The sequence below is a fragment of the Enterobacter sp. R4-368 genome (genome assembly GCF_000410515.1).
Lineage (GTDB): Bacteria > Pseudomonadota > Gammaproteobacteria > Enterobacterales > Enterobacteriaceae > Kosakonia.
In genome coordinates this window covers 1-115,343 of the sequence record NC_021500.1, presented here as the reverse complement: position 1 = coordinate 115,343, position 115,343 = coordinate 1, and the positions used below count along the sequence as shown (strand labels likewise).

Below are 115,343 nucleotides of genomic sequence, written 5' to 3'. Positions count from 1 at the left end.
CCGATGGCAACGCGATACCCCTGCCGCCAGGCGTCCCGGATAGCCGTGCCGACTGCCATTTTGCTTTCCAGCCTATTGTTGACCCCTTTGCCCGCCAGATTGTCTCTGTCGAAGCGCTGCTGCGTACCCGCGTAGGCGGATCGCCGCAGGACTGGTTCGACGATATGGCCGGGGATGATATTTACACCGCCGATTTACAAAGTAAGCGCGTCGCTTTTGCGATGGCCGCGGCGTTGAAGCTGGGTACGCAGACGCTCTCGGTAAATCTGCTGCCCATGACGCTGGTAAAGGTGCCTGATGCCACTGAATTTATTGTGCAGGCAATTAAAGAGCACGGGCTGGTTCCTGAACAGGTCATCGTGGAATTTAACGAAAGCGCTGTGTTTTCATGCATTGATGCGTTTACGCAGGCGGTAAAAATGCTGAAAGGCGCCGGTATTCGTGTGGCAATCGATCACTTCGGTGCCGGGTTTGGCGGGCTGGTACTGCTGACGCAATTCCAGCCGGACCGAATCAAAATCAACCGTGCCCTGATTGCGGACGTGCACAAAAGTGGCTCCCGTCAGGCCATTGTTCAGGCGATTATCAAATGCTGTACCTCGCTGGAAATTGCTATTTCCGCCGTCGGCGTCGAAAAGGCGGAAGAGTGGATGTGGCTTGAATCGGCGGGCATTTCTCAGTTCCAGGGACACCTTTTCGCGCGCCCGGATGTAAACGGCATTCCGGCCGTGGCCTGGCCAGAAAAAAGAGATGAGATGATATAAGCTGTGCAGCGAAGTTGTACAAAAAAGGATTTGTACAACTTTGCAAAGTTAACTTAGTCTGTGAAAAGAGCACACTGGCGTTAAAGAGTACGAGGGAGCTATGGCTTTTTATAGTATCGGCGAGGTTGCCGAACGCTGCGGGATAAACCCGGTCACACTACGCGCCTGGCAGCGTCGCTATGGGCTGTTAAAACCGCAGCGCAGTGAAGGTGGTCATCGTCAATTCGATGAGTCTGACATTCAGCGCATTGTGGAGATCAAGCGCTGGATCGATAACGGCATTTCCGTAAGCAAAGTTAAAGCCTTGCTCGACGACAACAAATTCGCCGGGCAAACAAGCTGGGCGTCACTCCAGGAAGAGTTGATGTCGATGCTGCGACAAGTGAATCCCTCCCGGCTGCGCGCCACCCTTCACACCTTGAGTCAGACACACGCAGCGGATGTGCTTATCGACGACATACTGGTGCCGGTACGCCAGCGGCTCAGCCGCGATAAAAATACCGCACGTGTGGTGTTAAGCCTGCTGGACGGGGTATTAGTGGAGTTCGCCGCGTCAGGCATTGCCACCGCGCGTGAACAGGCAGCGAAAACAGCGCTGCTGATCGCCTGGGGAAATGACGATCGCACCCATCTATGGCTCGAAGCATGGCGCCTGTCACAGCAGGGCTGGCGCATTGATGTCCTCGCCGAACCGCTCGACTCCCCTCACCCGGAATTTTTTCCCGGCCAGCATCTGTTTGTCTGGACCGGCAAACCGCTCACGCGCAGCCAGGCGCAGCAGCTTGCCCACTGGCGGGAACAGGGGTTTGCTATATCAGTGCATACGGGGAGTGCGAGGGAAAAATGAAGTGATGAGTAAAAATGCAATCAATTATGCTTTTTTTATCTTGCTCGCCTTATGGCTAGCTTTATATGTTACTTGCACCAGAATACCGTATTTCAAGACCTTCAAACCGGAGGATATTCGGATACCCCTGAATATTAGCTTCGCCATTCTGGTATTAATTGTTACCTACGTTGACCGCTATTTCAGGTATAAACCCTGCAACGAAAATCAGGCGCAATTCCCCGAAACGAAAGATCTCTTTCTGCCATTTGGTTTGGCGCTTATGCCGTTGACGTCTTCGATGATCGATCTTGGCGACGCCAAAGCAAACAATGAGTTTATTTATTCTCTCATCTTGATGATATTGAGTAGCATCACCATCGTGGAAACTACTTTTCTTTGTAATTTTCAGCAGAACAATACATTCATGCGTCGTTTTATTCTTCACATAGTTCTTGCTTGTGCATTAAGTGGGGCGGCTTTACTTTAATAACGTAACTCGCACGCGAATTACTCAGTTATAAAAAACCTATACTTGTGCATAGGTTTTGGAATAATTATACACCCTCACTTTCCAGCCGCTGACGGAGGCGCAAACCGGGGAACCACTTCATCCAGAGGGCTACCACAATCAACGTGCCGACACCGCCAATCGCCGCCGCAGGCACCGCGCCAAGCCACGCCGCCAGCATACCGGATTCAAATTCGCCGAGCTGGTTAGAGGTGTTGATAAAAATGGAGTTAACCGCGTTCACCCGCCCGCGCATCTCGTCTGGGGTATCGAGTTGCACCAGCGAACCGCGGATCACCATGCTCACCATGTCGAAACCGCCGAGCGCGAACAGCGCCAGCAGCGACAGCCACATCCAGCTTGAGAAGGCGAACACCAGCGTCGCCACGCCAAACCCTGCCACGCACATAAACATGATCATGCCGACATTGCGCGTCAATGCGCGGTGGCTTAACCAGAAGCCCACCAGCAGCGCACCAACGGCTGGCGCACTACGCAGCAAGCCCAGACCAAGCGGCCCGGTATGCAGCACATCATGGGCGAAAATGGGCAGCAGCGCGGTCGCGCCGCCGAGCAGTACGGCAAACAGATCGAGCGAAATCACCCCCAGCACATCCGGGCGGTTGCGGATAAACCCAACGCCGGCAAACAGCGAAGATAGCGTCGCCGGCGTGCGCGGCGGCTGCGCCTGTTCATACCGCAGGGTCATCACCAGCAACAGCGACACCAGATAGAGCCCGGCGGTAACGCTGTACACCACATCGGCCCCCGCCGCGTAGAGAAAACCGCCCAGCGCCGGGCCGACAATCTGCGCCGCCTGGCCGGAAACCGCATTCGCGGCTGTTGCTCGCGGTAAAATGGAGAGCGGCACCAGCGCCGGCAACATCGAAATCATCGATGGCGACTCAATGGTTTTGGCGCAAGAGATAACAAAGATAAGCGCCAGAATCACCCACACGCTGGCATCGCCCTGCCACGTTAACCACGCCAGCGCGGCGATGGCCAGCCACTCGAGAATCTGCGCCAGCAGCACCACGCGACGGCGGTCAAACTGGTCGGCGATATGCCCGGCAGGCAGCGCCAGCGTTAACGAGGGAATAAACTGCACCAGACCAATCATCCCCAGCCAGAACGCGCTCTGTGTCTGGGAGTAAATTTGCCAGCCGACGATGATAGATAACATCTGAAAACCGAAGCTGGAGCTGGTTCGCGCCAGCCAGAAGGCAACAAAAGAACGATGCTGCAATAAACGACCATCACTGCCTGGTAACACCGGAGCCATAGGTTATTCCATCTCTGTTATTAGTGTCCTGCCGACGGCGCGCCCGGCGCACCGGAACGCACAAACGGCGGGCGGGCAAACCAAATCACCACCACCAGCGCCAGAAATCCCCAGCCCAACAGCCAGAAATAGTCGATGGTTGACAGCATATAGGCCTGCTGTTCAATGGTTTTATCCACCGCCGCCAGGTGTTGCTGCGTCACGCCGCCCATTTTATGCAGATAATCAGTGGCCGCTGGGTTATACACGGAGACGCTTTCCGTCAGGTTAGCATGATGGTAAACCTCGCGGCGCGACCAGATCCAGGTGGTGAGCGACGAGGCAAACGAGCCGCCCAGCACGCGGAAAAAGGTTGCCAGCCCGGAGCCTTCCGCCACTTCGGCACCGTGCAGATTCGACAGCACGATGGTGGTGATCGGCATAAAGAAAAACGCCACGCCGATCCCCATAAACATCTGCACTTCCGCCACGGTGCGAAAATCGACACTGGTATTAAACTGTGCGCGGATAAGGCAGGATGCGCCCATGGTCAGAAACGACAATGACGCCAGCAGACGCAGATCCACTTTATGGGCGTAGCGACCGATAAACGGTGTTAACAGCAGCGGCAAAAAGCCCATCGGCGCGGCGGCAAGCCCGGCCCAGATGGCGGTATAACCCATCTGGGTTTGCAGCCACTGCGGCAGGATAATGTTAATAGCGAAAAAGGCCGCGTAACCGAGCGTCAGCGTTGCGGTGCCAATGGCGAAGTTGCGATCTTTAAACAGCCGCAGGTTCACAATCGGGTGCTGCTCCCCCAGTTCCCAGATAACAAACGACGCCAGCGCAATGGCGGAAAGTACCGACATAACGATGATTTCCGTGGCGTTGAACCAGTCCATGTCGTTGCCTTTATCCAGCACCACCTGCAACAGGCCCACGCCGAGCACCAGCAACGCAATGCCGATGTAATCGATCGGCGAATGAGAGGTGGTTTCTTCGCGCTCGCGCAGCTGTGTCCAGACCACGATGGCGGCGAAAATCCCTATCGGTACGTTGATATAGAAGATCCACGGCCACGAGTAATTGTCGGTGATCCAGCCGCCGGTAATCGGCCCGACAATCGGTGCGACCACGGTCACCATCGACAGCAACGCCAGCGCCATACTGCGTTTGCTGGTCGGGAAAATTACCAGCAACAGCGTCTGGCACATCGGGAACATCGGCCCGGCAAAAAAGCCCTGCAGCGCACGGAAGATAATCAGCTCGGTCATGCTGTGGGCGAACCCGCACAGAAACGAGGTCAGAGTGAACAGCGCCACCGAACCAACAAACAGCTTGAGCTGACCAAAGCGACGGGTAAACCAGCCGGTCAGCGGCAGCGCAATAGCATTGCACACCGCGAACGAGGTAATCACCCAGGTGCCCTGATCCGAACTGACGCCAAGGTTACCGGCGATGGTCGGCAGCGCAACGTTCGCGATGGTGGTATCCAGCACCTGCATAAAGGTTGCCAGCGACAGCGCAATCGTCGCCAGCAACAGGCTGGGTGGCGTAAACGCCGACTTATCTTGCATAACGTCTCTCTTAGCGGGCGCTGGACGCTACCGCCTGGCTGTTGTCATGAAGAATTTTCGCCACCAGTTGATCGGCGTTCTCCAGTGCGTTCTGGTAAACGTCGGTGGTGAAGCGCGGCGCAGCAACCGTTTTGGGCGGCAGCAGATCGCCATCGGCGTTACGAATATCCACGCGGGCAAACATCGACAGCCCCACACGCAGCGGATGTTTCTGCATATCATGCGGATCAAGGGTGATGCGCACCGGCAAACGCTGGATAATCTTGATCCAGTTCCCGCTGGCGTTTTGCGCCGGCAGCAGCGAAAACGCACTGCCGGTGCCAATGCCCAGACTCTCAATGGTGCCGTGGTACTCCACATCGTCACCGTAGAGATCGGCGGTCAGCGTCACTTTCTGCCCCAGACGCATGGTATTCATCTGGCTCTCTTTAAAGTTGGCGTCCACCCACACCTGATCCAGCGGCACAATCGACATCAGCGTGGTGCCGGAATCGACGCGCATCCCCAGTTGTACCGCGCGTTTGGCGACAAAGCCGCTTACCGGCGCAACAATGGTGCTGCGCGCGTTATCGAGGTAACGCTGGCGCAACGTGGCAATCGCGCTTTTGATTTCCGGATGGCTGTCGATAACCGTGTCATCGGTCATTGCCAGGTTAGTGCTTAACGCCTGTTGCGCCGCCGCCAGATCGCTTTTCGCCGTGGCGACCGCATCGCGGTAGTGCGCTAAATCCTCAACGGAAATCGCGCCGCTGGTAGCGATTTTTTGCCGACGCGCATAGTCGTTCTGCGCGGTTTGCAACGCGGTTTGTTTCGCCGCAACCTGCGCACGGTAGTTATCGACCGTGCTGTACAAGCCGCGCACCTGGCGCACAGTGCTGGCCAGGTTCGCTTCTGCCTGTTGCAGGGCAATTTCGGTGTCACTCGGATCCAGCAACACCAGCGGCTGCCCTTTTTCGACATAATCGCCTTCATCAACGGAAACCTGCGTCACCGTCCCGCCGATTTGCGGCGTTAAGGTCACCAGGTTGGCGTTGACGTACGCATCATCAGTGCTTTCGTAGTAACGGGCATATAACAGATACCAGGCCAGACAGCCTGCGGCGATAAGCAGCAAAACAACGAACAGGATAGCGAAGTTGCGCTTACGTTTGCTCGGCGCGCGTTCGGGTTGTGCAGATGAAGTTTGCATCTTGATACCTTTTCAGGACAGCTTAGCGATGTGGGCGGGTTGCCTCGTCCGGCAACATTTTTATCAGCAGTTCAACCAGCAGCCGCGACTCGTCGGCGGTCAGACGCCTGGTCATCGTACTGAGAATCGAGGCCAGCGCCTCATTCTGAAATCGGTCACAAATCACGCGCCCTTTGTCGGTCAGTTCGAGAATGACCTGGCGTTTATCTTCCGGGTTGGTGGTGCGCACAATCAGATCGCGCTTGACCATGCGCTCAAGCATGCGGCTCATCGCCCCGGCGTCCATCAGCAGATTTTTGCTCACTTCAACCGGGCTATTGAAGCCTTTATAGATACTTATCAATACCTTGAACTGTGCAGCGGTGATATCCGCAGCAGAAAAGTACTGGCTAATAAGCTGGTCTTTGAACTGGTTTGCCAGATGAATCAACAAACCGAGGTGCAGTTTTGGGTTGGGAATATCCGCAGCGTTAGTCATGATATTTGCCTGGTCAGTAATTACAAATGAAATTACTGACCAGGCAGTTAACTGTCAATGAATTGTCAAGATAAGCGCACGTTTTGTCAGTGCGTGATGGTGTTCCGGGTGGTGAAGATCAACTTAACGCGTTGATTTTATAGCTCGTGAAGCGAGCACTGCATTCGCGGCTTCGACAAACCCGGCCCCACCCGGCCCACGCGTGATCCAGGCAGGCGCCTGAGGCAGCGCATCAAGGCACTCCAGCACGGTACTGACGCCTACCGAATGGCGGAAAAAGGCAAACATCGGTGCATCATTGAGTGAATCACCGGTATAAAGCACCGAGTCAGGGTCGCTATCGATGTCGAGGTTGTAGTGTTCGCTCAGCACTTTTCGCGCCATCACCAGCTTGTCGTAACCGCCCAGCCAGCCGAGCAGCCAGAGATTATTGACCGTGACACTGGCTCCATGACTGCGCATGCAGTTGATGATGGCGGCGTTTTGTTCGTCATCCGCCGAGCGGGAAAAAGCAATACTGGTCAATCGAAAGGGCTGGTCATCAGCCAGCGTGGCCGTGGGAACCTGGCGTTTTACGTCGTCAATAATATGCGCTAATTGTGGTGTCAGTTTCGCCTGCACGTCGTGCCAGTAGTGACGCGCAATCCCCTCCTGTGCACGGCGATAAAAAAGCCCGCCGTTTTCGCCAATCACCCCTGCCACCGGCCACATTCGCGCCATTTGATCGCACCAGCCAGCCGGTGCGGCGGTCACAGGAATCACGCTGATCCCCGCGCGGTGTAACTGTTCCAGTGCCTGGTAGGTGGCTGCAGCCAGTTTTCCCTGGTATGTCAGGGTTTCGTCCATGTCCGTCAGGACAAAACGTACTGCGCGGAAAGTCGCGGCATGGGCATTTTCCAGTTGTTTCATGATGTTCTCCTCGTGGGCTAACAGGGTAACGAGCCATCAGCGCCCTGAACATCATTCTGGTTAGCAATAATCCTCATATGGAAAAGTAAAAACGGGCATATGCCGCATCCACCTGTCAGGTAAGGCATCACTCTCTTTTTTAACGCCGCGAATGGAGCGGTTCAACTGTGCATTCGGCGGCAACCCTTTCGGCGGGCGCGAGGACTGAGATAGTTCTTAAACTTGCTGAATATCACGCGTGTAGCCGCTTGCCAAACGTAAAGAAATGTCAAAAAAGGCCACGAAAAAGCCAGCTATACCTGCCAAAAATGAGTGATAGTGACACAGGTGATTAATGAAAACGAAAGTGCATGCCGTTAAGTTATTAATATTAATAAGAATTTATTTTTTAAAAAATAATAACAAGCGAAACGGCGAGCAAAAAATATATTCAACCCAACCTGTTTACGCCTCGGTTTGACTAAATGAGGTCAGTGTCTAAATTTAATATCAAGCGACACACGCTGGCATGTAAATATAAAGCAGGAAGGATATCAGGATTAATATTTGTCTATTTAATTCATCTCGCGTTAATAAACGCCGCATAACTTCCCCTGATATTTTTTATTAATCGTATAACTGCTGATAACAGCGGCAGTGCCCTATTTTGCTTATCCACTCAACCATGAAAGGATCAGATATGACACCTCAAGAAAATTATCACGACTGGTTACGCGATGCACATGCCATGGAAAAACAAGCTGAGTCAATGCTTAATGCCATGAGCAGCCGCATCGATAATTACCCCGATTTACGCGCACGAATTGAGCAACATTTAACGGAAACGCAAGGGCAAATAAAATTGCTGGAAACGGTGATGGATCGTAACGATATTAACCGTTCGTTAATGAAAGATGCCACCAGCAAAATGGCGGCGATGGGTCAATCATTTGGTGGCATGTTTGCACCGGATGAAATCGTTAAAGGCGCAATTAGTAGCTACGTCTTCGAACAATTTGAAATTGCCTGTTATACCTCGCTTATCGCCGCGGCTGAAAAAGCCGGTGACAGCGCCAGCATCGATATTTTCAAACAGATCCTGGCGGAAGAAAAAGCAATGGCCGAATGGGCACTCAATCATATTCCGGATGTGACAGAACAATTTTTGCTGCGCAGCGCAGCGGAAGGCGTGGAAGCTAAAAAATAATAAATTTTATTTTTCAGGAGGCAAGCAATGTTTCGTCATGTAAAGCAACTGCAATACACCGTGCGCGTCAGTGAACCGAATCCAGGGCTGGCCAACCTGCTGCTTGAACAGTTTGGCGGCCCGCAAGGGGAACTGGCTGCGGCATGCCGCTATTTCACCCAGGGGCTGGGTGATGAAGACGCCGGTCGCAAAGAGATGTTGATGGACATCGCGACAGAAGAGCTCAGCCATCTGGAAATTATCGGTTCGCTGGTCGGCATGCTCAATAAAGGGGCAAAAGGCGAGCTGGCAGAAGGCACCGAAAGTGAGGCGGAGCTGTATCGCTCGTTAACCGAAAACGGTAACGACAGCCATATTACGTCGCTGCTGTACGGCGGCGGCCCCGCGCTAACTAACTCCGCCGGTGTCCCGTGGACCGCCGCTTATATTGATACGATTGGCGAAGTGACCGCCGACTTGCGTTCGAATATCGCCGCCGAAGCGCGCGCGAAAATTATTTACGAGCGCCTGATCAATGTCACCGACGATCCGGGGGTAAAAGACGCGTTAGGTTTCCTGATGACCCGTGAAGCCGCACATATGCTCTCTTTTGAGAAGGCGCTCTACTCGATTCGCAATAATTTCCCGCCAGGAAAATTACCGCCAATCGAACAGTACACCAACGTCTACTACAATATGTCGGAAGGTGACGATCCGCGCGGTAGCTGGAACAGCGATGAGAACTTTGACTATGTCGCCGATCCACAACCGGCGGTGGACGGCGGTGACGGCTCCGCCACCACGACGCTCAGCCCGGAACAACTGGCGCTGGTAAAAGCGATGGCCGAACGCACCAAATCCGATCCGACTGTGGATCCACTCACCGGCGCCGACCTCGGTAGCGGTGAACCCCAGCCGAAATAAGCATCCCGAAAGCATCTGCCTTGCAGATGCTTTTTTTTATCGGCGTTGTAACGCACGCAACTCCTGCGCATCGTGGCTACAAAACAGCCGGATCTCCTCGCCATGCGTTAACGCCAGCTCGCGCAGACGTTGCTGGTTAACCCTTCTGGCTGCGTTATCCATCGCCATCATCCATTGATAAAAACGCAGCCCCGGCGTGCAGTGGCGCTCCGTTCCCCCGATTTCACCCCGGTAAAACCAGGCGTCACCGCCGTGCAGTAGCCAGCCAGCGGGATGCTGAATGGCAATACCGGCATGACCCAGCGTGTGACCAGCGAGCGGGATAAGCAAAATCTCCGGCGGCAATCCACGCAGGGCCGCCACGGCATCAAAGCCGTACCACTTCTCGCCTTCGGCGGCATACCCCTGCCAGCCCGAAACGCCCTGCCACTGGCCGGGACGATAGCGTTCGCGTGTAAGCCAGCTGTGCCGCTGCTGCGCAGTGTCGATTTCGCGCTGTAAGAGATGGATCTGCGCCTGCGGGAAATCGGTCAGGCCGCCGGCGTGGTCAAAATCCAGATGGGTCAATACAATATGCCGCACATCTGCAGCCTTAAACCCTAACGCCTCAACCTGGGCCAGCGCCGTTAAGTTTTCCCGCTGCTGGATGTTGTTCAACAGGCGAAAAAAGGCCGGGATATTGCGCCGGGGCTGGCGCATATCGGTGGTGCCGAAGCCGGTATCCACCAGCACCAAACCGTGGCGTTGTGTTTCAAGCAGCAGGCAGTGACACGCCAGATGCGCATGCACACCTTTGCTGAAACCGTCATACAGCGCGCCGCCGAGTGGGCACATACAGCCGCAATTAAGGTGATGAATAATCACGTTTGCCCTCCGCGAGCGTTATTTATGTGCATGTGTACTTTCAGAGAGCGTAACGGGCTTGATTTGAATTACCTGCCCCTGTTCCCACGCATCCGCGCCCTGTGCCACCGGGTGCGCTGGCAGGTCTTTGCGCTGCTGCCTGATAGCCGGGGTACTCACGCCAAAACGGCGATCGCGGTCAGCAAGCAGCGCCGGATCGAGTTGCCCATCTTGTGTAAATCCCATCATTAGCGCGGGCACGCCCAGCGGCAGCGTCTGATCACGTTCAGTGTGCCAGGTATGCCAGGTCTTGCCGTAGGTATTCACGATATTGCTCATCAAGGCTTTTTCGGCGACGGCCGGTAAACCCGGCGCAATAAGCGAGCCGGATTTCACTTCATAACGGTGGCTATGCCAGAGTTTTTTCTCCTCGGGCGGCAGCGTTTTGAAAAGTCGCTCACTGATGATGTATTCCACGCCCATCAGCCGTGCATTTGCGGTATTACCGTCATAAATCACCGCCTGCATGACATCATTATTTAACACGGTGACATAATGATGGGCTTCCATTTGCCCTTGTCGATCGCCGTTATAAAAATGAAAGCCATCAAGGTAAGTACTTATTGCCTCAATTGGCGGGCGAGATTGTATTAGCGCTGCGCCTGTTTCGAGGGTTTTCATTTTTCCGGAGGTTTTCTCGCCAGGTATAGCCGTTTGCGGTTCGCTATTATTGGCGCCACAGCCAACAAGCATCAGGGGAATAATAAGATGTAAAGCCAGACGCATTGATCTTTTTCCTTAAAGTCAGGTGGAATAATCAGGGTAGCGTATGCTGCGTATTCGGCCAGTTATATTGTGATAATGTGCCGTTACGTCATTATTAGCGAAACGGTAAAAAAGAAAAAATGTCGCTCTGTACATAAGATTATCCACAACCCTTCCCCCACGCTGGCAAAAAATGCATTGCCGTAATCTCTTTCTTATTGAGCAAACGCAGCGAAATGCATTCGCTACATAGCGTGCTTATTAGCCATTCCGTTTCGGCCGATTAAATTAACATTGCGCAGATAAATCATCAGAAAATTATTCCGGACGCCGGGATGGATATATTTCGTCAAAACGTTGGCGTTTAATTTCAAAGAGAGAATACACACCTGTGTTCCATACGCTTGCAGGTGGCGCCTGCTGTACCGTGGTGACGTGGTCACAAAAAATGCGCTACGCCCGGAAAAAAACCGTAACGGTAGTGGTGGAATTGCTAATGTTTAGGAGTGGGTAGCGCAGTTAAGCGATTTGCGTCAAGTTTTTACCATTTTATAGAAAGGTATTAACTATCAAATCTGTAGATTCATTCAAATACCTTTATCAGGAAGCAGTGTATATCGTAACGACAGAACACAAGCAAATGGAGCCCGATATGAGCACGTCAGACGATCAATCCCTCTCGTCATCCGTCGAGAAATGCCCCTTTCATAACAAAAGCAGCGAAAAAAGTGCAGGCCCGGTAACCAGTAACCGCGACTGGTGGCCGAACCAGTTGCGTGTAGATTTGCTAAACCAACACTCCAACCGTTCTAACCCGCTGGGTGAAAATTTTAACTACCGCGAAGAGTTCAAAAAGCTCGATTATTCCGCGCTCAAAGCTGATATCCGCAATGTGCTGACCGATTCCCAGGAGTGGTGGCCAGCAGACTGGGGCAGCTATATCGGCCTGTTTATTCGCATGGCCTGGCACAGCGCCGGCACCTATCGCACCGTCGATGGTCGCGGGGGTTCAGGTCGTGGTCAGCAGCGCTTTGCACCGCTCAACTCGTGGCCGGATAACGTCAGCCTTGATAAAGCGCGTCGTCTGCTATGGCCGGTGAAACAAAAATATGGTCAAAAAATTTCCTGGGGCGATCTGATTATTCTGGCGGGCAACGTGGCGCTGGAAAATGCCGGTTTCCGCACTTTTGGTTTTGGTGCCGGGCGTGAAGATGTCTGGGAACCGGATATGGATGTCGACTGGGGTAATGAAAAAGAGTGGTTAAGCCACCGCCACCCGGAAAGCCTGGCGCAGGCCGCGATTGGCGCAACCGAGATGGGGCTGATTTACGTTAACCCGGAAGGCCCGAACGCCAGCGGCGAGCCCGTTTCTGCTGCCTCTGCCATTCGCGCCACCTTCGGCAATATGGGCATGAACGATGAAGAGACCGTCGCGCTGATCGCCGGTGGTCATACGCTGGGCAAAACCCACGGAGCCGCCACGCCGGATAACCATGTCGGGCCAGAACCGGAAGCCGCGCCGCTGGAAGCGCAGGGTCTGGGCTGGATGAGCAGCTACGGTAGCGGTGCAGGCCCAGATGCCATCACTTCCGGTCTGGAAGTGGCATGGACGCAAACACCCACCCAGTGGAGCAACTACTTCTTCGAAAACCTGTTCAAATATGAGTGGGTGCAAACCCGCAGCCCGGCGGGTGCTATCCAGTTTGAAGCGAAAGATGCCCCGGAAATTATCCCTGATCCGTTCGACCCGGCGAAAAAACGCAAGCCCACCATGCTGGTGACCGATTTGACGCTGCGTTTCGACCCGGAATTTGAAAAGATTTCGCGCCGTTTCCTCAACGATCCACAGGCGTTTAATGAAGCCTTTGCCCGCGCCTGGTTCAAACTGACCCACCGCGATATGGGGCCAAAATCACGCTACATCGGCCCGGAAGTGCCAAAAGAAGATCTGATTTGGCAGGATCCGCTGCCTGCGGCGGTTCATCAGCCGAACGGTGCAGATATCGCTAATCTGAAAGCGGCGATTGCCGAATCCGGCTTGTCGGTGAGCGAACTGATTTCAGTCGCCTGGGCGTCTGCCTCCACCTTCCGTGGCGGCGATAAACGCGGCGGCGCGAACGGCGCGCGTCTGGCGCTGGCACCGCAAAATGGCTGGGAAGTGAACGCTATCGCCACGAAAGCCCTGCCCGCTTTGCAAAGTATTCAGAAAACGCTGGCGAAAGCCTCGCTGGCGGATGTGATTGTGCTGGCGGGCGTGGTTGGCGTTGAAAAAGCAGCGGCAGCGGCCGGTGTGCAGGTTAATGTGCCGTTTACGCCGGGGCGTGTCGATGCGCGTCAGGATCAAACCGATGTGGACTCTTTCGCACTGATGGAGCCGCTGGCCGATGGCTTCCGCAACTATCGCCGCGTGTGGGATGGTATCAGCACCGAAACGTTGCTGATTGATAAAGCGCAGCAACTGACGCTCACCGCGCCGGAAATGACCGTGCTGGTTGGCGGCCTGCGCGTACTGGGTGCGAACTATGACGGCAGCAAGCACGGCGTCTTTACCGACCAGCCGGGCGTACTGAGCACCGATTTCTTCGTTAACCTGCTCGATATGCGCACCGCATGGAAAGCCGCCGACGAGAAATCAGAGCTGTTTGAAGGCCGCGATCGCAAGAGCGGTGAGGTGAAATACACCGCCACGCGCGCCGACCTGGTGTTTGGCTCCAACTCGGTACTGCGCGCGCTGGCGGAAGTTTACGCCAGCGCCGACGGTAAACAGAAATTCGTCACCGACTTTGTTGCCGCCTGGACAAAAGTGATGAATCTCGATCGCTTCGATCTGCTCTAATCCCGCTCTTTATCCTCAAGCCTGCGACCTGTCGCAGGCTTTTTTATGCCGCGCGTTCAGGTATGCGCGCAATCACCTTAATTTCGAAATCAAAACCCGCCAGCCAGTTCACGCCCACGGCTGTCCAGTTGGGATACGGCGGCTGCGGGAAAAGCGCCTGTTTGACTTGCATAATGGTGGCGAACTGGTTTTCCGGGTCCGTATGAAAGGTGGTGACATCAATCAGATCATCAAAAGTACACCCCGCCGCCGCCAGCGTGGCCTGGAGATTGTCGAACGCAAGACGCACCTGTGCCGCGAAATCGGGCTCCGGGCTGCCATCGGCGCGGCTGCCAACCTGACCGGAAACAAACAGCAGATCGCCGGAGCGTATCGCGGCGGAGTAACCATGTTGTTCATACAACGCATGGCGATGAGCGGGAAAAACGGGTTCGCGTGGGATCATAGGGTTACCTTCTGTTGGTTAATTTGAGATACACTTCGTATATGAAGTTAATCCACATACACTGCGTATGTCAATTCACATACGCGATGTATTTCAAAGGGAGTCAACATGGCCGTAAAACGTCGCGCGCAAACCATGGAAGAGAATCGCGCCAAACTTATCGCCGCAGCACGCAAGGCGTTTGCCGAAAAAGGCTTCGCGGCGGCATCAATGGATGAACTGACCGCCAGCGTGGGCTTAACGCGCGGGGCGCTGTATCACAACTTTGGCGATAAACAGGGCTTACTTGCCGCCGTGGTGGCGCAGGTTGATGGCGAAATGGCGCAGCGCGCGAAGATGCGCGCGCACGCCACCGATAATGCCTGGGATGCGCTGCTGGCTGAAGGTGTCGCCTATATCGAAATGGCGCTCGATGCGGAAATCCAGCGCATTGTGTTGCTTGATGGCCCGGCGTTTCTTGGCGATCCTTCGCGCTGGCCAAGCCAGAATGCCTGCCTGCAGGCCACCCGTATCGCCGTTGCTGACATGGTGGCAAACGGCGAGATGAAAGAGGTGGATGTGGAATCCGCCGCGCGTTTGCTCAACGGCGCGGCGTTGAATGCCGCGTTATGGGTCGCCGCCAGTGATAACCCGCAACAGACGTTACCCAAAGTTATTAACGCGTTTTGCTTGCTGGCCAACGGGCTGCGCGCAGAGAAAAAAAACCCGGCGTAATGCCGGGAATAATAGGTAGATAACGAGTTTTAGCGTGGCGGCAAAGTGCGCCGCCGCGAAATCAGGGTAACAACAAATGAAGCCGCAAGCCGGAGAAAACAGAGTCAGTGGCAGGGCTCGCGGCTATTAAAAGGGATAAATATAACGCAGAGATGACACGGCGTCGGTGGCGAATAATACGCCCGTCGCCTGCACTCCTGTGCCACTGGTGAAGCATGCTACCCGAGTGTGTTCAACCTGAAGCGGCTTCTTTCTCCAGCCTGAGCACAAAATGGTTATCGTGACGGGCAATCTTCGCCCCGCTGTTGCCGTAGTTTGCCGAGAGCATAAAAAACGTATCCGCATCGACATCAAAAGCCAGCTCAACTTCCTGGTGCTTACCTGAGCTAATCATTTGATATGCCTGCTTTAAATTATAAGCTTTTGCTATAGCCATGGATAAGTCTCCGCGCATGCTGTTGCTTACTGTAAATCTCGCCTTTACTTTATAGCCTGTTTTGCCGAACTAACCTGCAATTTTTCCACTGAAGATGCGAAAAACCCAGCTGTTATAAAGCAACGTTACGGGCACCAGTAGCGCAAACATCACCAGCAGAAATCGCTGCGTGGCCGGTGGCGCGGCGGTTTGCGTAATGCTGAGAACAGGTGGCACTATCCATGGAAAAAGCGTAAACACCAGCGCACAAAAAGCACAACTGACTATCACCTGCACCGCCGCCAGCGGTAGAAATATCCGCCGCAATATCAGCCCCAGCCATAACAACGCAACTGCCAGTGCAGCCACCAACGAGAGCGGTAACCACAGCCACGGGTTAAACAGATGCTGCCGCCAGGTTTCGTGCAACTGCGCGCTCCACACCAGCAACCCCGCCAGCAGCAACCCGGTGACGGTGGCGAGCCACGGCATCACCCGCCGCCCCCACGTTTCCAGCTCGCCGGTACAGCGCCAGATTATCCACCCTGCCCCCATCAGGCTATATCCGCAGACCAGCGCAAAGCCGCAATAGAGTGGAAAAGGACGCAGCCACTCAAAACCGCTGCCGGTAAACTGGCGCCCATCGGTAGCAATTCCCTGTAACAGCGCGCCCACAATAATCCCTTGCGCCAGCGCCGTCAGTAGCGAACCAGCCACCAGCATCAGGTCAAACAGCCGTGGCGCATAGTGGCGGTACTCAATTGCCATGCCGCGCATCACCAGCGCCAGCAACATCACAAACACCGGGATATAGAGCGCGCTGAGGATGATGCCGTACGCCAGCGGGAAAAGCCCCAGCAAGCCGCCCGCCGTGAGCACCAGCCAGGTTTCGTTGCCATCCCAGACCGGCAGTAAAGAGAGGTTGATAATATGACGCGACTCCGGGCTGCGCTGAAAGGCACACAGAATGCCGGTGCCCAAATCCGTGCCATCAAGCAGAACATAGATCAGCAAACTGAGCGCCAGCGCCGCGGCACAAAGCGCATCAAGCCAGGGCAAACCTAAAATATCCGGCATATCACGTCCCCTTCCCGGTGCGTTCGGCGACCTCAGGCATGGCACTCTTTTCATGCCTCGCCGGTAAGCGCGACATCAGCTTCAGCAAGAACCACAGCCCCAGCGCAAAGAGCGCGATATAAACCACCACGATCGCCAGCAACGAGCCCAGCACCAGTTCTGGTGAAACCGGCGCCACACTGTGCGAGGTGCGCAGCAAGCCGTAAACGGTCCAGGGCTGACGCCCCGCTTCCGTAACCAGCCAGCCTGCGAGCATGGCGATAAATCCGGCGGGTGCCAGTAGCACCATCACGCGTTGTAACCAGCGTGCCCGCCACAAACGCCCCCGCAGGCGCACCACCAGCCCGGCAATGCCCGCAGCCGCCATGGCGATGCCAAGCCCGACCATCACGCGAAACGACCAGAACACCACCGGCACCCACGGCAACGCTTCCGCCGGGTACTGGTTGAGCGTGTGAATGCGCCCTTCAAGATTGTGCCGCAAGTAGAGCGAACCGATATCGGGAATGGCGACTTCGTATAAATTGCGGCGCTGTTGCATGTCCGGCAGCGCAAATAATCGCAGCGGCTCGCCTTCGCCCGGCGGCGGTGGATCCCACGCGCCTTCCATCGCCGCCAGTTTTATCGGCTGATGGTCGCGCGTGTTTTCGCCATGCAGATCGCCAAGCACGATCTGTACCGGTGCCATCACCACCAGCATCCACAGGCCCAGTGAAAACATCTGGCGCGCCGCCGGATGTCGCGCCTCGCGCAGCAGATGCCACGCCCCGCAGGCCGCCACCAGGCACGCCGTGCCTAACATTGCCGCCACCACCATATGTGCCATGCGCCAGGGAAATGACGGGTTGATAATTGCCGCCCACCAGTCGACCGGCACAAAGCGACCATCGGCCGCCACGGTGAAGCCATCCGGTGTTTGCATCCATGAGTTGGCCGCAAGGATCCAAAACGCGCTGAACAGCGAACCAAGCGCCACAATACAGGTCGCCATAAAATGCACCCACGGCCGGACTTTGCCCATGCCGAAAAGCACCACGCCCATAAACCCCGCTTCAAGAAAGAACGCGACCAGCACTTCCATATACATCATCGGGCCGAGCACTGCCCCCGCGCGGCTGGCAAGCCCGCTCCAGTTCGTCCCGAAGGCGAACTCCATCACCACGCCGGTGACCACGCCCACCGCCACGTTAAGGGCAAAAATTTTGCTCCAGTAGCGCCACAGCGACAGCCAGAGGCGCTGCTTGCGCCAGAGCCACATCGCCTCAAGGAACATCAAAAAATGCGCCAGGCCAATGGAAAAAGCCGCCAGCACAATGTGAAAGCCGATGGTAAAAGCAAACTGGCCACGCGCCAGCAACAGTGCGGTTTCCTCGTTCATTATGCGTCGCTGGGTTTACCGGTCCACGCGGAGATCGGCTTATCAACCGGTTGCTCCATGCGCCGCGCGAAGGCTTTCATCCCGGTAAGCAGGGGTTGCAGGGCATGCCACAGATCCTCGTCCTGCAGCATCTTCCACGCCCCTTGCAGACCCGGAGCAGTATGCTCACCCGCCCCGCCAGGCTGGCTTAGCGCATCGGCCATATCGCGCAGGCCAAAGGCCAGTTTGTACATTTTCTCCGGTGGAATGCTGGAGAGCGCGAGCAGCAGCACCGAGATATTCTGTATCGCATTGAGCGTGCCTTCGCGCTGTAAACCGTTAACCAGCACCTGCGCGATCTCCTGATTGGCACCTACCAAATCATTTGCCAGGCGCAGCACGCCATGCTGATGCAGCGACTCCAGCAGTCGCGCCAGTTCTTCATGGGCATCGGGACCAATCTTTGCCGGTTCCGGCTGATAATCAATTGCTTTTGCCATCAGAATTTCTCCGGGTGGGGTTCGGTTGCTGGCGGTTCGCGGTAATCTTCGCGCCGCCATTTCTCTTCCACTGGCACCTTGTCAATCGGGGTACGTTTGCCGTGACGGAAATTGTGCTTCGGTAGCGGGTCGGGCAGCGGCGGGCGTTCCAGCGTTTCCAGGCGCACGGCCAGCTCTTTATAGGCAGGTGTATTGACCGAAGGATCGTGGTGTTCGCCAGTGAGCTGGTTAATGCCATCTTTACCCTGATGAATGGAGATGAACAGCACCTTCCCCTGAACGCGATCGGTCACCACCACCGGCACCTCAACTTCTCCGCGCCGGGAGATAAGTTTTACCCAGTCCCCCTCCTGTAAGCTGCGCGCGCTCGCCAGCTGCGGGCTGATTTCCACAAACCAGACCGGTGAAAGACTGGTGGTGCGCCCGCCCTGCCCGCTCTGGTTGGTGGACTGGAAATGCTCCAGCATCCGGCCATTGTTGAGTAACAAATCATATTCGGCGTCCGTCTCTTCCGCGGGCGGTTGCCAGCTCAGCGGATAAAGCGTGGCGCGCCCGTCGGGGGATTTAAAGCGTTCGCTGTAGAGCAGCGGTGTGCTGCTGCCATCGGCGTTGACCGGCCAGATTTGCGATTTCCAGCCCTCAAGACGTGAATAGCTGACACCGGCAAAGCTTTCGGCAATGCCCGCCACTTCTGCCATGATCTCCTGCGGGTGTTGATAGCCCCAGTCATGGCCCATACGGGCCGCCAGTTGCGTGAGGATCCACCAGTCCGGGCGGCTGTCGCCGAGCGGCTCCATTACCGGGTAGAAGCGCTGAATTCGCCGCTCAGTGTTTACAAACGACCCCTCTTTTTCCACGCTCGGACAGCCAGGCAACACCACATCAGCAAACTGCGCCGTGCGGCTAAGAAACAGATCCTGCACCACCAGAAAATCGAGGTTGGTAAAACCCTGGTGCACATTTTCCGCGTCCGCGTCGGAAAAGGCGGTTTCCTCGCCAATGACGTACATGGCGCGGATCACCTCCTTGCGCGCCAGTTCAACCATCATAAAGTTGTCCTGCCCGACGTTAAGCGACAGGCGCTCAGCCGGTACGCCCCAGGCCTTGGCCCATTTTTCGCGGATCTGTGGATCGCTGACCGATTCATAGCCAGGGTAGAAATTTTTCAGGCAGCCAAAGTCGCTGGCGCCCTGCACATTGTTATGTCCGCGCATCGGGTAGCCGCCGGTGCCGGGTCTGCCATAGTTGCCGGTCACCAGTAACAGGTTGGATAACGCGGTGCTGGTGTCTGCGCCGTGGCTGTGCTGCGTGATGCCCATCGCCCACATAATGCAGACGCTACCCGCCTTGCCGATCAACTCTGCCGCTTCGCGCAGTGTCTCTTCCTGTATGCCGGTGATTTGCGCGGCGTAATCCAGCGTAAACGGGGTTAGCGACTGGCGATAGGCTTCCGCCTGGTTGACACGTTCCGCGAGGAATGCCGTATCTTCATAACCGTGGTCAAACATATAACGCGCCATTGCCGATGCCCATACCAGATCGCTGCCGGGATGAATGCGTAAATGCAGGTCGGCGCGTTCTGCCATTTCGTGGCGTCTTGGGTCGACCACCAGCCATTTTTGCCCGCGGTGTTTTTTTGCCGCTTTCAGGCGTGAGGCGATCACCGGATGGTTTTCCGCCGTGTTGCTGCCGACGATAATCACCAGTTCGGCCTGTTGCAGATCGTCAATTGTCCCGGCATCGCCACCATAGCCCACCGTGCGAAACAGCCCTTCCGTGGCCGGGTTCTGGCAGTAGCGCGATGAGTTATCCACGCTGTTGGTGCCAATAATGGCGCGGGCAATTTTTTGCGTCAGATACGCTTCTTCGTTGCTGCCTTTACTGGAGCCGATAAAACCAATACTGTCCGGGCCGTACTGATCACGGGTCTGTAATAAGCGGCTGGCGACAAGAGTTAAGGCTTCCTCCCAGCTTGCCGGGCGAAAACGGTCATTTTCGCGGATCAGCGGCGTGGTCAGGCGCTGCGGGCTGTTAATGAAATCCCACGCGAATTTGCCCTTAACACAGGTGGAGATGCCATTTACCGGCGCATCAACCACCGGCTGCACTTTCAGAAGCTGGCGATCGCGGGTCCACATTTCAAAGCTGCATCCGACGCCGCAATAGGTGCAGACGGTTTTGGTGCGTTTGATCTCCTGCTGGCGTAACGCGGTATCCATCACCGAAATACCGGAGATAATTTCGGCGCCGGTGGAATTCTCCAGCACTTTGATCACATCAATCAGCGGACGTTTGAGCGACTGGCGCATCGAGGTAAAGGGCCCGGCATCCGGCTGCATGCTTTTTTCCAGCAGCGCATTGCACGGGCAGACCGTCACACAATGCCCGCAGCTAACGCAGCTCGAACCGGCAATTTGATTCCCCCCGTCCCACAGCACGCGCGGATGCTCCATGGTGTAATCAATGCTCAGCGTTTCGTTGACTTCCACATTCTGACAGGCGTCCACGCAGCGCCCGCATAATATGCATTGATCCGGATCGTAGGTGTAAAACGGGTTGGAGTGATCTTTAACGTAAGGCTTGCGCGTATACGGGTAGCGCTGAATAGGAATGTGCATATCCACCATGGTGTTATGCAATGTACAGTCGCCAGTATTGTGTTCGCACACGGTACAATAAAGTTCATGTTTCGCCAGCAGACGATCCATGCCCTCTTCGCGCGCCGCCCGCGCCTGGCTGTCCAGCGAGTTAATCACCAGCCCGTCATGGCTTCGCAGCGTACAGCCGCGCACCAGCTTCCCCGCCTGTTCGACCCAGCACACATCGCAGGTCTGTAACGGATCGAGCGCCGGGTGGTAGCAAACATGGGGTAGCGTGATATTGCAGGTTTCAAGAAAATCGATCAGCGGGACATTTTCGGGGCCAACCAGCGCCCTACCGTCGTACAGGACGGTACATTTTTGCAGGCTCATCTTGCTTCCTCACCAAAAAACGCTGTACGCGCACTCCCCGGTTCGACAGCTCAGTGAACTGGCAAAAGTCGTTCCTGTTCAGGGTGACGTATCGGTTATGAAATTTAAAAGTAGTTGCCGCGTGAGCGGCGAGCCAAACGGCAAGATACATTCTGCATCCCTGTTTGAGACTTCTCTTAAAACCATAAGAAATCATGATGATTTACCAAGGCCAAATGTAAATTTATGTCAATAAATGCCATTTTCATGCCAGAAACCACATGAAAAAAGGTAGGTAATAACGAGAGGTAATATTCGTTTTCTATCTACTTTTTGCTAAGTGACTTATTTTAAAGATACATCCTCAATGCCGCTTTGTTTAAATAACCAGCAGCTACACCTAAAGGAGTATTTTTTTGCATAGGAATTTTCACGTTTGACTATTTCACTACAGCGACTAACTTTAATCCCTGAACGCAGTGAACATGGTTTCGAATATTCATGTTCATATATTTAACAACGAAACAGGAGAAATATTATGGCTGAACATCGTGGCGGCTCAGGTAATTTCGCCGAAGATCGTGAAAAAGCGTCCGAAGCGGGCCGCAAAGGCGGTCAACACAGCGGTGGTAATTTCAAAAATGATCCACAGCGCGCTTCCGAAGCAGGTAAAAAAGGCGGCCAGAATAGCCACAGCGGCGGCCGTAAATCAGGGGATTAATTTCTGATTTAATTTTTTACCGCATCAATATATTTATTTTATTCCTGGCGAGCCGGCAACGGCTCGCTATTTTTAACCTGAAATTAAAGGTCTTTAATTATGCAGATTAATACGCTAAACGATTTATTTATCCACGGTTTGTCGGACATTTACAGCGCAGAAAAACAACTTGCCCGCGCGTTAGCCAAACTGGCACGCGAAGCCTCTACGCCCGAGCTGGTGCAAGCCTTCAAACAACACATGGAAGAGACGCAAGGCCAGATAGAGCGCATCGATCAGCTGCTTGAAGCCGAAAGCGGCCTGAAGTTAAAACGCATGAAGTGTCATGCGATGGAAGGTTTAGTAGAGGAAGCCGACGAGGTGATTGAAAGCACTGAAAAAGGCACTATTCGTGACGCCGCGTTAATTGCCGCTGCGCAAAAAGTTGAACATTATGAAATTGCCTCTTACGGTACGCTTTGCACCCTTGCCGATCAATTAGGCTATAAAAAAGCGAAAAATCTTCTGACGCAAACGCTGGAAGAGGAAAAAACCACCGACAATTTGCTTACCAAAATTGCGACCAGCAAAATTAATTCCAAAGCGGAAGTAGAATAAACGTCATTGAGTTAATTCCACCTGAGGTAAACGTATGACACGCGAAGAGAATTATCACGACTGGCTACGTGACGCACATGGGATGGAAAAACAGGCAGAGTCGATGCTGGAGGCAATGGCTAAACGCATCGATAATTATCCTGTGTTGAAAAGCAAAATTGAAAGTCATTTAGCCGAAACCCGCGAACAAATAGTGTTACTTGAAGGGCTTATTGATCAATGCGGAATATCGCGATCGGTCCTCAAAGACACCATGGGTAAAATGGCGGCGATGGGTCAAGCCGTTGGCGGTGTCTTTAATTCCGACGAGGTGGTTAAAGGCGCAATAGGTGGCTATGTCTTTGAGCAATTTGAAATTGCGTGCTACACCTCATTGATTAGAACGGCTGAAGAATTGGGCGATGTTAACGGCGTGCAGGTGCTGCAAAAAATTGTGGCGCAAGAGATTGAAATGGCGGAGTGGATGCTCCAGCACGTGCCGGAAGTGACAACTCAATTCCTTGACCGCTCCAGCGCGCCCGGCGTTGAAGCGAAAAAATAACCTGCGTTTATTGTTAATGGAGAGACGACGATGCTGCCAAAGCTGAAACGCGTAAGGAATGTGTTAATGAACAACCGTGCCAGTGACGATCTCGGCTGGCAGGTGTTGAGTGAGTTTGAACGCGCCCGGGAGCTAAAACCCTTTGTGGCCGGGCAACCTGCCAGCAACCATGATGAGGCTGAACTGCCGCAACCCGATCTTTCTCTCGACCCCGTGCAGGAATATCTGGTCACGACCATGGCTAACCGTAAACAGGCCAGCGAATAACGCCCACAGACCGCGTTATTCGATAACATTTTGTGTCTTGTTAGATTTGCCCGGAGCGGAGACTCCGGGTTTTTTATTGGCCGTCATCCGCGCCCTTCAGCGCAGGCTTGACTTAAAATGTATTTGGCGTACGTTTCAGGACATGAAAACATTCCTGATTATTGTTCCTGATGGCGGCATGCTGTTCGAAGCCGCCGGTATTGCCGACATTCTGATGCAGGCCAACCAGCTGCATCCGGATGAGACCGCGCAGCCGCGCTATCGCGTTACCGTTGCCACCACCCAGCCTCACCAGGTGATCCATGGCCAGTCCGGGCTGAACCTGCTGGCCGATCACCGCCTGCCGGAGATCGATCCGCGCCAGTCGTGGGACACCATCATGATAACCGGTCGCGGTACTGATGCCGAAGAAGGTACGGCCGTGGTGGACTGGCTGCGTCTTGCCGCGCCGCACGCGCGTCGGGTCGTTTCTATTTGCGGTGGCGCGATGCTGCTGGCACAAAGTGGGTTGCTTAACGGACGGCGCGCAACCACCCACTGGCGGCTGCTGGAAACCATGCAGAAAGAATACCCCGCGGTAACCGTTGAAGGCGGTCCGCTCTATATCCAGGACGGGCCAGTCTGGACCTCCGGCGGCGTCAGTTCCGGCTTCGATCTCACGCTGGCGCTGGTCGAAGATGATTATGGCTTCTCACTGGCGCTGGATATCGCGCAGAACATGGTGATGTACCTGCGCCGCCCCGGCGGTCAGTTGCAGTTCAGCCGCTATCAATTGCAGCAGGCCAGTGGCGTCGGGCCAATCAGCGAACTGCAAAACTGGATCCTTGCCAACCTGGCTGAGGATTTATCCGTTGAGCGGCTGGCGGAACAGGTTGCGATGAGCCCGCGAAATTTCACCCGCGTCTTTACCCGTGAAAGCGGTGTTTCTCCCGCGCGCTATGTGGCCGAAGCGCGGCTCGCCGCCGCACGTAGCCGGCTGGAGCAAACCAGTGAAACCCTGGAGCAGATCGCCGCTGCCACCGGTTTCGGCAGCAGCATCAATCTGCGGCGCATTTTCGAACGCCAGTTACACCTGACACCAGGCGATTACCGCCAGCGCTTCCACTGCCGCAAATTGGCGTAAAGTGATCCTTTTTTGTCGTTTACGCCAAACCATGACCGGCCTACAGTAACTGCAGTTAGTTACCGCACAGGAAGGAGTCAATTATGGTTAAGGTCGGCATTAATGGTTTTGGCAGAATTGGACGCAACGTGTTACGCGCGGCGCTGGGCAACCCGGAGATTCAGATCGTGGCGATTAACGATCTGACAGACAGCAAAACTCTCGCTCATCTGCTGAAACATGATTCTCTGCTCGGCACCCTGCCCGTTCCGGTAGAAGCGGGTGAAGGCCAGTTGTTCGTCGATGGCAATGCGGTGCGTGTGTTCAGCGAACGCGATCCGGGCAACATTCCATGGCGTGATGTTGGCGTGGAAGTGGTGATTGAAGCCACCGGTTTCTTCACCGAACGCGACAAAGCCGAAGTGCATATCAGCCGCTGCGGCGCAAAACGGGTGATTATCTCCGCGCCCGGTAAAAATGATGATTTAACCATCGTGCTGGGCGTGAACGACAGCCAGTACGATCCCAAACGCCATTTTGTGGTCAGCAACGGCAGTTGTACCACCAACGGACTGGCTCCTGCCGCGCAAGTGCTGCATCAGCGCTTCGGGATTGAACATGGCCTGATGAACACCACCCACGCCTATACCAACAGCCAGGCGCTGCATGACCAGCCGGAAAAAGATCTGCGCGGCGCGCGTGCTGCGGCGCTGTCGATTGTGCCTTACTCCAGCGGGGCGGCGAAAGCGCTCGGCAAAGTGATCCCGGAACTCGACGGCCGGTTGACAGGCTACTCTCTGCGCGTGCCGGTTCCGGTGGTGTCGATTGTTGACCTGACGGTCACGCTGAAACGTGATGTTACGGTTGAAGAGGTAAATGCCGCGTTCCGCGAAGCCGCAGAGACCGGTCCGCTGAAAGGTATTCTCGGTTACAGTGACGAACCGCTGGTTTCCAGCGATTACCAGGGCGACCCGCGCTCGTCGATCATTGACGGATTATCAACGCTGGTGATTGGCGGCAATCTGGTGAAAATCCTCGCCTGGTATGATAACGAGTGGGGCTTCTCAAATCGCCTGGTTGAACTGGCAAGCCTGATCGGCAAACGCGGTTTATAACAGCGAGACTTCCGCCCTTCACATTATGACGACGCCTCAGGGCGTCGTTTTTTGTTCTGTCGCGCCCAGAGCGGCAACCAGTTGCGCGCGGCGGCGTTCAAGGGTGGCGATTTGCGCCTCAATCGTCGCCAGCCGTTTACGCTGCAACGCGCGCGTTTGCGGACACATCGTCGCCCCTTCTTCATTGCGCATACAGGCAGGAAAAGCGGCAATTTCAGCAATGCTAAACCCCGTGGCGATTAACTGCTGGATTTGCCTCACCTGGCCGAGCGCCTGCGGTGGAAAGTAGCGATAACCGTTGCAGGCACGCGTGCTGCACAGCAGACCGTGGCGATCATAATGGCGGATAGAGCGCACGCTGATGCCCGTTTGTCGGGCGAGTTCGCCAATTGAAAACATTCTCTTCCTCCCGGTAAATGGCTTGACTCTGACACCAGTGTCAGGGTTGAGGATAGCCGCGAACATTCATCTGGAGGAACATTTTATGCTGTTATCCCCTGGCCGTTATCTCGCTATTTTGTTATTCAGCTTTTCCGCCTCGCTGTTTGCCAGCGACAAGCAGTACACCGTGACCTCGGCGGACGGTGTGGAACTGGCGGTACAAGAGTCCGGCGCGCCGCAAGGCAAGCCGATTATTTTTATTCACGGCTTATTAGGCAGCCACCTGAACTGGGAAAAACAGCGTCAGGATCCGGCTTTGCAACGTTTTCGCTTAATCAGTTTTGATATGCGCGGCCATGGTCTGTCGGCCAAACCGACGCAGGCAGAGGCCTACCGCGAGGGAAGCCGCTGGGCGGAAGATGTCGCCGCCGTCATTGCCGCAAGCCATGCAAAAAAACCGCTGCTGGTCGGCTGGTCGCTGGGTGGCGCGGTGATCAGTCACTACCTGGCGCAGTTTGGTGACAAAGCCCTGTCTGGCGCGCTGTATGTCGACGCCGTGGTGGAGTTAACGCCCGATCAGATCCCGGCGCATCCGCAAGTCTATCAGGCGATGACCTCGGCGGATCTAGCCACCCACCTGGATGGCGAGCGCGAATTTCTGCGGCTCTGCTTCTACCAGCAACCTGACCCGGTTACCTTCGCGCGCCTGCAAGCCAATGCGGCGATGGCCTCCTGGGAGATGCAACGCGCCGTACCGTCAATGAAAGTTGCGCTTGAGCAGGGGCTGGGAAAAGCGACAATCCCGGTACGCTTTATCTACGGCAGGCATGACCAGCTGGTGGAGCCACACGCATCGCTGGCGCGTGCCAGAAGCGTGAATCCCCGTATTAGCGCGGTGTGGTTTGACCATTCGGGGCACGCCCCGTTCCTGGAAGAGCCAGCCCGTTTTAACCAGCAGCTGGCAGAGTTTGCGGATGCTCTGCACTGAAACGCGAAACGGGGCATCGCTGCCCCGTTTTACTCTGTTACTTCGACATATCAACGACGATCCTGCCGGTGATTTTCCCGGCGCGCATCCGCTCAAAGATGCTGTTGATATTCTCCAGCGGCTCCACGGCGATTTCCGCATGCACTTTATTGCGCCCGGCGAAATCCAGCGCTTCCTGCAGATCTTTACGCGTACCGACAATTGAACCGCGTACCGTGGTGCCATCAAGCACCATGTCAAAAATCGACAGGTCGAATTTCCCCGGAGGTAAGCCGTTGAGCACCATGGTGCCGCCACGGCGCATCATGGTTGTTGCCTGCTCAAACGCTTTTGGCGATACCGCGGTCACCAGCACGCCGTGCGCACCGCCAAACTCGCTATGGAAACGCGTTCCCGGATCTTCCTGGCGCGCATTGACCACCACCGAGGCACCGAGACGGCGGGCAAACGCCAGCTTGTCATCATCAATATCGACCGCCGCCACGTTCATGCCCATCGCCACCGCGTACTGGATCGCCAGGTGTCCCAGACCGCCGATACCCGACACCACCACCCACTCTCCGGCGCGCGCTTCGGTCATTTTCAGCCCTTTATAGACTGTCACCCCGGCGCAGAGGATCGGCGCGATACTCTGAAAATCGACATTATCCGGCAAAATCCCGACATAGCTGGCATCGGCCAGGCAATATTCGGCAAACGTACCGTTTACCGAATAGCCGGAGTTTTGCTGCGAATGGCACAGGGTTTCCCAGCCGCCAAGGCAGTGTTCACAGTGACCACATGCTGAGTAGAGCCACGGCACACCAACCCGGTCGCCCTCTTTCACATGCTTCACGCCCGGCCCGACAGCCACCACATGGCCGACACCTTCGTGGCCGGGGATAAACGGCGGGTTCGGTTTAATCGGCCAGTCGCCATCGGCGGCGTGTAAATCCGTGTGACACACGCCGGTCGCTTCAATTTTGACGAGGATCTTGCCCGGTTCAACAGCCGGCACCATCACCTCTTCAATCACCAGCGGCTGACCAAAGGCTTTCACCACTGCGGCTTTCATGGTTTTCAGTTGCATATTATCGCCTCATCCTGATGTAGATAATTAATACAGCCCCAGCGGCGAACCGCTGTAACTCACCAGCAGGTTTTTGATCTGCTGATAGTGGCTCAGCGCCAGTTTGTGGGTTTCACGCCCGACGCCCGAGTTTTTGTAACCGCCAAACGCCGCATGTGCCGGGTAGAGGTGGTAACAGTTTGTCCATACGCGACCCGCTTTAATGCCGCGCCCCATGCGCCATGCGCGATTGATATCCAGCGTCCACACCCCGGCGCCGAGGCCAAACTCGGTGTCGTTGGCGATACGCAGCGCTTCGGCTTCATCTTTAAAGGTGGTAATGCCCAGCACCGGCCCAAAAATCTCTTCCTGGAAGCAACGCATCCCGTTATGGCCTTTAATCAATGTCGGCTGGATATAGAAACCGTTTTGCAGCCCGTCGCCGTGTTCCACGTGAGCGCCGCCGGTAATGATTTCGCCGCCTTCGTCGCGGGCAATCGAGATGTAAGAGAGGATCTTGTCGTACTGCTCTTGTGACGCCTGCGCACCAATCATGGTGTCGGTGTCAAACGGGTCGCCTTTGCGGATGTTCTCCATGCGGGCGATGACTTTTTCGACAAACTGCGGGTAGATCGATTCCTGCACCAGCACGCGCGACGGGCAGGTGCAGACTTCGCCCTGGTTGAAGAAGCCGAGCACCACGCCTTCCACCGCTTTATCAATAAAGCCTTCATCACCATTCATCACATCTTCGAAGTAAATATTCGGTGATTTCCCGCCGAGCTCGACGGTGCTGGGGATGATGTTTTCCGCCGCGCACGAAAGGATGTGGCGGCCAATCGGCGTGGAGCCGGTAAAGGCGATTTTTTCGATGCGTTTGCTGCGCGCCAGCGGTTCACCGGCTTCAGTGCCGAAGCCGTGCACCACATTCAGCACACCTTTGGGTAGCAGATCGCCAATCAGTTCCATCAACACGCAGATGCCAAGCGGCGTCTGTTCAGCCGGTTTCAGTACCACGCAGTTACCCGCCGCCAGCGCCGGCGCCAGTTTCCACGCCGCCATCAGCAGCGGGAAGTTCCACGGAATGATCTGCCCGACCACGCCCAGCGGTTCATAGATGTGGTAAGCAACCGTATTGCTGTCGATCTCTGCCGCTGTCCCTTCCTGCGCGCGGATACAACCGGCGAAATAACGGAAGTGATCAACAGCCAGCGGCAAATCCGCGCCCATGGTTTCGCGGATCGGTTTTCCGTTATCCCAGGTTTCTGTTAATGCCAGCATTTCCAGGTTGGCTTCGATGCGATCGGCAATGGCCAGCAGCACATTGGCGCGATCCTGCACGCTGGTTTTTCCCCAGGCGTCGGCGGCAGCATGCGCTGCGTCCAGAGCCTTCTCAATATCCGCCGCGTCTGAGCGCGGGAATTCGGCAATCACCTGTCCGGTGACCGGCGAGGTGTTGGTAAACCAACGCCCTTCCACCGGGTCAACAAATTCACCGCCAATATAGTTGCCATAACGCTGTTTAAAAGAGACTTTCGCGCCATCAAGGCCAGGGTGGACATATTTCATAAGATGTTCCTCTTTTATTATCGGTACAGGTGAGGCGTCGCGCATCGTGGCGGACACAGTGACATAAGCAGTTCTTATGCCAGGTCGTAGAAAACGATCCGTCGCAGGTGCGTTTATGCTGATAAAACAAGGAAATAACTGAAAGCCAGACTTTTGCCGGAATGAAATGACACAAAAAAGGCTGGTACAGGGTGCGGGAAGTGTGTCGCACGTCGCTACATACGGGACACTGTTATGCTACACAAATGTAACATCTCATTTAATGGAGAGTCACATGCCGCCACGCGCCTTGTCCCTCGCTCCTGCCGGGTTACCTTGCCTGCTTGAAAATTCCTGGCAGCGTAGTCGCAGCTACGGGTTGACCCGCGATGATGACGCCCAGCCCTGGGTAGCGACATCCATGCTGAAAGATGCCCGAGCGGAAAACGGTTGGGTCAACCATCTGGCCGCCCCGCTGCTGGCGCGACTGCGCCCGGAGCTTACCAGCCATCCGTCGATAATGGTGCTGTCCGACGCTACCGGTCTGGTGCTGGAGACCCACGGCAACCGCGACTTTCTGCAAAAAGCGCAGCGTTATGCGCTGGCACCCGGCAACCTGTGGGGCGAACATGCGCGCGGCACTAACGCGATAGGGACTGCGCTGGCATTGCAGCGCCATTGTGAAGTCTCCGGCGGCGAACATTACCTCAGCCGCAACGCAGGCTTGTTTTGCTCGGCGTCCCCCGTCTTCCGGCCGGATGGACAAATTGCCGGGGTATTAGACCTCTCAACGCCCGCCCAGGCACCGCGCCGCGATGCCGCCGCGCTGATCCGTCGCGCGGTCTGCCAAATAGAACATGAGTGGGCCACCAGCGCGCTTGGCGCCGACCGCTGGCTGCTGAGTCTGCATCACGATCCGTCGGTGCTCGGCAGTGCGCAGGAGCTGTTGCTGATTTTCGCCGATCAGACATTGCTCGGTGCGAACAAGCTGGCGATGGATGAGTTTTCGCTGACGCCGCAGCATTTTGGCGAACTCTCTTTACAAACGCTTTTCCCGGAGGCCGGTTTACAGGTCGGCGAAACCACCCTCGACGCCAGTAATACACGGCGCTACTACGCGCGTCAGACACTGCCTGTGCGGCGCTATATCGGGCGCGGCGCAGCCCTCGCGCAGGATCAACTGGCGCGGGAAAAAGAGAAAGCACTGCGCATTGTTAATGCCGGGATTGCCTTATGCGTGACCGGTGAAACCGGCAGCGGGAAAGAGTATCTGGCCCGCGAGCTATATGCCCGCAGCCAGTGGCGCACGGGAAATTTCGTCGCCATTAACTGTGCGGCGCTCCCGGAGCATTTGATTGAGTCCGAACTGTTTGGCTATGTTCCCGGCGCGTTTACCGGCGCAAGCCCAAAAGGCTATATCGGTAAGTGCCGGGAAGCTGATGGTGGCGTTCTGTTTCTTGACGAGATTGGCGATATGCCGCTGGCGCTGCAAACCCGCCTGCTGCGCGTGTTGCAGGAGAAGAAAGTGACGCCGCTGGGTGCCAACAGTGTGTATGACGTCAACTTCACGCTAATTTGTGCCACCCATCAGGATCTCGCCGCACGGGTGCAGGCCGGGACATTCCGCGAAGATCTGCTGTACCGCATTCAGGAGTTTCATCTGCGCATTCCTCCGTTGCGCGAGTGGCAGAATGTTGATGGGTTTATCCAAAAACTGTGGCAGGAGCTGGGCGCAGCCAGCCGTGGCCTTACCCTTAGCGCCGAGGTGGTCGCCACGCTGGCGGGTCGCCCGTGGCCGGGAAATGTGCGCCAGTTACTCAGCCAGTTGCGGGTATTGATGGCGCTGGCGGAAGACGGTGATTGCATTACGCTTGCGGATCTTCCCCCTGACATTGCCTCTTCGCCCCCGCCAACGCTGGCGGTGGCAGCCCCGCAAGATGAGCAGAGCGCGATTGCAGAAGCGCGGGGCAACATGAGCCTGGCGGCCAAAAAACTGGGGATATCGCGCAGCACGCTCTACCGCCGCCTCGAAAAACGGCAAGCGAACGGTTAAATGCGCGACGGGAATAACAACAGAGTTTAATTCATGCGGGAACGGTCGCAGACCGATAAAAAGAGAAAGGGCGCACCGGAGTGCGCCCTGTTTTATTTACAGCGCCATATCATGCTGTGGGGAGGCGTCGCTTTTCGCTTCAGCCGGAGCGTCGTTTTTCGCCTCTGCCGGCTTGTCAGCCGGGGCGTTTTTCTGATCGTTCATCTCAATCACCGGCGGTTTCGCCAGTTGCAGCGTGGCGGCGGTGTCATCCCACACTTTCTGGGTCAACGCCACGTTACCGTTCATCTCTTGACCGTAGCTCGGCACGATGTCGCGGATTTTGCTCTGCCACTGCGGCGAGTTGAACTGCTCCGGGAACATCTTCTTCAGCACATTCAGGGTGATTGGTGCAGCCGTCGACGCGCCCGGCGATGCGCCAAGCAGCGCAGAGATGGTTTTCTGCTGATCGACCACCACTTCGGTGCCAAGCTTCAGCACGCCACCTTTGTCTTCATCTTTCTTGATGATCTGCACACGCTGGCCGGCCTGGATCAGTTTCCAGTCCTCTTTACGCGCCTGCGGGTAGTACTCTTTCAGCGCTTCAAAGCGGTCTTCATCGCTCAGCATGACCTGACCAATCAGGTATTTCACCAGGTCGAAGTTGTCGAGCCCTACGTGGGTCATCGGCATAAAGTTGCTGGTGGTGGTAGTGCTCAGCAGGTCAAAGAAGGAGCCGTTTTTCAGGAATTTGGTGGAGAAGGTCGCGAACGGCCCAAACAGCACCACGCGTTTGCCATCAATAAAGCGGGCATCAATATGCGGTACCGACATCGGCGGCGCGCCCACGGACGCCTGACCGTAGACTTTTTGCAGATGCTGGCTGGTGATCGCCGGGTTTTCCGTCATCAGGAAGGAACCGCCGACCGGGAAGCCCGCGTAGTTATCCGCTTCCGGGATGCCGGTTTTTTGCAGCAGCTTCAGCGCCCCGCCACCGGCACCGATAAAGACATATTTCGCATCGATGGCGTGCTCGTTACCGCTGTTCACGTCTTTGATGGTGACATGCCAGGAGTTATCGGCATTGCGTTTGAAATCGGTCACTTCGGAAGAGGTTTGCAGGGAGAAGTTGCTGCTTTTTTTCAGGCTGCCAACCAGCTGACGGGTAATTTCACCGTAGTTAACGTCGGTGCCGACCGGCGTCCAGGTGGCGGCGACTTTCTGGTTCGGGTCGCGCCCTTCCATCACCAGCGGTGCCCACTGTTTAATTTGCTGATGGTCGGTGGAGAATTTCATGCCCTGGAATAAGGTCGTTTGCTGCAAAGCGGCATAACGTTTTGCCAGATAATCCACATTATCGCCCCAGACGAAACTCATGTGCGGCGTGGAATTAATAAAAGCGTGCGGGTTATTCAAAATACCGCGCTTCACCTGTGCCGACCAGAACTGGCGGGAAATCATAAACTGCTCATTAATTTCCAGCGCTTTGCTGACATCAATAGAGCCATCCGGACGCTGCGGCGTGTAATTAAGTTCCATATTTGCCGAGTGACCGGTGCCGGCATTATTCCAGCCGTTAGAAGACTCGAGCGCTACGCCATCGAGTTTTTCCACCATCACTTGTTTCCACTCCGGCTGCAGCTCCTGCAGCCAGGTGCCCAGAGAGGCGCTCATGATGCCGCCGCCAATCAGCAGGAAGTCCGTTTTTTGCGTCTCTTCCGCATACGCGCTGGTCACTGAACTGACGAGTAACGCAACGGCGCTGAGCGAGATAATTGTCTTTTTCATTGCAGGCATAATTATAAGGTTACATAGCAGGTGTGATTCGTGAAAACAGATATTAACGCACTTTTACGTTAATTTAAAATATCATTCACAATTCAGCTCATATCGATAAATAGTATTTCGACGCTTTTTTAAATTAAAAAAAGCAGTGACATAAATAATGTGGAATTAATAGTGGCGGGATTTATCTTAAAAACTCGAAATATCAAACGTTCGCACAATACATAATAAAAAAGCCCGCCGTAATTATTGGCGGGCTTTTTTCATTATTCAGACATCAGCGAAATGCGTTTTCGCCTCCTGTAAGGCAATTCGCAGATGATCGTTATTCTCGGTTAGCAGATCGCGCGCGCGCCAGGCATCCAGACCGGTCAGCACCATTAATATCGCCGTACGGCAGTTATGGTCGCAGCTCTCCAGCGCGCTTTTCGCTTGCTCGCGAGAGCACTGCGTCGCCGCCATCACCAGCGTGATTTGCCGCTCTGCCCAGTGCACACTGGTCGCCTGCACATCCACCCGCAGGTTGCTATAAACACGCCCGGTACGGATAGCAAGACCGGTTGCCAGCATGTTGAGGATTTGCTGCTGGGCAAGCCGCGCTTTCGGTTCGCTAAAACCACTCACCACCTCCGCGCCGCTGTCCGGTGCCAGCACGATATCCGCTAACCGGGCGGCTTCGCTATCGTGACCCCGGCAAACCAGCGCGATGCGTGCGCCGAGCACCCAGGCGTGGCGCAGCGCCCCCCATGTCCACGGCGTTTTACCACTGACCGACAGCGCCACCAGCATATCGTCATGGCTAAAGTTGATGGCCTGTAAATCGGCAACCCCGCGTTCATAATTTGCCGCCGCCGCGTCACGCTCTTGCGCGTTAGCATTGATGCCACCGGCCAACAAGCCAATAACGCCATGACGTGTATCGGGAGCAAAACCTTGTGCGGTTTGTATCGGCGCCTGCCCGGACGCACCGGCGCCGATAATCACCACCCTGCCGGCGCGATTCAGCGTCGCGCTGGCGTTATCCACCAGCCGGGCGATCTCCGGCAAACAGGCGCTTACCGCGTCGGTAACCTGTTTATCTTCCTCATTGATGAGCGTCAGCATATCCAGCGTGGCGAGCCGGTCGATGTCGGTCGTGCGGCGGTTGCGACGTTCCACTAGTGAACCGTTTGGCTTACTGCTCATACCCTGCTCCTTCTGAATGGTTCCACACTCACTATAAGGTTATTTATCTGCCTTACCTGCGAATGGGGTCACGCTTCACGGCTACGCCGCGCATTTTGTACTTCTCGCGCCGCTTTAAGATTTTTACGCCTTCGGTGATAATAACTATCTTGATGTGAATAATTGGGTTTGGCATGAAAGAGTTAGCGCAGCGGATAAAACCACGCAAACGCCCTATGAAGCTCAGTACCACCGTGACGCTAATGGTATGCAGCGTTATCGGTTCGGTGTTGCTGCTGGCCTTTGCCCTGTGGTTCTGGCAAATCAGTAATGCCACGCGCGATGGTGTAAAAGAGACAGCGCTGGCCGTTGCGCGCACGCTGGCTGATTCGCCTGAAATCAAGCGTGGATTATTGTTGCCGCCTGACAGCAACGTGATCCAGCCGCTGACGGAAGCGGTCGCTGCCCGCAACGATCTGCTGTATGCCATCGTCACCAATATGCACGGCATCCGGTATTCGCACCCGAACGCCGGGATCATCGGGCAACACTTTATTGGCGAGGATCTAAACCCGGCGCTGAAAGGCAAAGAAAATGTCGCCGTGAACCGCGGCGTGCTGGCACCGGCATTACGCGTTTTTACACCGGTATATGACGACGCCAACCAGCAAATTGGCGTGGTGGTGGTCGGGATCTCGCTGAGCAAGGTCGATCAGCAAGTCAGCCGCAGCCGCTGGGCGGTGATGTGGACGCTGCTGTTTAGCGCGCTGGTGGGCTCGCTCGGTACATGGCAACTGGTGCGGGTGCTGAAACGCATTCTGCTTGGCCTTGAGCCGCACGAGATCTCGGCGCAATTCAAGCAGCGCCAGGCGATGTTACAGTCACTGAAAGAAGGGGTGATTGCCGTCGATGCTGACGGGCGCGTAACGCTGCTTAACCATGCCGCACGGCAGATGCTGCTGACCAATGCACCAGACGGTGCCGCCGGGCACGGGCCTCTGCTCGCCGACCTGCTCGAAGTGCTGGAAACCGGCGAGCCAACCCACGATCGCGAGCTCGGTTGCAACGGTCTGCTGCTGCTCAGCAACACCGTGCCGGTGCGCAGCCAGGGCGTGGTGATTGGCGCGATCAGCACTTTCCGCGATAAAACCGAAGTCAGCCAGCTACTCCAGCGGCTGGACGGGATGGTGAATTATGTTGATGCCTTGCGCACCACGTCCCACGAATTTATGAACAAGCTGCATGTTATTCTCGGCCTGCTAAACATGAAAAGTTATGACAAGCTTGAAGAGTACGTGCTGCAAACCGCGCAGAATTATCAAACCGATATTGGCGCTATTCAGCACCGGGTTAAATCGCCAGTGGTGGCGGGTTTTCTGTTAGGCAAAATCAACCGGGCAAAAGAGCGCGGTTTTACGCTGACGCTGGCGGACGAGAGCCTGGTGCCGGATAACCCCAATGAGAAGCAAGTTACCGTGCTGGTGACGGTGCTGGGGAATCTCATCGAAAATGCGCTCGATGCCATGAGTAGTCAGCCGGAAGGTGAAGTGGGTATCCTGCTGCATTATCAGGATGGCTGGCTGACCGGCGAAGTGAGCGACGATGGTCCGGGCATTGCGCCGGGCAATATCGACGCCATTTTCCGCAAAGGATTCTCGACGAAAGGTGATAACCGGGGCGTTGGGCTGTTTCTTGCCAGCCAGCAGCTCACCGAACTTGGCGGCACGATCACCGTCGAGTCTGAACCCGGCGTCTTTACCCAATTTTTTGTCCATCTCCCCTGGGATAGTGAAAGGAAGAACGCGTGATAAATGTATTAATTGTTGACGATGATGCCATGGTCGCCGAGCTGAACCGCATGTATGTGGCGCAGATCGCCGGCTTTCAGTGCTGCGGCACGGCGTCGACGCTTCGCCAGGCCGAGGAGATGATTAACGATCCGCAGCGGGATATTGATCTGGTGCTGCTGGATGTCTATATGCAGCAGGACAGCGGGCTGGATCTGCTCCCCATCATTCGCGCCAGCGGCCGGGCGATTGATGTCATTATGATCACCTCCTCCGCCGATGCGGCAACCATTCAGACGTCACTGCACTATGGGGTGGTGGATTATCTGATCAAACCCTTCCAGTTCCCGCGCTTCGAAGAAGCGCTGACCTCGTGGCGCGAAAAGCGCAAGCTGATGAGTGCGCACCCCTATTATGAGCAGTCTGATGTCGACCGCCTGTTACACGGTGGCGCGCCGGAAGCCGCAGACACGCGCCGCCTGCCAAAAGGGTTAACCGCGCAGACATTGCGTACCATTTGCCAGTGGATTGACGCCCATCCGGGCATTGAGTTTTCCACCGATGAACTGGCGAATGCCGTGAATATTTCGCGCGTGTCGTGCCGTAAATATCTGATTTGGCTCGCCCAAATCAATATTCTCTACACCACCATTCACTACGGTGCAACCGGTCGCCCGGTGTATCGCTACCAGTTGATCGCCGACCAATACAGCTTACTTAAGCAGTACAGTCAGTGATCCGGTAACTGTCGTCGCACGGCGTAAAGCGGAACTGACGCCGTGAAGAGAGGATAATGTCGCGGTTTTTGGTGACGAAAATCGCTTCAATATCCTCGCGCTGTTTCAGTAATGCGCAGCCTTTTTCCACACCGAGACCGAAGATAAGCGTGGTCCAGATATCACCGTCGAGCGAATCGCGGGAAATGATCGTCACGCTGTCGAGTTCGTTATCCAGCGGGTAACCACTGCGCGGGTCAAGAATATGGTGCCAGCGTTTACCATCCTGTTCGAAATAGCGCTCGTAGGTGCCGGATGTCACCACCGATTGGTTCACCACGTCTATCGACCCCACCAGCGCATCGCCGGATGAGAAAGGTTTTTTCAGCCCGATAGACCAGCTACCTTGCGGCGTGCCCAGGGTTTGCACATTGCCCCCCAGGTTAATCAATCCGTCGCGCACATCCTGCTGATGCAGGTAATCGCGCACCCGATCGGCGATAAAGCCTTTGGCGATTGCGCCAAGATCGATCTCCATCCCCGGCTGGGTGAGAAACACGCTGCTGTCAGCATCATTCAGCACCACATCCTGCGGACGGGTAATGCGCAGCCGCGCGGTTATCTCGTCGGCTGGCGGTACGCGGTCGCCTTTAAAACCGATACGCCACAGTTTCACCAGCGGGCCAATCGCCAGGTTAAAAGCGCTGTCCTGCACCATGCTGGCGGCTTTGGCGCATTTAATCAGTTCATACACCGGACGGCTGACCGCCACCGGATGTTGTCCCGCGGCGTGATTAATATCCATCACCTGTGAATGGGCGCGGTTGACCGTCAGCAGATCTTCGTAACGTTTGATAAGGCCAAAAACGCGGGAGGCGAGCGCTTCGTTATCGGCAAAGAGTTTCAGCAGAATGGGAGAACCCATAAGGGTTGCAGAGTAGCTCCAGACACGGTTATCGGACATCGCACTCTCCTGATGGGCTAAATTGAGCAGGCCTGCGCAGTGGCAGGCCTGAAGTGTAGCACGCGGTTAGCCGCGTTTGGCGCGCATTGCAGCCTGGTGTCCCGCCAGTGAGCCGAAGATAATAATATCGGCCACGGCGTTCCCGCCGATACGGTTGCCGCCATGCAGGCCGCCAACCACTTCCCCGGCGGCATAAGCGCCCGCGATCACCTGGTTTTCTGTGTTCAACACTTCGGTTTCAGTGTTGATGGTCACGCCGCCCATGGTGTGGTGCACACCCGGTGCAATCTGGATCGCGTGGAACGGGCCTTCATTGATCGGTGCACGCAGTGCGGTAGTGCGACCAAAGTCCTCATCGTGCTGTTTTTCCACAAAGCCATTGTAGCGTTCGAGCGTGGCCAAGAAAGCGTGGTAATCGATACCCAGTTTATCCGCCAGTTCACGCGGCGAACTGGCGCTGGTAACCAGGCCACGTGCGATATACTCGTCTGCTGCTTTGTTTTTCGCTCTGACATGCTCATCAAACACGATGTAAGCGTAATGTTCCGGCAGGGCGATGATTGCCGCCGAGACTTTATCGCGGGTCGACATTTCGTTAAAGAAGCGTTTGCCCTGCTGGCTGACGAGAATCGCACCGCCGCCGCGAATCGATTCGGAAATCAGGTACGAGGTATTCTGTTCAACGGTCGGGTGGATCTGAATTTCGCCCATATCCACAGTGCCTGCGCCAATACGTTCCAGCAGTGCGATACCGCCGCCGGTCGCACCTTTATGGTTGGTGGTGACAAAACCTTCCAGATCCGGACGGTATTTCACCACCATTGCGCTGTTGGCGCTGAAACCACCGGTCGCCACAATCACACTTTTCGCCTCGATCACCACACTCTCCTGCTCTTCGGTCAGCAGGCGTACACCGCGCACTTCACCTTGCTCAAACAGAATGTCGTCCACTGAGGTATCCAGCATTACATCGATGCCGCGTTTGGTGACATTACGCACCAGGCCGCTAATCAGGTAGCCACCGACTGCCGATCCGTCGCGCGGGCGGTGCGTACGGTCAATGCTCATCCCGCCAGTGGTGGTGATGTCGTTAAGCATAATGCCGCGACGAGCCAGCCATTCGATGGCTTCTGGCGCATTTTCCACAAAGCGACGCAGCAGCGCCGGATTGTTTTTGTTACCGCCGCCTTTCAGGGTTTCCGCGTAGAACAGCTCTTTGCTGTCCTGAATGCCTTTTACGCGCTGGAAGCGGGTTTCCGCAGCGTTCATGCCCGCAGAGGCTTTAATAGTGTTACCGCCGATGGTTGGCATTTTTTCGACAATCAGTACGCTGGCACCTTCGTCGTGCGCCTGAATTGCCGCCGCCAGACCCGCGCCGCCGCTACCGACAACCACAACGTCATAGCGTTTGGGTTCCTGAGAGTCACTGCCCTCTTCCGCCGCCAGCGCTTTGCTGGATTTCACCATCGCTTTTGATACCGCTTTTTTCACCGCTTCGCTCTGGCTGGTTGCGCCTGAAATCGCGTCAACGTGCGGGCTGTTGGCCGTCAGGATGCGGCCGCGGATCTCTTCAAAGCTGCTGGTGAATTCAACGCTATCAACGGTACTTGAGGCGAGTTCGATATCGACGATGCGGTCTGTGTCGAGGCTGACATTGATAACCAGCTCGTTAGCGTCGTCCTGAACCGTTTCAGCAAAAAGACCTGGCTTAAATTTCGATGCGCCCATGCTCATGTCGCGGATCATCGCTTCAACCAGCGAGAAACGCCACAGCGGTTCCGGGATATTCAGCGCTTCACGCTGGGTACTATCAATGAACAGCTCCAGGGTTTCACCGTTGGCGATACGCGCCGTCCAGTCCGGATACGCGATGCACGCACGGCCTACCGCAATCAGGTCATAGCCGTGATCCAGCCCCTGCTCAGCGTCGGCGGCATTAACGATACCGCCAACACCCATCACCGGCACCTGCGCCAGCGTTGCAGAACGCATGGCACAATATTTCTTAATCAGTGGCGTCGGATCGCTGGTGTCGTTAATGGAAGGACGCAGCGCCGCACCCAGCGAAAAGTGCAGATAATCAACACCGCGCGCCGCCAGTTTTTCCAGCAGGAACATGGTGTCATCAAAACGGATGCCGGGCACTTCCAGCTCTTCCGGCGAGAAACGGTAACCGATAATAAAGGCGTCGTCGGCGTACTGACGCGCCATTTTATGGGTGATGTCCAGTACGGCCAGCGGGAACTTCGCGCGGTTGTCGCGGCTGCCGCCCCACTCATCATCGCGCTGGTTGGAGTTTGGCGAGAAGAATTGCTGGATAAGGTAGGTATTGGCACCGTGAATTTCGACACCGTCGAACCCGGCCTGAATGGCGCGGCGTACGGCGTCACCAAATTTGCCAATCATTCCTTCCACTTCAGCGGTGGTCAGCGCAACCGGGGTTGCCGCGCCATCACGCGGAGCAGCAATAGCGCTCGGACCAACCGGAGCACGACCGCCAATCAGCTTCGGTTCGACCATGCGGCCGCCGTGGTAAATCTGCAAAATCGCTTTTGAACCTTCGGCTTTAATCGCCGAGGCAATTTTTGCCAGACCGGCAATTTTCTCGTCGTTATCAATACCGATAGCGCCCGGAAATGCCAGACCGAGATCATCGACAAAACAGCATTCAACAATAATGGTGCCGATACTTCCGGCGCGGGCGCGATAATATTCCACCAGTTCACTGCTGACTGTCCCGTCAAAATAACCTGTGCAGGTGGTCATTGGCGCCATTAACAAACGGTTTTTCAGTTCTGCGCCATTCGGCAAGGTAAACGGGCTGAGGATGCGTTCGTTGCTGGTCATAATTAAACTCCAAATCTAAAAATTAAAAACTTTGAATTCGGTGACGGATTTATTTTTCGTTCTGTTTTTTAATCCTGATGTCGTGTATTTAATATACCGTGAATTTTAATTACCAAATTAATTACGTTAGTTATAAAACTATTTAACCACCTTAATAACAGAGCTACCTCCAGCGTATTATCATTTTTAAATATCGTATTCACATGGCTTTAATTACCGGTAACATTGCGATTACTTCACACTTTTCCTTTCCAGCTTTATTCAAATAATAAAATAGACAAATATCATATAGTTAAAAGAAAACACCCCGTTAATGAGAGTTATTATCAGCACCATTTTTTAACATTTACGGTAATTTTGTGAAATTAACCACATAATACTCTGTGGGTATTCATTTTATTAAAAAAAGTGTCGTTCGTTTCGTTTTCTTGATCTCAATCAATAGTATTCGCCAATGGAAGAGCAATATATAAATACGCTCAGATTTTTATTTAATGCGATTGAATTTGCGTTAAACAACACATGCCAGAATGTGAAAAGTCTCAATAAAAAATTAAAGTAACTTTTGAAACTAAAATAATCAGAGATTCACCTTCTGCGCATGACCGAATTTTTAACTACTTGTAGATGCTCACTATGACAGAGAAAACAACAACCCCACCGTCTGCTCCTGCAGCCAGTGCAAAAGCCGGAAATAAAAACCGCCTGATAATGATGGCGTTGCCGATTATCGTGGCAGTGCTTCTGCTGTTTGTCCCGGTTCCGGAAGGTTTACCGCCGTTTGCCTGGCACTACTTTGCTATCTTCGTTGGCGTTATTGTCGGCCTGATTTTCGAACCCCTGCCGGGTGCGGTTATCGGCATGACCGGCGTGGTAGTTATCGCGCTGTGTAGCCAGTGGCTGCTGTTCAGCCCGGAACAACTGGCCGACCCGAAATTCAAGCTGGCTGGCCAGTCCTTTAAATGGGCGGTAAGCGGTTTCGGTAACTCCACCGTGTGGCTTATCTTCGGCGCGTTTATGTTTGCCGCCGGTTACGATAAAACCCAGTTTGGTCGCCGCCTGGCGCTGATTCTGGTGAAATATCTTGGCCGCCGCAGCCTGACGCTCGGTTACGCCATTACTTTCGCCGACCTGCTGCTGGCACCGTTCACCCCGTCAAACACCGCGCGCAGCGGCGGGACAATCTACCCGATTATCGCCAACCTGCCGCCGCTGTACGGTTCCAAACCGAACGATCCAAGCGCACGCCGCATCGGTTCTTACCTGATGTGGGTGGCGATTACCGCAGCCTGTATCACCAGTTCTATGTTCCTTTCCGCACTGGCACCGAACCTGCTGGCGCTGGCGCTGGTGAAAAGCACCGTTGGCATTAACATCTCCTGGGGTAGCTGGTTTATCGCCTTCCTGCCGCTGGGCGTGCTGTTGATTCTGACCATGCCGCTGCTGGCTTACTGGTTCTACCCGCCAGAAGTGAAAGTCAATGACGAAGTGCCGCTGTGGGCCAGCCGCGAGCTGGAAAAACTGGGCAGAATGTCACGCAATGAAATCCTGCTGCTGGTGTTTGTCTGCTGTGCGCTGCTGATGTGGATCTTTGCCGCCGACTTTATCGAGCCTGCGCTTGCCGCGCTGCTGGTGGTCGTGCTGATGCTGTGGACCGGCGTATTAACCTGGAACGACATCACCAGCAACAAACCGGCATGGAACACCTTTGTCTGGTTCGCCACTCTGGTTGCGCTGGCCGATGGCCTCTCCACCACCGGCTTTATCGCCTGGTTGGGTAAAGAAGGCGGCCTGCTGATGAGCGGTATCTCTCCGGGGATGGCGACCATCGCCCTGTTGCTGGCGTTCTACCTGCTGCACTATCTGTTCGCCAGCACCACCGCGCACACCACGGCGCTGCTGCCTGCAATGCTGACCATCGCGGCGACAATTCCTGGCATCAATATGGAAGTCGTGGTTCTGGTTCTGTGTACTTCACTCGGCGTGATGGGCATCATCACCCCGTACGGTACTGGCCCAAGCCCGATTTACTACGGTAGCGGCTACCTGCCGACCAAAGATTACTGGCGTCTGGGCACCATCTTCGGTGCTATCTTCCTGGCCGCCCTGCTGTTGATTGGTTATCCGTGGATCACCATGATGTTCTGATTCGTAACCGCCGGGCATTCCCGGCGGTTTTATTTTATGGAGTAAAGAGCTATGTCGAACAAACCCTTTGTTTATCAGGACCCGTTCCCGCTGGCGAAAGACGATACGGAATATTATCTGCTGAGCCGTGAATATGTCTCCGTCGCCGACTTTGACGGCCAGCAAGTACTGAAAGTCGAGCCGGAAGGGCTGACGCTGCTGGCACAACGCGCGTTCCATGACGCGTCTTTTATGCTGCGCCCTTCCCACCAGAAACAGGTGGCGGCCATTCTGCATGACCCGCAAGCGAGCGAAAACGACAAATACGTTGCTCTGCAATTCCTGCGTAACTCTGAAATCGCCGCTAAAGGCGTGCTGCCGACCTGCCAGGACACCGGCACGGCAATCATTATGGGTAAAAAAGGTCAGCGCGTGTGGACCGGCGGCGGCGATGAAGCCGCGCTGGCGCGTGGCGTTTACAACACCTACACCGAAGACAACCTGCGTTATTCGCAGAATGCGCCGCTGGATATGTATAAAGAGGTCAACACCGGCACTAACCTGCCTGCACAGATCGATCTCTATAGCGTCGACGGCGACGAGTATAAATTCCTCTGCATCGCCAAAGGCGGCGGTTCAGCTAACAAGACCTATCTCTATCAGGAAACCAAAGCGCTGATTACACCGGCGAAACTGAAAAACTATCTGGTTGAGAAGATGCGTACCCTCGGCACGGCAGCCTGCCCGCCATACCATATCGCCTTTGTGATTGGTGGTACGTCTGCGGAGTCCACGCTGAAAACGGTGAAACTGGCCTCAACCCGCTACTATGACGGCTTGCCGACCGAAGGTAACGAGCATGGCCAGGCATTCCGCGATGTCCAGCTTGAACAAGAGCTGATGCAGGAAGCGCAGAACCTTGGCCTTGGCGCGCAGTTCGGCGGTAAATATTTCGCTCACGATATCCGTGTCATCCGTCTGCCGCGCCACGGTGCCTCCTGCCCTATCGGCATGGGCGTCTCCTGCTCCGCCGACCGTAACATCAAAGCGAAAATCAACCGCGAAGGTATCTGGATCGAGAAGATGGAGCACAATCCGGGGCAATATATTCCGGAAGAGCTGCGCCAGCAGGGCGAAGGCGATGTGGCGAAAATCGCTCTCAACCAGCCGATGAAAGCGATCCTCGCACAGCTTTCCGCGTTCCCGGTATCAACCCGCGTTTCGCTGAACGGTACAATTATCGTGGCGCGTGATATTGCTCACGCGAAGCTGAAAGAGCTGATTGATAATGGCGAAGAGCTGCCGCAGTACGTGAAAGATCACCCGATCTACTACGCCGGCCCGGCGAAAACGCCAGAAGGGTATGCGTCCGGTTCGCTTGGCCCAACCACCGCAGGGCGTATGGACTCCTACGTGGATCTGCTGCAATCGCACGGCGCGAGTATGATCATGCTGGCAAAAGGCAACCGCAGCCAGCAAGTGACCGATGCCTGTGCCAAACACGGCGGTTTCTATCTGGGGAGTATTGGCGGTCCGGCTGCCGTACTGGCGCAGCAGAGTATTAAGAGCCTCGAATGCGTGGCTTACCCGGAACTGGGTATGGAAGCAATCTGGAAAATTGAAGTGGAGAACTTCCCGGCGTTCATTCTGGTGGATGACAAAGGTAACGACTTCTTCCAGCAGATCCAGAACAAACAGTGCGCCGGCTGTAACCAGCGTTAAGTAAGATGTGAAAAACCCCCGGCGGAGTGTCCGACCGGGGGTTTTTGTTGTTCATAAAACAGCGCATGTTTAGTTGATGCGGAGATCATCTTTCCAGCAGAGTCGATAATAGCGCGCAATAATCTTCGCCAGCGCTTCACGTTCGCCAGCCCCAATGACACTGCCGTCATCCCATCGTTTAAGGCTCGTTTTATCCAGCGTGCTGTAGCGCGCAGAAACCTCACAAATCAGTGCCCGTTCATTAAGCTGAAAGAAAAGAAACTCGCCCCGGTAAAGCAATTTAAGGCGAATAACGCCCCATTCGGCGTCATGAAACTGACAGGCAGAACCATCGCGCTTCAGTTCCTGCAACTCTTCGCGCCACGCTTTATTGATCATCGCTAACCACCAGCAGCGCATAAAGTATGGCGATGTAACGGGCAGGCTGCTGCTCTTTATAACTGAAGATAACCAGCGTTTTCCCCTGCCCGCCCTCGCAGCTATGCGCAGAACAAAGAAGCGAGCCTTCTGGCGCGGAGTAACGCGTATAAGCCTCAGGATTGAAGGTAATGGCTTTGATTCTTGCCGCCACTGCGGCCTGAATATCCTCGGGTAGCCGGGCAAAATCCCCGCTCTGGTAGAGATCCGGCTCAATTGGCTTCTGGCAACGCGGACAAATCAATTCGACAGGTTGATTAAAAAAGCGCGTTTCCACGCCATCGTGCAGCATCACGCGTTTCTTAATAAGTTTGTCGATTTTCATCGTCGTCACCCTGCGCGAAAAATTGAAAATTCAGGTCGCCCTTCAGTCATTTCCAGTGCTGATATTAATGGCCCGCACTTTGCCGCCGGTGACATCGAAAGCGATATTTTTGTGCGCCAGTGAATACATAATCCACTCTTCGCCATCGCTGTTATCGGTTTCACCCGCACCATAATGCTCAATCACACGCTGTTTCGCATCGCCAGGCGCCACACCACGCGCGGTATGCAATGTGGGGGCATGCAGCGTTATCTGCCCGATGACGTAACTGTCGACGCTTTTGCCGCGTTGCTGCCAGTCGATATTGGCGCTGTAGATATCAAACCCCGGAAAAATGTGGCGGTAATACTTATAGTTTTCCTCGCCAAATGGCACTTCGCCGACAAAATCCTCGCGGGTTTGTTTCCCGAGCGCCGTCAGCAGATTGCGATCCCAGTCCTGCCCCAAGGTGATAGCCTGTTTATTGATTTCCACGGTGAAGTCGTTTTCCGTCAGCGGCGTTTGCGCCGCCTGAGCAGAAAAAGCAAACAGCAGCGCAAAAACAGGGAATATTCGACGCATTAACCTTTCCATAGTCAGTCAAAAGAAGCGCTATTTAAGCCAGCTGCCCGCCTGGTTGACAAGCGTTTTACCCGCCTGCGTCACCACCAGTTTCGGCGGGTTGTAATCGACAAGATAAAGCACATCGCCATTACGGAATTCTGCGCCAATCACGCGGTTTTCATTATCCAGCCGCGTTTTACCGTGCAGGCTAATCTGCTGGCTGTCGCGGTTTCGCGCGCCGGTATAAAGCAGATCATCGCAAGGCGTAGTGAACGCGCCGCAATTATTGCGGATCGCCAGCATAAAGTTATCAGTGCGGATAATTTTTGTCGTCGCGCCAGCGTGAACGGTCTCTTTAACCAGCGCGTAATTTTCCGGGGCGTAATAATCACCGTGTTCAGGCGGTTGCGTCAGATGCCACGCCAGCTTATCACCGTTAATAACCAGCGTGGCTTTGCCGTTTTTACCGCCAAAGCTCGAATCAAACGTAACAATGGCGGTATTATTTTTCACCTCGCCGCGCAGGTTATCCTGCTGTTCATCCGGGCAATCAATGCGGTTGCCGCGCTGAGAGATAAAGCAATACGATCCAGTAAGCTTGTTATTCTGCTGGGATAATTTCAGCGTTAATGTGGATTCGTTACTTTCACTGCCGTGCCACTGCCCGGAAAAATCAGTTGCCGACGCGGCGCTGGCGCAGCAGGAGAGCAAGAAGCTCGCAACGACAACATAAAGCCGCTGCTGAGTTGAATGAATAGCGTGCATAACGTGCGTCTGTTCCTTTTCAGCATCACAAAAAATGAGTGGATTCTTAAGGTCCGTAAAAAAACATCAAGGTCGACAGGTCGTCAAGCTCCGCTTTCGATAACGTATTTTTTTCCATGCGATCGTATTGGTAGATAATCCCTTTCATGGGAATGGTCGATGGATGCTCTCTGGCTATGGTCATTAATGTTTCAATATCCGACGGATTTTTGAGCGCTCTGCTGAGGAATTTGAGCAGTAACGCTTCGCCCTCTTCACGGGTTAACAGATCCATGCGCATTTTCTCATACGGTTAATTCAGCAGCGAAAAGCTGATGGCTGAAATAATTACCCCCGATAACGCCATCAACGCATCTCTGTTTCGCAGCACTATTACTTGCGCCTTTGGAACGTACGGTGACAGGCATGCGAATCTACTCATGCGCTTTCCAGATACCTTTTTCATCGAGAAGGATTTTATTGTTTTGTATCACGGTTAAGCTGTTATCAATTTTACTCAGCAGATAAGTGGTGGTGCCGTTTTTAAAGGTGTAGGTAATAACAGGGCAGATCAACTGTTCACAAGATTTCCGCACCGCAAAGCCATGCAAATTGACTTCGGCCCGATCATTTTTACGCACACCGTAGTACGTTGCTTCGTCACAATTCGCGCCGTTACCACACACCGTGACCACTTTTATCTTAAATTTAGGGGTTTCAAAAAAATCGACGAAGGTCTCAGCCGTTTGATTAACCGCGGGCGTGTGAAACGACACGTCCTGAAAGCGGCTAACCCATTGTTGCAGCGCCTCAGGAATGCGTTTTTCACCTGTGTTGCTTTTATAGTGCGCAACCGATGCCGTTGGTAATACCCATGCGGCAGAAAGCCTGCCATCCGGGTAAATAACAAATGCTGAGGCATTTTCCAGATAGAGATCTTTCAGCCAGCCTTCTACGAATAACCCGCCATCCGCAGTGTGTCGCGGTTCGCCATAGACATCGAAATTGCCTGCAAACGCAGCGTAATCTGCCCCCAAGACATTTTTTAACGACGCCTGCACCTGCTTATCCACGGTGATATTTTCGACCGTTTCGAGCGTGTCATAATGGTTAATATCAATAACCGCAGCAGCGTCAAATGAGAAAAAAGAGAACAAGCAAATGAAAAGGATCGACAAACGCACGTTGCCAGTAAAAAGATTTCGCATAAAGTTAATTCACTTCCTAATTAGCGCACTTTAAACTCAGGAACCGGGACTTCACGATGTTTGTATTTATCATAATTGTCACGCATATCTTTTGCTAACGAGACCATTTCATGAAAATCGCTATATCGACTTAACTCGGCATGGTCGAGAATAAAACATTTTTGCACATCCCACATACTGTTATAGGGCCAAATCATGCAAATAAGATATTTATCGTCGCTTTGCAAAATAAAGAAATCGCCCTTTTCTTTATGAATAACGTTCACTTCAGCCATAACTACTCCTGATAACTCTATAAAACAACAACGCTGAATATGCTAAAAAGCATCATCAAGATAATTTTTTTCTTTACTGTCATGTCGACAAGTCAAAACTAGGGCTCAAAATTTCAGCAGGCGAGTCCAGTGGGAATTGAATTTCTGAATAGAAGCTAACAGACTTTATCTTCATCTGATTTTTATAGCTTAATGGAGTAAACCTGTTGTTCCATATGAAAAATAATTACACATCAAAATCATCTGGATACAGCAAAGCCAGCCTTTTTTGTTTCTCATAATAATTTTTATTAATTTGGTGCGGCAACTGTACCTTTAATCCCTTTCGGATCTGAGAGGCAATATAAAAGGCATCGGTCAATCGTTCAAAGAAACCTCATCTGAAGATTCAAATTCTTTTGTAGCATAGATACCAAAAGTCAGCTCACGTAACTTACTTTTATCTTTCTCTGTATCATTTACGACATCCTTTAAATATTTAAGCTGAGCTGCGATTGACTGATACATTGGCACAAGTGAATTTGCTGTTTGATTATTTTCTATGTCCTGACATCTTTTAGTCGCAAGGTTTAATGCTTTTTCTATATATTCGGATGCTGTCAGTTCAGGCATTGGACACTCGTTTATGCGTATGATAACTGGTTGCAAATTACATATCAAACTTATTCTATTCTCGTTAAAAGTTACGTCCGTGAAGATAAAACTTATTAATTACATTAAATTATTAAACTATAGATAGCAGTAGCAAATATTTTGACTCGTCGGAAATGACGTAGTCTGCAAATAAAGAACTTATAAATCATGTCGAATCGATAAAAAGAATTGATTTAGCCATGAAAGGATTGGCCAACTGACACCATCACACTAATTCTAAAAAACGTAATCTGACGCAATTTACTTTTACAAATTAAAACAAATATATAGGCTTTTCATTTTTAAAACCATCGCTGAAATTATTCACTGGCACAATGCAATAATATTATATAGACTTGAAACCCGTCTTTTCAAACAGACAAATCGGACAAACATCACATAGGTAAGATGATAATTTATTAATAACAACTCTGTCATTCATTTTTTTATTTTCACGATCCCTGTCATACAAGACATACTCACCATCGCAATTAATATTCAGTTCATCTAACAATGTACGCTCAACCAAAATATACTGCTTTGCCATAGCGTCGTCAGGCTGGACAATGGTTAACCGAATTATATCGTTTACGATGATATTTTTCTCTAATGCCTCGTTTATCGCCTTTGAGACAGTCGCATTGCAAGCTACTGAGTGGACTGAGCAAAATGAAAACACGGTAACCTCGTATTTGAAAAATGACAAAGCTAAATTTTTCATTTTTCACTTTATCAGGAATAGGATCTCTACTACTGCTGAAAAACCGGCTTCGTTTATGTATGTATTCTGGCAGTAAACACACTTCCGTTTCACGTAATCTTTTTTATCTAACAAAAATCATGTCACAAAAATGATCAAAATATAGCTTTGGATGTTCCAAAGTCACTGCACAATTCGATGTCGGAGGAACTCCTATGAAACGTCACCTGGCCTTGTACTCGAAAGTGCATGAAGCAAGAAGAATCTATTTACAAGAATGTTGAGCGCCCGCCAAATTATACTTACTCTGTGACATTCTCATTAGGCATTCTCTCAACCGATAAATCAACTGTTTATCATCGAGACAATCTACTGGTCTAAGATTATCAAGCATCGGAACGTGCCGCTCAATCCACCAGATACCTTCCTTAATTCCTCTTTTACCGTAAATAACCACTGCCAAATCCAAGACTCCATTGAGTTTACTCGCTAAAAACTTAGCATTATCATCAAAACAATCTTTATTATAAAGCGCAACATAACGTTGCCAACGTTCATCACCAGCATAGAAATCCTCTAATTTTTTCATTTCTTAAAAACCTTCGGACGATTATTGAAACCGCAATCTTTTCAAATGATGGTTAACTCACTTAAATAAGCCTTTGGATAATAAAGCTTAATGATTTCCAGGATCGTATCTCGTTCTTGTTCTTCAATTAGTTTTCCGTTATCCCAGCGCTTAATGCTTTTTTTACTTAACATTGCATCTCGTGCAGAGATTGTGCAAATTAGCGCTCTGTCATTTAACTGAAAGTATAACCCTTCACCACGATAAATTGTTTTAAGGCGAATCACACCATAGGTTTCATCTACAAATTCGGAAGCAGAATCATCATCCTTTAATTCTTTAATGTAATTAAGCTCTTCTTTATTCACCCTTTATCTCCTTTACATTTTATTATGTGGCCAGTTTTCGCTGGCAAGCCATTTTTTTTCAGTCGTGTAACTTTGTTTACGTTGGGATTTGCTATTAATATCGGTTTTTCAATACGCCACCACGTTCGTACCTTTCCAAAATCGTTCATTTTCTTGGCTCCTGTACCAAAAACATGAACATCTCCTGATGCCTGCTCGGCAAATTTTACAGATGCGGCATCCCAAATTTCAGCAGCCTGAGGACCTGACATTCCTGATTTTGCACTTTCAAACAGATTCAGGCTGTCCAGATATTTACCACCAGACGTTTGCTCGAGCGTGGTTCGGCCATTAGCTCGCGCCCACTCCTGTGCGGTTTTCATATTGCGTCCTGACCAGAAAACAGCACCGCCTTTCGAAGTTGAGAAATCAAGTTCGCCACGTTCAATTTGTCCCATCAGTATGTCATATGAACTCAACCCCCACGGATCCACCCATCCCTGCGCATTCGGCGCATACTGGTAAAGATTGAGCCCACCCGCCAGCCCTATCGGGTCCTGCTGGGTAAAGCGCCCGCAGTCGGGGTCGTAATAGCGGAACAGATTGTAGTGTAAGCCGGTTTCGCGATCCAGGTACTGTCCCTGCATGCGCAGGTTCTGGGCATATTCAGGTGCGCGCAGCGGTGTTTCATGCAGCAGTTTACCCCACGCGCTATTCTGCCCTTCCCAACGCAACTCACCTTCCACGTCGGTGAGACGCTCCGGTGTGCCATTTGGCTGATTGTGAAACCAGTAAACGTCCGGGTCGGTAATACCGTCGATGCGCGCCAGCGGGTCGAAGCTGCCCTGATCGCTGTAAACATAGGTCAGCGGCACATCGTCGTAAATTTCCTGTAATAACCTGAAACCGTCCCAGACGAAACGCGTGGTAACGCTTTGCCCGACCGGCTGGCCAGCGCGCATCTGGCGGCGTGTTTTGCTGATGCGTCGTCCCAACGGGTCATAACGAAAACTGACCTGCACCTGCGGCTTATTGCGGTCACGCGGCTGGCTGATGACCTCCGTCAGCCGGTGTTCGCCATCATAGCGATAGCGCCAGCGCGTCTGGCCGTTATCTTTCTCCACGGTGCGACCGTGGATGTCATATTGCCAGCGGATACCATGCAACTGCGTGACGCGGTTGTGGCGCACGGCATGCTGCACCGTTGTATCGACAGGGTTGCTCGCCGCATCCCAGCGCCACTGCTCCTGCCCCGGCAGAGTACCGTCCTGCGTCAGCAAGCGCCCGGCATCGTCGTATTTCCAGCGATACCAGTTAAACGGATTATCGTCCCGCTCTTCGCGCACCAGATTATTGCGATGATCGTAATCCCAGCGGCGGGACCAGCGTCGCGGCGCCGGACGCTGCGCGTTGCCGCTAAAGACGTCTCGCCGATGCAGGCGCCCAAGGCGATCATAATCACTGCGGGTGGTGAGCAGCCCTTGTGTGCGGCTAATTTCCCGGTGCAAGGTGTCGCGGCCAAAATCACTGATCGGCAGGTTATCCAGCGCAATACTTAACAAATGCCCGCTGCCGTAATAGAACTGTTTCAGCTCACGGCCATCCGGCAACTGTAGCGAGGTGCGGTTACCCAGCGCATCGTAGCCCCAGCCGAGTGTACCGTTTTCCCCCTGCTCGCCGATCACGCGTCCCAGCGCATCGAAAGTGAAGTTCAGCTCCTGCTCCGCTTCGGCGCTCCAGCTGTTTTCATCAAGCGCGGGATGCAGGCTAATGCGTTCAGGAAATCCCGCAGCAGACCAGCGCCAGCGCGTCTGGACTTCCGGTGTGGATCGCGCGAGCAACTGCCCAGCCGCGCTCCAGCTAAAACGGTGGATAATCGCCTCAGGGTGCCCGGCGGCAAATGTGCGCGACAACGTGCGTCCGCAGGCATCGTAGGTATAGCGGCTGACAACACCATCCAGCCCCTGCTCTTCCAGCAACAGGGAATCCGCCCCCCAACGGAACTGGTAGGCTTCCCCGTTCTCGTTATGCAGGGCGACCAGACGGCCACGGCTATCCCAACTGCGGCGGACCTCTTCCCCAAGATGGTTACGCGTCGCCACCAGCCGTCCGGTGTTGTCATAACGAAACGCGCTGCGGCTGCCATCCGCCGCTTCATGTTCTGTCGGTAACCCCTGTTCGTTCCAGCGCAGCGTTTCCAGCCAGCCTTCTGCCCGCTCAAGCTGCACCGGGCGGCCTGCGGCATCATAGTGGTAACGGGTTTCTTCCCCGTCCGCCGCCTGCACCGCAACCAACCAGCCGAGAGGATGGTAGTGATAACGAGTGAGATGCCCGGAACAATCCGTTTCGCGGATAACCTGACCGGCATCGTTGTACTCCATGCGACGGCTATTGCCAGCCGCATCCACCTCTTCGATAACCTGACCAAACTCGTCGCGATGCCAGACGGTGCTCTGCCCCAGTGCGTCCACCGTGCGCGCGAGGCCAAAATGTGGGTCGTAAAAAAAGCGTGTTGTACTGCCCCCGGGTTCGGTTATTACCGCTGGCAACGCGCGATTTTCCAGCCACTGGGTGGCGCGTTCATTGCCGTCGGCATCAATCTCCTGGACCCGGTTGCCCATCTCGTCATAAACGAAGGTCATGGCATTGCCGAGCGGATCGATACGGCGGGTTAATTGCTCGTTGTCGTTCCATTCGAAACGCCAGTTTTCACCGCGTTCATCGACGAAGCGCACAATCAACCCCTGCGTATTCCAGTAGTGCTGGCGCGTCTGGCCGTCATAGTGCGTAACGGTAGTTAACCCGGCATCGAGATCGTAGGCAAAGCGGCAGCCGTCTCCGGTATTGGTGCGGTTTTCAATGACGCGCCAGTGATCAAACATCGCCCAGCGGTATTCGCTTTCCAGCCCGCCCGCGGCGCGGTGCCAGACCATAAGGCCGTCATCGTTATAACGATACTCGCGCGTCACGATCCCGCTGGCATCGGTTACCGTTGCCAGTTGACCGCGCGCGTCGTAATGCCAGCGCATTAGCGGCCAGTGCTGTTCGCCATCAAAATGGCTGGCGGACGTCACACGCTGCGAAAAACGCGCGTCATCATAAGCGAACGTCACATCAATCGCGCAGGGCGCATCGTGAAGCCGTACCAGACGCCCGTGCTCATCCCAGCCGGTTTCCAGCGCGTTGCCATATTCATCACTGAGCGAGGCAAGGCGCAGGATCGCCGGGTTGGCGCGGGTGGGTTTGAATAAACGCCATACCGCGCCGTCATCATCAGCAATGGCGACATCGCCATTATCATTGCGCCGGATGATCACCCCTTCACTGATGCTGTACATAGCGTGATCAACCGACGGCAAGGTGAAACGCAATTCACGCCCGGTTTCGTCAAACCAACAGGCTTCATCCCCCGTCAGCACCAGATAACTATCAAAAACGGTCGACCAGCCCGCACCAAACAGCCCGGCGCGTGACGTCAGGCTGTTATAGCTGCGCTGCAACCGCAGCGGAAAGCGCCCCGGCAGTGAGAAATCAAGTTCCTGCTCGTCATTAAGGACTTTCACACCGGTGGCGGCATGCACCGGGTGCGGTGAGCCAAATATCGCATTCACCGCCATGTCCGCTAACATACCGCCGCCTGCGGACGCCAGCGCACAGGGCATATTTTTTAAAATTTTGCCGGGGCGTCCGCGGATAAGCGACAACGCGATCATCGCCACCGCTAAACCGGGCAATTTGCCACTTTTGATATCGCGCACCGTCAGGGTTTCGCCGCCAATGATCACATTCGGCGAGACATTATCGGAAACGGTGCCTTCACAGGTGGTTTTGTCTTTCGCGCGTACGGCTGGCTGGCCGTTGATAAACACGCTTTTCGACCCCTGGGCCAGATATTGCGGCCCGGAGTGCTTCTTGCAGGCCACTTTGTCCTGCTCCAGCGGCGATGTCCCGGCGTCCGCCGAGCCGACGGTCGGCTGCCACATTTCGCTGCCAAAATGTTTTGCTCCGGCAAGTAGCATGCCAGCGTAATCGGCGAAACTGGCGGGCGATTGCGGCTCGGCAGGCGGTGTATCCGCCGGGGTTAAGGTTCCGGCCGCTCGCGCTGCGAGCTTATTATTGGTCAATACGTTGGCCGAGCCGGTAACGATTTTACCCGCGGGCGACGGCGGGAAAAGCGCGTCGCCAAGGCTATTCGCCATATTACTGATGTCATCGGTGATCCCGGCGACGTTAGCGAGGATGCCGCCAACAATGCCGCTTAACAGGCAACTGGAACCAATCGCCGCCACACTCGCGGCAGCAGCACCGGCGCCCAATAAAGGCGCTGCAGTCGCCGCCGCGAACGCCACCGCCGAACCAATCGCCGCATAAGCGACCCCTTCGGCAACGATACTGGTGATATCGGCGAAAACGCTCGAGTGAATGATTTCATCGCCCTGACGGGCCGCGTGTTTGTCGCTCATGCTACCGATTCCGTTATTCGTGCAGCGTCAGACTGTGTTTGATGGCGTCCCAGCGCTCGCCATCGTCATCGGTAAAGGCGCGCAGTGCCGAAAGGGTAAAGATCATCACTACCGCCGCGCCCGGCGCCTGAACGGCAAACTGTTTTTGCCAGATTTGCTGACCGTTACGGGTAAATACCGTTTCCACTTCCACCGCGCGGGTTTTGTTGTCGCGGCCAACGAGAATACGCGCGAATTCGCTCTGTGCGATGTCGCCCATTTGCGTACGCAGCACGTCCCACTGGCGATAAAACTCTTTCTCAAAATCGCTGCCGTCCGGGATCGGGCCGCGACTGACGATCAGCGATAAGCCACTCTCTTCATCGCGAAGCATGGTCATACTGGTGTCCTGCCAGCCGGCAGGAAATAATGAAAAGGAACCTTCCTGGAGGGTATATTGCATAAGTTAATCCTGAAAATTCCTGAGGGTCATATTTTTTAAATAAGAGGGTTGCGCATAAGGAAAACCAAATCCAATGCCATTTCCCTTTTCATCAAGTGGTGTGATCCAGGAGAAAGTTTCATCTTTAGAACGCCCGCGCGGAACATCAATTAACTTTAATTGCGGGTAGGTTTTCCTGACGTCCTCTAACAAAATATCGGCATTCGCGACATCGTAAGAAATGATATAAACCTTACCCGGATTATGCAGATCAAGACGGACTTCCATATTTCTGATTTCAATACCGCCGTCAATCGTGAACGGTTCTGCTTTTAATCTCTCCGCAATATTGGGATCTTCACGCACAAATCTGCCGGGAATGATTGCATCCAGTTCTTCTACATCCTGGCCGACTGTGTTTTTAAGCTGTGTCGCGAATTGCCATAATGATTGTACTTTCATATTATTTTCTTCTGCGCATGAATAAAATGAGGAGAATAAAGCGAATGTCATTACGATTATTTTAGTGAGGTGCCTTACCTTGCATATAGTCATCGTACATATTCCCGTAATGGTCTTCATAAACTTCATTGGTAGTTGAACCGGATGCAACTTCACCCCTGCGGTAAATTTCTCCAATTGCTTTACTGGCTTCATCGCGGGTTATTTTTCCGCTGTCCATATCTTTAAATGCCTGGATATATTTCATCTCATTCGATGAGTCAGTCATTGAGCCAATATCTATACCGCTATTATGATAAATTTCGCGGCGGACCTGAATTTCATTCAGCGTGGCCTGCCCTTCATCTTTAAGCATGCCGTTAACAAAATTACTTTTTGAGCTGAAGTCATTTTTATAGGGGCTGGTCGCATGGCCGACTTCATGCGCCAGCGTCATGACCGCTTCATTATCATCCGCCATACTTTCCGGATCTAATACCATGACTTTATTTTTCGTATCGGTCCAGCTTCCACCCCCTGGAACGTTAGGTGATATATTCCACTGATCATCCATGAGCTTTTTTAAATCGCTCTGCATTTTGGGGGAACTGTTTATTTTCTTCACCACGCCATCACTGAACGGCATGAATTGACTTTTACTCTTCTCGTTACTAAAAACATAATCCCCCTTCAGCGGCGGTGGCGCTTTGTATTTCGTCACCGGTTTGGCCGCCCCCGCCGGAGCCGCTGCCACAGGGGCCGCGTGTTGCACGTTACCCTGCGGGGAAAATTTCGCCTGTACCGCAGAGTTAATATTCCCTTTATGGTCAGCTCCTGGCGCGGTAGTCGGGGCTTTTGTTCCGGGAGCATTGAGATGCAACTTACCGCCGGTGGTAATGTGCCCATCTTCTTCGACAAAGAAGTTAAAGGATTTACCAATCAGGTTGATTTTGCCATTCGCATTAAGCTCAATGGCGCTGTGACCGGATACCAGCCGCAGTTGCGTCCCGGAAGCCAGAATAAACTGCTCCACCACCGCATCGAGCTTGCCTTTGCCGGTAAGGATTTCCGTTTGCCCTTTCACGGCCTGAGTCTGATTTGTTTCGACGCGGTACAGCTCATTTTTACGTACATAGTGGCTGTGGTTACTGCCGATCGAGCGCGAGGCGTCGTTTTTGACGTGAACATCCATGTTACGTTCCGCCTGGATCCACACCTGCTCTTCGCCCGCCTTGTCTTCAAAGCGCAGGGCGTTGGCGTTATCGACCGATCCATCTTTCGAGCGGCTGAGGAAGCCCATCTGCGTGGCAGCAGCAGGTAATGCCCACGGCGGCATACTCGCTTCGTTATAGACACGCCCGGTAACGATCGGCCGGTCCGGATCACCGTTGATAAAGTCGATCACCACTTCGTCGCCCACGCGCGGGATTTGCACCCCGCCGAAACCCTGCCCCGCCCAGGCACTCGACACACGCACCCAGCAGGAGCTGGTGTCATCGCCTTTCGCCAGACGGTCCCAGTGGAATTTCACCTTCACCCGGCCATATTTATCCGTCCAGATGCTCTCGCCCTGCGGGCCGACCACTTTCGCCGTCTGCGGCCCGTAGGTTTTCGGCCACGCCGTCACCGCCGCCGGGCGGAACACCACCGACGACGGAATGACGGTGAAATCGATGCGGTGCACCGTTTCGCCGTCGGAGCCGCTGGCATAGCGGTTTTCCTCGAAAAAGTAGTTCGCTTCGGTGGTCAGGTACTCGCCGTTATCGCTGAAAAACGGCGCGTTATACAGCGCAAAGGTGTTTCCCGGTGCGACACCAACCGCCGTGGCGGTGCCCTGAATCTGCTGGTGCTCCACCTGCCAGCGCTCCTGGCGGATACGTGCGTAATACTCCCCGTGACCGTGCTCGACAAAACGCCCCGGCCAGTCGTACACGTCAATGCTGCCCGGCTGCGGTGATGCCGGGTTCTGCCGCGCCTGGAACAGCCACGCGTTCGGTTTGCGGAAGTCGTAATCGTCGAGGCTGTAAATACCCGGCGTCACGCTGTCTTCAAGCGCCCACTGGCTGATACCCTCTTCATCCGTGCTGCCGCCGGACGGCGTCTGGTGATACGGAATGGTTTCATAGCCGCTGAAGGGCTGATGTTCGGTCGCCGCGTCGGTCAGCACCAGCACATGGCGGTCGGCTTCGTGGCGGAAATGGTAGGCGATGCCCTCAAGCTCCATCAGACGGCTGATGAAATCGAGGCTCGATTCCTGGTACTGCACGCAGTAATCCCAGGTGCGGTAACTGCCGGTCAGCTTATCTTCCACGTTCACCTGATATTCGCCGAGCAGCGTTTTCACTATCTGCGGCGCAGTCTGGCCCTGGAAGATACGCAGGTTGCGGTCGCGTTTCATCGGCCACAAATCCGGCTCCACGGTGAGCTGATACACCGCGTAACGCGTCCCCGAAAGTTCAACGGCGCTCACCGCCACGCGGGTGATTTTGCCGTTGATATAGCGCGTGCCCGTTCCCTGGGTGGGAATATTGATGGTTGCAGATTGCCCCAGCAGCTTGCTGCGGTCTGCCCGCGCATCGGTGCCCAGTACCGTCAGCGCCAGCGTAAATGATTCCGACAGCGCTTCGCGCCCGGAGAGTTTCCAGAAAAGTAAGCCCCCGACGGGTAACGTCGCCGTGATTCTGTTCGCCATAACCATGATTCCGTAAAAAATCAATCACCGGAAAGCGCACTTGCTGTTGCCTGTGCGTTCGTTTTTTTAGGTGGAAAATTACTGTGCGTTGCGTGTGCCGTTACGGTGCCAGCATTAATACTTTGAACTGGCTTGGCACAATGCGCATACCAATGGCATTGGTGGAGTTTTGCAGGCTGACGCTGGTTAAGCGCGTTGCCGGTGTACCTTTCAGCAGCACGGTGAACGCGCCGGTCAGATGGCGCGACGGCCCCATCACCGTACCGGACGCCACTCCCGTTGCCACTCCGGGGTTATCGCCGTTGGTCAGCGGTGTAATGGTCGCCATATTGTGCGCGGGCATGCCCATAAACAGAATATTGAGCGCGTTCGGTATCGCGGTTGGCCCCAGCGCGATATCCGGGTACGGGATTGGCGTCGGAGCTGGCATCGGCGTCAGACAGACATCCGGAAACGCGAGATCAACGCCCATCAACTGGCAGTTTGCAAACATCGAATTACCCCATATGGATCTGTTCAGAATCGACTTTAGTGATCGCTTTCGAGGTGATCACCGTGTTTTGCGCGTGCATACGCAGATAATCTTCCGCTTTCATATCCAGTTGCCCGGCGCGCACATGCTCGGTCTGGCGGGTGGTGCGAAACAGGTGCTGGCTCATCTGCGTGACCGTCTGCCAGACGGATTCCGCCCGTTTGCCAACAATGCGCGAAAGCGTAATCCATGCGGAAATCTTGTCGCCGCTGTAGTTCATCTCGCTGATATGGCAATCGCCTTTCGCCGCACTGACATTCAGCGCATCGCTGCTGAGGGTTAATGCGCCCTGGCTTGTGATACGCAAGTCGCCCGGCACACTCAGCTCGGTGGCGTCCTCGTTACCGCGCTCCAGCACGGCGAGTAGCCACATCTGGTTATCGACCGCGCTTATCAGCACCGTATCGCCCGCCTGCGGTGCAATCACGCAACTTACTGCCCGGCGGCAGTGCCAGCCGCGCCCGTCGCATTCGACCATCAGGCTGCCATCGTCAAAACAGTGGGTGACGCGTGCGGAAAACTGGCCGCCGGGCAGCGTGGCGAGAGTCAAAGGTTGATTGAGGTTGTTCATTGCAAGTCTCCGTAAATTCGGCTGTGGCGTTCGGCGGTCCAGGCCTCCGCCGCCAGTAACTCTTCGTCGTACTCAAGAATGCCTTTGCGATCGGCAAACCGCGCGCCCTCTTGCCGCGCGCGATGAAAACGGCTGCGCGAGAAGATCGCGCCGCGAAAATCGGCTTCGCACACCTCCGCGCCGCTGAAATCGGCATAGGTAAAATCACACAGGGTGAAATCGACCTGCCGGGCCGCAACGTGTTGCAGGATGCTCTGGAAAAAACGGCTCTGTTTAAAACTGGCCTGCTGTAATGTCGCACCGACAAAAATCGCCTGATCGAACAGGCTGCCGTGGGCGTGCGCGCCGCTCAAATCGGCCTGCATAAACAGCGCCTGCGTGGCATTAACGTTGTTCAGTCGCGCTTGTCTGAGCGATGCGCCTTTGAAATTGCACTGGGTGAGCTGCGCCCCGCTAAAATCAGCGCCATCAAGCTGGTTATCGGTAAACTGGCAGCCGGTGAACTGATGTTGCGCATAGTTTTTGCCGCGCTGGTCGCAGTTAAAAAACACCGCCCGTTCAAACTGGCTCCCGCTGAGATCCGTATTGCGCAGATCGATGCCGTAGTACGTGGTCAGCAGGTTATGGCAATGGTTGAGTTTCGCCCCATCAAGCGGGCACTCAAACAGTGTCGAACGTTCTAAACGCGCACCGGTAAAAAGGCTTTTATTCAGCGGGCTGCGCATAAACTGGATGCTGTCAAAAGCCGACTGCGTGAAGTCGCAGCCGTTTAATGTGCATTCGTTGAATACGCAACGCAGCAGCGCGGTATTGCTGAAATTCGCCGCGGCTACATCACACTGGTTAAACACGGTCTCTTCGAGGTGTGCCGCTGTAAGCGCGGCGCCTGCAAGCTGGCATTCGGTAAAAACGCTCTCCTGCAGATTGCAGCCCTGCAGACTGGCCCCTTCGAACGACACCTCCTGAAAAATCCCGCCGGATAAATCACATCCGCGCAGATCGCAGCCATCAAGGTTGAGTTCCATAATGGCCTCGCCGCTTTTCACTTTTTGCTGCAACTCTGCGGCACTTAACTGACTCATATCACCTCCCCGTCGCGCTTCGGCAGGGTTTTCACGCGTTTGTTATAGGCACCCTCAAATTTCGTGGTGCTGTCCGCTATCGACTGGGAAAGATCGGCGCGGAACAGATTGCTGAAACTGAGATCGGCACCTTCAAGACGGCTTTTTTGCATCATCGCGCCCATTAAATTGGCGTCGGTAAAACGCACACGTCGAAAATCAGTACGCATAAACAGACTGCCGGTTAGCGTCGCACCGCTAAAATCCGCCCCTTCACATTGCGCCTCGCTGAGATCGCTGTTATCGAGCTTCGCGCGAACGAAACGGGCGTCAGTCAGTACCGCCTGGCGTAAATTGCTCTGCTTTAGCTGCGCGCCGCTGAAATCTGCACCGCACAGCGTGCCTCCGGATGCCACCGCACAGGTGATAAGCGTGGCGTCACGAAACAGGGCTCGCTCCAGGCGGCTCTCTACCCAGGAACAGCCTTCCAGATGTGCCCCGGCAAAAGAGGCACTTTGCAGATCACACTGGATAAAACTGCTTTTATTCATTGTTGCCGCGCTAAAGTCAGGTTGCGGCAGCGTAAGTTCCATAAACACACAATTATCCAGCGTCGCGTGACGGAATACGCACTGGCTAAAGCCAGTTTTACGCAGCAGTAGTTTTTCCAGCCGTGCATGGCTGAAATCACACGCGTCAAACAGCGCATCGGTCATTTCCGATTCTGTAAACTGCGCACCGGTGAAATTGGTCTGGTGGCACTGCGCCAGCGCAAGACTTGCTTCGGTGAAGTTGCATTCGCAAAGCGAGGCACCCTGTAAATCCGTACGCGCCAGCATCGCATTGCTGAAATCAGCGCCGTCAAGCTGGCACTGGCTGAGGTTGGCACACTCCAGCAGTGCATTGCGGAAATTGGCACCACGGAGATCCATGCCGGAAAAATCCGCGCCGGTCAGATCCAGCCCGCTGAAATCCCCGCCCTGCGCCATCGTTCTTTCGGCACGCTGGCGAATAATCAGCGCGATATCGCCAGTCAGTTTGATGGCAGGTGGTTGTTCGGCGGCAGACATCAGATAGAGTTTGTGCAGCGCTTCCCGGCTCTGCTTTAGCTTTTTCTCACTCATGCTGTCGGCGTTGCGCTCCAGTAAATCCTGCATGCGCATCATCGATTCCGGCCCGCGCGGCTGGTTTTCCTGCGCATTCATCTGCGGGAAACGCGCCTCCATCTCTGCTTTGCGTGTTTCGGCCTGCGCCTGCATTTGCCGGGCTTTGCGCTCCATCTCTTCGATAAACTCAGGCAAATCCTCCAGCTTCGGAAGTGCGGGCTCCTCCATCTCCTGGAGCAGATCGGCGGTATCCGCGCCCTGTGCTTCCAGCCGCGCACGATGCTGCTCGCGCAGCTGCATGGCGCGGTTTTGCTGGTTATCACGCATCGGGCTGTGGTTTTCCTGTACCTCGCTGTCGATCCACGGGCCGATAACCTCTTCAGGTATCAAATCTTTTTCACGGAAGGCAAACAGCGCGCCTTTCTCTTTATCCAGACGCTGATGGAGCACTTTGCGATAGTGGTTGACCGAGCGGGGAGCACCGATTTTTTCCAGCGCAGGCATCAGTTGCAAAACGTCTGCCGCATCGTCTTCATTGACACGCTGATTGCCCTGCCAGATAAGCACCATCTGTTCAAGATGCGGGAAAAACCACACCGTAGTGGCGCGCAACGCGATCTCTTCAAACAGGATCTCATCGCCGCGCTGGCGCTGCATAAAGCAGCGCGCCTGCCACGGCGGCAGCGTGCCTTCCTGCAAATGCTGCTCCGGGTGCATATTCCAGATGCGCCATGCGGCCTGCGGTGGTAGCGCATCCCGCTCTTCCCACCACTGATCGGGGCTGGCGGCGTTAAATACCCGCCAGTCAATATCGGGCGCAAAACCGGGGAAATCATACTGCAACCAGCGGGCATCGTAGTTTTTACCCATCCGGCGAAAGCGGCGAGGCCAGAGAAGATCCAGCGGGCCGAAAGAGGCTGGTTCAGGTTTTGCGCGCGGAGACGTGACACGCTGATTTAAGAGTTCAATATTAGGCAGGCGACGAAATCGGGTGCCGTTGTGGTTTTCTTCCACGGCGCCGATACCGTGCGGGTTTTCCTCAAAACCTTCGCCCCCGAAAGCGCGGCTCCAGTCGAGACGCATCTGTTCAAAAGGTTTGGCGGCGGTCGGGCGCGAACCGGCCCAGTAGCGATCGCCGGTGACGGCCAGCGTTTTACTGAGCTCACCGATTTCAATGCGCACCGCACACGCGGTTTTATCCTGATGATGGTGCGAATAAGCGAAGCCGGTAGCGAGGAATTCGGCGCGCGCTTTCGGCATTGCCATATCCAGCACGCCGCCGCTGGTTTGCAACTCGCTGGCGGCCAGCTGCCACAACTCGACTTCAGGACGTAATTTTGGTTGCGCGCTCATATCCAGCAGCGCGAGAACAGAAACACCCAGGTGATTTTGCCCCTGCAGGCGAAATGGGCGATTAAGCACACTCAGCCGCAGCGGTTTAATAATCTTCATATAACATCCTTTGGAAGATTAAGCGTATCGTTGGCGTTTTTTTAACGTCAGGAAAGAGCGCCTTACGATGAAATAATTTATGAATTTAAAATACGCGCGGAAGATTAACCTTATTGAGCGAAGGATCGCTGCGCAAATAAATGACCGGAACGGTTTCGCCCGCTTTATAGTTAAGCATCTCCATCGTTTTCACCACGGTAACCACATTTTGTTGTGTGAAAACCTTGCCGGTATGATCGTTAAATTCATAATCCAGTGTGACATTGACGATGCCATTTGGCGCGGGCGTTCCCGCCACGGCCTGAGTTATTCGCGCATTAACATGCACAGGATCGCTGGCGATGCGCTTTTTTATTCGGTTGTTTTTTATATCGCGAATCGCGATTTTAATAAAAACAATAATTACCAGCGCGGGAAAGAGATAAGCAAGATACTTAAAATAGTCCATTACGTTTCCTGAAATGATTCATCAAAAACAATATCGGCGACAGCGATTTTCTTTGTAAGCAACCCTTGATATTTTATGCGCAACTTAAGGCCCGGCTTTAACCTTTCGATATCACTTGCATTAATTAAAGCCGCTGCTTTTTTCTTTTGCGTTTTCCGATCAATCACAATGATGAAATGGAATAGAAAATATTCGCCTTTTGGCGTTGATTTTAACGGTGCCCATGTTTCCAGCACGCCCTCTTTTTCAGGGCCATACCAGTCACGTAACGTTGCACGATACTGGATTAATTTCGCATCGCCGGTAGGCTCACGCAGACCTTTAATGAAAAGGTAAATAAAAATAGCCAATATATACCATGAAAAGAGCGTGAGGTTTTTTGCAATGAGGTCCGTCATGAATGGCAATACCTTATCTTCGCTAAAACTCAATTTTAATGACCGCTAAGCGGCCTTCGCTTCCTTTCTTCACTCTGATTCGCAGTCCAGGTTGGATCAATGGCAACTGAGAAATGTTCACCAGTGTTTTAGCAGTGTAGAGTTGATCACCGCCCGGCAGGTGAAAGCGAATATCATAAAAGAAGTCATTATCCAGTAGTTAAAAACAGCGTCTCCTCCCTTTAATTTATTAGCACCCAAGCAATATTCTCAAACCATTTCGCAGCGAATGAGCTATTCGACCGTTCCTGAACATCAGTACGAATAAACAATAGCGAGCATTAATCTTTTCTATTATACATATTTTATTTTTCAAAAATGAAAACAAAATGTTTATCATCGACATACATGATTTTTATATGCATACCAGGTTGCATCTGTGGAGCGTAGAAGGTATCAATCTTTTCACGACCTTCAATTTTACGCCCTTCCACATTTAAAACATAAGCTACAGTTGTATTCCCAGAGTCATCCGTGGAAACGGGCCTGATATTTTCAATCACGGCCATAATCGGGCGGCCTTCACGAATTATTCTTTCCCTTTTATTAACAGAAATAAAACACATAATAACAAGCGCAGAAATCATGCCAATCGCTAATAAAATCCCCATCATATTGCTCATTCCTTTTTTCATAAATACATAGTCAATTGTGCAGACATATTCATCTACTGTGGTCGTGCGCTTCGCACGATAGTGGAATGAGGTATCATCGGTGACATCGTCGCGACCTAACCATAATTGTCATTACTTTATCCGGCTTTCTGATTCAAGTATTAGTCATATCTTTTTAGGATTTTCTTTCTTGTAGTAAATATCCACTTTGCGTTCTCGCTCGAGAGGCATCATATCTAACACAGTAACGACCTGTTTTTTTTCCAGACTTATATCGTGACCATCTTGGGTAGTAAACGAAAGCGTAAAGACACATTTTGGCGAACCAGTACCTGAAGTGGATATTTGCTTGATATTATTTATCTTAGCAACTGTCCTTATACCGTTCTTTTTAAAATCATCATGAACCATCCCTGTATGGAATACCAAATAAATGAGGAAGCATGGCGCTACAATGCTTAATATCAGGCCAACATTATCGCCAGTGAACATTATAACCTCTTAAGATTTATATTTATCGATAAGATGGCTTTTAATGAATAACTTCAGCTAAAATGTAATACTAAAGAAATGATATATATATGATGCCAATTCAAAACCATCATTATTCATTATTTAAAAAATAATATAGGCTTCATTTATAATCGATAGCTATCACAGCTATACGTGGTGGATTATCAGCATTATATTTTATTATTAGAGTTAACCCTTTCTGAATCTTATGTATCTCATTAGGTCTAACCAGACCTTTTGCGACATATTTTTTCCTTGTGTCATTAATAGTAGCCGTAAAAGTAAAATCGTATAAAAAATCATTGCCGTACTTGGTATCTGTTTGATGCCATGATTCAAGTGACGTCTCAATAATTTGACCACTCCACTTTTCTCTGGATGACCAGTCACGCAGAGTGGTAACTTCATCTTTATTCGGCTTTAATGTTGAAAAGGCCAGTATAATCCCCAGGATAGATACGATAACGCCGATTATTAAGGGAGTTTCTGTAAAAGCACTCATATTCACTGCCATGTAAATAAACAAATTGGACTAACAACAAACTTTGGATTCGTTAATGGTATGGTGACAATAGAGATTCACCTGATCAACACACCATCTTTCCCTTCATTCAGAAAATGTTTTTCAGGATTAGTACGTAAATAGACAACCGGAACGGTACTACCGATCTGATATTCGATAAGGTTAATTGTTTTAATTATTGTCAGTACGTTCTTGCGCGAGTAGTTCGCTCCAGTTAAATCTTTAAATTCATAATCGATCGTTAAGTTAACCAATCCGTTTGATGACGGCGTTCCTGGCATAACGGCTGAGATAGTCGCATGGGTATAGACCGGATTTCTAAGAATGATTTTTTTCATCACCCCCCAAACTATGTCCCTGCAGATCAAATAAATGATAAGTCCTGCTACCAGCCCAACCAAAATGATATGCAGGATCTTCAAATAATCCATGGAGAGATTTCCTTGATTAATATATATTTCGATCTGACGACACTGATAACGAATAAACAGCCAAACCTGAATTAATACACCATCAAACACACTACCCTTTAAAGATTTTTGTTAATAGTTTTGATAATCTTCATAATAAAACTGCTCAGGCATGTTACGATTGACTCTGATTTTGATGATTTGCCCAAGAATAATTTTTTCTTTTTCAGTAATCAAGAAAGAAAAGCCTCTTTTGGAAACAAAAATTTTATCACTGTAATTATATTTGACTGACGCTACCACCACAAAATAATTGCTTATCCTTTGAATCTTATCTTAAACTACATCTGATATTTCAGCATCGAGGCTAACGCCATGCTCTTTAATATAAGCATCCTGAGCATCACGCTGCCTGTTCTTATAAACAACATACCCAACAAAAAGCAATATGCACAGTGGTATAAACCAGGCAAGCTTAGGCATAATATACGATAAATAACTCATTGTCCCTCTGTTATAAAAAATGTTAACGCCGTCATTAATTAATGGTTGCAGCCTATTACTCACTATTATTAGGTTTACACATCACCATCGCCACCGATAACAGAATAAGTATTTGTGCATATACCGTTTACCGATATTCAACTTCGTCTAATAAAGTCGATGACCACTACGACATAGATATACAGGCTTGCGATCACCGAGTACTCGATGCCTCACAGGCCTGGCATATATTTTTAATTATTTTTTAAAAACAAACATATAATCTTCATCATTGATATACATAATTTTTATCTGCATCCCCGGCTGAAATTGTGGCGAAAAAAACGTGTCAATTTTTTCTTTCCCTTTAACATGCCGACCTTCTATATTGAGCGTATAAACAATTGTTGTATTACCGGCATCATCAGAACTGACTGGGGTGACATTTTCTATCGTCGCCATAACAGGCCGCCCGTCACGCATCAATCTGTCATGCCTGGCGGTACCTTTATAAATGATAATAAGAAATACAGCCGCCATTGCAATTAGCAGTAAATAACCCATTACGTTCCTCTTCAATTTATTCATAATACTAGCATGAGAGCAAAAGCCATACTCCGCAAATTTGCTTGCGTATGGTATAGAGTATTTTTAAACGCCACCATGCCTTCCTCTTTAGAAATCTCAAATCCTGTTTTATTATAAGCCATTCCTTTGAAAGCCGTGGAAAGCAACGACACACTAGCATCACCACCTTTAAATGCAAATGACACTGTTTTCGCACTAAAATAATCCTCCCAAAAACTCTTTTCTTCTTTATGAGTATATTCTACAGAAGGAGAGTCAAACACGATGCTTGGTGCTTTTATAACTATCTTGCTGGATACCAATTTTGTGTAATCACCTTCAACATTAACCAGCACATTACCCTTAATATTTTGCTGGCTCCCGTTACTTGTAATATTAAGCGCTACCCCATTGGCAATAGTAGTGTTAAGGCCACCATCAAATTTCTCAGTAACTAATTTAGTAACATGATGCAAATTCGTGCCGTCAATATCGGTTATACGATCACCTTTAATATTAACAACATCACCGCCGCTGGTGATATTCAGCGTACGCCCATTCTTGATGGTTTCCGTCTGGCTGTTGTTGAAGGTGGTGGTTTCCGCTTCATCTACCGTAGTCGTGCGCTTCGCCCGATAGTAAAACGAGGCGTCGCCGGTGACATCGTCTTTCTGCTCTTTCAGAATGGTCGTCGTGCGATTACCGTCAATGTTGACCGTCTTGTCATTTTCCACCGAGACTTTCATATCTTTTTCGGAATGCAACTCAACAGCTTCACTCCCGGCGCGATCCTCAAAAAACAGGTAGCTGGCGTTGTCTTTGCTGCCGTCTTTACTGCGGGTCATAAAGCCCATGCGAGTTGAATCATCCGGCAGTGTCCACGGCGGCATGCTGGATTCGTTATAGACACGCCCGGTAACGATCGGCCGGTCCGGATCACCGTTAATAAAGTCGATCACCACTTCGTCGCCCACGCGCGGGATCTGCACCCCGCCGAAGCCCTGCCCCGCCCAGGCACTCGACACACGCACCCAGCAGGAGCTGGTGTCATCGCCTTTCGCCAGACGGTCCCAGTGGAATTTCACCTTCACCCGGCCATATTTATCCGTCCAGATGCTCTCGCCCTGCGGGCCGACCACTTTTGCCGTCTGCGGCCCGTAGGTTTTCGGCCACGCCGTCACCGCCGCCGGGCGGAACACCACCGACGACGGAATGACGGTGAAATCAATGCGGTGCACCGTTTCGCCATCAGAGCCGCTGGCGTAGCGGTTTTCCTCGAAAAAGTAGTTCGCTTCGGTGGTCAGGTACTCGCCGTTATCGCTGAAAAACGGCGCGTTATACAGCGCGAAGGTGTTTCCCGGTGCGACACCAACCGCCGTGGCGGTGCCCTGAATCTGCTGGTGCTCCACCTGCCAGCGCTCCTGGCGGATACGTGCGTAATACTCCCCGTGACCGTGCTCGACAAAACGCCCCGGCCAGTCGTACACGTCAATGCTGCCCGGCTGCGGTGACGCCGGGTTCTGCCGCGCCTGGAACAGCCACGCGTTCGGTTTGCGGAAGTCGTAATCGTCGAGGCTGTAAATGCCCGGCGTCACGCTGTCCTCCAGCGCCCACTGGCTGATACCCTCTTCATCCGTGCTGCCGCCGGACGGCGTCTGGTGATACGGAATGGTTTCGTAGCCGCTGAAGGGCTGATGTTCGGTCGCCGCGTCGGTCAGCACCAGCACATGGCGGTCGGCTTCGTGGCGGAAATGGTAGGCGATGCCCTCAAGCTCCATCAGACGGCTGATGAAATCGAGGCTCGATTCCTGGTACTGCACGCAGTAATCCCAGGTGCGGTAACTGCCGGTCAGCTTATCTTCCACGTTCACCTGATATTCGCCGAGCAGCGTTTTCACAATCTGCGGCGCAGTCTGGCCCTGGAAGATACGCAGGTTGCGGTCGCGTTTCATCGGCCACAAATCCGGCTCCACGGTGAGCTGGTACACCGCGTAACGCGTCCCCGAAAGTTCAACGGCGCTCACCGCCACGCGGGTGATTTTGCCGTTGATATAGCGCATGCCCGTTCCCTGGGTGGGAATATTGATGGTTGCGGATTGCCCCAGCAGCTTGCTGCGGTCTGCCCGCGCATCGGTGCCCAGTACCGTCAGCGCCAGCGTAAATGACTCGGACAGCGCTTCGCGCCCGGAGAGTTTCCAGAAAAGTAAGCCCCCGACGGGTAACGTCGCCGTGATTCTGTTCTGCATAACGAGAGATCCCTACTCAATGTCTGTCAACGGCAATCAGCGCACGGTAAAACCTGCACGCTATTTTGCGCGATGAAATTTAATACTCTGGATGATTTGTTGATATTGCTTTTGATGTTCTTCGCTGAATTCGCCAGGGCAGGTACCCACGTAGCTCACCATTTTTTTCCCGGCGGGATCGTCGAGCAAAATTAACGTCTGGCGCTGGAAGATAACGTGGTTGTCATTTTTAAACTGGTAGAAGAGCTCCACGGCGGGATAACCGTCCACTTCCAGCATTTCCGACGATTCAAGATGAAAATCGATGAGCGTCATCTCCAGCTCACGCGTTTTTCGGGCAGCGAGAGCGTGAACTTTATCGTCAGCTTTTGCATTACTTCGCGATACGACAAACGTAAATTCACCGCCACCCTGATTGCTGTGTGTTAATAAATTCATAGTTCTGTCTTTTTAATATAACGAGCGAGACGAGCGTTGTTATTGCAACAAGAAGACATTGCATCAGCATGCAATGTGAAAAGTGACGCGCGCGGGAATGGCTTCCCGCGCGCTACCGGGCGTCAGCCCGGAGGAACCACCACTATTGTGCTTGCGGGTTGATAAGCCAGGTACCTGGCTGCCCAATAGTAATAGTCTGGCTGCGGGTCTGACCGTTGCCCTGCAGTACCAGGTTGTAACGCCCCGGTTGCAGCTTCAACGAGGCAAAACCGTTGGTGGCCGGAGAGACAGACTGCGCTTCGCCGTTCAACGTCAGTTTTTCACCCTCGTTCATACGCACAAAAATCTGCGCTACCGGCTCCTGTACCGCAGGCGCAGTGGTCTGGCTTTGTGCCTGCGTCTGCGTGGTTTGCGAAGGTGTTGCTGCAGGTGCGGTGTTTGTCTCCTGTACGGTCTGGCGCGGCGGTTCAGCGGCCTGCTGCGTGGTCTGCTGCTGATCGCTGTTGCTGGCGTTCGGCGTCGTGTCCGACGAGGAATTCCCGCCAAACAGCACCGCCCCCGCAATCACCCCAACGATCACGCCAGCGGCCACCAGCCCCGGCACTTTGTAACGCTTCACGCTACTCAGCGCATCGGTTTTTTCTGTCGTTTCCTCCACCGGCACCAGCATGGTACCCGGCTGTTTTACGCTCATGACGTCGTCGATCCCGGCGACCGGCATTTCAATCAGCGCGGCGAATTCATCCACCGTTTGCGGACGGTCTTCCATTTTCAGCGACAGCGCGCGATCCACCGCCTGCAACAGCGTATGCGAATACCCCGGCAAACCGCGCTGCGTCAGCGGAACATAGGTGTCCTGGATGCTGCGCACCACGCTTACCGGCGGCGGTGAGCCAATAATCAGCGTGTGCAGTACCGCGCCAAGGGCGTAAATATCGGTCCACGGCCCCTGCTCGCTTTCATTGTCGTCGGTGTATTGCTCAATCGGCGCATAGCCCGGACGCAGCATGGTTTCGGTTTCATCGGATACCGAACCAATACTGCGACGCGCAGAGCCGAAATCGAGCAACACCGGCAGGCCGTTATCCTGAATCTGGATGTTATCCAGTGAGATATCGCGGTGCAGATAGCCTTCGTCATGAATGGTTTTGATAGCACCCAGCAGCATCGGCAGCATGCGGCGGATCCACGCTTCATTAATCAGCGTCGGGTTCTTTTCACGCAGGCGGGAAAGCGTGGTGCCGCTGTAAAACACCGTTCCCATGTAGGCGGTGTCGTTCTGCACCCAGAAGCGCAGCACATGCAGCAGGTTCGGGTGGTTGAAGCGCGCCAGCAGACGCGCCTCCTGAATAAAACTGTTCAGCCCGGCGGTAAATGCTTTACTGAAGCGCTCGCTGCGCAGCACCAGCGTCATGTCATCATTACGTACCGCCAGCGACGACGGCATAAACTCTTTAATCGCGATGGTTCGCTCAAGCTGGTGATCCTTGGCGCGATAGACGATGCCAAAACCACCGCCGCCGATCACTTCTAAAATTTCAAACTCGTTGAAGCGATATCCCGGTGGCAGTGCATTCGGTACACTCCGGTTGTTATCGTGATCCGTCATATTGGAAAACTCTCTTGATAATGGCTTTACGCCGCAAACTGACAGTGAAACTCACCCTGCTCAAACGTGACCCGTAAGCGCTTATATTGCTCGTCGCGCGCGCTGGCGTCGAGTAATAGCTGGCTCATCAGCGGCAGCAGTGTATTAGTAAGGATGGCGTCCACCATACGGCCGCCTGATTCGACTTCCGTGCAGCGGGCAACAATTTGTTCCACCACGCTGTCGTCCACTTCCGACACAATCCCGTGGTTGTCCGCCAGACGGCGCTGAATGCGTTTAAGCTGCAGGCGCACAATCATCGCCAGCATCTCGTCGCTGAGCGGGTAGTACGGCACCACCAGCAAACGGCCCAGCAGCGCGGGCGGGAAAACCTGCAACAGCGGCGGGCGCAGCGCGTCGCGCAGGGCGTCCGGTTCCGGCATCAGTTCCGGATCGGCGCACATGCCGGTAATCAGCTCAGTCCCGACGTTGGAGGTGAGAATAATAATGGTGTTACGGAAATCAATATGGCGGCCTTCGCCATCTTCCATCCAGCCTTTATCGAACACCTGGAAGAAGATTTCATGCACATCCGGGTGGGCTTTTTCGATCTCATCGAGCAGCACCACGCTGTAAGGACGGCGGCGCACCGCTTCGGTTAACACACCGCCTTCGCCGTAACCCACATATCCCGGAGGCGCACCTTTCAGCGTGGAAACCGTATGTGCTTCCTGGAACTCACTCATGTTGATGGTGATAACGTTCTGCTCGCCGCCGTACAGCGACTCCGCCAGCGCCAGCGCGGTTTCGGTTTTACCGACACCGGACGGGCCGCACAGCATAAAGACGCCTACCGGTTTGTTCGGATCGTCCAGGCGCGCACGCGAGGTCTGTACCCGTTTGGCAATCAGTTCCAGGCCGTGGCGCTGTCCAATTACGCGTTCGTTCAGGGTATCGGCCAGTTTTAACACCGCATCGATTTCGTTTTTCACCATCCGGCCCAGCGGGATGCCGGTCCAGTCGGAAACCACGGCGGCGACCACGTTGGCATCCACCGAGGTAAACAGCAGTGGCGCGTCGCCCTGTAGCGCACGCAGTTCGGCCTGCTGTTGCGTCAGCGTGGCGCGTAAATCGGCCTGCGCCTCTTCCGGCGAAGTATGCAGCTGCGCGCGCAGCGCAATAATCGCGTCAACCAGCGCTTGCTCCTGCTCCCAGCGCGCCGTCAGTTCGTCGCGTTGTTGCGCCAGTTTTTCCAGCTCGACCTGCAATTTTTCCACGCGATCGCTTTCACCGGTCGCCATTTTCGCTTCACGGTTGGCAATTTCAACTTCCACGTCCAGCGCGGCGATGCGGTGCAGGCAATCTTCCAGCTGCGGCGGCGGAGAACTTTGGCTTACCGCGACGCGCGCACAGGCGGTATCGAGCAGCGCAACGGCTTTATCCGGCAACTGGCGCGCCGGAATGTAGCGGTGCGAGAGTTTCACCGCCGCGACAACCGCTTCATCCAGCAGCAGCACGCGGTGGTGTTTTTCCAGGGCGGAAACGGTGCTGCGCAGCATCAGAACGGCTTTTTCTTCGTCTGGTTCGGCGACTTGTACGGTCTGGAAACGGCGGGTCAGCGCCGGATCTTTCTCAATGTATTTTTTGTATTCCGCCCAGGTGGTCGCGCCGATGGTGCGAAGCTGACCACGCGCCAGCGCCGGTTTCAGCAGGTTGGCGGCATCGCCCGTGCCCTGCTGGCCGCCGGCGCCAATCAGCGTGTGAATTTCGTCGATAAACAGAATGATCGGCGTCGGGCTGGATTGCACTTCGTTAATCAACGACTGTAAACGCGCTTCAAATTCGCCCTTCATTCCCGCGCCCGCCTGCAACATGCCAATATCAAGCAGCCACAGTTGCACATCCACCAGCGGCTCCGGCACATCACCTGCGGCAATGCGCAGCGCCAGCCCTTCCACGACCGCCGTTTTACCGACGCCCGCTTCACCGGTCAGCAACGGGTTGTTCTGGCGGCGACGCATCAGGATATCGACCATCTGGCGGATCTCTTCATCGCGCCCCACTACCGGGTCGATTTTGCCGTCGCGCGCCCGGGCGGTCAGATCCTGACCATACTGCGCCAGCGTGCCCTGTTGCTGCGGTACGCCTGCGCCTGCGTCATCGTTCAGCGCCACGGTGACCTGCTGGCTCTCTTTGCTGTTAGCGAAAATGGCGTCGAAGTTATCCAGCAACGCATCGGCGCTGATACGCTCAAACTGCGGCGAAATGCCTTTCAGCACGTTCGCCAGACTCCAGGTTTTCAGGATCCCGGCCAGCAGATGGCCGCCACGAATGCGCGTCACGCCATATTTTAACGAGCCATATACCCACGCGCGTTCAACGGCGGTATCAATGTGTTCTGACAAGTCGGAAACCGAACTTGCGCCGCGCGGCAGTTTGTCCAGCGCCGCGACGATATCGCGCGTCAGCGCCTCTTCATCCAGCGAAAAGTGGCGAATAACCTGTTGCAGATCGCCGTCCGTCTGTTGCATCAGTTGATGCAGCCAGTGAACCAGCTCCACATACGGGTTGCCACGCAGCTTGCAAAAGGCGGTGGCGCTTTCCAGCGAGGTAAATAACAGCGTATCGAGTTTGCCGAACAGAACGGCGCGGCTGATTTCTGACATGAGTTCATCCATTATTCATAATTAGTGTGCAGTCATCCTTACAAGCCAGCTCGTCGCGCGATACGACATGCAGGATGTGTGCGTACGTCAGACCAGGAAACTAACAACGGAGGTTACCCCTCCGGGCTGAAAACCAAATCTCCTCGCGCCTGTGGCCTGGGCTGTGTACCAAGCCAGGCGCTGTAACCCAGACGCCCGGCTCCACCAAGCGTGGCACCAGCGACATCTTCACTGCGCAAAATCACTTTCACCGCCCACTGGTACTCAATGCCCAGATACTGGCGCACCCAGTCGCGTAGCGCGGTAACCCACTGTTCACCCGGCATAAAGCGCCGGTAGGTATCGACGTTAAGCGGGCCAATTTCGATGCGAAACTTATGGCACACATCGCGTACAGCTTCGCCAAGAAACGCCGATTGCCCGAGGCGCGGCGCGTGTCGCCCGCCCTGTAAGCGCGCGCGTTCACGTTCACTGAGCGGCATCCACTGCGGCACGTTTTCGACAATGGTGACCGGCACGTTGAAATAGATGCGCAGGATCTTCGCCAGCCCTTCCGGGTCGCGCCCGTTGCGGGTCAGATGCCCGGCAAGGGCAAAGCGGGCGTGCGGGCTTAAGCTGCCTTTTTCCAGTTGTCCTGGCTGCCCCATGCCGATCAGCGAGGCGATGTACTGCTCAAAACGTTTGTTATCCTGGCGATCCAGCGAAACAGTCGGTTGCGCATCGGCCCAGGCGCGGTAAAACAGCAGCGCCAGGCGGTGATGAAAAAGATCGGCGAAGGCGCTCAGGCTGTCATCCTGGTGGTGCGCGATACGTTCGCTGGCGTATTCAGTCAGGTGAACCGGCAGCGGGCCGTTGGGGCCAAACAGGCCAAAACTGAGAATCGAGACGTCATACAGCGACGAGTTTTCGCGTTGGCGCACGCTTGACAGCGTCGATGGCGCAAAGCCAAGTGAGGGGGTTTGACCAATGCGCAACGGCTCAAAACGCGGCAGCGGCGCGCGACCCAGCGGGTAACGCTCACCGCCACGCGCATCGACGCGGCGCAGCAGCGTAAACAGATCGTAGCGCCACGGCGTCGCCATTACGTTTTGCCAGAATGCCTCCGGCAGCGCACTGGCGCGCGTAATGACCGGCGCGCTGCTCAGCGTTTCGGTCATATCAGCGCCCTCTTGCCCATGCGCGGCGGCCAGTAACCCACTTCCCCGCGCTGCTGGCTCTTAAGCGTGAACTCGGTAAAGCTGTTCATGCCCACCAGACGGGCAAAAACGCGCTCCAGCACGCTGCCAAACAGGTACGGACTGAAGCCGGAGAACGCCTGCTCATCGACCGTCAGGGTAATGCCAATACCGCGCGCGAAAACAATCGGTCCCGGTTCCGGCACGCGGCGATGCACCGGTTCAAGCACGCAGTGGCGCACGCCTTCGATCTGACGCGCGACCGGTGCTTCCGCCAGCCGGGTATAAAGCCCCAGCAACTGCCGCAGCGCCGCAGCGCCTTCACCGTCTTCGCCATCCATCAGGCTTAAATAGTTCATCTGCAACTGGCTGATCAGCCGCCAGGTGCTCAATCCTTCTGCCAGCGCCGGACGCGGCGGTGTCGGGCCTTTGCGCAGTTGTAATGTTTTAACCGGCAGCGAATCCGGCAACACAAACTGACCAATCTCCTGCTGCAACATCAGCGGCAAGTCGCGGCTGGTGCACAGCACTTCGGCGGTGATGTAGCGTAACTCTTCCCGCCACGGCGCATGCTGTTCATCCACCAGCGAGGCGAACACTTCCGAACCGATGTAGCCGGTACGCGTGCCGTAACGCTGCGCATGTTCCGATAACGCACGCTGTTCACGGCGCAGCGAAAAGTAAGCCCCGTAGTTACCTTCGTCCTGGCTCCAGCTACTCCAGAACGGGCGAAATGTTTGTTCATCACGCTGACCGTCGATGCTGGCGTGAATTTTGGTAACGGCGTAGATCTCGTAATCCAGCGGACGGATGTTATCGACCACCAGATGGTACTCATGCAGGCTGTCGCTAAGTTTCTGGCGTTCCGCCACTTTCGGGAACAGGTTAATCACTGGCGTGCAGTGAAGTGCGAGGTGGCTCTTATCCACCACCCGTTCAAGCTGCGCATCGGCTTTGTCGAGCAGAATGATGATATCGAAGGACTTCGCTTCGCCACTTTGCGTCAGCATCGTGCGCAAGCCATGCAGGCTGATAAACAGGAAACGCGACGGAAAAGCAAAGTACTCCTGCAACAGGCGGTAGCCGTCAAAATTGCGCAAATCGTCCGGCAGCAGTGCCTGGTCTGCGCTGAACCCTTCCTGGCGCAGCGCATCGTCGGCCAGCACCAGCGGCGGGGTTTTCTGCCCGTTCGCCTGGCACAGAATGCCGACCTGATGCTCCATCACCAGCTCGAGGAGCTTCAGCGCCTGCATATCCGGGCCGCTTAAGAAGAACTCCAGACGGTCGAAATCAAGATGGCTGAGGTTTACCGGGCCGTCGCAACTCAGGCGAATACGCAGTGCGCTTTGCGCCCCGCGCTGGCTTAAACCAACCTGCGCCAGCGGCAGATCGGCGGGCACACCGCCCAGTTCCACCTGGCTGATTTTCAGCGGCAGCAGCGTGACATCATGTGCGGTGGTGTAGCTACAGGTGACGCCGTTCTTTTTCATCACCTGGCTGTCCATCATGGTGCCGCGCGGCACCACAAAACCGTTGCTCAAATCGCCTTTCGCGCTGTCCGGTTGCAGTTCGGCAATCGCCATGGACGGCGTGGGCGCAAGGTAATTCGGCGCGACCATTTCCAGCAAACGCTGGGAGAAACGCGGGAACTCGGCGTCCATTTTTAACTGCACGCGCGAGGTCAGAAAGGCAAAACCTTCCATCAGGCGTTCGACATACGGATCGGAGACGTCCATGCCGCGCATACCCAGACGCCCGGCAACTTTCGGGTAGCGTGCGGCGAATTCCTGACCCATTTCGCGCAGCCAGGCCAGTTCGCGGTTGTAATATTCGAGTAATTTGCTGTCCATCGTTACCCCGCGTCTTTCAGCTCGAAATGCCCGTTTTCCAGATCCACATCGGTACGAAACAGGAACTCCAGCGGATAAGGCACGCACCACAGGCGGCCTTTGATCTCAATCGACAGGACGTTATGCAGATCCAGCGACTTAGTATCGGAGATGCAGCGCACCTGCAATCCTTGCGGAAGAATGCGCGGTTCAAAATGCAAAATCGCGTCGGTCAGTTTGCGCTGGATATCCAGCCATTCGATATCCGACATGCGCTTGCCCGCCAGCGGCGACACGCCAAAGTTCACCACCGAACGCCGCACCTGGTCAAAACCTGAGAGATCCTGTTGCGCTTCGTTATTAATGGTGTTGAACAGCCACTGCAAATCGCGCAGCACATGGCGGCGCAGCGCGGAGTGCGAAACCAGATTGTTGTTCACCGGCTCCTGCACTTTATCCGGCGCGTCATCCGTCAGGCGATCGAGCAGCGAAGGCTGCATTTTATCGCGCGCGCCAACGGTCTCTTTCCCGCGCCGCGAGCGCCAGCCGCTACGCAGCAGGTCGCTCTCTTCATCATGCGCAGAGTTACTCATCTGCGGCTTCCACGTTAAAGCTGACGGTGGCGAGATCGAGCAGCGAATATTCGGCGCTGTCGTTAAGCCACACTTTTTGCCCCTGCCCGATATAGTGCGGCGCATCGCCTGGCAACGGCTGCCATTCGGTGACGCGACACAGCTTAAAGCGGTCATCGGCATTCGCATCCAGCGGATAGCGCGCCGGGATCTGGCACACCTGTTCGCTGCCATCCTGCAAGCGCACCAGCGTGTGACGCCATACTAAATCGGTGACGCTGGCCGGGGGCTGGAACTGCATGGCGGAAATGGCGCTGAACGGCAGCCAGAAATAACGGCCATTGACGATAGCTTCGCAGACCGGGCCAAAGCGGCAATCGCCATCCATCAGCCAGTCAAAGTTCAGCGTTTGACCGTCCTGCGTCGTCAACTGCCCGGGGTTAGCGTCGGCCATTTCCAGCGCGGCTTCACGATCTGCGCTGGCATTCGCCGCTTCCGGCTCCAGCGCGCTGACCATTGATGCCAGCCACGGCCATTGTTGATCCGGCGTAACCGGACGCGCGCGACCGGCCATCACGTCCGCACGCTGGCGTTCGCCTTCAATGGCTTGTTCCAGCAGCGTAACGGTTGGCTGTGCCTGCGGTTTTAACGCCTGCCAGCTTTTTAACTGCGCCAGCGCGCGCGACCAGTTGCCATCAAGGCACAACAGTTGGGCGAACGCGGCGCGCAGATCGGCGTCGCCCGGCTGCGTGCGGATACGGCTTTCGAGCTGCGCCAGGCTTTCCCGCAACGATTCGCCCGCCAGTTGTTGAAACAACGTGTTCATCGCCGCTCCTTAATTAACCGTTTTATAGGTGCCAACCGCCGGGTTGCGCAGCTGCGGATGCAGCGAGTCAATCAGCAAAATATTCAGGTGCGTACCCGGTTCAAACCACGGCATCCACGCTTTGCGCACTTCTTCAATACGCGCCTGTAAACGCGCCGGATCATTTGCCACGTCGCGGGAGATTTCCACCGCCACGGTGCCATTCGCCTGCCAGCCATTCAGGCTGTCAATATACGGCAGGATCATCCAGCTCTGCGCCAGCGTACCTTCGCTGACCACCATACGTTCGTTGTTGACGGTGGTAATCAACAGGCGATCCGCATCCACACTGGCATTCAGGCCACTGACCGGGAAACCGTGTACGAAGGTCATGGTGATTTTCTTTTCCACGCCGTTGCTGAGTTGCGTCACCACGCTGCGACCGTTCAGCCAGCCGCCCTTCTCACACTTGCCATCTTCTTTGGCGGGAATAAACAGCGCAGGCGTACCGGCGCCGCCCTGCCAGAAGGTGCGCAGGTGGCAGCCATCCTGCAAGGTGAACTCCTGCCACGGCGCACGGCTGGCGGGCGGCGAGAGATCTTCGGCGCGACCGGTAGGGGCAACCAGTCCGGCGCTCGGGGTTGCGGCGGGCGCGGTAGCCGCACCGGTTGAGGTGACCACCGGATCCCACTCTTTGGCTTTATCGGCGGTGCCTTCAGCCAGCGTCGTGCCTTGTGGGTCGGTCAGTTTCCAGCGCACCTGCGTCAGCGTGCCGCACTGGTTTTCCAGCAGCGCGCCAAGACGCGGTAAAAAGCTATTCAGTACCGAGGGTTTTTTATCGCCGCTGGCGACAATGCGCAGCGGCAGCGTCTTCGCACACCAGCTTTTTGGCGTGTTATCGGCGACGTTATCGATCCAGACATCCAGTTTTTGCGAAGGCGATTGCACGATGCGGTAGTTTTCTGCCTGCACACTGCCACACACTGCCAGCAGGGCCAAACCCGGTAGCCAAAGTTTCATAAAAGTCCTTGTAAGCTGTATCAATCACGAAGAGGGAAAAACTGCGCGGCTTCAGAGAGCGTATGCAAAAGCGTCGTCTCCTGAGGCGTGCCCATCCACACCGCTACGGCGCTATAGTTGTCCTGCTGGGTCTGCGCCCCGACACCGTTTTTCAGCAGGATTTGATTCATCAACGTCAGCCACTCATCCGGCGTGTTCACCATGTGCAGCGACTGTTGCATCTGCTCCTCGGTGACGCCGTGCCAGAAACCATCCGTGCACAGCAAAAAAGCATCGCCATCTTCAATCGGCACCACATCACTGTAGCTCGGTTCACGCTCATCCTCGCCCAACCCCAGCGCGAAATAGAGCAAGTTACCATTGATACCTTCGGTCTGGTGCCCGGCGTCTTTCATCTGCTGGACGAGGCTGTGATCGGTGGTGACGTGGTAAAGCCAGCCGCGACGAAACAGATATAACCGGCTGTCACCCGCGTGCGCCCAGTAGGCGAGCTGGTAATCGCGATCGATAAACAGGCTCACCATGGTGGTGCCCATGCGGTGATAATCCTGCACCGCTTTTTGCTCTTCGCGGATGGCGCGGTTCGCGCCATTCACGTACTGACGAATGTACTGGGCATTGAGGTGCTCGTCACCGTCGAACCGGGTGATAATGGCGTTTCGCGCCAGTTTCGCCGCCACGTCACCGCCGGGTAAACCGGCGATGCCATCGCAGACCACAAAGCAGGCGGCGCGCTCGCCGATGGTTTCCCCGGTCTGATCCTGATTACTGGCACGTTCGCCCTGTCGCGAAATAGAGGCCGTGCTGATATTCATTCTTCCGATCCGCTTTGTGAGTCTTTGTACTGGTTGACTTCCATGTCGTAAGCGTGGAGGAACGCTTCGCCAAACAGGGTGTGGAAGTCATCGTCAATCTCACCGGCCGTCTGGGCGTAAGTACGAACGTAGTAATCCCATAACGCGGCTTTACGGTTGGAGAGCACGCCAAGCCGCGCGGTTGCGCCGTCGCGTTTGGCGTCATCTTCCAGTTGCTCCGGATTAAACTGCTGCAACATGGCGGCGATAATGGCGCGAATACCGGAGATCATCCCCAGCTGGTGCGCCTGTAAATCGATCAGCGCGTCACGCACCGATTTTTTCGGCGGCATAAAACCAGGCATACGCGTGCCGAACATCTGCATTAATACGGTTTTACCCGACGGCAGCAGTTTGAACGGGTTGTTGGCGTCATCCAGCACCATGGTCATGTCCGCTTTTACACCGCGTTTCAGAATAGAACGCGACGACAACAGCGCAACCGTGCCCTGCGAGAACATGCTCAGCATCTGACCGAACTGGCGCATGTTTTCTTTATCGAACTGCGGCACCGGCTGCATGTCGCTCAGTCCCATGCCTTCAAGCAGCGCATCAAGCAGCTCACCCTTCAGCACATCACCGCTGTCGCCGGTGCTGACTGAGGGCGTGCTCTTCGTGCCATTGCTCTGAACCGGATCGATACGCAGACGCCCTTTCGGCGTTTGCGCCGCGCTGCGCTGCACCGCCTGCGGTGTTGGCAGCGTGATACCAGCGTAATCCTGCTGCTCCTGCACCTCTTCCGGCGCGGAGAGCGGCGCGTCGTCGGCAAATAGCGGCGTCGAACTTAAATCTTCCGGGCGCAGCTCGGTAATAATCGGCTGAGCGGTTGGCGGCGGTTCCGGCGTGTTGAGATCGGTAATGATCGGCTGCGGTTCAGCCGGTTTCTGCGCCGCCAGTTCATCGGCATGCGCCAGCGGCACCGCGCCGCTCAGCAGGCCAAGCGGATCGTCGCTGCGGGTTTGCTTCGTGCTACCGCTACCGCCAAACAGCGCCAGCGGATCGAGCTCGTCGCTATCCGGCGTGTGCGATTTTTGTGTCGGTTCAACCGGCGGCACCAGCGCAGAAGGCGTGGAATCGTTGAAGATGCTGTCGTTTTTAAACAACTGTTCGTCGTTAAACAGCTGATCCGAGGCCAGCGATTTCGGCGTCACCAGCGGTTCATTGTTATTGAGCAGCGACAGCGGATCTTCCGGGTTGCGCTCCGGCCCTTTCGGCGCGGCGAACGGGTTAAGATTTTGCGCTTCCTGCGGTTTCGCACGGCTGCTGGAGATGCTGTCGGAGATGGAAAACTCCTGCATCAGGCTGTCCCAGATTTCCGTCGGCACGGACGCCGGTGCGCCTTCTGGCGCGTTTTTCTGCGCCGGAGCAGGTGCCGGTTTCGCCACCTGCGGCTGCGCTGGCTTCGGATACATTTCTTCCGCCATACGGGTGACGGGACGGGTATCCTGGATCAGATCGGTGACTTCAATACGGTACTCATCGATGCCAAGAATATCGCCATCCTGCAGCTCAACCTGACGCCCACGTTCAAGGGGGATGTCATTCAGTACGACGCGGGTCACGTTGCCACGGTTGGTGACGCGGCACTCGCCATTGCCGGCGATATGGACAATCGCCTGCAAACGTGAAATGGAACGGTCGTTGTCCGGCAGCACCAGATTGTTGTCCGTGCCGCGGCCAATGGTGCCGCCCGGGGGATAAAAGTCGCAGCTACTTTGTGGCGGCTGATGACCGGGTTTACTGGTAATAATAGTGAATCGCATCGCGTATTCCTGCTGGAGTTATGTGCACTCAAACGGTGCCGCTTTAGCTAAAACGGCTGCGTTTGAAGACAAGCGAAAAGAAGGTCGACGTTCGCGAACCCGGCGCAGCCACCGGATAAGTCTCTTGTTTTACTGGATTTTACTGACCAATTCAAAGGTCCGTTCTTGCATCGATTTTGTTAAGCAGGCGGCGTCTGTCTGGCACTGGTTGCGTTTTTTAAGCCAGTCGCGCTGCGCCGCTTTCATGCCCGCCAACGTGGCTTTATCCGCCGGGTCAATTTCTTGCTGTTGCTGCAACTGAATAGTGTAGGCATCGGTCACGCTGCGATCCCAGGCCGCCAGTTCATTGTCACCACAAATCGCTTGCTCGGTGGCGCTTAGCTTAGCGTTACAGGAAAAACGGGGCGTAATTTTTTCATCAGCCGTCACGCGTTTCAGCACAAAATAGCTGTTGTCATTCCCGTACATCAGCAGCTTATCGGCAGATAACAACGCTACCCAGTTACCGATGGATTCGCCATCCGGCCCCAGGTGCCCTTGCTGGCATTGCAGCACAATTGGGGTGATTTTCTGCATGCCTTGCCCGTTCAAACCGAAATCTTCTGCAACAGGAATTTTGGGCGGAAAACGGCGCTCGCCGGAGGTTTTTACTATCGCTTCATTTAGCGTCATCGGCGATTGCTGAAGGTATGCGGGTTGCTGGCAATCAATGTTCAGCGCCGCGTCGCCACTTACCGCGTGGTTATCAAAACGCACCACGCGGCCAACATAGCTGGGATCGTTGACTTTGGTATAGAAGGAGATGGTGGCTTGCGTATCCGTTGAATTGGCAATAATACGCCAGGGCCCCGAAATAGAGGCTGGCGCTTCTGCTGCGCTGGCCGCGCAGTGACTCAACGAAACCAGTGCGGCTAAGGCGACACACTTTACGCGCGCCGGGGTGAACCGAATGATGCTTCCTGTCATGTTTTTCCCTGCCATCTCATCCAGTGGCGTACATGCAATACCGATAACGTCTTACTGCTTAGCAGGGATGGCAGCCCGCCATCCCCTTATGACACGACTCAGACCCCATCCAGGCTGTGCGCCAGCGTTTCCAGTCGATCGTTCATCGATTTTTTCAGGCATTGCACATCGCCATTGCAGCTATTGCGCTGGCTTAGCCAGGCTTTCTGTTGCGATTGCAGTTTGTTTTCCAGATCGTTATTGCCAAGCGAGGCGGCTTCTTTTCGAAATGCTTTGTACGAACGGGCAACGCTGTTATCCAGGGCCGCCAGCTCGCGATCGCCGCAAATCGTTTTTTCCGGCGCGGAAGCGGCTTTTGCACAATCAAACGATGCCTGCGGTTTGCTGTTTTTATCGACCGGCTTGAGCAAAAGGATGGTGCCATCCGTCCAGTTCAGCAGTAAGCGCTGATTGACGAACGCCAGGCTGGCATCGCTGCCCGCATCACCGTTGGCAAAGTAACCGGATGCGCAGGTAATGTTTTCGACCTGCGTTTTCGCGCTCCCGTCTAATCCCAGCTCATAGGTTTTTGCCGCGTCTTTCTCCGGGATGGACTGCGTGGTAGCAACCCAGGCATCCAGCGTGCTGCTGCTTTCTTTCATCGCGGGTGACTGGCAATTCGAGCCGCCTGGCAGCGTAGTGCTGATCCCTTGTGGTGTCACGCTCAGAAAACGCCCGACAAGGCGATCATCATTGAACTGATAGTTCAGGGTGCGTTCTGTTTCGGTATTAATAAACGCTTTCTCAACCTGCCACTCGCCCTGTACAGGTGAATTGCCCGCCTGCACTGCCGAAGAGAACAACGCCAGGCAAGTCATGGTTGCCGCTACGATCTGTTTAGTGTGAGTCGTCATTGATCAATTTGTCCCGTAGTCGCCGTTTAAGAAAAGATTCACTTCAAAATTACGACGATTAATCAAACCCTTCATAACTTTGTGTTTACTGGTATTCGCGCGTTTAATTTCCGTCATCGCATCAGAGATCTGCCCGCGATTGATAAAGCCAAACACGTTGTTCAGCCGCCCACCAGGGTTATACGCAAAGGAGACCAGCGCGTCGAATTCATACTGCTTCAGCGGCACAAAAATACCATTTCTCACCGCGTTAACGTACGGCGGAACGGTGGCACGCAGTAAATTTGTCTCCTGATCGGCGGTAAGACGCACCAGTTTCGCGTTATCGGCGACAAACTGGCTGGCCTGGTCATCATGCAATCTGGCGGCTTTACTGATTTTTTCCGCGGTTATCGCATCAATGCCGATTTCAATCATTTTCGCTTTGATAGATTGCTCTGAGCGCTCTTTCATGTCGTAGCCCGGCCCGAGCGTCACGCCGCTTGCGCCGCCTGGCCAGTGCAGGTAACAACTTTTGTTTGCCCAGGCTTCGCGATGAAAAATAAAGGTCATGCCACTGGCGGAGATATCCATCGCACCGACAGCCTGTCGCCCGGCGCTGCCGGAAATCGGCGGCTGTGGCGCGCGGGTGGTGATCGGTTTTCCCAGTGCAGCAAGGGTGCGTCGCCCGACAATTCCATCGACGTGTAAATTCTGTTTCGCCTGGAATTGTTTGACAGCCATTTCGGTTTTTAAGCCGAAAATACCATCTTCACCGACTTTCGCTCCCGATTTATTCAGAAGCTGCTGTAGCTCTTTAACATTCGTACCACGATCACCCTTGCGCATAACACTCATTCGTTCATCCTCAAATTATTCTTTAATTTTTATACGCACTCAAAAGAAACAGCTTTCATAAAAGCGGCTGCGTTTGAGTAGCAAATTATTTTGTTGGGGATAACGCGACTAACCCGATATAAAAAAGAGAGAAAAAATTAATAATTAAATCGTCATTTGCCAGAAAAAAAACAAGGTGAGCCCTTGCGGGCTCACCACAGCGATTACGCTTCTTTGTTTTCTTTGATGTTCCAGCCAGCGGTGGTTTCAGCACCTTTACCGCCGGAGGAGGACTGCTCCCAGTACTGCTGTTTCACTTTCGCAGCCTGGAATGCATAGGTCACACCTACGGTGTCGCCGTTGTCAGCACCGGTGTACTGAACGGAAGTCACCAGCACGTCTTCCAGCGTGATGCGCGCATACTCAACCTGCTGGCCGCCTGCTTTGCAGACAGACAGCTCAACTTTGGTCAAGTGTTTGCCGCTGGCGCAATGTTTCAGGATAGCCGTCGTGGATTTATCAATGAGTGCGTTAACATGCAGGTCATTAAAATTGACTTTACCGGCACCGCCGCCACCGCCAACGCTCATGTTCCCAGGTTGTGAAGCACCCCAGGAAAAAGATGTGATATCAGTCCAGCCGGTGTGGTTAGAGTCTTTAGATTCACCCGTAACTCCATCGACCTTCAGAAACATATCAATAGCCATAATATTTACTCTTCGTTAATGATAAATATTGCTTTCGAAAAAGCGCTTATATGGCAAACGGGTAAGCATGGGGCCGAATAAAACCGTCCATATTTTACCTCTGCCTCGTTCGATTCTGAAAAGATTATGCATCTGTTCAGAAACACTCATTCCCTCGGGGGAGAGAAAGAATTCATCACATCCTGACGCCAATATAACGCCGTGGCGTTACGGAAATAGCACTATCAGCGCTCAGATAATTCGCTCGCGTTATTTATTTTGCGATGATTTGCTATTTTCGCAGCCGCCGTGATGCTGAGTCATCGCTTCGATAATTAACCTCGACGCGCGCTCCTGCTTCAACCTTTGCGGTGGCAAGTCGCGAAAATAGCGATACACAATTTCATGTAGCGTGGTGGATTTAAACCGTCGGTAACTGCACCAGACCGTCCCTTCCGTGGTATCCAGCACACCCAGTAAATAGAGATCGGCTTTAATGCGCTCGCGCTCGTTGCTTTTGGATGTCCAGGCGTTAAAAAAACGCTCGCCGCGCATATTCACATCCTGGCTGGTAAGCAACGTCGGGTCGCGCAAAAAATTGGCCGTATCATCTTGCGGCAACGCCTGTGCGCGCGGTGTGTAATCCTGTTCTGCCCAACCGAGCGTTGAGCAGAACAACAGACCGACTAACATAATACGATGTCGCATCGTCACATCCTTGTGGTGAGCGGTGTCAGCCTGTCTGGCTTACGCCTCTTTGGTTTTCAGCGACGGCAGTTTGGATACCAGACGCAGAGAAACGGTCAGACCTTCCAGCTGGTAGTGCGGACGCAGGAAGAATTTCGCCGCGTAGTAACCAGGGTTATCTTCGATTTCCTGCACCTGCACTTCTGCCGCAGCCAGCGGTTTACGCGCTTTGGTTTCCTGCGAGGAGTTCGCCGGGTCGCCGTCGACGTAGTTCATCACCCAGTCGTTCAGCCAGCGTTCCATTTCGTCACGCTCGCGGAATGAGCCGATTTTGTCGCGCACAATGCACTTCAGGTAGTGCGCAAAACGGCAGCAGGCGAACAGATACGGCAGACGGGAAGCGAGACGTGCGTTAGCGGTCGCGTCGGCGTCGTGGTACTCCATCGGTTTTTGCAGCGACTGTGCGCCAATAAAGGCAGCGAAGTCGGAGTTTTTACGATGGATAAGCGGCATAAAGCCGTTTTTCGCCAGTTCTGCTTCGCGACGGTCGCTGATGGCGATCTCGGTCGGGCACTTCATGTCCACGCCGCCGTCATCGCTCGGGAAGGTATGGCATGGCAGGTTTTCTACCGCACCACCGGATTCCACACCGCGAATCGAGGTACACCAGCCGTACTCTTTGAAGGAACGGTTGATGTTGGTCGCCATGGCGTAGGCCGCGTTCGCCCACGAATAGTTGTTGTGGTTCGCGCCATCGGTCTCTTCTTCGAAATCGAAGCTGTCAACCGGGTTGGTGCGGATACCGTACGGCAGACGCGACAGGAAGCGCGGCATGACCAGGCCAAGGTAACGGGCATCTTCAGATTCACGCAGTGAACGCCAGGCGGCGTATTCGGTGTTCTGGAAGATTTTCGTCAGATCGCGCGGGTTCGCCAGCTCCTGCCAGGACTCCATCTGCATCACGCTTGGCGCAGTACCGGTAATGAACGGGCAGTGTGCCGCCGCGCCGATGCGCGCCATTTCGCCCAGCAGTTCGACATCCTGCGGGCTGTGGTCGAAGTAGTAGTCGCCAACCAGGCAGCCAAACGGTTCGCCACCGAACTGTCCATACTCTTCTTCATAGATTTTTTTGAACAGCGGGCTCTGGTCCCAGCCCACGCCTTTGTAGCGTTTCAGGTTACGGCCCAGCTCCTGCTTGGAGATGCTCATAAAGCGAATTTTCAGCATCTCGTCGGTTTCGGTGTTGTTCACCAGATGACTCAGACCGCGCCACGCGCTTTCCAGTTTCTGGAAATCTTCGTGGTGGATGATCTGGTTAATCTGCTGCGACAGCTTTTCATCAATCCCGGCAATCAGGTTCTGAATGGTGCGGTAGGTATCGCTGGAGAAGGTGACGGTGTTTTCCAGCGCCTGTTGCGCCAGCGTTTTCACCGCGCTTTCTACCGCTGAACGCGCCTGATCCGTTTTCGGACGGAACTCTTTGCTGAGCAGCGCGCTGAATTCATCCTGGCTGAAGGCCTGTGCGCCCTGCTGCAATTCTTGCTGTTGAGAAGGGTTGCTCATGGTTTACTCCTCTTTACCTTGCGCACTGTCTTCACTGTTCGGTAACTGGCTGAGCGATTTCAGCAGGGTTGGATCCTGCAACACTTTGGCAATCAACTCTTCCGCGCCGTTTTTGCCGTCCATGTAGGTCAGCAGGTTGGAGAGCTGAGTACGCGCTTCCAGCAGCTTGTTCAGCGGCTCAACTTTGCGCGCCACCGCGTCCGGCAGGAAGTCATCCATGCTGTCGAAAGTTAAATCGACGTTCAGACGACCTTCGCCGGTCAGCGTGTTGTCGACGTTGAACGCCACGCGCGGTTTCAGCGCTTTCATGCGTTCGTCGAAGTTGTCGACGTCGATTTCGAGGAATTTACGATCCTCAATAGAAGGTAAGTTCTCCACCGGTTTCCCTACCAGATCCGCCATTACGCCCATCACAAACGGAAGCTGGATTTTGCGCTCCGCGCCGTACACTTCCACGTCGTACTCAATCTGTACGCGGGGGGCACGGTTGCGGGCGATAAATTTCTGACCACTGTTACTTATTGCCATGATGTTCTCCATCGAATATGCGCGGTGAAGGTTTGACGACCGGCAACGCGCCTGCCGTCATAACTCGGTACGCGTCAGTCCTGACGCCCAAAGATGTTTTGCAGTTGATTCACGCCATCGGGCGCCAGATCGCGAATAATCTCCATAAAGTCCAGTTCGATTAGCCGCTGTACGCGGTCAATCATCAACGGCGCGGGGTGGCTCGGCTCGTGCTGGGTGAAATATTGCTTCACTTTTTCCAGCATCAGTTGCGCATCGGCACGCGTGGTAACCTGTGCGGTTCGCCAGTCGGTATGCGCCGCAAGCGGTGTCGCGACAACCGCTTGCGGTGCGCTCTCCGCAGGTGCCGTTTGTTCTGTCGCCTGTTGCTCTTCCGTGCGGTTAGCGCGGCTGACGCCGGCGATTAACCCGACCGTTTTGAGTAACTGTTCCATTTCCGGCACCCCGCTTTCGCCCAGTTGTTCGAGCAACCATGTACGGATCGTTTGCAGACGCCCTTCGATTTGGCAGATAGCCTCAATGCCAGGCTGACCGCCGCGCGTGAGTTCATCAATCAGACGCACCCGACCGCCAGGATAGCCTGCACATTCCGTTTTGCTGCCGTCAAGCAACGCCTGCGCGTCGCGCACGTTTAGCTCATCACCGTTGCTGCGCAGCAGCGTCGACTGGCGCAGCGTGGTGGTCAGCGAAGATTTATCGCTTAACCCCGCCAGCGCATTAATGCGATAAAACGGGTCGAATTCACCACCGTCAGTCAGCGAAGGCCAGAGTTGATCCCAGTACAGCGCCAGCGCCTGGCCTAACAGCATTAAACCATCAGCATAGCCTTCCAGCCCGCGACGTCGAGTCCACGCATGGGTTAACGCCATCATTACGCGGATATCTTTGGTGCGCGCCAGCAGCCCGGTGGCCAGTTTTTCCACCCGCGTCCAGTCTGCCGGTTCGGCGGGAATAATGGTGCTGCCAAACTGCTGCTCGGCTTTGCCGAGGCTCGCCTGCTCCATCGCCTGGAAATCGGCGTCGTACTCCAGATTCTCACCGCAAGGCTGCTCCGGGCTGACCGGAGCGAGTAACGATTCTATAGTCATCCGCAACCTGCTTATTCTTCAAACATCGGTGGGTAGAGGCCATGGCGACCGGGTCTTGCGCCACCCGCCGGCTCAAACAACAGCGTGAATAACTGGCCGGTAAAATTGCCGCTGTGCACATGGGTGTAGAGCGGGTAGCCATCGCTGCGGTTGGTCCACCAGAAACTGATCTGGCGCAGCGGATCAAAACATTCGGCGGCCTGTCGCCAGCCGATGGTGGATTCGCCGTCGCCGTCATAACCAATCACATCCAGAATTTCCGAGCGCGTTTCCGGCTCCACCAGTTGCACGGGTGGAATGGAGAGCAGCGCCTGGTCGAGCTGTTCGGGTGAAAACCCATTGCGCACGGCATGCAGCATGGTGCGCCCGAGTTGTTCATACCAGTCACCCGCCTTCGCTAAATGGCGTGGCGACCACTCCAGCGGGTTAATCGCCATTAACGCACACAGTGGATACTGACGACCAACGCTGTCGCGCCCTGGCAGCAGACAACCCATTTGCACCTGCTGCCCGCCGAGCATCGGCGGGACAACAAAATTCCAGATCGGCGCATTGCTGAACTGCCGGTCGTTTGTACGCTGTTCTTCTTTCTGCCAGTTCATCAGCCCCACCTGAAACCAGTGGGACCACTGACGCTGAAGCGCATCAGGAAAGCGGCGTTGTAAAAAATCGCCCGCACTGGGCAGTTTGCCATACCAGCTAATTGCAGAAGTCGTAGTCATTAGGCGTTCCTTTGCAGTTCAAGGACATGCGAAACGTGGAAGCTGGAACGGGTTGCGGATGCTGTTCGGCGCGAATTCCAGCGTCACCTGATGTCCGTCAACCGTGAATGTCGCCTGGCGGCTCAGGCTGCTGCTGCCGGGGCTGACGCGCGCTTTATCGAAAAAGCGGTTCAGCGCCCAGGCGCCGTTGGTCACAAGCGTAGCGGTTGTACCGTTGGCCAGCCCTAACTGCATCCGCACCTGGTTGGTGCCGCCGGAACCCGGCCAGCTAACGATTTGCACCGCCTGTGGGCCGTGGCTGTAGCGAAGGATTTGTCCGTCTACATCCAGCGTCATATTCAGGATGGTGTTATCCATGCGCACCGTACGCACCGTGGTGCGAAACGACGGTGTTGCGCTGCCGTTGGCAAAGAACGCGTCACGAATCGATTGCGCTTGCTGAAACGGCACCAGCACCCCTTCACTGCCCGGCAGGGTTTTGCCATCGATGCCCGGCATAAAACGCCATGTCGCCTGAGTGGTATCGACTTTGTTGGTCAGGTTGTCGCGAAAAAAGACATCCATCAGGCCAGTACCAGGGGCAAACATGCGTGCCAGATCGTCGGGGGTAACTTCGCTGCTGGCGGAACGCACTAACGGGTAGCGTCCGGCAATCGCCTGGCGGCAAAAGCTGCCCACTTCCACGCTGATGCGCTTGCGCACGTTTTCCATATCCCGGCGCTGGGTATCACTGCTCGCGCCAACCGCCATGTTGCTGAACATGGTTTGCAGCCCGCCAGGTAAACGCCCGGCACTGGCCTGCAAACGGCTGATTGCTTCGCCGCCCGGCGGTGGCATTCCACTGTTGGCGGCATCCTGCACGGCGGTCAGGTAACGATAAAGCTCATCAACCTGTTTGAGAAAATCATCAAACACAATGGTCTTGCCGCCCTTTTCCAGCGGCTGCGCCAGTTCGATGATCGGCGCGAAATGTTCGGTGACACGCTGTTCCGGCGTCTGGCTGGCGGCGGCGTTTGCCGTGGCTGACGCGCCGTCATGGTTGCTGAACAGCGTTTCGAGCATCTGCGTACCACGGTTGCTGCTCTCCGGCGCTTTCTCTTTACCATCCGCCACGTCATCACGGCTGAGTTTCAACTGCTGGCTGAGATTGATAACCAGCCGGCGCAGCGGTGAGTTGTTTCCGGAAAGCAGACGCGCGGTATTGATGCGCTGGTTCAGATCCGCGCTGTTATTAAGCTGAATGTCACTTAAGAAGTTATCCCAGATGGCGATAAAATCCCGTGCATACAACTGGCGCACCGCGTTATCGGTTTGCTGTTTGTCTTCCGCTTGCGTGGTGGAGCCAAGCACCCAGACATCATCTTCATGCAGCGAGGCGGTGACCGGCGCGATTTGCGCATTGAAACTGTTCCAGTAACCATCCGGGGTATACAACCCCGGCAACCCTTCACCGACCGGCTTACCGCTTTTGCGGGAAAAGACCAGTTCACTCTGCGGGCCGCCAAGCGACGCCAGCGAAACCTGCTTCAGGTTTTCATCGCGCTCCAGCAGGCGTTTCAGCCGCCCGTAAACGCGGGTGGAGAGCGGTTGCTGGTTGATCAATGCCTGTTCGCGGCTAATCAGCGCCTCGTCTTTGGCATACGGCGACGACTGAATTTGCGGCTCCAGCAGTTGCGTCAGGTGCCACTCAAGCTGACTTAACTGCGCTTTGGTAACGTTCTGCGGCAGGTTACGTTGCAGATTGAGCATTACCCACGAGTGCAGGAACTTACCGTCGTAATGCTTCGGCTGATACAGCATCTGATAGGCTTTCAGCGCTTCATAGCTGTATTCCACATCGCTGCCATTGTCGTTACGCAGCCAGGTGGTGATGCGCATCGCCACTTCCGGCAGCAGCATCTGTTGCAGCGCTTTCTGGTACAGGGTTTGCGAGGCGTCAGCCACATCGTTACCGCGATAGAGCCCCATACGGCGGGTGATCGGTGGGTTATTGACGTCAAACTTCTCGCTTTCCGGCAGCGCAGAGAGGCCATTAAGCAGCGGCAGCAAGGCAAAGAGATCGCCCTGCTGGCGGTTACGCAGCGCTTTGATCTGCTGGTCAAGGGCCGGTACTTTGGCCTGCACTTCATCCAGATAATCACGGTTGTTGCCGTAGCTGGTAAACCACAAGGCGCTGATAATAATCAGCAGCGCCAGCAGCGCCGCATAACCGGACCAGATCACCGCCCGGCTGCGCAGTTCCCACCAGCGGTTTTGCCCGGCGATACCGGCTTCCTGGAAGATCACGTTTTGCAGCAGATGCTTGATAAAGAAGCTCTGCCCTTTCCCGCCCGGCACCGGTTCCTCTTTGCTGACCGAATCCCAGTTATCGCCTGATTTACCCTGCGGCAGCGACAGCGCGCGGTTCAGTTCGCCCATCACGCGGTCAAACGGCAGGCCTTCCTGCGTACCGCTGGCAAAATAGATGCCGCGCGGGGAGAACTCGGTTTCAAAGTTAGAGCGGGCAAAAATGGTGTTCAGGTAATCTGCCAGCAGCGGACGCAGCGCGGCGAACTCCTGCGGGAACAGGAAACATTCCGCGCGGGCTTGCGCATCGCTTTCACGCAGTAGCGTATCCGGCAGGGCCGCGTCCAGACGCTGTTGCAGCAGCGCGAATTCCTGAATAAAACTGCCCTGCAGGTCGAAATCCGCCAGTTTGGCTTTTTCCCACGGGAAGGTGAAACCCCAGATTTGATCGCGCTGCGCTTTATCAAACCCGGCAAAGTACGCGCGAAAACCTTTCAGCAAGTCCGCTTTGGTCACCAGCACATACACCGGGAAACGGATCCCCAGTTGTTCATGCAACTCGGTCAAACGCTGGCGCAGGTTAAGCGCCTGTTCGCGCGATGCCTCGGCTGACTGGGTGAGCAGATCGGCAATGCTTACCGTCACAATCACACCGTTGATCGGCTGACGGCGGCGATACTTTTGCAGCAGGCCAAGAAACTTCAACCATTCGCTCGCATCCTGAACCTGCTCGCTCTCCTGCGTGGTATAACGCCCGGCGGTATCAAGCAGCACAGCCTCGTTGGTAAACCACCAGTCACAGTTACGCGTACCGCCAATACCGCGCAGCGCGGTTTTACCGAAGCGATCGGCCAGCGGGAATTGCAGGCCGGAGTTGACCAGCGCAGTGGTTTTACCGGAACCCGGCGCACCGATAATCACATACCATGGCAGTTGATACAGATACTGGGTGCTGAAGCGCTGCGCCCACTGTCCGCGCTGACCTGGCTGGTTGAAGTGCGCTTTTTTCAGTACCTGCGCAGCTTCTTCGAAACGCTCGTTCAGCACCTGATCTTCGTTATTGAGGCGTTTGCGCTCAACCGGATCTTTTGCCTCTTCGCTTTTCAGGTTGTCCATCAGCTTGCGGTTGAGCCAGGCGTTGTAAAGACGCGGCACAATGTGGCTGTGAACCCAAATCAGGTACATCACCGCAATGGTGATCATGCGGTTTTGCTCAGACTCAAGCGGGCGGGAATCCACGACGGAGAGCAGCGGGCCAATCATCCAGATAACCGCGGCCAGCCCCGTTACGCCAAGGAAACCCCACAAAATGCGGTTGGTCAGCAATGAAAGCAACATATTCATCCTTTAGTTTCCTTGCGGCAATCCGTTCAGCTCGGCGGCCGTATTTCCCGGCGACACCAGCAAAGTAATCTCTACGCGGCGGTTACGGGCGCGGTTTTCAGCCGAGTTGTTCGGCGCTATCGGGTTCATCTCCCCTCGTCCTTCCGCTTTCACACGCGCCGGTTGCGACAGGTGTTTTTGCAGCAGCGACTGCACAGAACGCGCGCGCTCAAGCGACAGCTCGTAGTTCGAGGCGAAACGCGCACTGCGGATCGGCACGTTGTCACTGAAACCCACCACCAGAATTTTGCCGCTGACGTTATTCATCGCCTGCGCAACACGATCGATAACCGGTTCATAGCTTTCGCGTGCCACCGTCGATCCCGAGGCAAACAACCCATCGCCTTTGAGTGTTACCACGCTGCGATCGGCTTCATCGCGCACCGCCACCAGGCCTGCCTGAATTTCCGGGCGCAGAAACGCGCGCAGGTTAAGTACCGGCTGCACGTTTTGTACCGGCTGCTCAATGGCCGCTTCCGGCAACTGGGTTTGGTAAATTTTCGCCAGCACCGGGTTGGTGCTGTCACCCAGACGCCAGTTGAGCACGATATAGAACAGGCAGGCGAGAAATCCCGCCAGCCCGACACACGCCCACAGCGGAATAACCGGCCGCCACAATTTGCGCATGACCGGTTGATCTTCCGGGTGCGGCGACAGCGGCGGCGGATAGTTGCCACGCACACCGCGAATCATCTGCCACAAGCGCTGTTTGATGGTTTCCAGTTGCGTGCGGCCGTTGTCCATCACCCGGTAACGTCCTTCAAAACCGAGTAACAGGCAGAAGTTGATCAGCTCCAGCAGCGCGATATGCTCGCGCGGGTTTTGCGACAAGCGCGCCAGCAGCTGGAAGAATTTCTCCCCGCCCCAGGTTTCGTTGTGGAACGTCACCAGCAGACCGCTACCGGACCAGACGCCACGGCTGCCCCACGGCGTGAGCGCCGCCGCTTCATCCAGCGCGGTGCATAAACAGTAACGGGCGCCGACGATCACTTCGTAGGCCAGCCCGGATTGCTGGCAGCGCACTTCAAAACGGCGAATTTCATCAATCAGGTGCTGGCGCAGACCGCTTTGATCATCATGAGAAACGGAATAGCGGATCTGCGGTATCGCGTTAAGTAGCGGGTTGGCGGCCGCGACCAAAGGATTGTTGCCACTTGCTCCTGCCAGAGCGGCATCGCTGCCGGAGGCTTGTTGTTCCTGCATATTGTGCGCTCGCTGTATTATTCAGTCGGGCTACGGATGGCCCAAAACTCCATATCAAGACCCGGGAATTCACCTGCCAGATGCAGCGCGAAAGCCCCCGATTTTTCCATTTCGTTCCACAGCTCGCCGCCCTTTTCCAGTTCGAAATAGTTGTAACCGGCATGCCACGGAATTTGCGGCGGCGCGACCGGCATGGTGCGCAACTTCATACCCGGCAGTTGCAACTGCACCAGGTCGCGGATTTTGGTGACCGGCGCGACTTTCATCTGGGCCGGGAAATGGGTTTGCAGGATTTCGCCCGGGACACTGGCTTTCACTGCCAGCACGAAACCAAACTCGCGCGCCATGGTGGTGGTCGGCAACGTGGCGATATTCAACCCGTGCGTGCGTTCGGTGAGCGGCAACTGGATGGCGTGCTCTTCCATCACCAGAGACAACCCATTGCGCAGCATCAGTTGTAACTTGCCAAAACAGCCGGCCAGATCGTCATGGTCGTAAACCGGCAGCGTCTCTTCCGGCGAGCGTGACGCGGTCCAGGTGGTCAGCTCGGTGGCAAACGCCAGCCAGCTGCGCCACAACTCTTCCGGGTGGATCATCGGCAGCGTTTTCAGATGGGAAACCTGGCCGACATGGTGGTTAATCAAGGCCAGCAGCGTGAATTCCACCATTTCAGAGGTATTAAAACGCCCCGGCTGGCGCAGACGCTGGCCAATCTGCTGGCTACGCTGCATCAGCAAACTTTGCAGATCGTTGATAATGGCGTAAATCGCCGGGTTGTTAACCGCATTCAGCATCGGCGGAATATAACGGCTATCAATTCGAACGTGGTTATCGTTACGTTTTTCTACAACATGCGCGACACCGATCGCCGTCCACTCTGCCGAGAGATCTTTTTCCAGCATCAGTTTCAGACGCAGACGGCCAAACTGCACCGCCGCCGGCCCGACGGACATGGCGTTATCGTCATCGACTTCGCTTTCCCAGGTGACATAACGCGCCAGCGAATCTTTCTCTTCGCTAAAGATCACCTCATCACGCCCGCCGCGACGGGCAGGCAGCGCCAGCACCACGCGCTCATTGTTGATGTTGTCAGGGATAGCCAGCGGTGTGGGCGCCTGGCGAGCATCGTGGAATGAGAAGAACGTGCCATCCGGCAGTAAACCGCTGGCATAACTCAGGGCAATACAGCCCTGGCGCAGCATGGCATCGTCGAGCTCGATATCAAGGTAGCCCCAAAGATACGGGCGCTGCAGTGTCCCCCACTCGCGAATATGGTGTTGCAGATAGCTTTCCGCTCGCTGAAAGTGATGAGGGCGCAGAAACATACCTTCGGTCCACACGACCTTTTCTGCTTTGTTCATACGGTTTTCCTGTTAAGACTGGCGCTATTTGGAAATCACACGGATGCCATTGACGTCGAGGAAGATGTTGGCTTCCAGTTCGTCTGACGACGATTTCCAGAATTCGTAGAAGTGCGTCTCTCCCTGCACCGGGAGCGGTAAGGACATCCGCCATTTTTTGCCATCCAGCGCCTGATACTCCGCCATCACGCCGATGTAACGCGCGTCGGGCGCGCTTTTACCGCTCAGCGTTTTCGACAACTGGCCGGGCATCAGGAAAAATTCATCACTGTTCAGCAGGTTGGCGCCAAGTACGCTATCTGCGTTGTTTTGCAGCGACCAGAAATCGGCGGACATAAATGTCGCGTCCGATTTCAACAGCAACACCCTGACTTTAAGGGGAGCGGACTCATTGATTTGCGGATGAGCCCTGAACTGAAGGTTATAGCTGGTAGGTACGCTGTGTGAAGAGGAGCCACAACCGCTGGCCAGGGTGGCCAGCACAAAGAAAAACACCAGGCTAATCTGGCGTACAACCGAATTATTATTCATACCAGGTACTCGTCACGGCTGGATTAATTGATGATCCACGTTCCGGAGTTGGCGTTTTTGCAAGCCTTACCGCTGCCATCGACAGTCACGCAGGTCTGTTTTTTACGTTTCAGTTTGCGTGCGTCATCACGCAGGGTTTTTTCGTACAGCTCGCTTTTCACGACGGCACGCATCGGTACATAACCAATCAGCTCTTCCTGACCTTCATCGGCCAGCGCCATCCAGAAGTGTTCAACCTGACCCAGAACCACATAGGTTTTACCGGCTTGCAGCTGGCGAATTACTTTGCCGCCGAAATCCGGTGTGCTCATCACCGACGCCGGGTAAAGCGCGCGATAGTCTTGTTTGATAGGCTGGAATTCCTTAGGCGGAATAACCGCGTAGCGGTGTGTCAGCGTGACACCGTTCACTTCGCTGGTGACGATGGTGTCATCGGTTGGGGCGGGTTTAGGTGGCGCTTTACAAGCCGAAACGCCAAAGACAAAAAGAAGAGCCAATACCATTCGCATGTTCATAACGTTTTTTTCCATTGCAAATATATTACTGTGTTGACCTGGAGCGTTTTGGAAAGGGTATTTAAATCGCTCTAAATGACGCAAATCCATGTCCAGTTAAACGCTCAGATAATGAATAAAAGGCATAGCTACCGCACGAGTCTGTCGCAGGGACAGGCCGCAATAATATTACTTTTCATTGACTATCGTGACACAATTTTACAGATCAGATTATTCAATTCAATATGATCTCCGACCTGTTGAAATACTATTATTTAATTTTTTTGCAAATTAGGACAATTCTCAAGAAAGAATTTCACTTTAGATGATAATCCGTAAAGATGCCAACCCACCCATTTTGTAACGGTGCGCAATCTTTGCATAAATCGCTGATTATTAATCAATATTAGTGACAACAAGGCAATAGCATATATTTTAAAATGCGAGATAGGATGAATCCTAAAAACTAATTTAATGTGATAAACCCTACAATATTTAGTAGCCAAATTACCTGAATAAAAGTGCGGATTAACGTACAAGATAAGCAACGGCGTTATTTTGGCTTTGATAGGCAAAATATATTGAACAAATAAACATTATTTCCACAGCACGATAGTCAAGTGTGTAACAGTCCCTGACAGGAAACATTCTTTACTTTCATATGAAATTTCAACCCACCTTAAATTGTGTAGTCAGACTTAATTTTTGTGAATCGACAATAAACGAACCCATTCAGCAAAATTGATACAGCGCACTATTTACCCATTTCGGGCCCTGTCGCAAATAAATAAAAAGCCCCTGACGGACAGGTATGCAGCCGGTGCTGATTATTTGTGCAGCGAGAGCATAAAATCCGCCCCCTGCTCTGCCAGCCAGACGGGGAAATTGTCTGGAATCGTGCAAAATGCCAAACGCGACACACGATTTGTTTCAGATTCGACTATGGTTTTGTGCAAGGTTGATTGCGGCAGCACCGCTGTGCACCCGCTAAGGAGAATAATCGATGACAAGACCTGTTCTACACCGACCGCGCGCTCTGCTGCTGGTCATGCAAATCGCGTTAGGCGGCGCGTTACTCGCCACAGCTACCCACTCTTTCGCCGCCGAGGCGCAAAATACGCCGCAGCCACCGGATGTTCTGCTCGGTCCGCTGTTCAGCGATGTGCAAACCGCTAAGCTCTTTCCCGATCAAAAAACCTTTGTCGATGCCGTGCCGAAAGGCGACCCGCTGATGATCCTCGCGGATTACCGCATGCAGCGCACGCAAACCAGTTTCGATTTACGCCACTTTGTCGATGTGAACTTTACGCTGCCCAAAGAGGGGGAAAAGTATGTTCCGCCTGAAGGGCAAAACCTGCGTGAGCATATTGACGGGCTGTGGCCGGTGTTAACACGCACCACCGACAGCGCCGGGAAATGGGATTCGCTGCTGCCGCTACCAAAACCTTATGTCGTGCCGGGTGGACGTTTTCGCGAAGTCTATTACTGGGATAGTTATTTCACGATGCTCGGTCTCGCCGAGAGCGGCCACTGGGACAAGATTGAAGACATGATCAGCAACTTTGGCCATGAAATCGATACGTGGGGCCATATTCCTAACGGCAACCGCAGCTACTACCTGAGCCGCTCGCAGCCGCCCTTCTTCTCGTTGATGGTGGAATTGCTGGCCACGCACGACGGTGACGAAGCGCTGAAAACCTGGCTGCCGCAAATGGAAAAAGAGTACCAGTACTGGATGGAAGGTGCAGATACGCTGCAGCCAGGCCAGGCCAATAAGCGCGTGGTTAAGCTCAGCGATGGCAGCATCCTGAACCGCTACTGGGACGATCGCGATACGCCGCGCCCGGAGTCGTGGCTGGATGATGTAACAACGGCCAAAAATAACCCCAATCGCCCGGCAACCGAGATTTACCGCGACTTGCGTTCTGCCGCCGCGTCGGGCTGGGATTTTAGCTCCCGCTGGATGGACGATCCCAATCAGCTTGGCACTATTCGCACCACCAGCATTGTGCCGGTTGATCTGAATGCGCTGATGTTCAAGATGGAAAAAATGCTCGCCCGTGGTTATCAGGCAGCCGGCGATAGCGCGAAAGCAAGCCAGTACGATGCGCTGGCGAACGCGCGTCAGAAAGGTATTGAAGCCAATCTGTGGAATGAAAAAGAGGGCTGGTACGCGGATTACGATCTGAAGACGAAGAAGGTGCGTAATCAGCTGACAGCCGCAGCGCTTTACCCGTTGTTTGTTAATGCCGCCGCTAAAGATCGCGCCGATAAAGTGGCCAGCGCGGCAAAAGAACGGTTGCTGAAGCCGGGGGGTATCGCTACCACCACGGTGAAGAGCGGTCAGCAGTGGGATGCGCCGAACGGCTGGGCGCCGCTGCAATGGGTGGCAACAGCGGGCCTGCAAAATTACGATCAGCAGAAACTGGCAATGGAAGTGAGCTGGCGTTTTCTGACTAATGTGCAGCACACTTACGATCGTGAGAAAAAACTGGTCGAGAAATATGATGTCAGCACCACCGGCACCGGTGGCGGCGGTGGCGAATATCCGCTGCAGGACGGTTTCGGCTGGACCAACGGTGTGACGCTGAAAATGCTCGATCTGATCTGCCCGAAAGAGAAACCGTGCGACAGCGTACCGCAAACGCAGCCCGCACAGCAGGCTGCCGCGAAGGTTGAACCAACGACTCAGCCGCAAAAACAGCAGCAAGCCGTCGCGCAGTAACGCGCACAGTAAAAAGCCGCAACAATCATGTTGCGGCTTTTTTGTCTCAAAAAACGGATGAACTGGCGGTTAATTCCGTCTGAACAACCGGAAGACGGCCAGCACGACAATCGAACCCAGCACCGCGATCAGGAAACTGTGCCAGTTGAAGCCGGTAATATCTCCGCCATAACCAAATTGTGTCGCGAGCCAGCCGCCGACAACGGCCCCGACGATCCCAAGTATACAAGTCAGAATGAAACCGCCCCCATCCCGTCCTGGCATAATCAACTTAGCAATAACGCCAGCAATCAGGCCAAAAACGATCCACGCGAGAATGCCCATGTTTCTCTCTCCTTCTGTTAGTCTTGTTGACGCGCACATACCACTTCGGCGACGCGTTAGCTACAGTATAGATGTCGGTCATAAAACATTTTCATCTCACAGACTTAATTCAAACGGATTACGAAAATAATTACGTTATTTGTATTAAGTTCTTGCCGGAAATGCCGATAAAGCAACGAAGGTGTGTCAGCCATCAAGGAGCCATTCGGCGTGAGCAATTACAGTGAGCAGTTCCTGAAACAAAATCCTCTGGCCGTGCTGGGCGTTTTACGCGACCTGCAAAAGAACCAGGTGCCCGTTTGCATCACCTGGGGCAGCGGTCAGTTCATCAGCAAGATACTGGAAGTGAATCCAGAAGAGCTGGTCATGGATTTTGGCAGCCAGGAGTACGAGAACAACGCAGTACAGCGTGCGGGAAAGGTTACCGTGACCGCTGAAACACATGGCGCCAAAGTCGAGTTCACACTGACAAAGCTTTCTGCAGGCGATTTTCAGGCTTTACCTGCTTTTATTACTCCGCTTCCGGAAACGCTGTGGTTTATTCAGCGCCGTGAATATTTTCGCATCAGCGCCCCGCTCCACCCGGCCTATTTTTGTAAGGCATTTATGCCGGATAAAAGCGAGATTCGCTTTCGTCTGTTCGACCTGTCATTAGGCGGCATGGGCGCGCTGCTGGATGGCGAAGCGCCTGCCGCGTTGCAACCAGGCATGCGTTTTTCCAAAGTGGAACTGGATATGGCGTCGTGGGGGCAGTTCTATTTTGACGCGCAGTTGATCGCGATTGGCGAGCGTAAAGTCGTTGATGGCAAGAATGAAACCATTGTCACGCCGCGTCTGAGCTTTCGCTTTTTGAATGTCAGCCCGGGCGTGGAACGCGAGCTCCAGCGCATTATTTTTGCCCTGGAGCGCGAGGCGCGCGAACGCGCCAGCCGGGTACGCTAATTACATCGCATCCATCGCTTTTTGCACTTTCCAGATATAGCGCGGCGCCTGCGGCGCGGGGTGGTTTTCCGCCACATGCTTCATAAACGCGTCTGCGCTTAACTCGTTTATCTCTTCAATGGCTTCGCTTCTGTCGGACGAGAAAGTCCGCAGTAGCGCGCCTGCGCCATTCACATACGAGACCACCAGCGCGTACTGCATCACTTTCGGATCGCGGATGCCTGCCAGCGCCCCGTGCTCAAGAATACTCAAATAAGCCGCCCCCATGGAGATGTTGCGCTCCGGGTTTTTGAGTTCGCTGGTGGACGGTTGCCCGCTCCAGCCCATATGACGGTAAACTTCGCGCCCGGCGGTGGAGGCTTTAAGCTGCATCAGGCCAACGGCATTGGATTTGCTGACCAGATTCGGGTTACCGCCGGATTCCACGGCGATCATCGCGGTGATCAATTGCGGGCTGACGCCCCAGGCTGCACCGGCTTTTTCGGTGATGGGCATCCACTGCATTGCGCGTTTTACCGGCACTTCCGGGTTCCAGTCCGGGTTACGATAATCCTGTTTTGAACTACATCCGGCGAGCAGTACCACTAAAAAAGCAAACCATCTCAATTTCACGCAAGCTAATCCTTCTATAAGTGTCATCGGCTACGGATGACAACGACACAGGTTAGCGGCATGATAACTGTTTCCCTATAGATGTCAGCAAGGAATTGCCATGTCCACCTTCCATCTGATTGCCCCTTCCGGCTATTGCATTAACCAGCACGCCGCAGCGCTTGGCGTCGAACGTCTCACTTCGCAAGGCCATCAGGTTAACAATCAGCACGTCATCACCCGCCGTCATGAGCGTTTCGCTGGACATGACAAAGAGCGCCTGGCGGATATCAACGCACTGGCGCAATTGCCGGGCGACAACATTATCGTGATGCCGGTGCGCGGGGGGTACGGCGTCAGCCGTCTGCTCGCGGATATTGACTGGCAGGCGCTGGTGGCGCGCCAGCAGCATCAACCGTTGCTGATTTGCGGCCATAGCGATTTCACCGCCATTCAACTTGGATTGCTGGCATACGGAAAAGTCATCACGTTTAGCGGGCCAATGCTGGCCGGTAATTTCGGTGCCGAAACGCTGGATACTTTTACGGCAGAGCACTTCTGGCGCGCCATCAGCAATGAAACCTTTACCATTGAGTGGGACGGTGAAGGCCCGCAATGTGACGTGGCAGGCACGGTGTGGGGTGGAAACCTGGCGATGTTAACCTCGCTGATTGGTACGCCCTGGCTGCCGTCCATACCCGGCGGCATTCTGGTGGTGGAAGACATTAATGAACATCCCTACCGCGTGGAACGCATGCTGTTGCAGTTGTTGCACTCAGGTATTCTGGCGCAGCAGCGGGCGCTGATCCTCGGCAGTTTCTCGCTGGCGCAACCCAACGATTACGATGCGGGCTACAATCTTAATAAGATGATCGACTATCTGCGCGCGCAATTGACGATCCCGGTGGTCAGCGGGCTGGCGTTTGGTCATGAACCGCAGACCGTCACACTGCCGCTCGGTGCGCATGCCCGGTTGCAACATGCTGAAAAGACGCAACTGACCTTAACGGGTCATCCCACGATCTTGAGGTAAAAAAAGCGCTTTATGCTCTTATTAAAGCCTTGTTTCTGCCGTTATTATATGACGCACTAATCAACCCGGCCGGTTACTGCCGCCCGGGATCCCCCACGGTGAGGATTAAGGAGAAGCACACCATTGGACGCTGAGGCGATAATCAGTCTGTTTATTCTGGGTTCAGTTCTTGTAACCTGCAGTATTTTATTAAGTTCTTTCTCCTCCCGCCTTGGTATTCCCATTCTGGTTATCTTTCTGGCAATCGGTATGTTGGCCGGTGTTGACGGTATCGGCGGTATTCCGTTCGATAACTACCCTTTTGCTTACATGGTCAGTAACCTCGCGCTGGCGATCATTTTACTCGATGGCGGCATGCGTACCCGCGCCAGCTCGTTTCGCGTCGCGCTTGGCCCCGCGCTTTCCCTGGCGACTATTGGTGTGCTGGTCACTTCCGGTTTAACCGGGATGATGGCCGCCTGGCTGTTCAAGCTCAACATTATGGAAGGCTTTTTGATCGGCGCGATTGTTGGCTCCACCGATGCCGCCGCGGTGTTCTCGCTGCTCGGCGGTAAAGGGCTGAACGAGCGTGTCGGTTCTACCCTTGAAATCGAATCCGGCAGCAACGATCCGATGGCGGTGTTTCTTACCATCACGCTGATTGAGATGATCCAGAAGCACACGGCCGACATCGACATCATGTTCCTCGTGCATATTGTGCGGGAGTTTGGCCTCGGTATTCTGCTCGGCGGCCTGGGCGGCTATCTGTTGCAGCAGATGATTAACCGCATCTCTCTGCCGCCGGGCCTTTATCCGCTGCTGGCACTGAGCGGCGGGATTCTGGTTTTCGCCTTAACTACGGCCCTGCACGGTAGCGGCATTCTGGCGGTCTATCTGTGTGGTTTTGTGCTGGGCAACCGTCCTATCCGCAACCGTTACGGTATCCTGCAAAATTTCGATGGGCTGGCCTGGCTGGCGCAAATCGCCATGTTCCTGGTGCTGGGTCTGTTAGTCACACCGTCTGATCTGTTGCCGATTGCGGTTTCCGCACTCATCCTCTCGGCGTGGATGATTTTTGTTGCTCGTCCTCTGTCCGTGTTTGCCAGCCTGTTACCGTTTCGCGGTTTTAACCTGCGCGAACGCATTTTTATCAGTTGGGTGGGGTTGCGCGGCGCGGTGCCGATTATTCTCGCCACCTTCCCGATGATGGCCGGGCTTGATCACGCGCGCTTGTTCTTTAATGTCGCCTTTTTCGTGGTGTTAATCTCGCTGCTTTTTCAGGGAACGTCGCTCTCGTGGGCGGCGAAAAAAGCCAAAGTTGTCGTGCCACCGGTTGGCTGGCCGGTCTCCCGCGTCGGTCTGGATATTCACCCGGACAATCCGTTTGAGCAGTTTGTTTATCAACTCAGTGCGGATAAATGGTGTGTGGGTGCTGCGCTGCGTGATTTACACATGCCTGCGGATACGCGTATTGCGGCACTGTTTCGTGACAACAGCCTTCTGCACCCGACCGGCAGTACCCGGCTGCGTGAAGGCGATGTGCTATGCGTGATTGGTCGCGAAAGCGATCTCCCCGCGCTCGGGAAACTGTTTAGCCAGTCTCCGCCGGTGGCGCTGGATCAGCGCTTCTTCGGTGATTTTATTCTTGAAGCGGATGCTAAATTTGCCGATGTGGCGCTGATTTACGGTCTGGAAGAGGGGCTGGAGTATCGTGAAAGCCAGCAAACGCTGGGCGATATTGTGCAGCAACTGCTGGGTGCCGCGCCGGTCGTGGGGGATCAGGTCGAGTTCGCCGGGATGATCTGGACAGTGGCGGAAAAAGCCGATAATGCGGTACTGAAAGTCGGCGTTCGCGTGGCGGAAGACGAGGCGGAATAACCGCCTCGCGTTAAGTTACACTGTCACAACAGGCACGCGCGGCGCCAGGGCGCACATCAATTCGTACCCTACTGTTCCGGCCGCCGCCGCCACTTCATCGATTTTTATCTCGTTACCCCATAGCTCAACCGGCGTACCAATCCCGGCCTGCGGGCACGGGGTTAAATCCACCGTCAGCATATCCATTGAGATCGCGCCAACAATGCCGGTACGAATGCCATCCACCAGCACTGGCGTGCCGGAAGGCGCGATGCGCGGATAGCCGTCGGCATACCCGCAGGCGACAACACCGATACGCTGCTCGCTCTGCGCGCGGTAACGACAACCGTAGCCCACCGTTTCACCGGCTTTCAGCGTCTGCACGGCAATGATCTCACTGCTCAGCGTCATTACCGGGCGGATCCCGCTGTTGGCGACATCCTGCCACGCGCCCGATGGCGAAGCGCCATACAGCACCACGCCGGGGCGCACCCAGTCATAGTGCGTTTCCGGATGCCACAACGTGGCGGCGGAGTTAGCCAGCGAGCGCGGCGCGTTAATGCCTTCCGCCGCCTGCTCAATACGCGCCAGCGGCGCGGCGATACCGTCTGCCCGCTCCGCTTCAGCAAAATGGGACATCAGCGTCACGGTTGCCACATTGGTAAAGGCATTGAGTTGCTGGTACACGGTGTGCACGCGTTCAGGCATAAAGCCGAGACGATTCATCCCGCTGTTGATCTTCAGGTAAACGTCGAGCGGCGCCTGCAGACGCGCGTCCTGCAAGGCTTTGATCTGCCAGTTGCTGTGCAGGCTGGTCGTCAGGCGATATTTATCAAACAGCGGCAGTTCGTCGGCATGGAAAAACCCTTCCAGCATCAGAATCGGCCCTTTCCAGCCGCGTTCGCGTAGCAAAATGGCTTCTTCAAGATTGAGCATCGCAAAGCCATCTGTGCTGTTGAGCGCGCGCCAGATGCGATCCAGACCGTGACCATAGGCGTTCGCCTTCACAACCGACCAGACTTTTGCGGCAGGTGCCGCGCGGCGCACAACCTGTAAGTTATTGCTCAGCGCCGTTAAATCAAGCGTGGCGAGAACCGGACGAGACATTCCTATTCCTTCTTCGAATCAGTTATGAGCACCGTGTAAATGGTGCGCGCGCACAGGGGTAAAGCCAGGCGAATAACGCGCCACGCTTAAATCATCAGCAGCAATCGCAGGAGTACTGCCGGACATCAGGTCGCTTAACAGCTGGCCGGAACCGCAAGCCATTGTCCAGCCAAGGGTGCCGTGCCCGGTGTTCAGCCACAGGTTTTTATACGGCGTGCGTCCGACAACGGGCGTACCGTCTGGCGTCATGGGGCGCAGGCCGGTCCAGAAAGTTGCTTGCTCGACAAATCCGCCACGCGGGAAGAGATCGCGCACCACCATCTCCAGCGTTTCGCGGCGTGGTTTCAGCAGTTCCGTATTAAAGCCAACGATTTCCGCCATGCCGCCGACGCGAATACGCTGATCAAAGCGGGTAATGGCAATTTTGTAGGTTTCATCCAGGATCGTTGAAACCGGTGCGCCGTCTTCTTCGGCAATCGGGATCGTTAATGAATAACCTTTCAGCGGGTATACCGGGATATCGACGATATTTTTCAGTAAGCCGGTAGACCACGAGCCAAATGCCATCACGTACGCGTCGGCTTTGACCACCTCTTCTCCGCACTTCACACCGTAGATGTTTTCGCCTTCGTACAGCAGGCGATCCACCGGGGTGTTAAAACGAAACTCCACGCCCGCCTGCGCCGCCATCTGCGCCAGTTGCTGGGTGAAAAGCTGACAGTCGCCGGTTTCATCATTTGGCAGACGCAAACCACCGGTCAGTTTGTGTGCAACTTCCGCCAGCGCGGGTTCGACTTCCGCCAGCCGCGCAGACTCCAGCAGCTGATAAGGCACGCCGGCATCCTGTAATACGGCAATATCACGCGTGGCGTTTTCGTACTGCTCGGCGGTGCGAAACAGCTGCAATGTACCGCCTTGCCGCCCTTCATACTGAATACCGGTAGTTTCGCGCAGCAGTTTCAGGCAATCACGACTGTATTCCGCCAGACGCACCATGCGGCCTTTATTTTCCATATAGTGGCGCGTGTCGCAGTTGCGCAGCATCTGCCACATCCATTTCAGTTGCGATGAGGTGCCGTCGAGGCTAATTGCGAGCGGCGCATGGCGCTGGAACATCCATTTAATGGCTTTTAACGGCACACCTGGCGCCGCCCAGGGCGCGGCGTAGCCTGGTGAGATCTGCCCGGCGTTACCGGCGCTGGTTTCCTGCGCGGGACCCGGCTGGCGATCAATCACCGTGACGTCATGCCCGGCCTGGCGTAAATACCAGGCGCTGGTGACACCCACCACGCCACTTCCTAACACAACAACTCGCATATCCCTCTCCTGTGAGTAAAGCACGATCATCTGATTACAAATTGATAACCCAGATGAAAATATTATTCAACATATGGCTTTTTTATGGTGAGCTCCCTCACAGCTTCGCCGTATGACAAGGGTTTCTGTTATTTAGCATCTCCTGCTGCGCGACTTTTCGCCGCAGCATAATATTTCGCAACACTTGCCATTTACGCCGTTGATATGATGAAAAATCGCGAAGAAAAATTTATGGCTTAGGTACAGATTTAATTGCGTGTTCTATGCTTGAAATGAGACGCTCCATACAGAGAGTGTCGTTAACAACGAGGGCGCGCTAATGGCTACGATTGACTCAATGAATAAGGATTCTATTCGTCTGAGCGATGGACCCGACTGGACTTTCGAACTGCTGGATGATTACCTGGCGGAGATTGACCGGGTGGCGAAACTTTATCGGCTGGATACCTATCCGCACCAAATCGAAGTGATCACCTCAGAGCAGATGATGGACGCTTACTCCAGCGTCGGCATGCCGATCAATTACCCTCACTGGTCGTTCGGGAAGAAATTTATCGAAACCGAGCGGCTTTATAAGCATGGGCAACAAGGGCTGGCCTACGAGATAGTCATCAACTCTAACCCCTGCATCGCTTATCTGATGGAAGAGAACACCATTACCATGCAGGCGCTGGTGATGGCGCACGCCTGCTATGGACATAACTCTTTCTTTAAAAACAATTATTTATTCAAAAGCTGGACCGATGCCAGCTCAATCGTCGACTACCTGATTTTCGCGCGTAAATACATCACCGATTGCGAAGAACGCTACGGTGTGGACGAAGTGGAAAAGTTACTCGACTCGTGCCACGCGCTGATGAACTACGGCGTCGATCGCTACAAACGTCCGCAGAAAATCTCGTTGCAGGAGGAGAAAGCACGGCAGAAAAGCCGTGAAGAGTATCTGCAAAGCCAGGTGAATATGCTGTGGCGTACGCTGCCCAAACGCGAAGAAGAAATAACCATCGCGCAGGCGCGTCGCTACCCGGCAGAGCCGCAGGAAAACTTGCTCTACTTTATGGAAAAAAATGCGCCGTTACTCGAGTCGTGGCAACGCGAGATCCTGCGCATCGTGCGTAAAGTGAGCCAGTATTTCTATCCGCAAAAACAGACGCAGGTGATGAACGAAGGATGGGCGACGTTCTGGCACTACACCATCCTTAACCACCTGTATGACGAAGGCAAAGTGACCGACCGCTTCATGCTGGAATTTTTGCACAGCCACACCAACGTGGTGTTCCAGCCGCCCTATAACAGCCCGTGGTACAGCGGCATTAACCCGTATGCGCTGGGCTTTGCGATGTTCCAGGATATTAAGCGTATTTGCCAGTCGCCAACGGATGAAGACCGTTACTGGTTCCCGGATATTGCCGGTTCGGACTGGCTGGAAACGCTGCATTTCGCGATGCGCGATTTCAAAGATGAGAGCTTTATCAGCCAGTTTATGTCGCCGAAGATCATGCGTGATTTCCGCTTCTTTACCGTGCTGGATGATGACCGTAATAATTATCTTGAGATTGCCGCTATCCATAATGAAGAGGGTTACCGGGAGATCCGCTCGAAACTCTCCTCGCAATACAATCTCAGCAACCTTGAGCCCAACATCCAGGTGTGGAATGTGGATCTGCGCGGCGACCGTTCACTGACGCTGCGCTATATTCCGCACAACCGTGCGCCGCTGGATAAGGGGCGCCGCGAAGTGCTGAAACATGTGCATCGTTTATGGGGTTTTGATGTGTTGCTGGAACAGCAAAACGAAGATGGCAGTGTGGAGTTACTGGAGCGTTGTCCGCCGCGCGCCAACAGCCTGTAATGAAAAACCCCTCTGTTGAGGGGTTTTCTTTGCTTATCGGCTTTGTAAGGCTAAATCACCCGGCATCGTTTTCTGCATCCGATGCCAGATCTCACCACTATCATGACCATAGCGGCGCACAACTTCGTAGACTTTGTCATGCTGCGCCTGTTCGCACACTTGCGCCAGCTGGTGGTAGAAACCGAGCGCCAGGCTGCGGGCTTCCGGGCTTGAGAAATAGTGGCGACCAATTCGCGTATACAACCCTTTCATGCCGTTAAGGATCAAACCATAAATTGGGTTACCGGACGCAAATGCCAGACCGCGGAAAATGTTGTAATCGAGGTCAGCGAAGGCATCAGCATGATCTTCAACTTCACGCGCGCTGGCCAGCACTTTCAGCGCGTCTTCCGGATGCTGACGAAACGCGGTGCGAATAAAAATCGTGGAAATGTTGGTACGCACTGAAAGCAGATTATCGATCAGTTGCGGAACACTCTCGTGATCCAGACGCGCCAGCGTTTCCAGAATATTCAGCCCGGAGGTTTCCCAGAAGTTGTTCACTTTTGTCGGCTTGCCGTGCTGAATTGTCAGCCAGCCATCACGGGCGAGGCGCTGTAAAACTTCACGCAATGTGGTACGAGTGACGCCAATCAGTTCAGAGAGTTCGCGTTCAGCCGGAAGAATCGACCCCGGAGGGAAGCGACTATTCCAGATACTTTCAATGATGTACTCTTCCGCGAAACCCGCCGGGCTCTGCGCCTTAATGACCATAGAGAGATTTCCATTACACAGCTAAGCAAAGGACACTCATCATACCAGACCGCACCCGGTGCAGGTAGCGTACCTCATGAAGAAAAAAGGGGATCGGGGATCCATTTTGGCGATTTAACAACGCTTATCCGTAAAAGTAACAGGGCTTTGATGCGCAATATTTACCCCGCAGCACGGAGGATATTTTGTTGCGTAAATGGCAGCACTTTGTTGCCAGGTTTGACTTTTCGCATGATAAACATTCGATTACGCATTATTTTCTTGCCCGCTAGTGGCCTGCGCAATGATTTCGTTTACACTGCTTTGTCTAAGCATCTCCCAGGGAAATGATTATGTTGCGATATTTAAACGGGTGCTCACGCGGGCGCGGCGCCTGGCTTTTGATGGCGCTAACAGCGTTTGCGCTGGAAATGGTCGCATTGTGGTTCCAGCATGTCATGCTGCTTAAACCTTGCGTCCTGTGCATTTATGAACGCAGTGCGCTCTTTGGCGTAATGGGCGCGGGTATTGTCGGAGCCATTGCGCCGAAAACACCATTACGTTATGTCGCTCTGGCTATCTGGATCTACAGCGCGTGGCGCGGCATCCAGCTGGCCTGGGAACATACCATGATCCAGTTACATCCTTCGCCGTTTATGACCTGCGATTTTGCCGCTCGTTTTCCGGGCTGGCTGCCGCTGGATAAATGGCTGCCGCAGGTGTTTGTCGCTTCTGGCGACTGTGCCGAGCGCCAGTGGTCATTCCTGACGCTGGAAATGCCACAATGGTTGCTGGGCATTTTTGTCGCTTATCTGGTTGTTGCACTGCTGGTGCTGATTGCCCAGCCGTTCAAACCGAAAAAACGCGACCTGTTTGGTCGCTAACAGAACGCTCCTTCGGGAGCGTTTTTTTTGACTGATTCAGGATCAAGGCAACATCCGCAAAGATGAATACTGGCAGGGAAAAGGATGATTCGGGTGGCTGGAGTTATCGCACTTATTGACTTCGCTTCAGGTACGCTCTTTTTTACGCAGAAGATCAGGCTGTTCGCCATTGTCTCTTCTTTTATTCTCTATATTGCTGCTTATCGCTGCTACCAGTACGCTTCTAGCGGACTGTTGCTGGCCTCTTTGTTCGTCGCGTTCGTCATCTTACCGACCCTGAAGCGCCCGCGTGACAAGAACGCGGTTCTTCACTTTTCCCTGCCCTGCTGACTGCTGACTGCTGACTGCTGACTGTCCCGGTTATGTATGACGTTTTTGTTAGTCAGCCCATTAAGGCTTATTAAGAACAGGCAGTAGTTAATTTTGATACTGCGTTGAAGTGAAAAGAAAGCAGGTGAAAAGCAATGCATTAGCGCAAGACGAATCGCCACCTTTAGTGGTTTTGAGTTGTTTTGCGCTAATTTTTTGCCCCATTTATCATATCACTGGGTTGTCATCGAACTCGCTGGTGCGTGCGTCGTTGATGATGTAGGTGAGCATTCCTTTAAAGACCAGTCGGCCATCGAAATCCTCATCGTCTCATCCAGATAGCACATCGCTATCTCCCCCGACTACTGGCGTGGCCGACATATCAGAACCAGCAAAGCCCCCCTTATTTATCGCTTCACTGCGGGACTCGCTGCCGGCGCGCAGGAAGTACGTCGCGGAAGGCACGCGAATCAGCTCATGGTCGAGCAATATCTTCTCATCCATGTAATCAGCAGCTGGCGAAGGAAAGCCCATAACAGAGCCCTCCGTTCGGGTTGAACTAGAAAAAGATACAGTCCAGGCCTCAAGAGGTCGACGCATCGCGGTATGTGCGGGCGTACGTCCTGACCCACCGGTTGCCCTCGGCAAGTGACAAGTGATGATTCAGGTCCGCCAGGTTTCACACGTTCGTCCTAACAACCATCCGACCCAAAGGCTCGCGGGTTACTGAGTATAGAGCGGTGATCTTATCATCTTAGCGCGGCATGGCTTCTCCCTTGCACTAACACTGTGTATATAAACAGCGCAAGCCATAAGGTTACATCTCAAAAATGCAAATCAAATTAGTTGCAAAGGCTATCGTTAGAATTAAAAGTAATGGCTACTTTATGTATATATTGGTATTTTTTGACCAGCAGTCACCTAAGATATAATTACAACGAACCTTGCGAGCGAACATAGACAAAGGCTGTCTATCGGATTATGCTTAATGAAAAATTTTATTTTGGTAAGTTCATGTTTCGATCAATTCAGATGCTTAGAGCTCTTGCTGTCTGGTTTGTAGTCCTGCATCATGTGAAACAGATTGCATTCGCAGATCACTTCTCTAATTCCTTCATGGATAAGCTTGCTCACAAAGGCGCGGCAGGCGTTGATCTTTTTTTTATAATCAGTGGCTTTATCATTTATCAAACCATCTATACAAAGCGCGTTAGTGCCGCCCAGTTTGCGTTAAACAGAGTAATGCGCATTGTGCCTGCATACTGGTTATTTACCGGTATAGCTGCATTTTTTGCTCTTTACTTCAATGGGTTAATGTTTGCTACCACAACTAACCCGGAACTTCTAATAAGAAGCCTTCTTTTCTTGCCGACGGAAAGAACTGACATAATAGGTTATATTCCATTCCTTACAGTTGGGTGGACACTAAACTATGAAATGTTATTCTACCTTCTGGCATGTCTGGTAATTTTAACTTCCAGAAAACGCTTTATAGTGCTTATTTCCTTTGTGATAATTTTCAGCTACGAGTACCTTAAGCCATCATTATCAGCCATGCCATTTTATAGCAATGGCATGATGCTTGAATTCCTTCTTGGCGTTTTTGTCGCTGACTTCTATAAAAACGGTATGCTGGAAAAAATAAATCCATTAATTTTAAGCGGACTGTCGGTGGCTGCTTTGGTCTTCATTTACAATAGGCCTGAGGATCATGACATATTATATATTGGATTCCCTTGTGCGGTAGTGGTGGCATGTTTCGTAGGTCTTGAGTCATCAATCAAAGATAATAAGTTTACGAAAATATTTGTTAGACTTGGTGATTACTCCTACTCAACATATTTATGTCACGTTATCGTAATCTGCTCTCTTCTTTATGCTTTTAAAGAAGTTGATAACCGCGAATATATCGTTTCTATTCTTTGCGTCCCATTAACTTTGGCGGTTTCTTTTTTAAGCTACAAATTTATAGAGCGCCCTATAGGGAGTCTATCCAAACACATACTTAAGAAGTCCCCTCCTGTAATAGCATAACATTAGCGGCAGCTATTATAACTGCCGCTAATGTATTAATAACCCCAAAAATCCCCGATAGTGATGTTTTAGCTATGCCGGATGGCAATTCCCCATCATAGGTTCTGATGATGACCTGCCCCCCGTTGATTAATACACCGCGATGTTAGTAATGTCTTCATAAGCCACATGAGGACATCCCCATGAAGAAGCGTTTTTCCGACGAACAGATCATCAGTATTCTCCGCGAGGCTGAAGCCGGGGTTTCTGCCCGTGAGCTCTGCCGTAAGCACGCCATTTCCGATGCCACCTTTTACACCTGGCGCAAGAAGTATGGCGGTATGGAGGTGCCCGAGGTTAAGCGCCTGAAGTCGCTTGAGGAAGAGAACGCCAGGCTCAGGAAGCTGCTTGCCGAAGCCATGCTGGATAAGGAGGCGCTTCAGGGGGCTCTGGGGCGAAAGTACTGACGACAGGCCAGAAGCGGGAAGCCGTGGTGTTGATGTGTGATGCGACCGGTCTGTCGCAACGTCGTGCCTGCCGGCTGACAGGTTTGTCCCTGTCGACCTGCCGTTATGATGCTCAGCGTCCGGCTACTGATGCACATTTATCAGGGCGTATTACTGAGCTGGCGCTTGAACGCAGACGTTTTGGTTATCGGCGCATCTGGCAGTTGCTGCGTAGGGAGGGCCTTCACGTCAATCACAAGCGGGTATACCGTATTTACCACCTTAATGGACTGAGCGTAAAACGCAGACGGCGCCGTAAAGGGCTGGCGACCGAGCGGTTTCGGCTTCTGCGCCCGGATGCACCGAACCTTACATGGTCGATGGATTTCGTTATGGACGCACTGGCCAACGGTCGCAGGATAAAATGCCTGACCTGTGTGGATGATTTCACGAAGGAGTGTCTGACGATCAGCGCTGCTTTCGGTATTTCAGGCGTTCAGGTCACGCGTATTATGGACAGCATCGCGTTGTTTCGGGGGTATCCGACGACAATAAGAACCGATCAGGGCCCGGAATTTACCTGCCACGCGCTCGATCAATGGGCCTTTGAGCATAGTGTGGAACTACGGCTTATCCAGCCAGGTAAGCCAACGCAGAACGGATTTATTGAGAGTTTTAACGGACGTTTTCGCGATGAGTGTCTGAATGAACACTGGTTCAGCGATATTCTTCATGCCCGGAAAACGATTAATGACTGGCGGCAGGATTATAACGAGTGCCGTCCCCATTCATCGCTGGATTACCAGACACCAGCTGAATTCGCTACGGACTGGCGAAACAGGAAATATGAAGAAAAACCAACCGACATCACTAACTGAAGGTTGTATCTAATCCCGGGGGCAGGTCAACAAACATAGTTTTCTCCTTTGGGTACCCGGAGAACATGTTATGAAATTGAACTGTGAAAAGAAACGGTATTATATTTGTCTTTACTAAATTTGATCTCGATGTTTTTGAATAATGTCGGTTATGGTGCTCTCGAATGGGGCCTTGGTATCGATACTTACAGACTGTTGAAAGCCCGAAGGGTGTTGCTGATTATATTCTTTGCGGGTGATTGGGAAATCGTCGATCAGAATCAACGCGCTTGGGCTAGTAATACCGTGCTGTTGATCATCAATCACCTTCACTTAATAGGCATCATTATTAAGTTTAATAACATCATAACGAATAAGTCGTGGGTCTGTTTTGCTGCTTACGTAATAAGTTTTCACGTCAGAAATTATCATAATCTATTCCTTTACGTTAATTAAAATCATACGCCATTACAACGTTAAGAAACATTATCACAGGCACTCAGTGAATGCCTGCTGTAATGCCCGCGTATCTGAAAAACAAAAAAAATACGCTGCGTGATTATAAGCTTAAGAAAGATATTTGATTAAGTACTCTTTTGGAGATGCTTTTGCATAATCCTTTTGGCTTTTCTTTCCATTTACCTTATTTCACATAAGGACCTTTCCCGATTCATTTGTTTGATACTGTTAATGATAGTGTTGCGCGGCTCCCAATCATCTCGTTGAGGTATCTTGTACTTATTTCTTAGTTCACTAACA

At 53.9% G+C, this 115,343-nt stretch carries 104 protein-coding genes and 1 pseudogene (1 of these 105 running past the window's edge); 28 read left to right on the top strand and 77 right to left on the bottom strand.

Annotation, left to right across the window (positions count from 1 at the left end; all coding sequences use genetic code 11):
• From H650_RS00535 to H650_RS00525, 3 genes are all read left to right on the top strand, one after another.
• Nucleotides 1-764, top strand: the 3' portion of a protein-coding gene (locus H650_RS00535; RefSeq protein WP_016495732.1) for a diguanylate phosphodiesterase. 460 nt of this gene lie to the left of the window's left edge; the window shows 764 of its 1,224 coding nt (coding positions 461-1,224); its start codon lies beyond the left edge, outside the window; the stop codon is at nucleotides 762-764.
• A gap of 100 nt (nucleotides 765-864) precedes the next feature.
• Complete coding sequence (locus tag H650_RS00530; protein WP_016495731.1) at nucleotides 865-1,611, top strand: MerR family transcriptional regulator; 747 nt, start codon at nucleotides 865-867, stop codon at nucleotides 1,609-1,611.
• Nucleotides 1,612-1,615: 4 nt separating this feature from the next.
• Nucleotides 1,616-2,080, top strand: coding sequence for a hypothetical protein (locus tag H650_RS00525; RefSeq protein ID WP_016495730.1), 465 nt, complete (start codon nucleotides 1,616-1,618; stop codon nucleotides 2,078-2,080).
• 67 nt (nucleotides 2,081-2,147) lie between these two features.
• Here H650_RS00525 and H650_RS00520 read toward each other — a convergent pair whose 3' ends face one another.
• The 5 genes from H650_RS00520 to H650_RS00500 form a co-directional block, all read right to left on the bottom strand.
• A complete protein-coding gene (locus H650_RS00520; RefSeq protein WP_016495729.1) occupies nucleotides 2,148-3,383 on the bottom strand; it encodes an MFS transporter in 1,236 nt (411 codons plus the stop codon).
• Between the two features lie 20 nt (nucleotides 3,384-3,403).
• Nucleotides 3,404-4,939 (bottom strand): DHA2 family efflux MFS transporter permease subunit, encoded by a 1,536-nt coding sequence (locus tag H650_RS00515; RefSeq protein WP_016495728.1) that lies wholly within the window; start codon nucleotides 4,937-4,939, stop codon nucleotides 3,404-3,406.
• A gap of 10 nt (nucleotides 4,940-4,949) precedes the next feature.
• The gene (locus H650_RS00510; RefSeq protein ID WP_016495727.1) at nucleotides 4,950-6,128 is read right to left on the bottom strand and encodes an HlyD family secretion protein; all 1,179 of its coding nucleotides are present in this window, start codon (nucleotides 6,126-6,128) and stop codon (nucleotides 4,950-4,952) included.
• 22 nt (nucleotides 6,129-6,150) lie between these two features.
• A complete protein-coding gene (locus tag H650_RS00505) occupies nucleotides 6,151-6,606 on the bottom strand; it encodes a MarR family transcriptional regulator (protein WP_016495726.1) in 456 nt (151 codons plus the stop codon).
• A 123-nt stretch (nucleotides 6,607-6,729) separates the two neighbouring features.
• Complete coding sequence (locus tag H650_RS00500; protein WP_016495725.1) at nucleotides 6,730-7,515, bottom strand: HAD-IIB family hydrolase; 786 nt, start codon at nucleotides 7,513-7,515, stop codon at nucleotides 6,730-6,732.
• A 679-nt stretch (nucleotides 7,516-8,194) separates the two neighbouring features.
• Here H650_RS00500 and H650_RS00495 point away from each other — a divergent pair.
• Both H650_RS00495 and H650_RS00490 read left to right on the top strand, forming a co-directional pair.
• On the top strand, nucleotides 8,195-8,701 hold the full coding sequence (locus tag H650_RS00495) for a ferritin-like domain-containing protein (protein ID WP_016495724.1): 507 nt from the start codon (nucleotides 8,195-8,197) through the stop codon (nucleotides 8,699-8,701).
• 27 nt (nucleotides 8,702-8,728) lie between these two features.
• On the top strand, nucleotides 8,729-9,604 hold the full coding sequence (locus H650_RS00490) for a manganese catalase family protein (protein ID WP_016495723.1): 876 nt from the start codon (nucleotides 8,729-8,731) through the stop codon (nucleotides 9,602-9,604).
• A gap of 36 nt (nucleotides 9,605-9,640) precedes the next feature.
• On the opposite strand, the gene H650_RS00485 is transcribed toward H650_RS00490, so the two are convergent.
• Nucleotides 9,641-10,468 carry an MBL fold metallo-hydrolase gene (locus H650_RS00485; RefSeq protein ID WP_044489339.1) on the bottom strand — a complete coding sequence of 276 codons (828 nt, stop codon included), beginning with the start codon at nucleotides 10,466-10,468 and terminating at the stop codon, nucleotides 9,641-9,643.
• An 18-nt stretch (nucleotides 10,469-10,486) separates the two neighbouring features.
• The gene (locus H650_RS00480) at nucleotides 10,487-11,233 is read right to left on the bottom strand and encodes an OBAP family protein (RefSeq protein WP_016495721.1); all 747 of its coding nucleotides are present in this window, start codon (nucleotides 11,231-11,233) and stop codon (nucleotides 10,487-10,489) included.
• Nucleotides 11,234-11,864: 631 nt separating this feature from the next.
• Between H650_RS00480 and katG the strand changes: the two genes are divergently transcribed.
• Nucleotides 11,865-14,048 carry a catalase/peroxidase HPI gene (katG, locus tag H650_RS00475; RefSeq protein WP_016495720.1) on the top strand — a complete coding sequence of 728 codons (2,184 nt, stop codon included), beginning with the start codon at nucleotides 11,865-11,867 and terminating at the stop codon, nucleotides 14,046-14,048.
• Nucleotides 14,049-14,091: 43 nt separating this feature from the next.
• Here katG and H650_RS00470 read toward each other — a convergent pair whose 3' ends face one another.
• Complete coding sequence (locus tag H650_RS00470; RefSeq protein ID WP_016495719.1) at nucleotides 14,092-14,493, bottom strand: RidA family protein; 402 nt, start codon at nucleotides 14,491-14,493, stop codon at nucleotides 14,092-14,094.
• 108 nt (nucleotides 14,494-14,601) lie between these two features.
• Between H650_RS00470 and H650_RS00465 the strand changes: the two genes are divergently transcribed.
• Nucleotides 14,602-15,207: a TetR/AcrR family transcriptional regulator gene (locus H650_RS00465; protein ID WP_016495718.1), complete on the top strand. Its 606-nt coding sequence runs from the start codon at nucleotides 14,602-14,604 to the stop codon at nucleotides 15,205-15,207.
• 232 nt (nucleotides 15,208-15,439) lie between these two features.
• Here the strand turns inward: H650_RS00465 and H650_RS25580 are convergent, their stop codons facing one another.
• From H650_RS25580 to fdhF, 5 genes are all read right to left on the bottom strand, one after another.
• A complete protein-coding gene (locus H650_RS25580) occupies nucleotides 15,440-15,601 on the bottom strand; it encodes a hypothetical protein (RefSeq protein ID WP_016495717.1) in 162 nt (53 codons plus the stop codon).
• Between the two features lie 111 nt (nucleotides 15,602-15,712).
• Entirely contained in the window at nucleotides 15,713-16,699 is a 987-nt protein-coding gene (locus H650_RS00460; protein ID WP_016495716.1) for a cytochrome d ubiquinol oxidase subunit II, read from the bottom strand.
• Between the two features lies 1 nt (nucleotide 16,700).
• Entirely contained in the window at nucleotides 16,701-18,077 is a 1,377-nt protein-coding gene (locus H650_RS00455) for a cytochrome ubiquinol oxidase subunit I (RefSeq protein ID WP_016495715.1), read from the bottom strand.
• On the bottom strand, nucleotides 18,077-18,556 hold the full coding sequence (locus H650_RS00450; RefSeq protein ID WP_016495714.1) for a helical membrane plugin domain-containing protein: 480 nt from the start codon (nucleotides 18,554-18,556) through the stop codon (nucleotides 18,077-18,079). Before H650_RS00450 ends, H650_RS00455 begins: the two co-directional genes overlap by 1 nt.
• On the bottom strand, nucleotides 18,556-21,528 hold the full coding sequence (gene fdhF / locus H650_RS00445) for a formate dehydrogenase subunit alpha (protein ID WP_016495713.1): 2,973 nt from the start codon (nucleotides 21,526-21,528) through the stop codon (nucleotides 18,556-18,558). Before fdhF ends, H650_RS00450 begins: the two co-directional genes overlap by 1 nt.
• A 517-nt stretch (nucleotides 21,529-22,045) precedes the next feature.
• Here fdhF and H650_RS00440 point away from each other — a divergent pair.
• The 6 genes from H650_RS00440 to gap all read left to right on the top strand — a co-directional run bounded on the left by H650_RS00440 (nucleotide 22,046) and on the right by gap (nucleotide 25,850).
• Nucleotides 22,046-22,228, top strand: coding sequence for a con-10 family general stress protein (locus tag H650_RS00440; RefSeq protein WP_016495712.1), 183 nt, complete (start codon nucleotides 22,046-22,048; stop codon nucleotides 22,226-22,228).
• A gap of 99 nt (nucleotides 22,229-22,327) precedes the next feature.
• Nucleotides 22,328-22,825: a YciE/YciF ferroxidase family protein gene (locus H650_RS00435; protein ID WP_016495711.1), complete on the top strand. Its 498-nt coding sequence runs from the start codon at nucleotides 22,328-22,330 to the stop codon at nucleotides 22,823-22,825.
• A 34-nt stretch (nucleotides 22,826-22,859) separates the two neighbouring features.
• Nucleotides 22,860-23,366, top strand: a complete 507-nt coding sequence (locus H650_RS00430; protein ID WP_016495710.1) for a ferritin-like domain-containing protein — start codon at nucleotides 22,860-22,862, stop codon at nucleotides 23,364-23,366.
• Nucleotides 23,367-23,432: 66 nt separating this feature from the next.
• On the top strand, nucleotides 23,433-23,633 hold the full coding sequence (locus H650_RS00425) for a hypothetical protein (RefSeq protein ID WP_016495709.1): 201 nt from the start codon (nucleotides 23,433-23,435) through the stop codon (nucleotides 23,631-23,633).
• 142 nt (nucleotides 23,634-23,775) lie between these two features.
• Entirely contained in the window at nucleotides 23,776-24,756 is a 981-nt protein-coding gene (locus tag H650_RS00420; protein WP_016495708.1) for a GlxA family transcriptional regulator, read from the top strand.
• Nucleotides 24,757-24,839: 83 nt separating this feature from the next.
• Nucleotides 24,840-25,850, top strand: a complete 1,011-nt coding sequence (gene gap / locus H650_RS00415; protein ID WP_016495707.1) for a type I glyceraldehyde-3-phosphate dehydrogenase — start codon at nucleotides 24,840-24,842, stop codon at nucleotides 25,848-25,850.
• A gap of 36 nt (nucleotides 25,851-25,886) precedes the next feature.
• On the opposite strand, the gene H650_RS00410 is transcribed toward gap, so the two are convergent.
• Nucleotides 25,887-26,249 (bottom strand): MerR family transcriptional regulator, encoded by a 363-nt coding sequence (locus H650_RS00410; protein WP_016495706.1) that lies wholly within the window; start codon nucleotides 26,247-26,249, stop codon nucleotides 25,887-25,889.
• A gap of 85 nt (nucleotides 26,250-26,334) precedes the next feature.
• On the opposite strand from H650_RS00410, the gene H650_RS00405 reads away from it, so the two are divergent.
• Nucleotides 26,335-27,219, top strand: a complete 885-nt coding sequence (locus H650_RS00405) for an alpha/beta fold hydrolase (RefSeq protein ID WP_016495705.1) — start codon at nucleotides 26,335-26,337, stop codon at nucleotides 27,217-27,219.
• Nucleotides 27,220-27,256: 37 nt separating this feature from the next.
• Here H650_RS00405 and adhP read toward each other — a convergent pair whose 3' ends face one another.
• Entirely contained in the window at nucleotides 27,257-28,288 is a 1,032-nt protein-coding gene (adhP, locus tag H650_RS00400; RefSeq protein WP_016495704.1) for an alcohol dehydrogenase AdhP, read from the bottom strand.
• Nucleotides 28,289-28,315: 27 nt separating this feature from the next.
• The gene (gene exaC, locus H650_RS00395; protein WP_016495703.1) at nucleotides 28,316-29,836 is read right to left on the bottom strand and encodes an acetaldehyde dehydrogenase ExaC; all 1,521 of its coding nucleotides are present in this window, start codon (nucleotides 29,834-29,836) and stop codon (nucleotides 28,316-28,318) included.
• Nucleotides 29,837-30,110: 274 nt separating this feature from the next.
• Here exaC and H650_RS00390 point away from each other — a divergent pair, with 274 nt between their 5' ends.
• The gene (locus H650_RS00390) at nucleotides 30,111-31,868 is read left to right on the top strand and encodes a sigma-54-dependent Fis family transcriptional regulator (protein WP_016495702.1); all 1,758 of its coding nucleotides are present in this window, start codon (nucleotides 30,111-30,113) and stop codon (nucleotides 31,866-31,868) included.
• A gap of 96 nt (nucleotides 31,869-31,964) precedes the next feature.
• On the opposite strand, the gene mqo is transcribed toward H650_RS00390, so the two are convergent.
• Together mqo and H650_RS00380 are read right to left on the bottom strand one after the other, a co-directional pair.
• Nucleotides 31,965-33,644 (bottom strand): malate dehydrogenase (quinone), encoded by a 1,680-nt coding sequence (mqo, locus tag H650_RS00385; protein ID WP_016495701.1) that lies wholly within the window; start codon nucleotides 33,642-33,644, stop codon nucleotides 31,965-31,967.
• Nucleotides 33,645-33,902: 258 nt separating this feature from the next.
• Complete coding sequence (locus tag H650_RS00380) at nucleotides 33,903-34,817, bottom strand: N-acetylmuramic acid 6-phosphate etherase (RefSeq protein WP_016495700.1); 915 nt, start codon at nucleotides 34,815-34,817, stop codon at nucleotides 33,903-33,905.
• A gap of 173 nt (nucleotides 34,818-34,990) precedes the next feature.
• Between H650_RS00380 and H650_RS00375 the strand changes: the two genes are divergently transcribed.
• Both H650_RS00375 and dcuR read left to right on the top strand, forming a co-directional pair.
• Nucleotides 34,991-36,604: a sensor histidine kinase gene (locus H650_RS00375; RefSeq protein ID WP_016495699.1), complete on the top strand. Its 1,614-nt coding sequence runs from the start codon at nucleotides 34,991-34,993 to the stop codon at nucleotides 36,602-36,604.
• Nucleotides 36,601-37,320: a two-component system response regulator DcuR gene (gene dcuR / locus H650_RS00370; RefSeq protein ID WP_016495698.1), complete on the top strand. Its 720-nt coding sequence runs from the start codon at nucleotides 36,601-36,603 to the stop codon at nucleotides 37,318-37,320. The genes H650_RS00375 and dcuR overlap by 4 nt, the downstream gene beginning before the upstream one ends.
• Here the strand turns inward: dcuR and H650_RS00365 are convergent.
• Nucleotides 37,301-38,263, bottom strand: a complete 963-nt coding sequence (locus tag H650_RS00365; RefSeq protein WP_016495697.1) for an FAD:protein FMN transferase — start codon at nucleotides 38,261-38,263, stop codon at nucleotides 37,301-37,303. The genes dcuR and H650_RS00365 overlap by 20 nt on opposite strands.
• A 66-nt stretch (nucleotides 38,264-38,329) precedes the next feature.
• The gene (locus H650_RS00360) at nucleotides 38,330-41,110 is read right to left on the bottom strand and encodes a flavocytochrome c (RefSeq protein WP_016495696.1); all 2,781 of its coding nucleotides are present in this window, start codon (nucleotides 41,108-41,110) and stop codon (nucleotides 38,330-38,332) included.
• Nucleotides 41,111-41,746: 636 nt separating this feature from the next.
• Here H650_RS00360 and H650_RS00355 point away from each other — a divergent pair.
• Both H650_RS00355 and fumA read left to right on the top strand, forming a co-directional pair.
• The gene (locus tag H650_RS00355; protein WP_071925190.1) at nucleotides 41,747-43,258 is read left to right on the top strand and encodes an anion permease; all 1,512 of its coding nucleotides are present in this window, start codon (nucleotides 41,747-41,749) and stop codon (nucleotides 43,256-43,258) included.
• A 51-nt stretch (nucleotides 43,259-43,309) separates the two neighbouring features.
• On the top strand, nucleotides 43,310-44,959 hold the full coding sequence (gene fumA, locus H650_RS00350; protein WP_016495694.1) for a class I fumarate hydratase FumA: 1,650 nt from the start codon (nucleotides 43,310-43,312) through the stop codon (nucleotides 44,957-44,959).
• A 69-nt stretch (nucleotides 44,960-45,028) separates the two neighbouring features.
• On the opposite strand, the gene H650_RS00345 is transcribed toward fumA, so the two are convergent.
• The 51 genes from H650_RS00345 to H650_RS00090 all read right to left on the bottom strand — a co-directional run bounded on the left by H650_RS00345 (nucleotide 45,029) and on the right by H650_RS00090 (nucleotide 97,637).
• Entirely contained in the window at nucleotides 45,029-45,337 is a 309-nt protein-coding gene (locus H650_RS00345; protein WP_016495693.1) for a hypothetical protein, read from the bottom strand.
• A complete protein-coding gene (locus H650_RS00340) occupies nucleotides 45,327-45,701 on the bottom strand; it encodes a hypothetical protein (RefSeq protein WP_016495692.1) in 375 nt (124 codons plus the stop codon). Before H650_RS00340 ends, H650_RS00345 begins: the two co-directional genes overlap by 11 nt.
• A gap of 42 nt (nucleotides 45,702-45,743) precedes the next feature.
• Nucleotides 45,744-46,262, bottom strand: a complete 519-nt coding sequence (locus H650_RS00335; protein WP_016495691.1) for a hypothetical protein — start codon at nucleotides 46,260-46,262, stop codon at nucleotides 45,744-45,746.
• A gap of 30 nt (nucleotides 46,263-46,292) precedes the next feature.
• A complete protein-coding gene (locus tag H650_RS00330; RefSeq protein ID WP_048887060.1) occupies nucleotides 46,293-47,009 on the bottom strand; it encodes a hypothetical protein in 717 nt (238 codons plus the stop codon).
• A 46-nt stretch (nucleotides 47,010-47,055) separates the two neighbouring features.
• Nucleotides 47,056-47,283, bottom strand: coding sequence for a hypothetical protein (locus H650_RS00325; protein WP_044489338.1), 228 nt, complete (start codon nucleotides 47,281-47,283; stop codon nucleotides 47,056-47,058).
• Between the two features lie 139 nt (nucleotides 47,284-47,422).
• A complete protein-coding gene (locus H650_RS00320) occupies nucleotides 47,423-48,196 on the bottom strand; it encodes an Ivy family c-type lysozyme inhibitor (RefSeq protein ID WP_044489337.1) in 774 nt (257 codons plus the stop codon).
• A gap of 20 nt (nucleotides 48,197-48,216) precedes the next feature.
• Nucleotides 48,217-48,471, bottom strand: a complete 255-nt coding sequence (locus H650_RS00315) for a hypothetical protein (RefSeq protein WP_016495690.1) — start codon at nucleotides 48,469-48,471, stop codon at nucleotides 48,217-48,219.
• A gap of 357 nt (nucleotides 48,472-48,828) precedes the next feature.
• Nucleotides 48,829-49,083 (bottom strand): immunity protein Tsi6 family protein, encoded by a 255-nt coding sequence (locus H650_RS00310; RefSeq protein ID WP_238328369.1) that lies wholly within the window; start codon nucleotides 49,081-49,083, stop codon nucleotides 48,829-48,831.
• 367 nt (nucleotides 49,084-49,450) lie between these two features.
• The gene (locus tag H650_RS25575; protein WP_189660086.1) at nucleotides 49,451-49,825 is read right to left on the bottom strand and encodes a hypothetical protein; all 375 of its coding nucleotides are present in this window, start codon (nucleotides 49,823-49,825) and stop codon (nucleotides 49,451-49,453) included.
• Nucleotides 49,826-50,069: 244 nt separating this feature from the next.
• Complete coding sequence (locus H650_RS00300) at nucleotides 50,070-50,393, bottom strand: hypothetical protein (protein WP_016495688.1); 324 nt, start codon at nucleotides 50,391-50,393, stop codon at nucleotides 50,070-50,072.
• 41 nt (nucleotides 50,394-50,434) lie between these two features.
• On the bottom strand, nucleotides 50,435-50,740 hold the full coding sequence (locus tag H650_RS00295) for a hypothetical protein (RefSeq protein WP_016495687.1): 306 nt from the start codon (nucleotides 50,738-50,740) through the stop codon (nucleotides 50,435-50,437).
• Nucleotides 50,737-55,182 (bottom strand): RHS repeat-associated core domain-containing protein, encoded by a 4,446-nt coding sequence (locus H650_RS00290; RefSeq protein WP_016495686.1) that lies wholly within the window; start codon nucleotides 55,180-55,182, stop codon nucleotides 50,737-50,739. The genes H650_RS00295 and H650_RS00290 overlap by 4 nt, the downstream gene beginning before the upstream one ends.
• Nucleotides 55,183-55,195: 13 nt before the next feature.
• On the bottom strand, nucleotides 55,196-55,624 hold the full coding sequence (locus H650_RS00285; protein WP_016495685.1) for a DcrB-related protein: 429 nt from the start codon (nucleotides 55,622-55,624) through the stop codon (nucleotides 55,196-55,198).
• Between the two features lie 3 nt (nucleotides 55,625-55,627).
• Complete coding sequence (locus H650_RS00280) at nucleotides 55,628-56,065, bottom strand: hypothetical protein (protein ID WP_238328368.1); 438 nt, start codon at nucleotides 56,063-56,065, stop codon at nucleotides 55,628-55,630.
• Between the two features lie 61 nt (nucleotides 56,066-56,126).
• Nucleotides 56,127-58,736, bottom strand: coding sequence for a type VI secretion system Vgr family protein (locus tag H650_RS00275; RefSeq protein ID WP_016495683.1), 2,610 nt, complete (start codon nucleotides 58,734-58,736; stop codon nucleotides 56,127-56,129).
• Nucleotides 58,737-58,836: 100 nt separating this feature from the next.
• Nucleotides 58,837-59,229 (bottom strand): DUF4150 domain-containing protein, encoded by a 393-nt coding sequence (locus tag H650_RS00270; RefSeq protein ID WP_016495682.1) that lies wholly within the window; start codon nucleotides 59,227-59,229, stop codon nucleotides 58,837-58,839.
• 4 nt (nucleotides 59,230-59,233) lie between these two features.
• The gene (locus H650_RS00265; protein ID WP_016495681.1) at nucleotides 59,234-59,839 is read right to left on the bottom strand and encodes a DUF3540 domain-containing protein; all 606 of its coding nucleotides are present in this window, start codon (nucleotides 59,837-59,839) and stop codon (nucleotides 59,234-59,236) included.
• Nucleotides 59,836-60,921 (bottom strand): pentapeptide repeat-containing protein, encoded by a 1,086-nt coding sequence (locus H650_RS00260; RefSeq protein ID WP_016495680.1) that lies wholly within the window; start codon nucleotides 60,919-60,921, stop codon nucleotides 59,836-59,838. Before H650_RS00260 ends, H650_RS00265 begins: the two co-directional genes overlap by 4 nt.
• Complete coding sequence (locus H650_RS00255; protein ID WP_016495679.1) at nucleotides 60,918-63,458, bottom strand: DUF2169 family type VI secretion system accessory protein; 2,541 nt, start codon at nucleotides 63,456-63,458, stop codon at nucleotides 60,918-60,920. Before H650_RS00255 ends, H650_RS00260 begins: the two co-directional genes overlap by 4 nt.
• An 85-nt stretch (nucleotides 63,459-63,543) precedes the next feature.
• Nucleotides 63,544-63,906 (bottom strand): hypothetical protein, encoded by a 363-nt coding sequence (locus H650_RS00250; protein WP_016495678.1) that lies wholly within the window; start codon nucleotides 63,904-63,906, stop codon nucleotides 63,544-63,546.
• Entirely contained in the window at nucleotides 63,906-64,304 is a 399-nt protein-coding gene (locus tag H650_RS00245; protein ID WP_016495677.1) for a hypothetical protein, read from the bottom strand. Before H650_RS00245 ends, H650_RS00250 begins: the two co-directional genes overlap by 1 nt.
• A 344-nt stretch (nucleotides 64,305-64,648) precedes the next feature.
• Complete coding sequence (locus H650_RS00240) at nucleotides 64,649-64,957, bottom strand: hypothetical protein (RefSeq protein ID WP_016495676.1); 309 nt, start codon at nucleotides 64,955-64,957, stop codon at nucleotides 64,649-64,651.
• 165 nt (nucleotides 64,958-65,122) lie between these two features.
• Nucleotides 65,123-65,449 (bottom strand): hypothetical protein, encoded by a 327-nt coding sequence (locus tag H650_RS00235; protein ID WP_016495675.1) that lies wholly within the window; start codon nucleotides 65,447-65,449, stop codon nucleotides 65,123-65,125.
• A 142-nt stretch (nucleotides 65,450-65,591) separates the two neighbouring features.
• A complete protein-coding gene (locus H650_RS00230; RefSeq protein WP_016495674.1) occupies nucleotides 65,592-65,972 on the bottom strand; it encodes a hypothetical protein in 381 nt (126 codons plus the stop codon).
• Nucleotides 65,973-66,049: 77 nt separating this feature from the next.
• Entirely contained in the window at nucleotides 66,050-66,424 is a 375-nt protein-coding gene (locus H650_RS00225; protein WP_016495673.1) for a DUF3592 domain-containing protein, read from the bottom strand.
• A 720-nt stretch (nucleotides 66,425-67,144) separates the two neighbouring features.
• Nucleotides 67,145-67,450 carry a hypothetical protein gene (locus tag H650_RS00215; protein WP_016495671.1) on the bottom strand — a complete coding sequence of 102 codons (306 nt, stop codon included), beginning with the start codon at nucleotides 67,448-67,450 and terminating at the stop codon, nucleotides 67,145-67,147.
• Nucleotides 67,451-67,470: 20 nt separating this feature from the next.
• Complete coding sequence (locus H650_RS00210; protein ID WP_016495670.1) at nucleotides 67,471-69,699, bottom strand: type VI secretion system Vgr family protein; 2,229 nt, start codon at nucleotides 69,697-69,699, stop codon at nucleotides 67,471-67,473.
• Between the two features lie 60 nt (nucleotides 69,700-69,759).
• Nucleotides 69,760-70,137, bottom strand: coding sequence for a DcrB-related protein (locus tag H650_RS00205; RefSeq protein WP_016495669.1), 378 nt, complete (start codon nucleotides 70,135-70,137; stop codon nucleotides 69,760-69,762).
• A gap of 142 nt (nucleotides 70,138-70,279) precedes the next feature.
• On the bottom strand, nucleotides 70,280-71,746 hold the full coding sequence (locus H650_RS00200) for a serine/threonine protein kinase (RefSeq protein WP_016495668.1): 1,467 nt from the start codon (nucleotides 71,744-71,746) through the stop codon (nucleotides 70,280-70,282).
• A gap of 26 nt (nucleotides 71,747-71,772) precedes the next feature.
• Nucleotides 71,773-74,391, bottom strand: a complete 2,619-nt coding sequence (gene tssH, locus H650_RS00195) for a type VI secretion system ATPase TssH (RefSeq protein WP_044489630.1) — start codon at nucleotides 74,389-74,391, stop codon at nucleotides 71,773-71,775.
• Nucleotides 74,392-74,504: 113 nt separating this feature from the next.
• Nucleotides 74,505-75,548, bottom strand: coding sequence for a type VI secretion system baseplate subunit TssG (gene tssG, locus H650_RS00190; RefSeq protein WP_016495666.1), 1,044 nt, complete (start codon nucleotides 75,546-75,548; stop codon nucleotides 74,505-74,507).
• Nucleotides 75,545-77,416 (bottom strand): type VI secretion system baseplate subunit TssF, encoded by a 1,872-nt coding sequence (gene tssF, locus H650_RS00185; protein ID WP_016495665.1) that lies wholly within the window; start codon nucleotides 77,414-77,416, stop codon nucleotides 75,545-75,547. Before tssF ends, tssG begins: the two co-directional genes overlap by 4 nt.
• 2 nt (nucleotides 77,417-77,418) lie before the next feature.
• Nucleotides 77,419-77,988: a type VI secretion system baseplate subunit TssE gene (gene tssE / locus H650_RS00180; RefSeq protein ID WP_016495664.1), complete on the bottom strand. Its 570-nt coding sequence runs from the start codon at nucleotides 77,986-77,988 to the stop codon at nucleotides 77,419-77,421.
• Nucleotides 77,981-78,793 carry a type VI secretion system accessory protein TagJ gene (locus H650_RS00175; protein WP_016495663.1) on the bottom strand — a complete coding sequence of 271 codons (813 nt, stop codon included), beginning with the start codon at nucleotides 78,791-78,793 and terminating at the stop codon, nucleotides 77,981-77,983. Before H650_RS00175 ends, tssE begins: the two co-directional genes overlap by 8 nt.
• Before the next feature lie 9 nt (nucleotides 78,794-78,802).
• Nucleotides 78,803-79,792, bottom strand: coding sequence for a hypothetical protein (locus tag H650_RS00170; RefSeq protein ID WP_016495662.1), 990 nt, complete (start codon nucleotides 79,790-79,792; stop codon nucleotides 78,803-78,805).
• Nucleotides 79,793-79,812: 20 nt separating this feature from the next.
• A complete protein-coding gene (locus H650_RS00165; RefSeq protein WP_016495661.1) occupies nucleotides 79,813-80,607 on the bottom strand; it encodes a PP2C family protein-serine/threonine phosphatase in 795 nt (264 codons plus the stop codon).
• The gene (gene tagH, locus H650_RS00160) at nucleotides 80,604-82,409 is read right to left on the bottom strand and encodes a type VI secretion system-associated FHA domain protein TagH (RefSeq protein ID WP_016495660.1); all 1,806 of its coding nucleotides are present in this window, start codon (nucleotides 82,407-82,409) and stop codon (nucleotides 80,604-80,606) included. Before tagH ends, H650_RS00165 begins: the two co-directional genes overlap by 4 nt.
• A gap of 129 nt (nucleotides 82,410-82,538) precedes the next feature.
• Complete coding sequence (locus H650_RS24145) at nucleotides 82,539-83,375, bottom strand: lysozyme inhibitor LprI family protein (protein ID WP_016495659.1); 837 nt, start codon at nucleotides 83,373-83,375, stop codon at nucleotides 82,539-82,541.
• A gap of 98 nt (nucleotides 83,376-83,473) precedes the next feature.
• A complete protein-coding gene (locus H650_RS00150) occupies nucleotides 83,474-84,268 on the bottom strand; it encodes a lysozyme inhibitor LprI family protein (protein ID WP_016495658.1) in 795 nt (264 codons plus the stop codon).
• Between the two features lie 3 nt (nucleotides 84,269-84,271).
• Nucleotides 84,272-85,105 (bottom strand): DUF8812 domain-containing protein, encoded by an 834-nt coding sequence (locus tag H650_RS00145; protein ID WP_016495657.1) that lies wholly within the window; start codon nucleotides 85,103-85,105, stop codon nucleotides 84,272-84,274.
• 203 nt (nucleotides 85,106-85,308) lie between these two features.
• Nucleotides 85,309-85,791, bottom strand: a complete 483-nt coding sequence (locus H650_RS00140) for an Hcp family type VI secretion system effector (protein ID WP_016495656.1) — start codon at nucleotides 85,789-85,791, stop codon at nucleotides 85,309-85,311.
• Nucleotides 85,792-86,040: 249 nt separating this feature from the next.
• A complete protein-coding gene (locus H650_RS00135; RefSeq protein ID WP_016495655.1) occupies nucleotides 86,041-86,478 on the bottom strand; it encodes a Rap1a/Tai family immunity protein in 438 nt (145 codons plus the stop codon).
• A gap of 39 nt (nucleotides 86,479-86,517) precedes the next feature.
• Nucleotides 86,518-88,020 (bottom strand): type VI secretion system contractile sheath large subunit, encoded by a 1,503-nt coding sequence (gene tssC / locus H650_RS00130; RefSeq protein WP_016495654.1) that lies wholly within the window; start codon nucleotides 88,018-88,020, stop codon nucleotides 86,518-86,520.
• A 3-nt stretch (nucleotides 88,021-88,023) separates the two neighbouring features.
• Nucleotides 88,024-88,548, bottom strand: coding sequence for a type VI secretion system contractile sheath small subunit (gene tssB, locus H650_RS00125; protein ID WP_016495653.1), 525 nt, complete (start codon nucleotides 88,546-88,548; stop codon nucleotides 88,024-88,026).
• A 74-nt stretch (nucleotides 88,549-88,622) separates the two neighbouring features.
• Nucleotides 88,623-89,636 carry a type VI secretion system protein TssA gene (gene tssA / locus H650_RS00120; protein ID WP_016495652.1) on the bottom strand — a complete coding sequence of 338 codons (1,014 nt, stop codon included), beginning with the start codon at nucleotides 89,634-89,636 and terminating at the stop codon, nucleotides 88,623-88,625.
• 11 nt (nucleotides 89,637-89,647) lie between these two features.
• Nucleotides 89,648-90,358 (bottom strand): type VI secretion system-associated protein TagF, encoded by a 711-nt coding sequence (gene tagF / locus H650_RS00115; protein WP_016495651.1) that lies wholly within the window; start codon nucleotides 90,356-90,358, stop codon nucleotides 89,648-89,650.
• A gap of 18 nt (nucleotides 90,359-90,376) precedes the next feature.
• Entirely contained in the window at nucleotides 90,377-93,988 is a 3,612-nt protein-coding gene (gene tssM / locus H650_RS00110) for a type VI secretion system membrane subunit TssM (RefSeq protein ID WP_016495650.1), read from the bottom strand.
• A gap of 3 nt (nucleotides 93,989-93,991) precedes the next feature.
• Complete coding sequence (locus H650_RS00105) at nucleotides 93,992-95,230, bottom strand: DotU family type VI secretion system protein (RefSeq protein ID WP_016495649.1); 1,239 nt, start codon at nucleotides 95,228-95,230, stop codon at nucleotides 93,992-93,994.
• A gap of 17 nt (nucleotides 95,231-95,247) precedes the next feature.
• Nucleotides 95,248-96,591 (bottom strand): type VI secretion system baseplate subunit TssK, encoded by a 1,344-nt coding sequence (tssK, locus tag H650_RS00100; protein WP_016495648.1) that lies wholly within the window; start codon nucleotides 96,589-96,591, stop codon nucleotides 95,248-95,250.
• A 24-nt stretch (nucleotides 96,592-96,615) separates the two neighbouring features.
• Nucleotides 96,616-97,122, bottom strand: coding sequence for a type VI secretion system lipoprotein TssJ (tssJ, locus tag H650_RS00095; RefSeq protein ID WP_016495647.1), 507 nt, complete (start codon nucleotides 97,120-97,122; stop codon nucleotides 96,616-96,618).
• A 23-nt stretch (nucleotides 97,123-97,145) separates the two neighbouring features.
• The gene (locus H650_RS00090; RefSeq protein WP_016495646.1) at nucleotides 97,146-97,637 is read right to left on the bottom strand and encodes a hypothetical protein; all 492 of its coding nucleotides are present in this window, start codon (nucleotides 97,635-97,637) and stop codon (nucleotides 97,146-97,148) included.
• A gap of 982 nt (nucleotides 97,638-98,619) precedes the next feature.
• Between H650_RS00090 and H650_RS00085 the strand changes: the two genes are divergently transcribed.
• Nucleotides 98,620-100,341 (top strand): alpha,alpha-trehalase, encoded by a 1,722-nt coding sequence (locus tag H650_RS00085; RefSeq protein WP_016495645.1) that lies wholly within the window; start codon nucleotides 98,620-98,622, stop codon nucleotides 100,339-100,341.
• A 69-nt stretch (nucleotides 100,342-100,410) separates the two neighbouring features.
• On the opposite strand, the gene H650_RS00080 is transcribed toward H650_RS00085, so the two are convergent.
• Nucleotides 100,411-100,665, bottom strand: a complete 255-nt coding sequence (locus H650_RS00080; protein WP_016495644.1) for a GlsB/YeaQ/YmgE family stress response membrane protein — start codon at nucleotides 100,663-100,665, stop codon at nucleotides 100,411-100,413.
• 210 nt (nucleotides 100,666-100,875) lie between these two features.
• On the opposite strand from H650_RS00080, the gene ycgR reads away from it, so the two are divergent.
• Complete coding sequence (gene ycgR, locus H650_RS00075; protein ID WP_016495643.1) at nucleotides 100,876-101,607, top strand: flagellar brake protein YcgR; 732 nt, start codon at nucleotides 100,876-100,878, stop codon at nucleotides 101,605-101,607.
• Here ycgR and emtA read toward each other — a convergent pair whose 3' ends face one another.
• Complete coding sequence (gene emtA / locus H650_RS00070) at nucleotides 101,608-102,219, bottom strand: membrane-bound lytic murein transglycosylase EmtA (protein WP_016495642.1); 612 nt, start codon at nucleotides 102,217-102,219, stop codon at nucleotides 101,608-101,610.
• Between the two features lie 100 nt (nucleotides 102,220-102,319).
• On the opposite strand from emtA, the gene ldcA reads away from it, so the two are divergent.
• Both ldcA and H650_RS00060 read left to right on the top strand, forming a co-directional pair.
• The gene (ldcA, locus tag H650_RS00065) at nucleotides 102,320-103,231 is read left to right on the top strand and encodes a muramoyltetrapeptide carboxypeptidase (RefSeq protein WP_016495641.1); all 912 of its coding nucleotides are present in this window, start codon (nucleotides 102,320-102,322) and stop codon (nucleotides 103,229-103,231) included.
• A 123-nt stretch (nucleotides 103,232-103,354) separates the two neighbouring features.
• Entirely contained in the window at nucleotides 103,355-105,088 is a 1,734-nt protein-coding gene (locus tag H650_RS00060) for a potassium/proton antiporter (protein ID WP_016495640.1), read from the top strand.
• A gap of 15 nt (nucleotides 105,089-105,103) precedes the next feature.
• On the opposite strand, the gene dadX is transcribed toward H650_RS00060, so the two are convergent.
• Together dadX and H650_RS00050 are read right to left on the bottom strand one after the other, a co-directional pair.
• Nucleotides 105,104-106,174 carry a catabolic alanine racemase DadX gene (dadX, locus tag H650_RS00055; protein WP_016495639.1) on the bottom strand — a complete coding sequence of 357 codons (1,071 nt, stop codon included), beginning with the start codon at nucleotides 106,172-106,174 and terminating at the stop codon, nucleotides 105,104-105,106.
• Between the two features lie 18 nt (nucleotides 106,175-106,192).
• Complete coding sequence (locus tag H650_RS00050) at nucleotides 106,193-107,533, bottom strand: D-amino acid dehydrogenase (RefSeq protein ID WP_327062256.1); 1,341 nt, start codon at nucleotides 107,531-107,533, stop codon at nucleotides 106,193-106,195.
• A 277-nt stretch (nucleotides 107,534-107,810) separates the two neighbouring features.
• Between H650_RS00050 and H650_RS00045 the strand changes: the two genes are divergently transcribed.
• The gene (locus H650_RS00045) at nucleotides 107,811-109,343 is read left to right on the top strand and encodes a SpoVR family protein (protein WP_016495637.1); all 1,533 of its coding nucleotides are present in this window, start codon (nucleotides 107,811-107,813) and stop codon (nucleotides 109,341-109,343) included.
• A 33-nt stretch (nucleotides 109,344-109,376) separates the two neighbouring features.
• Here H650_RS00045 and fadR read toward each other — a convergent pair whose 3' ends face one another.
• The gene (fadR, locus tag H650_RS00040; RefSeq protein WP_016495636.1) at nucleotides 109,377-110,096 is read right to left on the bottom strand and encodes a fatty acid metabolism transcriptional regulator FadR; all 720 of its coding nucleotides are present in this window, start codon (nucleotides 110,094-110,096) and stop codon (nucleotides 109,377-109,379) included.
• 332 nt (nucleotides 110,097-110,428) lie between these two features.
• Between fadR and dsbB the strand changes: the two genes are divergently transcribed.
• The gene (gene dsbB / locus H650_RS00035) at nucleotides 110,429-110,959 is read left to right on the top strand and encodes a disulfide bond formation protein DsbB (protein WP_016495635.1); all 531 of its coding nucleotides are present in this window, start codon (nucleotides 110,429-110,431) and stop codon (nucleotides 110,957-110,959) included.
• 84 nt (nucleotides 110,960-111,043) lie between these two features.
• Complete coding sequence (locus H650_RS00030; RefSeq protein ID WP_016495634.1) at nucleotides 111,044-111,289, top strand: hypothetical protein; 246 nt, start codon at nucleotides 111,044-111,046, stop codon at nucleotides 111,287-111,289.
• Nucleotides 111,290-111,496: 207 nt separating this feature from the next.
• Here the strand turns inward: H650_RS00030 and H650_RS00025 are convergent.
• Nucleotides 111,497-111,802: pseudogene (locus tag H650_RS00025) on the bottom strand (S24/S26 family peptidase).
• A gap of 447 nt (nucleotides 111,803-112,249) precedes the next feature.
• Here H650_RS00025 and H650_RS00020 point away from each other — a divergent pair.
• Together H650_RS00020 and H650_RS00010 are read left to right on the top strand one after the other, a co-directional pair.
• Nucleotides 112,250-113,302: an acyltransferase family protein gene (locus tag H650_RS00020; protein WP_016495633.1), complete on the top strand. Its 1,053-nt coding sequence runs from the start codon at nucleotides 112,250-112,252 to the stop codon at nucleotides 113,300-113,302.
• 182 nt (nucleotides 113,303-113,484) lie between these two features.
• Nucleotides 113,485-114,605, top strand: a protein-coding gene (locus H650_RS00010) for an IS3 family transposase (RefSeq protein WP_110093583.1) whose coding sequence is annotated in 2 segments (ribosomal slippage) — nucleotides 113,485-113,743 and nucleotides 113,743-114,605 — 1,122 coding nt in all. Because the reading frame shifts where the segments join, the coding sequence is not laid out codon by codon here.
• Nucleotides 114,606-115,343: the final 738 nt, after the last annotated feature.

What these genes read in the sequence shown, in the direction of transcription:
- H650_RS00530 (WP_016495731.1), top strand. Translation starts at nt 865, where the DNA reads ATGGCTTTTTATAGTATCGGCGAGGTTGCCGAACGCTGCGGGATAAAC.
- H650_RS00525 (WP_016495730.1), top strand. Translation starts at nt 1,616, where the DNA reads ATGAGTAAAAATGCAATCAATTATGCTTTTTTTATCTTGCTCGCCTTA.
- H650_RS00520 (WP_016495729.1), bottom strand. Translation starts at nt 3,383, where the DNA reads ATGGCTCCGGTGTTACCAGGCAGTGATGGTCGTTTATTGCAGCATCGT.
- H650_RS00515 (WP_016495728.1), bottom strand. Translation starts at nt 4,939, where the DNA reads ATGCAAGATAAGTCGGCGTTTACGCCACCCAGCCTGTTGCTGGCGACG.
- H650_RS00510 (WP_016495727.1), bottom strand. Translation starts at nt 6,128, where the DNA reads ATGCAAACTTCATCTGCACAACCCGAACGCGCGCCGAGCAAACGTAAG.
- H650_RS00505 (WP_016495726.1), bottom strand. Translation starts at nt 6,606, where the DNA reads ATGACTAACGCTGCGGATATTCCCAACCCAAAACTGCACCTCGGTTTG.
- H650_RS00500 (WP_016495725.1), bottom strand. Translation starts at nt 7,515, where the DNA reads ATGAAACAACTGGAAAATGCCCATGCCGCGACTTTCCGCGCAGTACGT.
- H650_RS00495 (WP_016495724.1), top strand. Translation starts at nt 8,195, where the DNA reads ATGACACCTCAAGAAAATTATCACGACTGGTTACGCGATGCACATGCC.
- H650_RS00490 (WP_016495723.1), top strand. Translation starts at nt 8,729, where the DNA reads ATGTTTCGTCATGTAAAGCAACTGCAATACACCGTGCGCGTCAGTGAA.
- H650_RS00480 (WP_016495721.1), bottom strand. Translation starts at nt 11,233, where the DNA reads ATGCGTCTGGCTTTACATCTTATTATTCCCCTGATGCTTGTTGGCTGT.
- katG (WP_016495720.1), top strand. Translation starts at nt 11,865, where the DNA reads ATGAGCACGTCAGACGATCAATCCCTCTCGTCATCCGTCGAGAAATGC.
- H650_RS00470 (WP_016495719.1), bottom strand. Translation starts at nt 14,493, where the DNA reads ATGATCCCACGCGAACCCGTTTTTCCCGCTCATCGCCATGCGTTGTAT.
- H650_RS00465 (WP_016495718.1), top strand. Translation starts at nt 14,602, where the DNA reads ATGGCCGTAAAACGTCGCGCGCAAACCATGGAAGAGAATCGCGCCAAA.
- H650_RS25580 (WP_016495717.1), bottom strand. Translation starts at nt 15,601, where the DNA reads ATGATTAGCTCAGGTAAGCACCAGGAAGTTGAGCTGGCTTTTGATGTC.
- H650_RS00460 (WP_016495716.1), bottom strand. Translation starts at nt 16,699, where the DNA reads ATGCCGGATATTTTAGGTTTGCCCTGGCTTGATGCGCTTTGTGCCGCG.
- H650_RS00455 (WP_016495715.1), bottom strand. Translation starts at nt 18,077, where the DNA reads ATGAACGAGGAAACCGCACTGTTGCTGGCGCGTGGCCAGTTTGCTTTT.
- H650_RS00450 (WP_016495714.1), bottom strand. Translation starts at nt 18,556, where the DNA reads ATGGCAAAAGCAATTGATTATCAGCCGGAACCGGCAAAGATTGGTCCC.
- fdhF (WP_016495713.1), bottom strand. Translation starts at nt 21,528, where the DNA reads ATGAGCCTGCAAAAATGTACCGTCCTGTACGACGGTAGGGCGCTGGTT.
- H650_RS00440 (WP_016495712.1), top strand. Translation starts at nt 22,046, where the DNA reads ATGGCTGAACATCGTGGCGGCTCAGGTAATTTCGCCGAAGATCGTGAA.
- H650_RS00435 (WP_016495711.1), top strand. Translation starts at nt 22,328, where the DNA reads ATGCAGATTAATACGCTAAACGATTTATTTATCCACGGTTTGTCGGAC.
- H650_RS00430 (WP_016495710.1), top strand. Translation starts at nt 22,860, where the DNA reads ATGACACGCGAAGAGAATTATCACGACTGGCTACGTGACGCACATGGG.
- H650_RS00425 (WP_016495709.1), top strand. Translation starts at nt 23,433, where the DNA reads ATGAACAACCGTGCCAGTGACGATCTCGGCTGGCAGGTGTTGAGTGAG.
- H650_RS00420 (WP_016495708.1), top strand. Translation starts at nt 23,776, where the DNA reads ATGAAAACATTCCTGATTATTGTTCCTGATGGCGGCATGCTGTTCGAA.
- gap (WP_016495707.1), top strand. Translation starts at nt 24,840, where the DNA reads ATGGTTAAGGTCGGCATTAATGGTTTTGGCAGAATTGGACGCAACGTG.
- H650_RS00410 (WP_016495706.1), bottom strand. Translation starts at nt 26,249, where the DNA reads ATGTTTTCAATTGGCGAACTCGCCCGACAAACGGGCATCAGCGTGCGC.
- H650_RS00405 (WP_016495705.1), top strand. Translation starts at nt 26,335, where the DNA reads ATGCTGTTATCCCCTGGCCGTTATCTCGCTATTTTGTTATTCAGCTTT.
- adhP (WP_016495704.1), bottom strand. Translation starts at nt 28,288, where the DNA reads ATGCAACTGAAAACCATGAAAGCCGCAGTGGTGAAAGCCTTTGGTCAG.
- exaC (WP_016495703.1), bottom strand. Translation starts at nt 29,836, where the DNA reads ATGAAATATGTCCACCCTGGCCTTGATGGCGCGAAAGTCTCTTTTAAA.
- H650_RS00390 (WP_016495702.1), top strand. Translation starts at nt 30,111, where the DNA reads ATGCCGCCACGCGCCTTGTCCCTCGCTCCTGCCGGGTTACCTTGCCTG.
- mqo (WP_016495701.1), bottom strand. Translation starts at nt 33,644, where the DNA reads ATGCCTGCAATGAAAAAGACAATTATCTCGCTCAGCGCCGTTGCGTTA.
- H650_RS00380 (WP_016495700.1), bottom strand. Translation starts at nt 34,817, where the DNA reads ATGAGCAGTAAGCCAAACGGTTCACTAGTGGAACGTCGCAACCGCCGC.
- H650_RS00375 (WP_016495699.1), top strand. Translation starts at nt 34,991, where the DNA reads ATGAAAGAGTTAGCGCAGCGGATAAAACCACGCAAACGCCCTATGAAG.
- H650_RS00365 (WP_016495697.1), bottom strand. Translation starts at nt 38,263, where the DNA reads ATGTCCGATAACCGTGTCTGGAGCTACTCTGCAACCCTTATGGGTTCT.
- H650_RS00360 (WP_016495696.1), bottom strand. Translation starts at nt 41,110, where the DNA reads ATGACCAGCAACGAACGCATCCTCAGCCCGTTTACCTTGCCGAATGGC.
- H650_RS00355 (WP_071925190.1), top strand. Translation starts at nt 41,747, where the DNA reads ATGACAGAGAAAACAACAACCCCACCGTCTGCTCCTGCAGCCAGTGCA.
- fumA (WP_016495694.1), top strand. Translation starts at nt 43,310, where the DNA reads ATGTCGAACAAACCCTTTGTTTATCAGGACCCGTTCCCGCTGGCGAAA.
- H650_RS00345 (WP_016495693.1), bottom strand. Translation starts at nt 45,337, where the DNA reads ATGATCAATAAAGCGTGGCGCGAAGAGTTGCAGGAACTGAAGCGCGAT.
- H650_RS00340 (WP_016495692.1), bottom strand. Translation starts at nt 45,701, where the DNA reads ATGAAAATCGACAAACTTATTAAGAAACGCGTGATGCTGCACGATGGC.
- H650_RS00335 (WP_016495691.1), bottom strand. Translation starts at nt 46,262, where the DNA reads ATGCGTCGAATATTCCCTGTTTTTGCGCTGCTGTTTGCTTTTTCTGCT.
- H650_RS00330 (WP_048887060.1), bottom strand. Translation starts at nt 47,009, where the DNA reads ATGCACGCTATTCATTCAACTCAGCAGCGGCTTTATGTTGTCGTTGCG.
- H650_RS00325 (WP_044489338.1), bottom strand. Translation starts at nt 47,283, where the DNA reads ATGGATCTGTTAACCCGTGAAGAGGGCGAAGCGTTACTGCTCAAATTC.
- H650_RS00320 (WP_044489337.1), bottom strand. Translation starts at nt 48,196, where the DNA reads ATGCGAAATCTTTTTACTGGCAACGTGCGTTTGTCGATCCTTTTCATT.
- H650_RS00315 (WP_016495690.1), bottom strand. Translation starts at nt 48,471, where the DNA reads ATGGCTGAAGTGAACGTTATTCATAAAGAAAAGGGCGATTTCTTTATT.
- H650_RS00310 (WP_238328369.1), bottom strand. Translation starts at nt 49,083, where the DNA reads ATGCCTGAACTGACAGCATCCGAATATATAGAAAAAGCATTAAACCTT.
- H650_RS25575 (WP_189660086.1), bottom strand. Translation starts at nt 49,825, where the DNA reads ATGAAAAATTTAGCTTTGTCATTTTTCAAATACGAGGTTACCGTGTTT.
- H650_RS00300 (WP_016495688.1), bottom strand. Translation starts at nt 50,393, where the DNA reads ATGAAAAAATTAGAGGATTTCTATGCTGGTGATGAACGTTGGCAACGT.
- H650_RS00290 (WP_016495686.1), bottom strand. Translation starts at nt 55,182, where the DNA reads ATGAGCGACAAACACGCGGCCCGTCAGGGCGATGAAATCATTCACTCG.
- H650_RS00285 (WP_016495685.1), bottom strand. Translation starts at nt 55,624, where the DNA reads ATGCAATATACCCTCCAGGAAGGTTCCTTTTCATTATTTCCTGCCGGC.
- H650_RS00280 (WP_238328368.1), bottom strand. Translation starts at nt 56,065, where the DNA reads ATGAAAGTACAATCATTATGGCAATTCGCGACACAGCTTAAAAACACA.
- H650_RS00275 (WP_016495683.1), bottom strand. Translation starts at nt 58,736, where the DNA reads ATGGCGAACAGAATCACGGCGACGTTACCCGTCGGGGGCTTACTTTTC.
- H650_RS00270 (WP_016495682.1), bottom strand. Translation starts at nt 59,229, where the DNA reads ATGTTTGCAAACTGCCAGTTGATGGGCGTTGATCTCGCGTTTCCGGAT.
- H650_RS00265 (WP_016495681.1), bottom strand. Translation starts at nt 59,839, where the DNA reads ATGAACAACCTCAATCAACCTTTGACTCTCGCCACGCTGCCCGGCGGC.
- H650_RS00260 (WP_016495680.1), bottom strand. Translation starts at nt 60,921, where the DNA reads ATGAGTCAGTTAAGTGCCGCAGAGTTGCAGCAAAAAGTGAAAAGCGGC.
- H650_RS00255 (WP_016495679.1), bottom strand. Translation starts at nt 63,458, where the DNA reads ATGAAGATTATTAAACCGCTGCGGCTGAGTGTGCTTAATCGCCCATTT.
- H650_RS00250 (WP_016495678.1), bottom strand. Translation starts at nt 63,906, where the DNA reads ATGGACTATTTTAAGTATCTTGCTTATCTCTTTCCCGCGCTGGTAATT.
- H650_RS00245 (WP_016495677.1), bottom strand. Translation starts at nt 64,304, where the DNA reads ATGACGGACCTCATTGCAAAAAACCTCACGCTCTTTTCATGGTATATA.
- H650_RS00240 (WP_016495676.1), bottom strand. Translation starts at nt 64,957, where the DNA reads ATGATGGGGATTTTATTAGCGATTGGCATGATTTCTGCGCTTGTTATT.
- H650_RS00235 (WP_016495675.1), bottom strand. Translation starts at nt 65,449, where the DNA reads ATGTTCACTGGCGATAATGTTGGCCTGATATTAAGCATTGTAGCGCCA.
- H650_RS00230 (WP_016495674.1), bottom strand. Translation starts at nt 65,972, where the DNA reads ATGAGTGCTTTTACAGAAACTCCCTTAATAATCGGCGTTATCGTATCT.
- H650_RS00225 (WP_016495673.1), bottom strand. Translation starts at nt 66,424, where the DNA reads ATGGATTATTTGAAGATCCTGCATATCATTTTGGTTGGGCTGGTAGCA.
- H650_RS00215 (WP_016495671.1), bottom strand. Translation starts at nt 67,450, where the DNA reads ATGGGTTATTTACTGCTAATTGCAATGGCGGCTGTATTTCTTATTATC.
- H650_RS00210 (WP_016495670.1), bottom strand. Translation starts at nt 69,699, where the DNA reads ATGCAGAACAGAATCACGGCGACGTTACCCGTCGGGGGCTTACTTTTC.
- H650_RS00205 (WP_016495669.1), bottom strand. Translation starts at nt 70,137, where the DNA reads ATGAATTTATTAACACACAGCAATCAGGGTGGCGGTGAATTTACGTTT.
- H650_RS00200 (WP_016495668.1), bottom strand. Translation starts at nt 71,746, where the DNA reads ATGACGGATCACGATAACAACCGGAGTGTACCGAATGCACTGCCACCG.
- tssH (WP_044489630.1), bottom strand. Translation starts at nt 74,391, where the DNA reads ATGTCAGAAATCAGCCGCGCCGTTCTGTTCGGCAAACTCGATACGCTG.
- tssG (WP_016495666.1), bottom strand. Translation starts at nt 75,548, where the DNA reads ATGACCGAAACGCTGAGCAGCGCGCCGGTCATTACGCGCGCCAGTGCG.
- tssF (WP_016495665.1), bottom strand. Translation starts at nt 77,416, where the DNA reads ATGGACAGCAAATTACTCGAATATTACAACCGCGAACTGGCCTGGCTG.
- tssE (WP_016495664.1), bottom strand. Translation starts at nt 77,988, where the DNA reads ATGAGTAACTCTGCGCATGATGAAGAGAGCGACCTGCTGCGTAGCGGC.
- H650_RS00175 (WP_016495663.1), bottom strand. Translation starts at nt 78,793, where the DNA reads ATGAACACGTTGTTTCAACAACTGGCGGGCGAATCGTTGCGGGAAAGC.
- H650_RS00170 (WP_016495662.1), bottom strand. Translation starts at nt 79,792, where the DNA reads ATGAAACTTTGGCTACCGGGTTTGGCCCTGCTGGCAGTGTGTGGCAGT.
- H650_RS00165 (WP_016495661.1), bottom strand. Translation starts at nt 80,607, where the DNA reads ATGAATATCAGCACGGCCTCTATTTCGCGACAGGGCGAACGTGCCAGT.
- tagH (WP_016495660.1), bottom strand. Translation starts at nt 82,409, where the DNA reads ATGCGATTCACTATTATTACCAGTAAACCCGGTCATCAGCCGCCACAA.
- H650_RS24145 (WP_016495659.1), bottom strand. Translation starts at nt 83,375, where the DNA reads ATGACAGGAAGCATCATTCGGTTCACCCCGGCGCGCGTAAAGTGTGTC.
- H650_RS00150 (WP_016495658.1), bottom strand. Translation starts at nt 84,268, where the DNA reads ATGACGACTCACACTAAACAGATCGTAGCGGCAACCATGACTTGCCTG.
- H650_RS00145 (WP_016495657.1), bottom strand. Translation starts at nt 85,105, where the DNA reads ATGAGTGTTATGCGCAAGGGTGATCGTGGTACGAATGTTAAAGAGCTA.
- H650_RS00140 (WP_016495656.1), bottom strand. Translation starts at nt 85,791, where the DNA reads ATGGCTATTGATATGTTTCTGAAGGTCGATGGAGTTACGGGTGAATCT.
- H650_RS00135 (WP_016495655.1), bottom strand. Translation starts at nt 86,478, where the DNA reads ATGCGACATCGTATTATGTTAGTCGGTCTGTTGTTCTGCTCAACGCTC.
- tssC (WP_016495654.1), bottom strand. Translation starts at nt 88,020, where the DNA reads ATGAGCAACCCTTCTCAACAGCAAGAATTGCAGCAGGGCGCACAGGCC.
- tssB (WP_016495653.1), bottom strand. Translation starts at nt 88,548, where the DNA reads ATGGCAATAAGTAACAGTGGTCAGAAATTTATCGCCCGCAACCGTGCC.
- tssA (WP_016495652.1), bottom strand. Translation starts at nt 89,636, where the DNA reads ATGACTATAGAATCGTTACTCGCTCCGGTCAGCCCGGAGCAGCCTTGC.
- tagF (WP_016495651.1), bottom strand. Translation starts at nt 90,358, where the DNA reads ATGACTACGACTTCTGCAATTAGCTGGTATGGCAAACTGCCCAGTGCG.
- tssM (WP_016495650.1), bottom strand. Translation starts at nt 93,988, where the DNA reads ATGAATATGTTGCTTTCATTGCTGACCAACCGCATTTTGTGGGGTTTC.
- H650_RS00105 (WP_016495649.1), bottom strand. Translation starts at nt 95,230, where the DNA reads ATGCAGGAACAACAAGCCTCCGGCAGCGATGCCGCTCTGGCAGGAGCA.
- tssK (WP_016495648.1), bottom strand. Translation starts at nt 96,591, where the DNA reads ATGAACAAAGCAGAAAAGGTCGTGTGGACCGAAGGTATGTTTCTGCGC.
- tssJ (WP_016495647.1), bottom strand. Translation starts at nt 97,122, where the DNA reads ATGAATAATAATTCGGTTGTACGCCAGATTAGCCTGGTGTTTTTCTTT.
- H650_RS00090 (WP_016495646.1), bottom strand. Translation starts at nt 97,637, where the DNA reads ATGAACATGCGAATGGTATTGGCTCTTCTTTTTGTCTTTGGCGTTTCG.
- H650_RS00085 (WP_016495645.1), top strand. Translation starts at nt 98,620, where the DNA reads ATGACAAGACCTGTTCTACACCGACCGCGCGCTCTGCTGCTGGTCATG.
- H650_RS00080 (WP_016495644.1), bottom strand. Translation starts at nt 100,665, where the DNA reads ATGGGCATTCTCGCGTGGATCGTTTTTGGCCTGATTGCTGGCGTTATT.
- ldcA (WP_016495641.1), top strand. Translation starts at nt 102,320, where the DNA reads ATGTCCACCTTCCATCTGATTGCCCCTTCCGGCTATTGCATTAACCAG.
- dadX (WP_016495639.1), bottom strand. Translation starts at nt 106,174, where the DNA reads ATGTCTCGTCCGGTTCTCGCCACGCTTGATTTAACGGCGCTGAGCAAT.
- H650_RS00045 (WP_016495637.1), top strand. Translation starts at nt 107,811, where the DNA reads ATGGCTACGATTGACTCAATGAATAAGGATTCTATTCGTCTGAGCGAT.
- fadR (WP_016495636.1), bottom strand. Translation starts at nt 110,096, where the DNA reads ATGGTCATTAAGGCGCAGAGCCCGGCGGGTTTCGCGGAAGAGTACATC.
- dsbB (WP_016495635.1), top strand. Translation starts at nt 110,429, where the DNA reads ATGTTGCGATATTTAAACGGGTGCTCACGCGGGCGCGGCGCCTGGCTT.
- H650_RS00030 (WP_016495634.1), top strand. Translation starts at nt 111,044, where the DNA reads ATGATTCGGGTGGCTGGAGTTATCGCACTTATTGACTTCGCTTCAGGT.
- H650_RS00020 (WP_016495633.1), top strand. Translation starts at nt 112,250, where the DNA reads ATGCTTAATGAAAAATTTTATTTTGGTAAGTTCATGTTTCGATCAATT.